The organism is Geobacter sulfurreducens PCA, from assembly GCF_000007985.2.
Classification (GTDB): domain Bacteria; phylum Desulfobacterota; class Desulfuromonadia; order Geobacterales; family Geobacteraceae; genus Geobacter; species Geobacter sulfurreducens.
The window spans coordinates 346,029-458,267 of record NC_002939.5 but is presented as its reverse complement, the minus strand read 5'-3'; the positions used below and the strand labels follow the sequence as shown (position 1 = coordinate 458,267).

Annotated in this window: 117 protein-coding genes and 1 pseudogene (2 of these 118 running past the window's edge); 39 read left to right on the top strand and 79 right to left on the bottom strand. The window is 60.2% G+C overall.

Annotated elements, in window-relative coordinates; all coding sequences use genetic code 11:
- Window positions 1–497 carry the 5' portion of a type VI secretion system baseplate subunit TssK gene (gene tssK / locus GS_RS02140; RefSeq protein WP_010941098.1) on the bottom strand. Its footprint begins 895 nt before the window's first position, so only the first 497 of its 1,392 coding nucleotides appear in the window; the start codon lies at window positions 495–497; its stop codon lies beyond the left edge, outside the window.
- Window positions 494–1,027, bottom strand: coding sequence for a type VI secretion lipoprotein TssJ (locus GS_RS02135; RefSeq protein WP_235044952.1), 534 nt, complete (start codon window positions 1,025–1,027; stop codon window positions 494–496). Before GS_RS02135 ends, tssK begins: the two co-directional genes overlap by 4 nt.
- Window positions 1,028–1,334: 307 nt before the next feature.
- Here GS_RS02135 and GS_RS02130 point away from each other — a divergent pair, with 307 nt between their 5' ends.
- Window positions 1,335–1,805, top strand: a complete 471-nt coding sequence (locus tag GS_RS02130; protein ID WP_010941096.1) for an SH3 domain-containing protein — start codon at window positions 1,335–1,337, stop codon at window positions 1,803–1,805.
- A 58-nt stretch (window positions 1,806–1,863) separates the two neighbouring features.
- Here the strand turns inward: GS_RS02130 and flhB are convergent, their stop codons facing one another.
- The 37 genes from flhB to GS_RS01945 form a co-directional block, all read right to left on the bottom strand.
- A complete protein-coding gene (flhB, locus tag GS_RS02125; protein WP_010941095.1) occupies window positions 1,864–2,922 on the bottom strand; it encodes a flagellar biosynthesis protein FlhB in 1,059 nt (352 codons plus the stop codon).
- 4 nt (window positions 2,923–2,926) lie between these two features.
- Complete coding sequence (fliR, locus tag GS_RS02120; RefSeq protein ID WP_010941094.1) at window positions 2,927–3,721, bottom strand: flagellar biosynthetic protein FliR; 795 nt, start codon at window positions 3,719–3,721, stop codon at window positions 2,927–2,929.
- 50 nt (window positions 3,722–3,771) lie between these two features.
- Entirely contained in the window at window positions 3,772–4,041 is a 270-nt protein-coding gene (gene fliQ, locus GS_RS02115; protein ID WP_010941093.1) for a flagellar biosynthesis protein FliQ, read from the bottom strand.
- 12 nt (window positions 4,042–4,053) lie between these two features.
- Entirely contained in the window at window positions 4,054–4,821 is a 768-nt protein-coding gene (fliP, locus tag GS_RS02110) for a flagellar type III secretion system pore protein FliP (protein ID WP_010941092.1), read from the bottom strand.
- A 5-nt stretch (window positions 4,822–4,826) separates the two neighbouring features.
- Entirely contained in the window at window positions 4,827–5,324 is a 498-nt protein-coding gene (gene fliO, locus GS_RS02105) for a flagellar biosynthetic protein FliO (RefSeq protein ID WP_010941091.1), read from the bottom strand.
- Complete coding sequence (fliN, locus tag GS_RS02100) at window positions 5,321–5,626, bottom strand: flagellar motor switch protein FliN (RefSeq protein WP_010941090.1); 306 nt, start codon at window positions 5,624–5,626, stop codon at window positions 5,321–5,323. Before fliN ends, fliO begins: the two co-directional genes overlap by 4 nt.
- A complete protein-coding gene (gene fliM / locus GS_RS02095) occupies window positions 5,623–6,609 on the bottom strand; it encodes a flagellar motor switch protein FliM (RefSeq protein WP_010941089.1) in 987 nt (328 codons plus the stop codon). The genes fliN and fliM overlap by 4 nt, the downstream gene beginning before the upstream one ends.
- Window positions 6,610–6,643: 34 nt before the next feature.
- On the bottom strand, window positions 6,644–7,165 hold the full coding sequence (gene fliL / locus GS_RS02090; RefSeq protein ID WP_010941088.1) for a flagellar basal body-associated FliL family protein: 522 nt from the start codon (window positions 7,163–7,165) through the stop codon (window positions 6,644–6,646).
- 370 nt (window positions 7,166–7,535) lie between these two features.
- Window positions 7,536–8,795, bottom strand: coding sequence for a flagellar hook protein FlgE (locus GS_RS02085; RefSeq protein ID WP_010941087.1), 1,260 nt, complete (start codon window positions 8,793–8,795; stop codon window positions 7,536–7,538).
- Window positions 8,796–8,957: 162 nt separating this feature from the next.
- Window positions 8,958–9,344 carry a TIGR02530 family flagellar biosynthesis protein gene (locus GS_RS02080; protein ID WP_010941086.1) on the bottom strand — a complete coding sequence of 129 codons (387 nt, stop codon included), beginning with the start codon at window positions 9,342–9,344 and terminating at the stop codon, window positions 8,958–8,960.
- Between the two features lie 7 nt (window positions 9,345–9,351).
- The gene (locus GS_RS02075; protein ID WP_010941085.1) at window positions 9,352–10,008 is read right to left on the bottom strand and encodes a flagellar hook assembly protein FlgD; all 657 of its coding nucleotides are present in this window, start codon (window positions 10,006–10,008) and stop codon (window positions 9,352–9,354) included.
- A gap of 24 nt (window positions 10,009–10,032) precedes the next feature.
- Window positions 10,033–11,472 carry a flagellar hook-length control protein FliK gene (locus tag GS_RS02070; protein WP_010941084.1) on the bottom strand — a complete coding sequence of 480 codons (1,440 nt, stop codon included), beginning with the start codon at window positions 11,470–11,472 and terminating at the stop codon, window positions 10,033–10,035.
- Window positions 11,473–11,685: 213 nt separating this feature from the next.
- A complete protein-coding gene (locus GS_RS02065) occupies window positions 11,686–12,210 on the bottom strand; it encodes a MotE family protein (RefSeq protein WP_235044951.1) in 525 nt (174 codons plus the stop codon).
- Complete coding sequence (gene fliJ, locus GS_RS02060) at window positions 12,210–12,650, bottom strand: flagellar export protein FliJ (protein WP_010941082.1); 441 nt, start codon at window positions 12,648–12,650, stop codon at window positions 12,210–12,212. Before fliJ ends, GS_RS02065 begins: the two co-directional genes overlap by 1 nt.
- 59 nt (window positions 12,651–12,709) lie before the next feature.
- Complete coding sequence (locus GS_RS02055) at window positions 12,710–14,035, bottom strand: FliI/YscN family ATPase (protein ID WP_010941081.1); 1,326 nt, start codon at window positions 14,033–14,035, stop codon at window positions 12,710–12,712.
- Window positions 14,028–14,909, bottom strand: coding sequence for a FliH/SctL family protein (locus GS_RS02050; protein ID WP_010941080.1), 882 nt, complete (start codon window positions 14,907–14,909; stop codon window positions 14,028–14,030). The genes GS_RS02055 and GS_RS02050 overlap by 8 nt, the downstream gene beginning before the upstream one ends.
- Window positions 14,896–15,888, bottom strand: coding sequence for a flagellar motor switch protein FliG (gene fliG / locus GS_RS02045; protein ID WP_010941079.1), 993 nt, complete (start codon window positions 15,886–15,888; stop codon window positions 14,896–14,898). Before fliG ends, GS_RS02050 begins: the two co-directional genes overlap by 14 nt.
- 11 nt (window positions 15,889–15,899) lie before the next feature.
- On the bottom strand, window positions 15,900–17,483 hold the full coding sequence (gene fliF, locus GS_RS02040) for a flagellar basal-body MS-ring/collar protein FliF (protein ID WP_010941078.1): 1,584 nt from the start codon (window positions 17,481–17,483) through the stop codon (window positions 15,900–15,902).
- 24 nt (window positions 17,484–17,507) lie between these two features.
- A complete protein-coding gene (gene fliE / locus GS_RS02035) occupies window positions 17,508–17,810 on the bottom strand; it encodes a flagellar hook-basal body complex protein FliE (protein ID WP_010941077.1) in 303 nt (100 codons plus the stop codon).
- 105 nt (window positions 17,811–17,915) lie between these two features.
- On the bottom strand, window positions 17,916–18,356 hold the full coding sequence (flgC, locus tag GS_RS02030) for a flagellar basal body rod protein FlgC (protein WP_010941076.1): 441 nt from the start codon (window positions 18,354–18,356) through the stop codon (window positions 17,916–17,918).
- A 2-nt stretch (window positions 18,357–18,358) separates the two neighbouring features.
- Entirely contained in the window at window positions 18,359–18,778 is a 420-nt protein-coding gene (gene flgB, locus GS_RS02025; protein ID WP_010941075.1) for a flagellar basal body rod protein FlgB, read from the bottom strand.
- Between the two features lie 233 nt (window positions 18,779–19,011).
- Complete coding sequence (locus tag GS_RS02020) at window positions 19,012–21,102, bottom strand: tetratricopeptide repeat protein (protein WP_010941074.1); 2,091 nt, start codon at window positions 21,100–21,102, stop codon at window positions 19,012–19,014.
- Window positions 21,103–21,305: 203 nt separating this feature from the next.
- Complete coding sequence (locus GS_RS02015; RefSeq protein ID WP_010941073.1) at window positions 21,306–22,415, bottom strand: response regulator; 1,110 nt, start codon at window positions 22,413–22,415, stop codon at window positions 21,306–21,308.
- A gap of 24 nt (window positions 22,416–22,439) precedes the next feature.
- A complete protein-coding gene (locus tag GS_RS02010) occupies window positions 22,440–22,946 on the bottom strand; it encodes a chemotaxis protein CheX (protein WP_010941072.1) in 507 nt (168 codons plus the stop codon).
- Window positions 22,943–23,305, bottom strand: coding sequence for a response regulator (locus GS_RS02005; RefSeq protein WP_010941071.1), 363 nt, complete (start codon window positions 23,303–23,305; stop codon window positions 22,943–22,945). The genes GS_RS02010 and GS_RS02005 overlap by 4 nt, the downstream gene beginning before the upstream one ends.
- Window positions 23,306–23,465: 160 nt before the next feature.
- Window positions 23,466–23,873 (bottom strand): bacteriohemerythrin, encoded by a 408-nt coding sequence (locus tag GS_RS02000; RefSeq protein ID WP_010941070.1) that lies wholly within the window; start codon window positions 23,871–23,873, stop codon window positions 23,466–23,468.
- A gap of 177 nt (window positions 23,874–24,050) precedes the next feature.
- Window positions 24,051–25,670, bottom strand: a complete 1,620-nt coding sequence (locus GS_RS01995; RefSeq protein WP_010941069.1) for a methyl-accepting chemotaxis protein — start codon at window positions 25,668–25,670, stop codon at window positions 24,051–24,053.
- Window positions 25,671–25,806: 136 nt separating this feature from the next.
- Window positions 25,807–27,456 (bottom strand): methyl-accepting chemotaxis protein, encoded by a 1,650-nt coding sequence (locus GS_RS01990; RefSeq protein WP_010941068.1) that lies wholly within the window; start codon window positions 27,454–27,456, stop codon window positions 25,807–25,809.
- Window positions 27,457–27,729: 273 nt separating this feature from the next.
- Window positions 27,730–28,005, bottom strand: coding sequence for an ArsR/SmtB family transcription factor (locus tag GS_RS01985; RefSeq protein WP_010941067.1), 276 nt, complete (start codon window positions 28,003–28,005; stop codon window positions 27,730–27,732).
- Between the two features lie 22 nt (window positions 28,006–28,027).
- Window positions 28,028–28,408 (bottom strand): rhodanese-like domain-containing protein, encoded by a 381-nt coding sequence (locus GS_RS01980; protein WP_010941066.1) that lies wholly within the window; start codon window positions 28,406–28,408, stop codon window positions 28,028–28,030.
- Window positions 28,409–28,428: 20 nt separating this feature from the next.
- A complete protein-coding gene (locus GS_RS01975; protein WP_010941065.1) occupies window positions 28,429–29,259 on the bottom strand; it encodes an MBL fold metallo-hydrolase in 831 nt (276 codons plus the stop codon).
- A complete protein-coding gene (locus GS_RS01970) occupies window positions 29,256–29,468 on the bottom strand; it encodes a YgaP family membrane protein (RefSeq protein ID WP_010941064.1) in 213 nt (70 codons plus the stop codon). Before GS_RS01970 ends, GS_RS01975 begins: the two co-directional genes overlap by 4 nt.
- A gap of 13 nt (window positions 29,469–29,481) precedes the next feature.
- Window positions 29,482–29,910: a C-GCAxxG-C-C family protein gene (locus GS_RS01965; RefSeq protein WP_010941063.1), complete on the bottom strand. Its 429-nt coding sequence runs from the start codon at window positions 29,908–29,910 to the stop codon at window positions 29,482–29,484.
- Entirely contained in the window at window positions 29,885–33,118 is a 3,234-nt protein-coding gene (locus tag GS_RS01960; protein ID WP_010941062.1) for an efflux RND transporter permease subunit, read from the bottom strand. Before GS_RS01960 ends, GS_RS01965 begins: the two co-directional genes overlap by 26 nt.
- A gap of 5 nt (window positions 33,119–33,123) precedes the next feature.
- A complete protein-coding gene (locus GS_RS01955; protein ID WP_153304092.1) occupies window positions 33,124–33,267 on the bottom strand; it encodes a hypothetical protein in 144 nt (47 codons plus the stop codon).
- Window positions 33,268–33,339: 72 nt separating this feature from the next.
- Window positions 33,340–34,452 (bottom strand): efflux RND transporter periplasmic adaptor subunit, encoded by a 1,113-nt coding sequence (locus GS_RS01950; protein ID WP_010941060.1) that lies wholly within the window; start codon window positions 34,450–34,452, stop codon window positions 33,340–33,342.
- Window positions 34,449–35,789 (bottom strand): TolC family protein, encoded by a 1,341-nt coding sequence (locus GS_RS01945; RefSeq protein ID WP_235044950.1) that lies wholly within the window; start codon window positions 35,787–35,789, stop codon window positions 34,449–34,451. The genes GS_RS01950 and GS_RS01945 overlap by 4 nt, the downstream gene beginning before the upstream one ends.
- Window positions 35,790–36,008: 219 nt before the next feature.
- On the opposite strand from GS_RS01945, the gene GS_RS01940 reads away from it, so the two are divergent.
- Window positions 36,009–36,491, top strand: a complete 483-nt coding sequence (locus tag GS_RS01940) for a DUF2062 domain-containing protein (RefSeq protein WP_010941058.1) — start codon at window positions 36,009–36,011, stop codon at window positions 36,489–36,491.
- Between the two features lie 52 nt (window positions 36,492–36,543).
- On the opposite strand, the gene GS_RS01935 is transcribed toward GS_RS01940, so the two are convergent.
- Window positions 36,544–37,545, bottom strand: a complete 1,002-nt coding sequence (locus tag GS_RS01935) for an inorganic phosphate transporter (RefSeq protein ID WP_010941057.1) — start codon at window positions 37,543–37,545, stop codon at window positions 36,544–36,546.
- Entirely contained in the window at window positions 37,538–38,155 is a 618-nt protein-coding gene (locus GS_RS01930; RefSeq protein WP_010941056.1) for a DUF47 domain-containing protein, read from the bottom strand. The genes GS_RS01935 and GS_RS01930 overlap by 8 nt, the downstream gene beginning before the upstream one ends.
- Window positions 38,156–38,354: 199 nt before the next feature.
- Here GS_RS01930 and GS_RS01925 point away from each other — a divergent pair, with 199 nt between their 5' ends.
- Entirely contained in the window at window positions 38,355–39,164 is an 810-nt protein-coding gene (locus GS_RS01925) for an undecaprenyl-diphosphate phosphatase (RefSeq protein WP_010941055.1), read from the top strand.
- A gap of 91 nt (window positions 39,165–39,255) precedes the next feature.
- Complete coding sequence (gene radC / locus GS_RS01920) at window positions 39,256–39,945, top strand: RadC family protein (protein ID WP_010941054.1); 690 nt, start codon at window positions 39,256–39,258, stop codon at window positions 39,943–39,945.
- A 37-nt stretch (window positions 39,946–39,982) separates the two neighbouring features.
- On the opposite strand, the gene GS_RS01915 is transcribed toward radC, so the two are convergent.
- On the bottom strand, window positions 39,983–40,867 hold the full coding sequence (locus GS_RS01915; protein WP_010941053.1) for an NAD-dependent epimerase/dehydratase family protein: 885 nt from the start codon (window positions 40,865–40,867) through the stop codon (window positions 39,983–39,985).
- 180 nt (window positions 40,868–41,047) lie between these two features.
- On the opposite strand from GS_RS01915, the gene GS_RS01910 reads away from it, so the two are divergent.
- Window positions 41,048–41,524 carry a ferritin-like domain-containing protein gene (locus GS_RS01910; protein WP_010941052.1) on the top strand — a complete coding sequence of 159 codons (477 nt, stop codon included), beginning with the start codon at window positions 41,048–41,050 and terminating at the stop codon, window positions 41,522–41,524.
- Between the two features lie 80 nt (window positions 41,525–41,604).
- Here the strand turns inward: GS_RS01910 and GS_RS01905 are convergent, their stop codons facing one another.
- From GS_RS01905 to hypA, 10 genes are all read right to left on the bottom strand, one after another.
- Window positions 41,605–42,033, bottom strand: coding sequence for an FKBP-type peptidyl-prolyl cis-trans isomerase (locus GS_RS01905; protein WP_010941051.1), 429 nt, complete (start codon window positions 42,031–42,033; stop codon window positions 41,605–41,607).
- A gap of 115 nt (window positions 42,034–42,148) precedes the next feature.
- A complete protein-coding gene (locus GS_RS01900; RefSeq protein WP_010941050.1) occupies window positions 42,149–42,553 on the bottom strand; it encodes an OsmC family protein in 405 nt (134 codons plus the stop codon).
- Between the two features lie 8 nt (window positions 42,554–42,561).
- On the bottom strand, window positions 42,562–42,786 hold the full coding sequence (locus GS_RS01895) for a lipoprotein (protein ID WP_010941049.1): 225 nt from the start codon (window positions 42,784–42,786) through the stop codon (window positions 42,562–42,564).
- Window positions 42,783–43,694: a lipoyl synthase gene (gene lipA, locus GS_RS01890; RefSeq protein ID WP_010941048.1), complete on the bottom strand. Its 912-nt coding sequence runs from the start codon at window positions 43,692–43,694 to the stop codon at window positions 42,783–42,785. The genes GS_RS01895 and lipA overlap by 4 nt, the downstream gene beginning before the upstream one ends.
- Window positions 43,691–44,500, bottom strand: coding sequence for a lipoate--protein ligase family protein (locus tag GS_RS01885; RefSeq protein ID WP_010941047.1), 810 nt, complete (start codon window positions 44,498–44,500; stop codon window positions 43,691–43,693). Before GS_RS01885 ends, lipA begins: the two co-directional genes overlap by 4 nt.
- On the bottom strand, window positions 44,500–45,945 hold the full coding sequence (gcvPB, locus tag GS_RS01880) for an aminomethyl-transferring glycine dehydrogenase subunit GcvPB (protein WP_010941046.1): 1,446 nt from the start codon (window positions 45,943–45,945) through the stop codon (window positions 44,500–44,502). The genes GS_RS01885 and gcvPB overlap by 1 nt, the downstream gene beginning before the upstream one ends.
- Window positions 45,936–47,282, bottom strand: a complete 1,347-nt coding sequence (gene gcvPA / locus GS_RS01875) for an aminomethyl-transferring glycine dehydrogenase subunit GcvPA (RefSeq protein ID WP_010941045.1) — start codon at window positions 47,280–47,282, stop codon at window positions 45,936–45,938. Before gcvPA ends, gcvPB begins: the two co-directional genes overlap by 10 nt.
- Entirely contained in the window at window positions 47,282–47,656 is a 375-nt protein-coding gene (gene gcvH, locus GS_RS01870) for a glycine cleavage system protein GcvH (RefSeq protein ID WP_010941044.1), read from the bottom strand. The genes gcvPA and gcvH overlap by 1 nt, the downstream gene beginning before the upstream one ends.
- A 55-nt stretch (window positions 47,657–47,711) precedes the next feature.
- The gene (gcvT, locus tag GS_RS01865; RefSeq protein ID WP_010941043.1) at window positions 47,712–48,800 is read right to left on the bottom strand and encodes a glycine cleavage system aminomethyltransferase GcvT; all 1,089 of its coding nucleotides are present in this window, start codon (window positions 48,798–48,800) and stop codon (window positions 47,712–47,714) included.
- A 122-nt stretch (window positions 48,801–48,922) separates the two neighbouring features.
- Window positions 48,923–49,255, bottom strand: coding sequence for a hydrogenase maturation nickel metallochaperone HypA (hypA, locus tag GS_RS01860; protein WP_010941042.1), 333 nt, complete (start codon window positions 49,253–49,255; stop codon window positions 48,923–48,925).
- 185 nt (window positions 49,256–49,440) lie between these two features.
- On the opposite strand from hypA, the gene GS_RS01855 reads away from it, so the two are divergent.
- From GS_RS01855 to GS_RS01830, 6 genes are all read left to right on the top strand, one after another.
- Window positions 49,441–50,856 (top strand): sensor histidine kinase, encoded by a 1,416-nt coding sequence (locus tag GS_RS01855; protein ID WP_010941041.1) that lies wholly within the window; start codon window positions 49,441–49,443, stop codon window positions 50,854–50,856.
- A 43-nt stretch (window positions 50,857–50,899) separates the two neighbouring features.
- Window positions 50,900–52,267, top strand: a complete 1,368-nt coding sequence (locus tag GS_RS01850) for a sigma-54-dependent transcriptional regulator (RefSeq protein ID WP_010941040.1) — start codon at window positions 50,900–50,902, stop codon at window positions 52,265–52,267.
- 186 nt (window positions 52,268–52,453) lie between these two features.
- Window positions 52,454–55,018 carry a glycosyltransferase family 1 protein gene (locus GS_RS01845; RefSeq protein WP_010941039.1) on the top strand — a complete coding sequence of 855 codons (2,565 nt, stop codon included), beginning with the start codon at window positions 52,454–52,456 and terminating at the stop codon, window positions 55,016–55,018.
- Window positions 55,019–55,063: 45 nt separating this feature from the next.
- Complete coding sequence (locus GS_RS01840; protein WP_010941038.1) at window positions 55,064–56,821, top strand: flagellar hook-length control protein FliK; 1,758 nt, start codon at window positions 55,064–55,066, stop codon at window positions 56,819–56,821.
- Window positions 56,808–57,080, top strand: a complete 273-nt coding sequence (locus GS_RS01835) for an EscU/YscU/HrcU family type III secretion system export apparatus switch protein (protein ID WP_010941037.1) — start codon at window positions 56,808–56,810, stop codon at window positions 57,078–57,080. Before GS_RS01840 ends, GS_RS01835 begins: the two co-directional genes overlap by 14 nt.
- A 165-nt stretch (window positions 57,081–57,245) precedes the next feature.
- Window positions 57,246–58,496 carry a BamA/TamA family outer membrane protein gene (locus GS_RS01830; protein WP_010941036.1) on the top strand — a complete coding sequence of 417 codons (1,251 nt, stop codon included), beginning with the start codon at window positions 57,246–57,248 and terminating at the stop codon, window positions 58,494–58,496.
- 35 nt (window positions 58,497–58,531) lie between these two features.
- On the opposite strand, the gene GS_RS01825 is transcribed toward GS_RS01830, so the two are convergent.
- Window positions 58,532–59,449, bottom strand: coding sequence for a TIGR01212 family radical SAM protein (locus GS_RS01825; protein WP_010941035.1), 918 nt, complete (start codon window positions 59,447–59,449; stop codon window positions 58,532–58,534).
- A complete protein-coding gene (locus tag GS_RS01820; protein WP_010941034.1) occupies window positions 59,446–60,366 on the bottom strand; it encodes a helix-turn-helix domain-containing protein in 921 nt (306 codons plus the stop codon). The genes GS_RS01825 and GS_RS01820 overlap by 4 nt, the downstream gene beginning before the upstream one ends.
- 130 nt (window positions 60,367–60,496) lie before the next feature.
- Here GS_RS01820 and GS_RS01815 point away from each other — a divergent pair, with 130 nt between their 5' ends.
- From GS_RS01815 to GS_RS01805, 3 genes are all read left to right on the top strand, one after another.
- On the top strand, window positions 60,497–60,784 hold the full coding sequence (locus tag GS_RS01815) for a cytochrome c3 family protein (RefSeq protein ID WP_010941033.1): 288 nt from the start codon (window positions 60,497–60,499) through the stop codon (window positions 60,782–60,784).
- Window positions 60,785–60,918: 134 nt separating this feature from the next.
- On the top strand, window positions 60,919–61,194 hold the full coding sequence (locus GS_RS01810) for a cytochrome c7 (protein WP_010941032.1): 276 nt from the start codon (window positions 60,919–60,921) through the stop codon (window positions 61,192–61,194).
- A gap of 96 nt (window positions 61,195–61,290) precedes the next feature.
- Window positions 61,291–63,813: an ATP-dependent DNA helicase DinG gene (locus GS_RS01805; protein ID WP_010941031.1), complete on the top strand. Its 2,523-nt coding sequence runs from the start codon at window positions 61,291–61,293 to the stop codon at window positions 63,811–63,813.
- Window positions 63,814–63,827: 14 nt separating this feature from the next.
- Here GS_RS01805 and GS_RS01800 read toward each other — a convergent pair whose 3' ends face one another.
- Window positions 63,828–64,283, bottom strand: coding sequence for a hypothetical protein (locus GS_RS01800; RefSeq protein ID WP_010941030.1), 456 nt, complete (start codon window positions 64,281–64,283; stop codon window positions 63,828–63,830).
- Window positions 64,284–64,532: 249 nt separating this feature from the next.
- On the opposite strand from GS_RS01800, the gene GS_RS01795 reads away from it, so the two are divergent.
- Entirely contained in the window at window positions 64,533–65,426 is an 894-nt protein-coding gene (locus GS_RS01795) for a peptidylprolyl isomerase (protein ID WP_010941029.1), read from the top strand.
- Between the two features lie 110 nt (window positions 65,427–65,536).
- Here the strand turns inward: GS_RS01795 and GS_RS01790 are convergent, their stop codons facing one another.
- Window positions 65,537–66,826 (bottom strand): OmpA family protein, encoded by a 1,290-nt coding sequence (locus GS_RS01790; protein ID WP_010941028.1) that lies wholly within the window; start codon window positions 66,824–66,826, stop codon window positions 65,537–65,539.
- Between the two features lie 259 nt (window positions 66,827–67,085).
- On the opposite strand from GS_RS01790, the gene GS_RS01785 reads away from it, so the two are divergent.
- The 5 genes and pseudogenes from GS_RS01785 (at window position 67,086) to GS_RS01770 (ending at window position 72,482) form a co-directional block, all read left to right on the top strand.
- The gene (locus tag GS_RS01785) at window positions 67,086–68,462 is read left to right on the top strand and encodes a sigma-54 interaction domain-containing protein (protein ID WP_010941027.1); all 1,377 of its coding nucleotides are present in this window, start codon (window positions 67,086–67,088) and stop codon (window positions 68,460–68,462) included.
- A gap of 319 nt (window positions 68,463–68,781) precedes the next feature.
- Window positions 68,782–69,048: pseudogene (locus GS_RS17545) on the top strand (4Fe-4S dicluster domain-containing protein); the annotation flags it as partial.
- Between the two features lie 24 nt (window positions 69,049–69,072).
- Window positions 69,073–69,285 (top strand): 4Fe-4S dicluster domain-containing protein, encoded by a 213-nt coding sequence (locus tag GS_RS17540; protein WP_235045041.1) that lies wholly within the window; start codon window positions 69,073–69,075, stop codon window positions 69,283–69,285.
- 32 nt (window positions 69,286–69,317) lie between these two features.
- Entirely contained in the window at window positions 69,318–70,919 is a 1,602-nt protein-coding gene (locus GS_RS01775; RefSeq protein WP_010941025.1) for an ammonia-forming cytochrome c nitrite reductase subunit c552, read from the top strand.
- An 84-nt stretch (window positions 70,920–71,003) separates the two neighbouring features.
- Window positions 71,004–72,482 (top strand): sensor histidine kinase, encoded by a 1,479-nt coding sequence (locus GS_RS01770; RefSeq protein WP_010941024.1) that lies wholly within the window; start codon window positions 71,004–71,006, stop codon window positions 72,480–72,482.
- A 152-nt stretch (window positions 72,483–72,634) separates the two neighbouring features.
- Here the strand turns inward: GS_RS01770 and GS_RS01765 are convergent, their stop codons facing one another.
- From GS_RS01765 to GS_RS01680, 18 genes are all read right to left on the bottom strand, one after another.
- A complete protein-coding gene (locus tag GS_RS01765; RefSeq protein ID WP_010941023.1) occupies window positions 72,635–73,039 on the bottom strand; it encodes a hypothetical protein in 405 nt (134 codons plus the stop codon).
- Window positions 73,040–73,041: 2 nt separating this feature from the next.
- A complete protein-coding gene (locus tag GS_RS01760) occupies window positions 73,042–74,232 on the bottom strand; it encodes a vWA domain-containing protein (protein WP_010941022.1) in 1,191 nt (396 codons plus the stop codon).
- Window positions 74,219–74,665: a YqaA family protein gene (locus GS_RS01755; RefSeq protein ID WP_010941021.1), complete on the bottom strand. Its 447-nt coding sequence runs from the start codon at window positions 74,663–74,665 to the stop codon at window positions 74,219–74,221. The genes GS_RS01760 and GS_RS01755 overlap by 14 nt, the downstream gene beginning before the upstream one ends.
- A gap of 138 nt (window positions 74,666–74,803) precedes the next feature.
- Window positions 74,804–75,319 carry a thiol peroxidase gene (tpx, locus tag GS_RS01750; RefSeq protein WP_010941020.1) on the bottom strand — a complete coding sequence of 172 codons (516 nt, stop codon included), beginning with the start codon at window positions 75,317–75,319 and terminating at the stop codon, window positions 74,804–74,806.
- Window positions 75,320–75,421: 102 nt separating this feature from the next.
- Window positions 75,422–76,876: an NADH-quinone oxidoreductase subunit N gene (locus GS_RS01745; RefSeq protein ID WP_010941019.1), complete on the bottom strand. Its 1,455-nt coding sequence runs from the start codon at window positions 76,874–76,876 to the stop codon at window positions 75,422–75,424.
- 34 nt (window positions 76,877–76,910) lie between these two features.
- Window positions 76,911–78,479 (bottom strand): NADH-quinone oxidoreductase subunit M, encoded by a 1,569-nt coding sequence (locus GS_RS01740; protein WP_010941018.1) that lies wholly within the window; start codon window positions 78,477–78,479, stop codon window positions 76,911–76,913.
- 33 nt (window positions 78,480–78,512) lie between these two features.
- The gene (gene nuoL / locus GS_RS01735) at window positions 78,513–80,513 is read right to left on the bottom strand and encodes an NADH-quinone oxidoreductase subunit L (RefSeq protein ID WP_010941017.1); all 2,001 of its coding nucleotides are present in this window, start codon (window positions 80,511–80,513) and stop codon (window positions 78,513–78,515) included.
- 53 nt (window positions 80,514–80,566) lie between these two features.
- Complete coding sequence (gene nuoK / locus GS_RS01730; RefSeq protein ID WP_010941016.1) at window positions 80,567–80,869, bottom strand: NADH-quinone oxidoreductase subunit NuoK; 303 nt, start codon at window positions 80,867–80,869, stop codon at window positions 80,567–80,569.
- Between the two features lie 18 nt (window positions 80,870–80,887).
- Entirely contained in the window at window positions 80,888–81,391 is a 504-nt protein-coding gene (locus GS_RS01725) for an NADH-quinone oxidoreductase subunit J (RefSeq protein ID WP_010941015.1), read from the bottom strand.
- A 10-nt stretch (window positions 81,392–81,401) separates the two neighbouring features.
- Window positions 81,402–81,800 (bottom strand): NADH-quinone oxidoreductase subunit NuoI, encoded by a 399-nt coding sequence (gene nuoI / locus GS_RS01720; protein WP_010941014.1) that lies wholly within the window; start codon window positions 81,798–81,800, stop codon window positions 81,402–81,404.
- A gap of 21 nt (window positions 81,801–81,821) precedes the next feature.
- A complete protein-coding gene (nuoH, locus tag GS_RS01715) occupies window positions 81,822–82,868 on the bottom strand; it encodes an NADH-quinone oxidoreductase subunit NuoH (protein ID WP_010941013.1) in 1,047 nt (348 codons plus the stop codon).
- Between the two features lie 52 nt (window positions 82,869–82,920).
- Complete coding sequence (locus tag GS_RS01710; protein WP_010941012.1) at window positions 82,921–85,401, bottom strand: molybdopterin-dependent oxidoreductase; 2,481 nt, start codon at window positions 85,399–85,401, stop codon at window positions 82,921–82,923.
- A gap of 40 nt (window positions 85,402–85,441) precedes the next feature.
- Entirely contained in the window at window positions 85,442–87,217 is a 1,776-nt protein-coding gene (nuoF, locus tag GS_RS01705; protein ID WP_010941011.1) for an NADH-quinone oxidoreductase subunit NuoF, read from the bottom strand.
- Window positions 87,218–87,252: 35 nt separating this feature from the next.
- Window positions 87,253–87,774 (bottom strand): complex I 24 kDa subunit family protein, encoded by a 522-nt coding sequence (locus GS_RS01700; protein WP_010941010.1) that lies wholly within the window; start codon window positions 87,772–87,774, stop codon window positions 87,253–87,255.
- 27 nt (window positions 87,775–87,801) lie between these two features.
- On the bottom strand, window positions 87,802–88,974 hold the full coding sequence (gene nuoD, locus GS_RS01695) for an NADH dehydrogenase (quinone) subunit D (RefSeq protein WP_010941009.1): 1,173 nt from the start codon (window positions 88,972–88,974) through the stop codon (window positions 87,802–87,804).
- A gap of 52 nt (window positions 88,975–89,026) precedes the next feature.
- A complete protein-coding gene (locus GS_RS01690) occupies window positions 89,027–89,515 on the bottom strand; it encodes an NADH-quinone oxidoreductase subunit C (protein WP_010941008.1) in 489 nt (162 codons plus the stop codon).
- A 32-nt stretch (window positions 89,516–89,547) separates the two neighbouring features.
- The gene (locus GS_RS01685) at window positions 89,548–90,060 is read right to left on the bottom strand and encodes an NADH-quinone oxidoreductase subunit B (RefSeq protein ID WP_010941007.1); all 513 of its coding nucleotides are present in this window, start codon (window positions 90,058–90,060) and stop codon (window positions 89,548–89,550) included.
- Window positions 90,051–90,407, bottom strand: a complete 357-nt coding sequence (locus tag GS_RS01680; protein WP_010941006.1) for an NADH-quinone oxidoreductase subunit A — start codon at window positions 90,405–90,407, stop codon at window positions 90,051–90,053. The genes GS_RS01685 and GS_RS01680 overlap by 10 nt, the downstream gene beginning before the upstream one ends.
- A 306-nt stretch (window positions 90,408–90,713) precedes the next feature.
- Between GS_RS01680 and hemL the strand changes: the two genes are divergently transcribed.
- The 5 genes from hemL (at window position 90,714) to atpE (ending at window position 93,726) form a co-directional block, all read left to right on the top strand.
- Complete coding sequence (gene hemL, locus GS_RS01675) at window positions 90,714–91,997, top strand: glutamate-1-semialdehyde 2,1-aminomutase (RefSeq protein ID WP_010941005.1); 1,284 nt, start codon at window positions 90,714–90,716, stop codon at window positions 91,995–91,997.
- Window positions 91,998–92,093: 96 nt separating this feature from the next.
- On the top strand, window positions 92,094–92,339 hold the full coding sequence (locus tag GS_RS01670) for an AtpZ/AtpI family protein (RefSeq protein WP_010941004.1): 246 nt from the start codon (window positions 92,094–92,096) through the stop codon (window positions 92,337–92,339).
- Complete coding sequence (locus GS_RS01665; RefSeq protein ID WP_010941003.1) at window positions 92,311–92,697, top strand: ATP synthase subunit I; 387 nt, start codon at window positions 92,311–92,313, stop codon at window positions 92,695–92,697. The genes GS_RS01670 and GS_RS01665 overlap by 29 nt, the downstream gene beginning before the upstream one ends.
- A 4-nt stretch (window positions 92,698–92,701) precedes the next feature.
- On the top strand, window positions 92,702–93,391 hold the full coding sequence (locus GS_RS01660) for a F0F1 ATP synthase subunit A (RefSeq protein WP_010941002.1): 690 nt from the start codon (window positions 92,702–92,704) through the stop codon (window positions 93,389–93,391).
- Window positions 93,392–93,450: 59 nt separating this feature from the next.
- Window positions 93,451–93,726, top strand: a complete 276-nt coding sequence (gene atpE, locus GS_RS01655; protein WP_010941001.1) for an ATP synthase F0 subunit C — start codon at window positions 93,451–93,453, stop codon at window positions 93,724–93,726.
- A gap of 77 nt (window positions 93,727–93,803) precedes the next feature.
- On the opposite strand, the gene GS_RS01650 is transcribed toward atpE, so the two are convergent.
- A complete protein-coding gene (locus tag GS_RS01650; RefSeq protein WP_010941000.1) occupies window positions 93,804–95,294 on the bottom strand; it encodes a leucyl aminopeptidase in 1,491 nt (496 codons plus the stop codon).
- A gap of 75 nt (window positions 95,295–95,369) precedes the next feature.
- Window positions 95,370–96,764, bottom strand: a complete 1,395-nt coding sequence (locus GS_RS01645; protein ID WP_010940999.1) for a DegQ family serine endoprotease — start codon at window positions 96,762–96,764, stop codon at window positions 95,370–95,372.
- A 168-nt stretch (window positions 96,765–96,932) separates the two neighbouring features.
- On the opposite strand from GS_RS01645, the gene gspC reads away from it, so the two are divergent.
- From gspC to gspN, 12 genes are all read left to right on the top strand, one after another.
- Window positions 96,933–97,808 carry a type II secretion system protein GspC gene (gspC, locus tag GS_RS01640; RefSeq protein WP_010940998.1) on the top strand — a complete coding sequence of 292 codons (876 nt, stop codon included), beginning with the start codon at window positions 96,933–96,935 and terminating at the stop codon, window positions 97,806–97,808.
- A 109-nt stretch (window positions 97,809–97,917) separates the two neighbouring features.
- Entirely contained in the window at window positions 97,918–99,816 is a 1,899-nt protein-coding gene (gene gspD / locus GS_RS01635) for a type II secretion system secretin GspD (RefSeq protein WP_010940997.1), read from the top strand.
- On the top strand, window positions 99,813–101,375 hold the full coding sequence (gene gspE, locus GS_RS01630; RefSeq protein ID WP_041913993.1) for a type II secretion system ATPase GspE: 1,563 nt from the start codon (window positions 99,813–99,815) through the stop codon (window positions 101,373–101,375). The genes gspD and gspE overlap by 4 nt, the downstream gene beginning before the upstream one ends.
- A complete protein-coding gene (gene gspF / locus GS_RS01625; protein ID WP_010940995.1) occupies window positions 101,356–102,567 on the top strand; it encodes a type II secretion system inner membrane protein GspF in 1,212 nt (403 codons plus the stop codon). The genes gspE and gspF overlap by 20 nt, the downstream gene beginning before the upstream one ends.
- A 26-nt stretch (window positions 102,568–102,593) precedes the next feature.
- Window positions 102,594–103,037 (top strand): type II secretion system major pseudopilin GspG, encoded by a 444-nt coding sequence (gene gspG, locus GS_RS01620; protein WP_010940994.1) that lies wholly within the window; start codon window positions 102,594–102,596, stop codon window positions 103,035–103,037.
- Window positions 103,006–103,533, top strand: coding sequence for a prepilin-type N-terminal cleavage/methylation domain-containing protein (locus tag GS_RS01615; protein WP_010940993.1), 528 nt, complete (start codon window positions 103,006–103,008; stop codon window positions 103,531–103,533). The genes gspG and GS_RS01615 overlap by 32 nt, the downstream gene beginning before the upstream one ends.
- Complete coding sequence (locus GS_RS01610) at window positions 103,530–103,886, top strand: type IV pilus modification PilV family protein (RefSeq protein ID WP_010940992.1); 357 nt, start codon at window positions 103,530–103,532, stop codon at window positions 103,884–103,886. The genes GS_RS01615 and GS_RS01610 overlap by 4 nt, the downstream gene beginning before the upstream one ends.
- On the top strand, window positions 103,864–104,493 hold the full coding sequence (locus GS_RS01605) for a type II secretion system protein GspJ (protein ID WP_010940991.1): 630 nt from the start codon (window positions 103,864–103,866) through the stop codon (window positions 104,491–104,493). Before GS_RS01610 ends, GS_RS01605 begins: the two co-directional genes overlap by 23 nt.
- Window positions 104,490–105,410 (top strand): type II secretion system minor pseudopilin GspK, encoded by a 921-nt coding sequence (gspK, locus tag GS_RS01600; RefSeq protein WP_010940990.1) that lies wholly within the window; start codon window positions 104,490–104,492, stop codon window positions 105,408–105,410. Before GS_RS01605 ends, gspK begins: the two co-directional genes overlap by 4 nt.
- Entirely contained in the window at window positions 105,410–106,726 is a 1,317-nt protein-coding gene (gene gspL / locus GS_RS01595; RefSeq protein WP_010940989.1) for a type II secretion system protein GspL, read from the top strand. Before gspK ends, gspL begins: the two co-directional genes overlap by 1 nt.
- On the top strand, window positions 106,723–107,271 hold the full coding sequence (locus GS_RS01590; RefSeq protein WP_010940988.1) for a type II secretion system protein GspM: 549 nt from the start codon (window positions 106,723–106,725) through the stop codon (window positions 107,269–107,271). Before gspL ends, GS_RS01590 begins: the two co-directional genes overlap by 4 nt.
- On the top strand, window positions 107,268–108,107 hold the full coding sequence (gene gspN / locus GS_RS01585) for a type II secretion system protein GspN (RefSeq protein WP_010940987.1): 840 nt from the start codon (window positions 107,268–107,270) through the stop codon (window positions 108,105–108,107). The genes GS_RS01590 and gspN overlap by 4 nt, the downstream gene beginning before the upstream one ends.
- Before the next feature lie 35 nt (window positions 108,108–108,142).
- Here gspN and GS_RS01580 read toward each other — a convergent pair whose 3' ends face one another.
- On the bottom strand, window positions 108,143–109,387 hold the full coding sequence (locus GS_RS01580; RefSeq protein ID WP_010940986.1) for a M48 family metallopeptidase: 1,245 nt from the start codon (window positions 109,385–109,387) through the stop codon (window positions 108,143–108,145).
- A gap of 106 nt (window positions 109,388–109,493) precedes the next feature.
- Complete coding sequence (locus tag GS_RS01575) at window positions 109,494–110,225, bottom strand: hypothetical protein (RefSeq protein WP_010940985.1); 732 nt, start codon at window positions 110,223–110,225, stop codon at window positions 109,494–109,496.
- 384 nt (window positions 110,226–110,609) lie between these two features.
- Here GS_RS01575 and GS_RS01570 point away from each other — a divergent pair, with 384 nt between their 5' ends.
- Both GS_RS01570 and GS_RS01565 read left to right on the top strand, forming a co-directional pair.
- Window positions 110,610–111,305 (top strand): DUF4388 domain-containing protein, encoded by a 696-nt coding sequence (locus tag GS_RS01570; RefSeq protein WP_010940984.1) that lies wholly within the window; start codon window positions 110,610–110,612, stop codon window positions 111,303–111,305.
- Window position 111,306: 1 nt separating this feature from the next.
- Window positions 111,307–111,735, top strand: coding sequence for a hypothetical protein (locus GS_RS01565; protein WP_010940983.1), 429 nt, complete (start codon window positions 111,307–111,309; stop codon window positions 111,733–111,735).
- Here GS_RS01565 and GS_RS01560 read toward each other — a convergent pair.
- A protein-coding gene (locus GS_RS01560) for a general secretion pathway protein GspE (protein ID WP_010940982.1) crosses the window boundary here: on the bottom strand, window positions 111,704–112,239 show its 3' end. Its footprint extends 568 nt past the window's final position; only the last 536 of its 1,104 coding nucleotides appear in the window; its start codon lies off the right edge, out of view — the gene reads right to left on this strand; its stop codon occupies window positions 111,704–111,706. The two genes, GS_RS01565 and GS_RS01560, sit on opposite strands and share 32 nt — an antisense overlap.

Here is a 112,239-nt window from a genome sequence, read left to right as displayed (position 1 = left end):
TCGCTGTCCCAGAGGATTTTCAGCACATGGCGCAGCCGCTTCACCTGACCTGCCGGGCCGCCGGCGTGGAGATCGCGCATCTCCTCCGGATCTGCCGCGGCGGCGAAGCGGGTGGTGATCCCGCCGAGGTTTTCGAGCCGTTCGGTGACGGTCACGTTCTCTCTATCCCCGCTCCACTTGCGCACTCCCACGTAGACCGGCAGGGGACGATCCCCTTCGATCCAGGAGTCGTCGAAGGAGCGCGGCTCGCAGAGGGCGTTCTCGCCGATGACCGCCCAGGTGCCGTCGGGGAAAAGGAACTCGCCGGAAAGGATGCTGAAGACCCGGGTGCCGAGAGCGCTGGCCTCGATCTCCAGCTCACCCGCCCCCCAGAAGTGGGGGTGGAGATGGCGGAACAGGGGGGCGAGACGCCCCTGGACCGACAGGTCCTGGAGCTGAAAGTGATGGGGCTGGAGAAAGAGCCCCTGGTGCCAGTAAAGGGGGGGATGGGCGTTCATGGCTTTCGGGGCTCCTCCTTCACATCCTGAATCTCCTGAGGGCCCAGATGCAGCCGAATATCGACCCGTCCCGGCTTGACGAGCTTCGTGCGGCTGACGAATCCCTTCGTCTCCTCACTGATCGGGATCGGGTAGAGCCGGACCGACCGTTCCTTGTCGAGCAGGTAGTATCCCGCCGCAAAACCCACGTAGCGTGCCCCCTCGGCCCGATCCAGGACGTCGTTCAATACCTGACCTGGCTGGATGACAACCCGCCTGGCCGTTGCCACGGCTTGGTCGAACCTGCTGCATTCCAGCAGCCTTGCCGGCCCGTCCGGTTCGTTCCGCAACTGGTTGAAGGCGTTCGGATCGCGAAGTTGGTAGATGCAGGCAACAAGTGCGTGGGGGCTGTTCTGATAGAGATTCAGCCGGGGGTCGCCGGTGAGGCTCAGATGAATGGCCTCCCTTTCGAACCCCCACTCAACCGGCGGCCTGACCTCCGGAGACGAGGCACAGGAGCAGAGGCACGCAACGACAGACCAACACGGCAACAAAGCGGAATGACGCTTCATCGGCTTCTCCAGGGGCGTAGTGAGCGATGACAATGGGACAGGGTACGGACAGCAAGGCGGTACGTAGCTTATTACATTAAAATTAATGTTAACGTATTATCATTTATTGTCGCTTACTGTCAATGGACTGGTGGGAAGCTGTGCACAGCGCCGCTGACAGCGGATGTCGGAGGGCCTGAGTCGAAAACAAACGGAACACTGTGGTGGCTGAACGTGTAATGGAATGGTAACACTTGACGCGAGGACATCCGCACGATAGCCTCCCCCTTGAAAGGAGAAACGTGTCATGACCCTGATTCGGCTTCAGTCACGAATGCTGATACCGTCGCTCGCCCTGGTCGTCCCTCTTCTTGCAGCCTGCACCACCGTCACCGAGGAACGGGGAGGTCCCCAGGCCCCGGGGATCGGCTTCGAGGAGGCACCGGCAGTCGTCGACCGGACCGACCGGCAGCATGCTCCCCCCACGCCGATGGTTCAGCCTCCCCCACCGCAGGCCCCTCTGCCGCAGCCGCCGGAACCTCCCGCGACTCCGGCTGTCGCCGTGCCGGCATCGCTACGCATTGGACCGGAGCATAAGTACGTGAACGTCCGGCGCGGGTCTTCACCCCGTACGAAAGTGGTAGCTGTCCTGAAGGGTGGCACACAACTGGAGTTGCTGGGGAAAGAGGGGAGCTGGCTGCGCGTTCGCTGGCAGCACGGCGGGAAAACGGCGGAGGGATGGGTCTACCGGAAGTTTGTGGAGGGGAATGGGCTGTAAGTCGCAGAGCCCGTAGGCCGGCGCGTGGCCCCCGCATGCTCGCGGGAGCGGCGCCGGTTCAGATCTTCCCCTTCAGGCTGTACACATAGGCCAGCACCTCCGCTACCGCGGTGTACAGGCTCTCGGGAATGGGTTGTCCCTCTTTGACCTGGGCATAGAGCTCGCGGGCCAGGAAACGATTTTCCACGAGCATCACGTTGTTCTCACGGGCGATGGCCTTGATGGTTTGGGCCATATGGTCGACGCCCTTGGCCAGCACCAGTGGCGCGGCCATGGTTTCGCGTTCATACTTGAGCGCCACGGCGTAGTGCGTCGGGTTGGTGACGACCACGTCGGCGGTAGGAATAACCTTGCGCAGGCGTTTCTGGGCTTGCTGAAACTGCATCTGACGAATCTTACCCTTGACCTTCGGGTCCCCCTCAGACTCCTTGTGCTCGTCCTTGACCTCCTGCTTGGTCATTTTCAGATTATCGATGAAACGCCACTTGACGAAGGCCAGGTCCAGAACCCCCAGGATAAGAAGTACACCGCAGGTATGGATGACCAGCTTGAATGCCAAGTGCTTGAAAACCTCAAGGATCCCAGCCAGATCGGTATCGGCCAAGAAAAGCAGTCCGTCCATCTCGTCCCGCATGATCTTGTACGACATGTAGCCGACAATGACGATCTTGAGGACGGCCTTGAGCATCTCCACCAGGGAGTCCTTATTGAAGAGCTTCTGGGCGTTAGTGACCGGATTGAGCTTGTCCAGCTTAAAGGTGATCCGTTCACTGTTCATGGAGAAGCCCACCTGGACCATGGTCGTTGCAAGCCCCGAAATCACCACCACCAGCATGAACGGCATGACCACGCTGAGAAATACCAGGAACAGCTTGATGAGGAGATGTTCGACGCTTGCTTCGGTCAGGTGAAACGTACCCATGGAACCGAGCAGCTCGCCGCTGGTCCGCTTCAGGGTGGTAAACATGAAACCGCCGGTGGTGTACAAGGCAACCATGGCGGCGATAAGGGTTACGGTGGAGGTCAGGTCCCGACTGTGGGGAACCCCTTTCTTTTTCGCCTCGTCCAGCTTCTTTGCTGTTGGTTTTTCTGTTTTTGAATGTTTGTCGTCAGACATGCCCTCATCCCTTACCCATGAGCTTCATCATGGTCTTGAGCTGTTCGTCGAGCAAGCCGAAATGCCCTTGGACGGTATGGAGGAAGAGAGGGAGGGAAAGCCCCAGAACAATGAATCCGATGCCGATGTTCAGGGGCATACTGACGAAAAAGACGTTCATCTGGGGGAACGAGCGGGCCATGATGCCGAGCATGACGCTGGTCGCCAGGAGGGTGACCATCACCGGCGCCGCGAGCCGGACCGCCAGGACGAACACCTCGCCGATGGTAGTCACGATGAATTGGAGAAGCGCGCCGCTCATGTGCCACGCCCCCAGGGGGAGGACGTCATAGCTCTGGACCAGCGCTCCGATGAAGATGTGGTGCATGCCCAGGGAGAGGAACAGGAGCGTGGCCAGCATCTCCAGGATGATCGACATGATCGACAGCTGGCCTCCCTGGGACGGATCGAATTCGGTCACGATGGTGAGGCCGATCTGGACGCTGACGATCTGGCCGGCGAACTCGACGGCGGCGAAGATGATCAGGGACAGCAACCCAAGCGACACGCCGACCAGTACCTCCTGCACCATGAGGAAGCCCAGGGAGAGCACGTCGGTCGGAAGCTGCGGCATCTTTTCCTTGATGATGGGGAAGCAGACCATGGTCATGGCGAAGACGAGCAAGGCCTTGATGGGGGTCGGCACCCGCCGCCCGCCGAAGATGGGAATGGCTGCGAAGATGCCCGCCATCCTTCCCATCACCAGAGTGAAGAAGGCCACGTCGTTGGCCGTGGGGAATGGTGTGGTCAGTGGAAACATGGGTGTCGGCGTCCCGGCGGAGCACTGTCACTCGCCGAAGCTGACGGTCCTCACCGTCGCATGGTGGCGATGAGGGCGTAAACTTCCCGGGTGAAGTCGCTCATGTAGTTCATCATCCAGGGGAAAAAGATCACCAGGGCGACCATGACGGCGATGATTTTGGGGGCAAAGGCAAGGGTCGCCTCCTGGATGGAGGTGACCGCCTGAAAGATGCTGACGGCAAGTCCGACCACAAGGCCGGAAATAAGCAGCGGAGCAGCCAGCATCAGCGTCACCTCGAAGCTGCGGCGGGCAAGCTGTACGACGAGATCGGGACTCATGATAAACCTCCGCTACCCAAAGCTTTTTATCAGGGAGCCGATGACCAGCCCCCACCCGTCCACCAGGACAAAGAGGAGGATCTTGAACGGCAGTGAAATCATGACCGGCGGCAGCATCATCATACCCATGGACATGAGGACCGAGGCCACCACCATATCAACCACCAGGAACGGGATAAAAATCAGAAACCCGATCTGGAAGGCGGTCCGCAGCTCGCTGATCATGAAGGCCGGGATGAGGGTCAGAGTCGGGATGTCGTCGGCCGTACGGGGTCGCGGCAGCTTCGAAAGATTCAGAAACAGGGCCAGGTCCTTCTCACGGGTCTGGGAAAGCATGAACTTCCGCATGGGAGCCACCGCCCGTTTCAGGGCCTCATCCTGGGTGATCTGGGCCGCCCGGTAAGGCTGGATCGCCTGGGTGTTCACCTGCTGCCAGACCGGAGCCATGACGAAGAAGGTCAGGAACAGGGACAGGGCGATGATGATCTGGTTTGGGGGCGCCTGCTGGGTGCCGATGGCGTGGCGCAGGAACGACAGCACCACCGCGATCCGCGTGAACGAGGTGGTCATCATGAGGAGCCCCGGCGCCAGGGACAGCACCGTCATCAGGAAGAATATCTGGAGGACCACCGACACATCGCCCGGCTTGGTGGCCTTGCCCACCCCGATGCTAACGCTGGGCAGCGCCAGGGGCTCGGCGGCGGCCGCCAGCGAGGCGGTCAGCAGGATGACGCAGAGGGCGATGAAAGGGATTCGTTTGAATATCGGGACACCGTCCATGGTGCTCAGGCTTTTCCTTCCCCGGCGCGGCGCTCGGGGACATCGGCACGCCCCTGCTTCATGGCGGCGAGCCGTGTCGTGACCGCGTCCAGTTTTCCCTGAAAGAGAGTGGCGAGGGGAGTGCGCCCGGTGGTTTCGTCGAGCACCTCGATCTCTTCCAGGATGTCTATCTGCTTGATGAACGAGAGATTGTCGCCGGAAGAGCCGAGCAGGAGAAACTCCCCCCCCACCTCCACCAGGACCAGCGACTTCTTCGGCGCCAGGTAGCGGGTTTCCACCAGCCGGATGTGGCGTTCGGTTCCCTTGCCGTGGACGCCGGGCCTAAACCATCGGTTTGCCGCGTAATAGGCCAGATAGATGAGCCCCAGCACCAGTGAGAGGGAGGCCAGCATCTGGATGAACACGGTGGCGAAGCTGAAATTCGCTCCGCCGGCGGCCTCTGCGGCCCGGGCCACGCCGGGGACCGCCAGGGCCAGGGCCGTAACTGATGCCGGCTGTTTCACAGTACTTTCTCCACCCGTTCGTTGGGGCTGACGATATCCACGAGCCGGACCCCGAACTTCTCGTTGACCACCACCGCCTCGCCGCGGGCGACGAGCTTGGAGTTCACGAAAACGTCCAAGGGCTCTCCGGCAAGCTTGGTCAATTCCACCACCGCCCCCTGATTGAGCTGGAGCACATCCTTGACCAGGATCTTGGTCCGGCCCAGTTCCACCGTGAGCTGAAGCGGTATATCGAGAATGAACTCCAGGTTCTTGCGGTCCAGTTCACCGTCTTTGGTTTCTTCTTTCGTGAAGTCGCTCACCGCTGTTCTCCCTTGCCTACGACGTTCGTGATCTGAAGTGCCTTGTTGCCGTGGCGTATGCCCGGCATTCCCGTGAATTTGGGCACCCCGCCGACCTTGACCGTGAGATCGCTGGTGCAGGGGGTATCAAGCATGATGGTGTCACCGGGGACCAGGCTGAGCAGGTCGTTGAGGCTGATGACCGCACCGCCGACCTCCACCGATACGTCCAGGGGAGCCTCCAGCAGTTCCTTGGACAGCCGGAATGACCACTGGGGATCAATGGCCATGAGGTCGAACTGGGCGCCGGACTTGAGCTTGTCCCGAATCGGCTCGATGGTCATATAGGGGACGGCAAAAACCATCTTCCCCTCTAACTGGTCGATCTGGATCTGCATCTCCATCGTTACCACCTGGTACTCAGGGGGAACGATATTCACGAGCCGCGGGTTCATCTCCATCCGGAGCAGGCTCATCTTGGCTGCATAGAGCGGTGCCCAGGCCTTTTCCAGGTCGACGAGCATATCCTGCACGATCTTCTGGACCAGCCGCAGCTCAATGGAGGTGAACATCCGGTTGGCGCTCGTTTGGACCGACGTCATGCCGGTTCCGCCCAGAATGCAGTCCACGATGGTAAAAACGAGCGTGCTGTCAAAGGCGATCAGGGCCGCCCCCTTGAGCGGGTCGGCCTTGTAGATCGCCATGCAGACCGGTGAAGGGAGGGTCTGGATGAAGTCGTCGAACTTGTACGATCCGGCCCCGAGCTTCTTGATCTCGACGATGCGCCCCAGCCGGTTCGACAGGGTCCCCCGCTGATAGCGGATGAAGCCGTCGTAAATGATGTCCAGGTTGGGAACGAGCCCCTTGTGGGCTTCGCTGTTGAAGAGGTCGTAGGAGTGGACGGTGCCCTCCTCCTTTGCCAGCTCACGGTCGGGTTCGATCTTCCCCTCGAATACCGCGGCAAGCAGCGCCTCTATCTCTTGCTTGGTGAGGATCTTCTCCATGGAGATTCCTCTGCCTCCCTTGACGTCCTGTCAGCTACTGGACCACGAAATCGGTGAAATAGACCTTGGTTACCTTGCCCGGAGGCAGAATCTTGTTGGCCGCCACGAGGATTTCATCCCGCAACTGGTTTTTCCCCTGCAGATCCTGGATGTCCTGGAGGGTCTTGGTGGTAAGCAGAACCAGAATGGCGTCGCGCAGGGGAGCCTGGCGGGACTCTATCTCAGCCTTGGCGTCCGGGGTTGCGGTTTCGAACTCGACCTTTACCCGGAGATAGCGCAGCTCCTGGCCATCGTAAATATTGACGATGAACGGCTCGAGCGCGAACGCGGTGGCAACCGCCCCGGCCGCACCTTCCTTGCCGCCGCCGTGGCCGCCCTCGGCCTTCTGCTCGACCTTGGCCTCAGCTTCGCCTTCCTTGCCTTTTTCTTTCTTGCCCCCGCCCAAGAAAACAACGGCCAGGGCGATAATCACCACGGCAGCCGCGCCGATGATGATGAAAAGCTTTTTCTTGTCCTTTGGCGCACCCTCGACGGGTGCCTTTTCGTCCGCGGCCATCAGACTCCTCCTTCTGTATGGTTGAAATCCTTGGGACTCTACGTACCGATACGGCTATTGCAACCGAAATGCCAGAAACGGCGTTGTCGCATCAATGGAGTCCTACGTAAAAAAACATCATGATATTGAGAACTAATGCGAAGAAACGTACGAGAGGCGAGACACGGCGTTCACCCTTGACGGGTGCGGCCACGTCGGACTTTTGACAAATCAGGCAAAGATTCAGCGGCGGGAGATACTGAACACTGTCGTTCACTGCACGATGACCAGCGACTTGTCAAAAAAACGACAATCGCCGAAAGACACCAAAACACTACGTCCGGCGGAGAAGGGGGGGTGTTCCCCTCCCCGCCGGACGGTCAGTTACTGGTTACCGCTTGAGACTGAGCACTTCCTGCAGCATCTCGTCGGCCGTGGTGATCGTCTTGGAGTTGGCGGAGTAGCCACGCTGGGTGGTGATCATTTTGACGAACTGGGCCGCCATGTCAACGTTGGACTGCTCCAGGGAGTTGGCGAGGATCTTGCCGACGCCGGGGGTGCTGGCGTCGGAGAACAGGGGCTGTCCCGACTCGAGGGTCTCCTCGAAGAGGGTGCCACCCGCCTTGGACAGGCCGGCCGTGGAGGAGAACTTGGCCAGGGCCACCTGGTAGAGCTTCTGAAGCTGGCCGTTGGAGTACACGCCGTTCACGTATCCCTTGTCATCGATGGTTACCTTGGTGAGGGTGCCCTGGTAGTAGCCGTCCTGGGTCTGGGAAGAAACCACCGACGAGCTGGCGTACTGGGTGGTAGCGCCGACTCCCAGGTCGAAGAAGATCGGCTGGGGTGCGGTGACGCCGCCCGCGAAGGTGATGTTCTGGGCCGCGCCGGCCAGGGGAGTCTGGGCGGTGAGGGCTCCGGTGGCATCGAAGGTGAGGGTCCCGTCGATGGGGGTAGTGGTGCTGCCCGGCGTGCCTGCCGCGGCATCGGGGAGGATGACGTGCCAGTCCCATGCGTTGTCGGCGGTCTTGCGGAAATACACCGTGGCGGTGTGGGCATTGCCCTGGGAATCGTAGACCGACAGGCTGGTCGAGTAGTTGGACGTGGCAACCGGGTTTGCGGGGTCCCACGCCAGGGTCGGCGTGGTCTGGGTGGAGTCCAGGTTCACCACGAACTTGACGGTGGAAGTCTGCTTCGGCGGAGTGGTGGCAAAGTTGGTCAGATCGATGGGCTTGAGCACGCCGTCGGAAAGTCCCGACGAGGGAATGATGCCGTACCCCATGACCTGATATCCCTCCGGATTCACCAGGGTCTTGTCCTTATTGAAGGAGAAGGCGCCGGCGCGGGTATAGTAGCGGCCGCTGGTGTTCTGGACCACGAAGAAGGAATCGCCCTGGATGGCCAGGTCGGTACCGCTCTCGGTGCTCTCGAAGGAGCCCTGGGTGAACTGATTCTCCACTGTCTGGATCTGGACGCCGCGGCCGATCTGGGACCCGCCGCTGATGGTGCTGGAGAGGACGTCCGAGAAGAGCATCCGGCCCTGCTTAAAGCCGATGGTGTTGACGTTGGAAATGTTGTTGCCGATGACGGACATGGCCTCGCCGTTGGCGTTGAGACCGCTGATGCCGGTGTACAGTGCGGATGTTACGCTCATTGATATGCCTCCGTGGGTGCGACAGCGCTCCGGCTGCCGCCCGGGTTGACTGGAACGCCTCGGTCGGTCGGCGTCCCATGGGCCCCCGTGAAGGTCCGGCCCATTATGCGTTGCTCGTTTCTTCCCTGCTCGTTCAGGTTCCCGATCCCTGGTTACCGTTTCCTAGATGATCACTGCCGAATCAATGTTGGTGAATACGTTTCCCTGCATGCTTGCCCGATCCATGGCCGTGATGACTGTCCGGTTTCTGACACTCACCACGAGGGCTGCGTCGCCGAGCATGATGAGCGACTCACGGCCCCCCTTCTGGGCCACGCTCTCCACGGCTCCTTCCAGCCGTTTCAGGTCTGTATCGCTGAAGGTGATTCCCCGAGACTGGAGCCGCTGCTGGGCATGACTCGAGAACTTCACCTCCTGGGTCGGAAGCTTGCCGTCGAGAATCCTGGCAAACTCGCCCTGCTTGCCGGCCGGTTGTGCCGGCTGGGGTTGCGACTGCGAGCGACCCGGGTTGATGGGAAGCGGTTCGGGGAAATAGATGGAATCAATCATCCCTGAATCACGCTCCTTTCACAGAGAGTATGTTGCCGAGCGGCACGTTAATGCCGCCGATGGTGATGTAGGGTTCCTCCCCTTCCAACATGACCCCTTCGGCCCGGCCGAGGAGCAGCGGTGCTCCGTCGAAGTCCTTTCCTTCGGCGTTGGTTCCCGTGACGGAGAAGGTGTAGCGTCCATCCGGAAGCGCATTTCCTTTTTCGTCCTTGCCGTCCCACGTTATGGAGCCGTCTCCCGCCTGGGTGCCTCCCAGAGTCAGGGTCCTGACAACGGTGTCGGTGTCATCCATTATCTTGATGGTCACCTTCTGGGCGGTGGCGGGAAGCCGGTAGCCCAAGGTAGGCTGGGTGCCGCTGGTGAGCTTGATCAGGTCACCGCTGGCAGTGATCTCCTTGCCGATAAACGAGACCGCCGAGAGGCTCGTTGCCCCGTTCACGAGGTTGAGAAGATTAGAGAGGTTGCTGTTGGTGTTGTAGGCCTGTTCGACCTGGGTAAGTTGTGCCAGCTGCCCGATGAACTCCGTGCTGTCCTGGGGATTGAGCGGGTCCTGATTCTGGAGTTGCGTAACGAACAGCTTGAGGAAGTCGTCCTTGTTCATGCCGGTGGACTTCTTCATGGCCGCTGCGGCCGCCGCGGTGTCATTGGTTACGCCGTATACCACGTTGTTGTACCTCCTTTCCTTCTGTCAGAGCCTCACGTCGACGAGGCCGTTTTCACGCCGGTCCGTAACGTAGCGTCGCGTGTCCTCCACTGCGGCTTGGATGTCCCCATCGAGGTCGTCACCGCGGGAGAAGGAGAAATGGGTTCCCCCCTGGCCTGCCTGCCCCCCCTCGCGGAAGAGCTGGTGCTCGAACCCCTGGCCGGTGCCGGTTGAGACGTCGAAACCGGTCATGGTCAGGTTCTGGCGGGAGAAATTCTCCTTCAGGTTGTCGAGGTTGTTGAGGAGAATGTCCCTTACCTGGCCATTGGCCGCCACTACATCCACCTTAACCTGCTGGTCAGCCACCCGGACGTTGATCGTGAGCTCACCTAGTTCCACCGGGTTGAGCCTGATGCTGATCCGGCCGTTGCCGTTGGGCTCACGGGTCGTGACGGCATCCCGAACCTGGGCCATGATGCTGTCGCGGAGCGAATGTGACGACTCCGACGTCGATCTGGTTTCGGTCGGTTGGGCGGTAGTGCTCTTGCCCGCCTCGTGAGTAGCATGTCCGGAGACGACATCCTTCATCGCCGCGGACTCCTTGCCGGTGAACGCCTGTTCGTGGCCTTCGGCGAAGTGCTGCTCGCCTGAGCCGTCCCTGACGGTCACTTCCACGTCCAGCGCCTTGACCTGACTCCCGGTTGTTGCGTCAGCCCGGACTTCAGCGGACCTGGGTTCGACCGGGTTGACAGTGTCGGCCTTGCCTGCCGGAATACCTTCCGCATGCCTGACGGGTATCCGATCGGGATAGGCAGCGGTTGGCCCCATGGTGCGCACCGGAGAACGGGTTTCCGCGGTCGCCTCCTCCGTCATGCCGACGGACTGTGGCGACTGCTCCGCTTCAGGGAGGATATCGGCTCCCGCCTGGCGGACCGGGGTCCGTTCGACGGCAACGTTCAGCACCTCCACCGGTTTTTCCGCCGCGCCTGCGTCAGCAACCGCTGCGGTTTGTCCGGCCGGGACGGAAGAAGCGGCTGCAACCGGCGCTTCCGTCGGCGCGGTCTGCGCCATGGCGTGGGGCATGGTCGATGCGGGCGGCTCGGCCACGGTCGTGGTGACCGGAGACGAAACCGGCGCAACGGGCGCCGCCGCTGCCGTTCCGGACGAAGAGGCAGTGGATTCCGGTGCGGGTGCGGCCTCTGCGGGCAGAGGGAGCGGGATGGGAGGAACCAGGCTTGCCAGGGTTGCATCGGTGGCGGGAGGATTCTCCTGGTCCTGGTTCCGGGCGGCATTCTCAAGGGACTCGCTCGACGCATCCGGTACTTCCTGAGTGGCTGCGTTCGTCGTGATGGGTGGCATGAGCAACCCGGCAAAGAGCGAGGCGAAGAGACTGTCGTCGCCGGCAGGCTGGGCAGGGGCTTCAGACGGGATTCCGCCGGTCGGTACGACCTGCGGGGCAATCTGGAGCAACTGCATGATTTCCATACGTGTTCACCTCCTTTCGTGTGGGATGGAAACGCTGCAGAGAGCGCTTCCTAATGCCAAGCTATTCAGTTGTCAAGGAACTGACTCTCAAACAAAACGACGCACGGACGCAACCTGTCACGGCATTGCTGCCGGTGGTGCATAGTGCGTCCGTGCGTCCTGACTGGTGCGGCGAGCGGCATTCCGTGCCTTCCCGCCTCTTGCTTCGTACGTCTACTTGGCCGCCAGGCTGTGGCGGGTCCAGCGCAGCGCCCGTTCCTGCTTCATCAGCGGCAGGAGCTTGGCAACGCGTTTCTGGTCCATCTCGTTCAGAATCTCGAGAACCTCTCCCTCATCCATCTTGTCGAGGAGTTGCGCCGCCTCGGCGGGCTTGAGGGCCTTGTACACCTTGAGCATCTTCTGGTAGTTGGCGCTCTGTACCTTTTTGCGGGCATCAAGGGAACGATCCAGGGCCGCCTTGGCCGACTCCAACTCCTTCACCCGGGCTTCGAGCTTGGCCGAAAGATTCTTCAGCTCCTGTTCCTTCACGGCCAGAGCCGCCTCACGGGCCGCCAGCTGCTGGCGCTTGGCCTCCACCAGGGCCATCTCGCCGACAACACTCTTGCCCGCTGCCGCTGCCGCAGGGGCCTGGGGCTCGCCGGCCGCCGGCTGGGCACCGGCGGGCGGCGCGGATACCGGCGGAGCCAGGAAGAGCACTCCCGACATCACCATAACCGTTGCCAAAAGCGACTTCTTCATTACCGTGCAACCTTCTGCAGCGCCATTTCGTCCAGAAAAGCCCGCTCGCGCTCGGCCATCTCCCGGCGGAAGGCAAGCATCTGCTTCTCCTTGAGGAGCTCAAGCGCCTTCTTGTCCTTGGCGGCGTCCATGAGATCCTCGCGCTTCTCGCTCATCTTCCGGTTCAAGTTGTCCACTTCGATCCGCTGGAACTGGATATCCATGTGCTTGCGCGCGAAGAAGTCCGCGTAGAGCTGCAGCTCATTGGCCGTGGTGCCGGCCGCCTGTTTGTTGTTGTACTCAACCCGGGCGCGGTCAGCCTCGGCCTCGTGCCGGCTCAGCACGTCGGTGGCATGTTCGAACTCGTGCCGGGCCGTGGCGAACTCCAGCTTTTTGACCTTTTCCACTTCCTTCCGGTAGTTGAGAACCTGCTGTAATTGAAAGCCGTGCTTGTGCGTCATGACGAGCTCCGGAACATTGCGGTTTCAGGAGAAATTTCCCCCTGCCATTCCTTTTGCAATCAGAGTGCCATCCCCTCATCAAAGATATCGGCAAGCTCCGCTATCGACTGCTCCATGGAAACCCCGTCGTGGATTCCCTGGCGGATGAAATTGATCATGCCGTCCATCTTGGCGATGGCATAGTCGATGGTCGGGTTCGATCCCGGCTTGTAGGCACCGATATTGATCAGGTCCTCGGCCTGGCGGTAGGCGGCGAGCAGCTCCTTGAACCGGGAGGCGAACTGCTGCTGGCTTCGCTCGGTCACGTCGTTCATGACCCGGGAGGCGCTGGCCAGGATATCCAGGGGAGGATAGATGGCCCGGGCCGCAAGCTCGCGGTTCAGGACGATGTGGCCGTCCAGGATGCTCCGCATGGCATCCGAGATCGGTTCGTTGAAATCATCCCCCTCAACGAGCACCGTGTAGAGGCCGGTGATGCTTCCGTCCAGAAAGCTGCCGGTCCGCTCCAGAAGCTTGGGCAGCGCCGCAAAGACCGACGGCGTGTATCCCTTGGTGGTGGGCGGCTCGCCGATGGCAAGCCCTACCTCACGCATGGCCATGGCAAAGCGGGTGGCCGAGTCCATCATCAGCAGCACCTTCTTCCCCTGGGCCTGGAAATACTCAGCAATGGTGGTGGCGATGTAGGCGCCCCGCATCCGGACCAGCGGAGGCTGATCGGAGGTGGCCACCACGACCACTGACTTCTTGAGTCCCTCCTCCTGGAGGTCCTTCTCGATGAATTCACGCAGTTCGCGCCCCCGCTCACCAATGAGGGCGATGACGTTCACGTCCGCCTCGGTATAGCGGGCGATCATTCCCAGCAGTGTCGACTTTCCGACACCGGACCCGGCCATGATTCCGACACGCTGCCCCTCGCCGCAGGTGAGCAGCGCATTGATCGCCCGGATGCCCAGATCCAGAGGCTGGCGGATCGGCCGCCGCTTCATGGGGTTCACCGGATTGGCGTAGATAGGGTACTCTTCGCGGATGGCCAGGGGACCCTTATCGTCTATGGGCACTCCGAGTCCGTCGATAACACGTCCCAGCAGCCCCGGCCCCACGCCGAGCGAAGCCTTTTTCCGCTTCACCGAGATAAGGCTGCCGAGCCCCACCCCGCGCAGCTCCCCAAGCGGCATCAGCAGCGTCTTGTTGTCGCGGAAGCCGACCACCTCGGCCGGGATGGGATCACCGTCATTGGGGTGGACGAGACAGAGTGTACCGACCGCCGCATCGGGGCAGAATCCCTCAATGACGAGCCCCACTACCTGGGTCACCTTGCCGTGGAACCGGATCGGCTTCATGGCATCCACGGCGGAGAGATAGCGGGAAAGATCGATTCTAGACATCGTCGCGCGGTTTCTCTTCGCTTCCCTTGACCCAGGCGCCCTGCCCCTTGAAGGGAGCGATGGTCTCCTCGCCGCCAAAGGCGAGATCGGCGCGGGAATCGGTATCCGGCGAAGCTGACGGCTCCACGGGAGCGCTGCGCTCCTCCAGCAGCGAGCGATAGATTTCGTCCAGCTGTGCCTCGATCCGGGCATCCACCGTGCCGGTGGCGGTCTCCACCAGACATCCCCCCGGGCCGATGGATTCATCGGGGGCGAGGGTTATGGCCGACTCCTCGCCGAGCCCCGCGAGGAATGCCTGGCGATTGGCCGAGACCTGAGTGTAATCATCGGGGTTCAGGCGGACCACCACCCGGTCCCGCTCGGTGCATCCCCCCACCGCCGCGGCAACAATGGCCGCCAGAACCTGGGGGTCCTGGGCCACCTCCCGCTGGACGATCTTGCGGGCAATCATCACCGCGAGCCGCAGCAGATCCTCCTCGCTCTCCTTCATGACGCGGCTGCGCAGCCCGGTCAGGGCGGCGACACCGTCCCGCAGGGACTTGAAGACATTGGCGAGTCCCCGTTCCGCCTGGCGGCGCCCTTCGTCCATGCCGTTGCGGAAGACCTCGTCCACCCGCGCTTGGAGTTCGTCCTCGGCCAGCACCACCTTCCCCTCGAGATTGAACGGGACGACCGGATCCGGATCGGGTTCCTCCGCCGACTGAAGCCCGGGCAGTGGTACCGGCGTACCCAGGGCAAAGGGGACGAAGCCGTCTGCTTCCGGCGGCAGCTCCTGGGGCGCATCCGCGGCAATGAAGCCGAAGCTGTAGCTGCGGATGGCCTGGTTCGGCGACTGGTCAACCTTGATGATGCGGGAGGCCTTAGACGAGGACATCGTCGCCTCCGCGTCCTGCAAGCACCACCTTGCCCTCTTCCTCCATCCGGCGGACGATCTTGATGATCTCCGACTGCCCCTTCTCCACGTCCGACAGGCGGACCGGCCCCATGACCTCCAGGTCCTCCTTGATCATCTCGGCGGCACGACTGGAGATGTTGCGGAAGATCTTGTCCTTGATCTCGTCCGGCGCGGTCTTCATGGCAAGAGTCAAGGTGTCGTTGGAAACCTCCCGCATGATCGCCTGGATAGAGCGGTCGTCCAGCTTGAAGATGTCCTCGAAGGTGAAGAGGTGCTTGCGGATGACCTCGGCAAGAGGCGGGTTGAGGGTATCGAGCTTCTCGAGAATCTGTTTTTCCTTGCTCCGGTCCAGGTGGTTGAACATGTCGACGACCTTTTCGACGCCGCCGACCTTGTAGCGCTGGACACCGCCCATGGCGGTCAGTTCCCGCTTGATGACCTCGTCGATGTCGGCAAGGATCTCGGGCGAGACCTGGTCGACGTCGGCGATCCGCATCACCACCTCTGCCTGGAGCCCTTGGGGGAGCATGGAGATGATTTCGCTGGTCTGCTTGGCCCTCAGCTTGGCCAGGATGACGGCGATGGTCTGGGGATGTTCCTGGGAAAGGAAGTTGGCAATGCTTTTAGCGTCGAGATTGGCGAGGACGTCAACCATGTCGCCGAAGCTCGACGACTGAAGCTCCTTAAGGAGGATCTCCGCCTTCTGAGGCCCCAGAGTCTGTTCGAGAATCTTGCGGACGAACTCTTCACCCTGGGAGAAAATGCCCGTATCGGGGTTGGTGAGGGAGGAGTACTCCGTCACCACGTCCTGGATGACGTTGCGCGGAACATGGCCCAGGGTGGCCATGCTCTTGGATATCTTCTTTATCTCGTCGTCGTCCAGGTGCTCGAATACCTTTGAGGTCGCTTCGGGACCCAGGTAGAGGAGCAGTATGGCCGCCTTGTCGGTTCCTGTCATGGATACGAGCCCTATTCCTCACCCTTGTCTCGCAGCCAGTTCTGAATGATCTGGGCCGCTTGATAGGGTTCCTGCTTGATCTTGTTGATGAGCTCCATCTGGCTCACGGTCTGGTTGCCGATCTGCAACCGATGGATCTCTGCAATCTGGTTGAGGGCATCCTCGGCCGAGGGGATCGGCTCGAAGCTCGTGCTCTTTTCCGGCTTGAGGGTCTTCAGGAGCGGCCGCACCACGAAAAGGAGGAGCGCCAGGAAGCCGAAGCCGATCAGGCCGTTCTTCAGCAGGGAAAGGAAAATGGGGGCGTTCCACCATTTGTCGGCCTCACCAGCCCCGACATCACCCGTATCCTGGAACGGTATATTGACGACCGTCACCTGATCGCCCCGCTCGACATTGAAGCCGACCGAGCTTTTCACCAGCGCATCGATCTTCTGGAGTTCGTCCGGCGAACGGGGCGTGTACTTGGGTTTTGCCTCTTTCCCGTCCTTGCCGGCTGCGGCAGCATCATACTTGCCGTCCACCAGAATCGCCACAGAAACCTTGGAGAGGGTCCCCACCGGTTCGATGGTGCGGGCGGTGGCGCGGCTCACCTCATAGTTGAGGGTTTCGTCGTTCTTGCTGCCGCCGCCGGAGGTTCCGGCGGGCTGGCCGGCCGTGCGCCCCAGGTTGGTCTGCACGCCGGGCACCCCGCCCGTGACCGTCGAGCCATCTTGCTTCTCCTCGGACCGCTGCTCACTGCGGACCACGGTCTCGGGGTCGTATTTTTCCTCGTAGCGCTCCACTTGGCGGAAATCGAAGACCGCCGAAACCCGGGCCACCGACTTGCCGGCACCCACTGCTTTGTCCAGCAGCGACTGGAGGCGTTCCTCGGTACTCCGTTCATAGGCCCGCTGGACCTCCTGCATGGAGGCGGTCATCTTGCCTGCTGCATCCCCGGGGGTGTTTTTGGACAGGAGCTTGCCCTTCTGATCGAGAACCGTCACATGCTCCGGGTTCATCCCCTCGATGGCGGACGCAACCAGGTGGACGATCCCCTGCACGTCGTTTTCACGAAGCTGGCGCTGCCCCTTCACCTTCAGGACCACCGAAGCCGTGGCCGGCTTTTCGTCCTCCTTAAAAAGCGACTTCTCGGGAATCACCAGGTGCACCCGGGCCTGCTCCACCCCTGAAATCTGGCTGATGGTGCGAGACAATTCACCTTGGAGAGCCCGCTGGTAATTGAGTTTCTGAACGAAATCGGTCATGCCGAAATTCTTCCGGTCGAATATCTCGAACCCGACTCCTCCCCCCTGGGGCAGGCCGTCGGAGGCCAACGAAAGCCGCAGATCGTACACCTTGTCGGAGGGGACAAGGATCGCCTTGCCGTCGGCGGCGATACGATAGGGGACCTTCTGCTCCTTGAGCTTGGTCACGATCTCGCCGGCATCCTCGCTCGTCAGGTTCGTGAAGAGGGGGCGATAGTCCGTCCGGTTCGCCACCAGAATCAGGATGGTGAAGGCGATGACCGACAGGCCGACAACGCCTCCCACCACCCAACGCTTGGCCGGTGGCAGTGCCATGAAAGGCTGGATCAGTTTGTTCAGGGCTTCAGGCATGAAGTACTCCGGCGGGTGTCAGGGCTAGACCTGCATCCGCATGACTTCCTGGTAGGCCTCGACCGCCTTGTTCCGCACCTGGCTCAGGAACTGGAACGAGATGGACGACTTTTCCATGGCGATCATCACCTCGTGAAGCCCCTTGGATTCGCCGGATACGAGTCCCTTGATGGCGGTGTCCGACTGGGCCTGGAGCTCGCTTACCTTGGAAACCAGTTCACCGAAGAATTTGCCACCATCTGCGGCCAGGTTGCCGGGTTTCGCCTCGCCGGTGACCGAAGGGAAGGCCTGGGCTATTCCTAATCCGCTCTCGATTCCGTCTATCACGTGGTCCTCCTGAAAAAATCTTAAAGTTTCGTCGACTTTTGCCGACACGTTCTCATATGGGGGGCTGTGTCGAGCCCCTTTTTTGCGTCAAAAAAAGAACGCGACCTACCGCGAGCCGATCTCCAGGGTCTTCAGAGCCATGTTCTTGGCCGCCTGCATAGCGGTCACGTTGGCCTCATAGGCCCGGGTCGCGGCGATCATGTCAGCCATTTCCTCGACCACGTTCACATTGGGCAGGGCCACATATCCCTTGGCATCGGCGTCGGGATGGCTCGGGTCGTACTGCAGCCGGGGCGGATTGGGATCTTCCACGATACCGGTCACCTGAACCCCCTGGGGAGCATTCTTGCGCATCCGGTCGAGGGCGGAGCGGAATCCCTCGCCCACCTGGGTGGCGGCGAACACGGCATCTTTCCGCTTATAGGGGCCTCCCTCGGCGGTACGGGTGGAGTTGGCGTTGGCCAGGTTAGCGGAGATGAGGTTCATCCTGGTCCGTTCGGCGGAAAGGGCGGAAGAACTGACCTGCATTGCGCTGAAAAAGTCCATGGCTACTGTCCTTTGATGGCGTATTTCATGCCTTCGAACTTCTTGGTCAGGATCTGGATCGAGGCATTGTACATGATCTGGTTCTCGGCCATGCGACTCATCTCGGCCTCAAGCTCCACCCCGTTGTTGTCCCGACCGGGTGTCGGGGCCGGAGTCTCGATGACCGTTCCCTCGACGCTCTGAACGGAGGCGGCCTGCCCCTTCAGGGGAATGTGTCGGGGATGAGTCGTCGCGGGACTCCCCGTTTTGTTGCCCTTGAGGGCAGCGCCCAGTTCCTTCTCGAAGGAAAGGGCCTTGGGCGTGTAGTTTGGGGTCTCGGCATTGGCCAGGTTGGCAGAGATCATGGTATGGTTCCTGGCCCTCAGGTCAACCGCCTTGGCCAGGACGTTTATGGTCGTTCCGAACATAGAGTCGACAGGCATCTCGTTCCTCCTTTGTCTCCCGCATTGCGGATAGAGCAAAAGCCGTACCAGCTTTTCCAGACCGCCTACCATCCCGTAATCAGGGACAAACGGCACGTTCCCCCACCACTCACGTCAAAAGTTTGAACCACAAGCGGTCAGACCGGCGTCATTCTCTCATCTTCATGCCCAAAGAAAGAGGGAGCACGTCCGTGTTCCCTCTTTCTTATCCGGCCCCCCTGAAATCCAGGTCATCATTTTGACTTGCGGACCATTCCCGTCAACTCCATATCGGCAAGGAGGCGCGATGCCATATCCCGCCAATCAGGGTCTTTTCCCTCCTTGACCACTGTCCTGAGATAGTGGGCAGCCTCCTCGTAACGCCCTTCGGAGCGGGCGATCTCGCCCAGTTTGTAGAGGAATGGATCCCGCTCTTCGGGAGAAGCCTCACCGGCGGCCCGCAGTATTTCCTTGGCTCCCTTACGGTCACCCCGCGACAGTCGAGCGGTTGCAGCCACGTAGCTTGCATCGGCGGCCAGCGGCGAAGACATTTCGCGGCGCCGGAGCTCGGCCAGAAAGAGGAGCATGGCCCGCTCGGCATCGCGCCGGTTGCCGGAGGCGTCCAGAGACTTGCCCAGATAGTACAGGCTCTCGGCATACTCGGGCCGTGTTCCCGACGCCAGCATCCCCGACAGCCGGCCCACCACCCGCTGGAAGTCTCCCCGGTTATACTCGACCGCAGCAAGCTCCTCACGGAACCGCTGTACCCAGGGATGGGCCGGGAACCGCTCCACAAATTCACCCGCGGCCTTCTCCATGAGGGTCGGGTCTCCCAGCTGCTCGGCATCGTGGAGAATCCTGCGATAGAGCTCGGGGGCGTACACCCGGTTTTGCTCGCGGATGGCGAGATTCGCGTACAGGCCGACCTCCTCCTTGATCCTTCCCAGATCGGCGAAAGCGGCGGACAGGTTTTTGATGAAGTCGTCCTCGGCCAGGACGCGGCCGAGATAGTCCCGGTTCTCCAGGGCGAGCTTCACAAGGGCTTCGTTGTCACCGGCGCGGGTGATCCGGCGGTAGACCGGCACCAGGAGTTCCTCACGCATCCCCTTGGCAATGCTGACATACATCCCGCGCGGAAATTTTTTCTCGTATTCAGCCACCCGGGCAAAGGCCTGATCGGCATCACCATACAGGGAGAGCAGCAGAGCCGCCTTGAATAATCCCTGCTCGCGCAGGCCGAAATCCGTACCCCGCTCATAGATCTCCAGGTAATCCTTCACCAGCGAACTGTAAGCTGCGGGCTCCAAGGCAAGCAGCCGGCGGTCGGCGAGCTTCATCCGGGCCTGCCAGCTCCCTTTGCTGCCGGTAAAATTGTCGGCAACGTTGCGGTAGATGGCCAGCGCCTCTTGGTCCTTCCCCTGTCGCGCCAGGATATCGGCCATGCGCACCAGGAGCGCAGGCGCGTACTTTTTATCGGCCAAGCCGGCGATGAGCGATCCGAGCAGCCGGCGACCGCCCGCCAGATCCCCGCTACGGGCCACGCTGTCGGCATAGCAGAAGGCCGTGGACGGCGACCGGGTGAGGAAGACGGGCCACTGGCGCTCCGCCTCGCGGAAAAAGCGAAGAGCATCCCCGTACTTCTGGAGAAGGTAGTTGGCCTCCCCCAGCCGGTAAAGGGCCAGGGGGCGGCCGGGAGAGTTGGTGCCTATCCCGGCGAAGATCTCGGCGGCCTCGCTGCCGTTGCCTTCATAGAGGGCAGCCTCGCCGTCCATGATCAGAGCGGCCTCGGCGGGAGGGACCATTGCTTCGAGCACCCGCCGGTCAGTGGGGGTAAAGGGGATCTCAGACTTAAACGGCGGATCGAACGTGGTGATGAGCTGCTCGACCCCGACCTTGATCCCCTCACGCCCCTGGGCAAGAGGAGGCGAGCGGCGGGGGGCGAGCGACGCTCCCACATCGAGAGAAACAACGCCAGCGCCGGGCGAAGTTGAGACGCGTACGCCCCGAGGGTCCCCCTTGATCGTTACCGTTACCATAAGGTCATTACCGCGCGGCGCCACGACTACCCCCTCCACATGCGCGTCGCGGTAGCTCCGCAGCTTCTTCCAGCGGCCGCCGACCGTGTTGCTGAAAACCAGCCGAACCCTGTTGCCCGAGAGCTGGTGCAGGACAGGGGCAATGTCGCGCTCGAACGCCATGGAAAGCCGGGTAAATCCCCCGTGGGCGCGCACCCCCATACGCAGCAGACGGTTGTCCGGGCCGGTATCGGCGCCGGACGTGGCAAACGCGGGCAGCGGCAGCAGGACCAGTGCACAGAGCAGCAGCTTGACGATGAAACGAATCATGACATGGACACCTTTTGCGGCCCCGGAACAGGGGAGCCGGATGACGGGATAGATTTCCCCGGACATATCAAGGCAAAAGCCGTGCCGTAACAGTGGATCCATGCAACAGGGCGAACAAGGGGAATTCGAATGGGGCAGCGGGGGGGCAAGCGTCAAAGGGAGGGTGACAACGGGTCACAATTTTGACACAAACAAGAAGTACGTCAGGCGGCTTTCAGAAACTTTGCCACCTTGGCCACCACCTCGTCGGACTGGTAGGGCTTCACGATAATGTCACGGGCGCCGTACTTGACCGCCTTGAGGACTGCGGAGCGCGTCCACTCCCTGGCGCACATAATGATGGGGAGGGTATCGCCCTGGGCAATCGCCTTGATCTTGATGCAAACAGCCATGTCCCGGTCGTCGCCGTTGTGGATGCCCAAGACAACGAGCCGCACCCCCCCTTGGGAGAATATCTCCCGGATATCCGCATCAAGACCCGCCTCCACTGGCTCGTACCCCTTTTCCTCCAGTAGTTCGCGGATGCGCTGACGGTCCGACTCATCGTCCTCCAGGATGAGGACCCGCCGGCAGTTTTCATCCACCGGCCGAGGCGCGCCGGCTGCGGCGGCCGCAGGTTCCTGCGCCGCCTCGCCATCGGCCTCGGTCTCGGCTCCGGCCTCGACTTCCTCGGCATCATCAGGTGCGTCAACAGCCTCAGCCACGATTTCTTCAACCGGCGGCTCGGGCTCCTCCGCGGGAGGATCGAACAGCAACGCCAGATCCATGGGGATGAGAACGTCGAGATTCCCCATCTCCATGCCGCTCAGTTCCATGCGGCCGCGGAAGAGGAGGTACTCGCCGTCGGGAACCGGCTCGGTTTCGGTCAGCTCGGTACTTTCGGGAATGAATTTCTTCGGAGGGACGACCTTCAGGTGAACCTTGTTGCCGAAGGAAGGCTGGAACACCGAGTTGAACGAGCCCACCACCTGGTTGACGATCTCGGAAAAGGCATCCACATCGTCGTTTTCCATGATGGCGAGCCGGCGCTTTTCATTGATCCGCGCCGTGGGAATGCCGAGCAGGAAACCGCTCATGCAGATCGCATCGCGGAGGCCGAATACTACGTGAAACTTGCCCGCATAGTCCCCGCTAGCCGTCACCTCGGCCACAAAACAGACGTCATCCATGTCGCAGAAGTACGTCTGCCGGTTGGTGGCAATGCGGTCGGCCTCGCCGATGACGAGTTCCTGACCGAGCAGCATGCCGCTGTCTTCGGCGGCTTGCCGGAACGAATTGTTGACAACATCGGTGAGTGTGCCGAAACCTTCCATGGTCGGAAAAAGCTCCTGCTTGACTTAGGCTTCCTTCTGAAGTTTCAGGCCCACCAGGAACCGCGTATCATCAATGATAAAAGGTATGATGACGCAGTCGTTATCGGCCATGGCGTTGAGCGTGTACTCCTCGCCCGAAATAACGGTGGGCACCGACAGGTGCAGGTCCGTCCCACCCTTCGAGAGTGCCATCTTCACATAGCCTCCGAGCATGTTGGCGATCTCGCCCAGGGCGTCGTTCACATCGTCGCCCACCTCTTCCACCTCCATGCCGAGCATGTTCGAGGTGACCTTAAGGGCGAGCTCAAGGGGGCAATGGATCGAAAGGATTCCCGAGTAGGTGCCCGCCAGCCCCACCATGCCGGTTACGCTACAGTGGAACGTGGTAACGGGCTCCCTCAGCGGGTACTGGTCCTGTGGCTCCATCATCACCATGGTGCCGAAGACTTCTTTTGTCGCCCCGATTATATAGCCGGCGAGTTGCTCTTCGCTCAACTTACTCGACGAGGCTACATCAGAGTTGAGACTCATAGGAGACTCCCGAGTTTCTCGTTGAGCTGGTCCGGAGTGAACGGCTTCTTGATGCTGTCGCTGGCGCCGCTGGAAATGGCTTCCTTCAGGATATCTTCCCCACCCTCGGTGGTGATCATCACGATGGGTGCCTTGTGGCCGTTGGCCCGGGCCTGCTTGATGAATTCAAGGCCGTCCATATTCGGCATGTTGATGTCGGAAAGGATAAGATCCACACTTTTGCCGGAAAGAACGTTGAGTCCTTCGATCCCGTCGCCGGCCTCGAAGATCTCGTCAACGGGCAGCCCTGCCTGTCGGAGCGAACGGGAAATGATTTTTCTCATGGTCGAGGAATCGTCCACGATGAGTACGTTGGCCATTGGTGCCTCCTTCATTCGATGGTTTTACACGTATTCGCGCTCGCAGGGCAAGCCGGCGAGTCAAAAACTTGAACGTGCCCGTCAACTCCTCACTGGGCGAGACTTCACGGACACGTCCGATTGCTATGCATACTTTGTTCCAGCCTGTGCGACAGGGAGGCTAGGAAACCCCTTTGCCGTTCAGGTACACGCCGTATTTCTTGTCGTCTCCCTGGATATGCTTGGAAAGCCAGTCGCGCAGGAAGGTCATGACGTTCTGAGTCAGCACCGCCTTGCCTTCCTGGAACTGCTTCTGCAGATCGAGCACCTGCATAACTAGAGCGTTATGCTCCTTTTTGTGGGCTTCGAAGTCAGGGTAGCCGTACTGCTTCATAATCCGCTCTTCCGCGGCGAAGTGGGTCTGAGTGTACTGGATGAGAGACTTCAGGATGTCCCCCATCACCTGGTTCCCCTTGCCGGCCTTCATGGCGTCGAACAACTGGTTCACCATGTCCACCAGCTTTTTGTGCTGGTCGTCGAACTGCTTCACCTTGACGCTGAGCGAGTCACTCCACGAGATCAATGCCATGCACGTTCACCTCCGAACAAATTGAATTACCATGATTAAAGTTATCGGCACAACCGTTGGAAACTTTAGCAGAATGTGTCGTAGTGGAACAATGTACCGGCCCTCGATCAGGAAGTACCCATATAAAACGACCGGAGCCCCTCGACAGTTCATTGAGGGGCTCCGGAAGCGCGGCGATCAGACGCTGAGTTTGAATCGTCCGACGATCTGCTTGAGCTGATCCGAAAGCTCAGCCAACCCTTGGGCCGCCTCGGCCGAGTCAGCGGCACCCTTTGCCGTGGTCTCGATAATCTCGGTTATCTGCATGACATTAGTGCTGATTTCAGTGGTGACACGGGTCTGGTCCTCGGCAGCTGCGGAAATTTCCCCCACCTGACAGTCGAGCGTACGGAACTGCTCGAGAATGGTTCGTATCGCCTCGCCGGAGCGGGCGGCCTCCTCGGAGCCGAGTTCCACCTCTTTGACCCCCTGCTCCATGGCAAGCACCGCCCCCCTGGTCTCGCCCTGAATCCCTTTGATCATCTGGGAAATCTCTCGCGTAGCCCGGGATGTCCGCTCGGCAAGCGCCCGCACCTCGTCCGCCACAACGGCAAAACCGCGGCCCTGCTCACCGGCCCGAGCCGCCTCGATCGCGGCGTTCAGGGCCAGCAGGTTCGTCTGATCGGCGATATCCTCGATGGTGGAAATAATCTCTCCGATCTGGTTGCCGCGGGCACCCAGACTTTCCACGGTCCGGGCCGAGTCTTTGACCCGCTCGGCGATCCTGGCCATGATATCGACAGTCTTCTCGACAACGACCGCACCGGTCTGGGCGGAGTCGTTGGCCCGCCGGGAGCTTTCGGCAACAGTGCCGCAGTTGCTTGATATCTCAAAGGTTGATGCCGCCAGCACCTCGCTGGACGAGGCAACGGTGTTCACCTGTGTGGCTGCCGCCTCTGCACCGTGGGCCATTTGCTCCGCGTTGGCCTGGAGTTCGTAGGAAGCCGACGCCACCTGGAGGGTGCCCTGGGAAACCTGAGCAATAATGTCGTGAAGCTTTCCCACGAAATTGTTGAACGAAACGGCCAGGGTTCCCAGCTCGTCCCTGGACTGGAGTTCAATTCGCTTGGTCAGGTCGCCGTCGCCGTCGGCAATGTCGCGCAGACGGTCATTGATCAACCGAAGGGACCTGAGAAGGTAAATGGCGGTGGACGAAATGCTGACGAGCATGGCCACGGCCACCAGCAGCACGGCGCCGAAGATCTGAAGGCGGATGGCGGCAATGCTCCTGTCCATCTCCTCGGTGGCAGCCTGATAGGCGACTCCCACCTGCTTGGGAATGTAATTGTCGAGCAGGGGTTCGAACTCGTTAAGGATATCACGCAGTTCTTCCCGGGTTTCGGCCAGTTCCGCCCCCTGGAAGTTGCTTCCCAGGGCCACGGATGCAAGCTCCTGGAACTGCTGCACATACTGGGTAGCGAGCTTGCGCGCGCTTTCGGCCCACCCCTTGATTTTTGGATCATCCGTATTCTTGAGGATGACGTCCAGTTCCTTGTTGACCTGGTCAACCGCTTGCTTGACCCGCGGAACCCACTTGTCCTGCTTGCGGTCAAAGAACTCGGCCTCATATTCCCTGGCCTTAAGCATGGCAATGTTGCCGCGCAATGCCGTATTATTGATCAGGGTGAGCCGGTCCATGAGCTCCTGCTGTCGGTGGACCTTGGTGAAGCCGACAACCATGAACACAATGATGACCACCATACCCAGCAGGGTAACTCCTACCGTCATCCCCATTCTCTGCTTGATCGTCAGTTGCATTGCAGGCATCTCCTCCGCGGCATTTTACCGGTGACGTATACGGTAATACGCTCCGCCATTTAGCGTACTATTCCGACCATCGCGAAGACACCGAATGGAACTGCGGCATGCAATCATGCCCGGTTACTGCTCTTTGTCATGCTGAAAGCCGGAATGTCATGACAACATTTTGCAATTGTTCAGCCAAATCTGCGAGCTGCCCTGCGGCTCCGGCAGATTCCTGCGCACCGCGTGCGGTTTCATGGGCCGTATCGGTGATGGTCTGGATGCTGCCGCTGATTTCGGTGGTGGTGGAGGTCTGTTGCTCGGCCGCGGTGGCTATCTGGCTGATCTGGAGCGAAACCGAGCCGATCTGCTCCAGGATTTCCCGCAGAGCAGCCCCCGAACGGGCCGCCTCGCCCGTGCCCTTTTCCACCTCGCGCACTCCTTCATCCATGGATGCCACTGCCCCGCGGGTTTCGTTCTGGATCGCCTTGATCATCAGGGCGATCTCGCGGGTAGCCCGGGTGGTCCGCTCGGCCAACGCCCGAACCTCGTCGGCTACTACCGCGAAGCCGCGACCCGATTCACCCGCCCGCGCCGCTTCAATGGCGGCATTGAGGGCCAGAAGATTCGTCTGGTCGGCAATATCCTCGATCGTGCCGATGATCTCCCCGATCTGGTCGCTACGGGAACCGAGGCTGTCAACCGTACGGGCCGCCTCCTTGACCCGCTCGGCGATGCGCCCCATGACGCTAACGGTCTCCTGGACCACCGCAGCTCCGCTCTCGGCCGTTTCGCTCGCATGACGGGCGCCGTCGGCAAGTGAGACGCAGTTACCGGCGATTTCCATACTCGTGGCGGCCATCTCCTCGCTGGCCGTTGCCACGGTGGCTGCCTGACCGGCCACATTCTCTGCCGCTTCCGCCATCTGGCGCGACGCCTCCTGGACTTGGCCCGCCGCAGCGGCCACCTGCAGGGCATTGTTGGCAACCGTACCCACGATACCCTGGAGTTTCTCCACAAACCTGTTGAAGGCGAGGGCCAGTTCGCCTGACTCGTCTTCCCGCTCCACCGCGATCCGCCGGGTCAGGTCCCCCTCTCCCTCGGCGATATCCTGCAGGCTGGTCACCGCGTGCCGCAGGGGCCGAACCACGCCGAGCCCCACGGAAAAGGCCAGCGATAGGGCAAACAGGCCAAAGAGCGCCGTCCCACCCAGCACTACCCAACGGAGCCTGGCCATGTCGGCACGCACGTCATCCACGTAGATGCCGCTGCCAATGACCCATCCCCAAGGTTCGTACAACTTCACGTACGAGATTTTTTCCACTGGTTCGCTGGCTCCCGGCTTGGGCCAGAGATAGGGGACGAACCCCTCTCCCTTCTCCCGGCAGATATTGGCAAACTCGCGGAAGAGGTAGGTGCCGCGCGGATCCTTGTTCTCAGACAGGTCCGTGCCGTCCAGTTCGGGCTTGATCGGGTGCATGATCATCCTGGGCGTCAGGTCGTTGATCCAGAAATACTCCTTGCCCTGATAGCGGAGTTGCTTGACATGGTCGATGGCCCGTTTCCGGGCCTCTTCCTCGGAGATCTCCCCGCGCTTGGCGCGTTCTCCCAGGTCGGCCACGAGGTTGTAGGCCACCTCGACCACACTCTTTGTTTTCTCCTTCTTGCCGTCCATCATCTTCTCGCCGATGAGCGGCAGAAGTACGAAAAGGACGAGAGCTGCGATGAGAACGACCGTAATACCGGAGATGGTCATGATCTTCGGCAGGATGCCCCAGTTGCGGTATCGCTTGATCTGCATGAACGACTCCTTTTCGCTCCGGCGCCGGCCGGACGACAGACGTATTCCCTAAGGGTGCGTACAAGTTAGTATCGACCAAAATGGCTGTGACTTTAGCTGACAAAGCGCAATTGCGGGGAAACTGGTGGAGGGAAAACGTCCCGGCAGGAGCAACACCCGACCGGATGAAGCGAAAGGCTGCGGCCGGGACGGAGGGGATGCCCCGTCTCGCGGCCGTTTACGCCTTAATGAGGTACAGAGAGTAAAAATCAGGAAGGGGAAGACAGCCGGTACTCAGAACAGGGCCCTGACCACCTGTGCCGGGGCACCCTCACGGAGGGAGTAGCAGACCCGGGCGCCTTCGCGCCGGGCCTCCAGGACACCGTGCTCCCGCATCACCTTCAGGTGCTGGGAAACCACCGCTTGGGGCATGCCGAGACACTCCCAGATGTCCTTGACGCAGGCGCACTCGCGCGCGAGACCAGCCGCGATCCGCAGCCGCACCGGATGGCCGAGGATGCGCAGCAGCTGGGCCGATATCTCGTAGTCTCGTGTTAGCTCTTCACTCATGGTCATCACCTCACGAATGTTGTCACCGGGTGATCGGAAACCCGTTGCGATACCAGCCGACGATGCCGTCGTGCATGTTGTAGACTTCGCCGTATCCCCGCTGGGTCAGGTAGCCGGCCACGAGCCCCGAGCGGGAGCCCACGGCGCAATATACCAGCACCGGCCTCCCCTTGGGGATCTGTGCGATGCGGCGCTCCACTTCGTTGATTGGAATAAGCACCGACCCGGCCAAGCGGGCCTGGCGGTATTCGTCAGGGGTCCGCACGTCCAGGAGAAAGACGTTGCGTTTCTTGTCAAGCAGCGCCTTGGCCTCGGCCGAACCGATGTTGCGGTAGGGCGCAGCCAGGGCGGTGGCGGCGAGCGACGTCACCATGAACACGGCAATGATAAACTTCCTGATCATGAAAGATCCTTTCCTTGCGTTCAGACTTCCAGGGTGTATCCCACCGCGGACGGGTGAAACCGGCCGGGGAATTCATGCATGAGCCGGGCAGCTGCAGCGAAGCCGGTACAGTGGCTGCCCACGAGTTTGTGTACTCCCAGTTCCCGCAGGGACTTCACCGTTTCATCAAGTTGCTCCCGGCCACAGAAGCCGAGATGGGTACCGCCGATGACCGTGTGCACCACGGTCTCGCCGGTGCATTCCAACGCCCATCGGGCCGTGTTGACCACTCCTGCGTGGCAGCATCCCAACAGCAACACCAGTCCCCGCTCCGTACGGATCACCAGGGACTGATCATCGCTGATCGGGTCGGGCCGGCAGCCCGCCTCATCACAGAAAAGCCCCGTGTCGCCGGTTTCAAAGGCGGTCGTGCGGGGGACCTCGCCAGTCAGGTAGAGACCGGGGCCGACCTCCCGGAACCGGTCGTTGAAATCGAAATGCGCTCCCTGCCCCCGCAGAAACGCCTCGTCAAAGGGGATCCCTATGGAGAGAGGGTCCCCCGTATCCTTCACCCGGTAGCGGGGAGCGAAAATCCCGGGGTGAGCCAGCACCGTCTTGCTCCCGCAGGTGCGCAGGAGAGGCCAGAGGCCGCCGCCGTGGTCGTAATGGCCGTGAGAGATAACGACGCGGGGAACGGCGGCGAGATTTCGCCCCAGGCGCTGGGCATTGCGCAGGAGCGTTTCCCCCATCCCCGTATCGAAGAGAAGCGAGCCCCCCTCCCACTCCACCAGCGCCGCGAACCCATGTTCGCCCAGAGTGCCGGACACCGGCCCCACCGTGTTGTCGCAGAGAATCGTGATCCGGTGGGTCATTTGTCGCAGCACCCCTTGGGAAACTTCGGCACCCCCAGTTTTTCCAGGAAGTACACCATGGGGCACCAGTTGGTGAAACCCGACTGGAAGAGGTTCAGCCCGACAAAAGCGGTGAACCAGAGCCAGTTGGGGTTGTGGAAGTGGGCAAGCGCCAGGGAGAGCATGATGAATGCGCCGGCGATAATCCTGAGCATTCTGTCGATGTACATGGGTATCCTCCGTTTACTCTTCCAGTAATTCCGCCGCCTTTTTGGCCACTTCGCCGGTAAGGACCGCGCAGCCGCCCTTTCCCTTGGCGTTTTTGGTGGCGATGCGACAGCAGGTTGCGCCGTATTCGTGCTTGAACCAGTCATGGAGTTGGCGGGTGAGACGGTTCACCCGTCGCTTGTCCTCCTTCACCGCCAGCCCGAAGGCCATGGTTCCCCCGGAAACCGCTCCGCACAGACAACCGGCATTGGAGCCGCCGCCGAAGCCGGCCGCCACCCGGACCACATCCTGGGGCATTTCCGGCGAATAGGCGTTGCGCATCGCCATGAGCACCGCTTCGGCGCAGTGCATCCTGCCCGTGCGGTAGAAGCCCTCCGCGTCGAGCCCGACCTGCTCGGCAAGCGAGTCGGCCGGTGCGTTATCCTTTTTCTTCAACCAGAACATCCGAGTCCCTCCGTTTTTCCTTCCAGCGCTCCACCAGGAAGTAGACGATCGGGATCGTCACCCGCGACAGGGTAGTGGAGGCGATTTCCCCGAACATGAGCGCCAGGGCAAGTCCCTGAAAAATGGGATCGAAGACGATAACAAAACTTCCCACCACCACGGCCGCTCCGGTCAGGAGCATGGGCCGGAACCTGACCGCTCCGGCCTCGATGATGGCCTCATCGAGGGGGAGCCCCTCCCGCCGTTTCATCTCGGCGAAATCGATCAGGATGATGGAGTTGCGGACAATGATACCCGCCAGCGCAATGAAGCCGATCATGCTAGTGGCCGTGAAGAACGCCCCGAACAGGGCGTGCCCCGGCAGGATGCCGATAAGAGTGAGCGGAATCGGTCCCATGATGACCAGCGGCGTGGTGAAGTCCTTGAACCAGGCCACCACCAGTAGATAGATAAGGATCATCACCGCGCCGAAGGCGAGCCCCAGGTCCCGGAAGACCTCGTAGGTAATGTGCCACTCGCCGTCCCACTTGATGCCGGGGCGCTCCTCGCTCCAGGGCTGGGTGGCTGCCCGCTGCTCGATCCGGTAGCCGCCGGGCAGGGGGATCTTGTCGATCTCCTTCTGCATCTGCAGGATGGCATAGACCGGCGCCTCGATGGCCCCTGCCACGTCGCCGGTGACGTAGACCACGCTTTTGAGGTTCTTGCGGTAGAGGGTCTGGTCCTCGACGCCGGTGGAAACCCGCACGAGCTGGGACAGGGGGATGTTCCCCCGGGGACCGGGCACATAGATGGAGGAGAGGGCCTCCACCGAACTCCGCTGCGCAGCCGGGAGCCGCACATTGATGGCCACAGGCTCCTTTTCCCGCGGAAGATGCATGATCCCCGCGTCGACCCCACCCAGCGCCATGCGCAGGGTCCGGGACACATCTTCCACGGATATCCCCGACAGGGCGGCCTTTTCCCGATCCACGGCAAAAGAAACCTTCGGCTGGTCGTCCTCGACGTACCAGTCTGTGTCCACCACGCCGTCCACCTTCTCGTAGATGGCCTTGATCTTACGCGCTATGTCCAGGCGCGTGGCATGGTCCGGCCCATAGACCTCGGTGACCAGGGTCGAGAGGACCGGCGGGCCGGGCGGCACCTCGGCCACCTTGATCCGGGCACCGTGGCGGTCGGCCACCGCCTTGAGCAGCGGTCGTATTCGCTTCGCCAGGTCGTGGGACTGGGCCGCGCGCTCGCTCTTGTGGACGAAGTTCACCTGGATGTCGGCCACGTGGGAACCGGTGCGCAGGTAGTAGTGTCGCACCAGACCATTGAAGTTGAAGGGAGCGCTGGTCCCCACGTACATCTGGAAGTCGGTCACCTCGGGGATGCCACGGAGCGCCTGTCCCATCTCGGCGGTCATGCGGGCCGTCTCCTCCAGGGGGGTCCCCTCGGGGGCGTCGATGATCACCTGGAGTTCGTTCTTGTTGTCGAACGGCAGCATCTTCACCGTCACGAGCTTGAAGTAGAGGAGTGAGCACGAAGCTACCAGCAGCACCGCCACCCCGATCATGAACCCGGCCCGGAGGGGGCGGTTGTGCAGCAACGCTCCCATAGCCTTCCGGTAGAAGACCGTCAGCTTCGACTCCTCTGCCGCGGCATCGCTGCCGTAGTGGGACTCACCCTTCATGAGGCGGTAGGCGAAGTAGGGGGTCACGATAAAGGCGATGAACATGGAGAGGAGCATGGCCATGCTGGCGCCCACCGGGATCGGCCGCATGTACGGACCCATGAGCCCCCCCACGAACCCCATTGGCAGAATTGAGGCGATGACAGCGAAGGTGGCAAGCACCGTGGGGTTGCCGATCTCGTCCACGGCCCGAATGGCCGCCTCCAGGGGTTTGAACCGGGTCGTGGTGAAGTAGCGGTGGATGTTCTCCACCACCACGATGGCATCGTCCACCAGAATCCCGATTGAGAAGATAAGGGCAAAAAGGGTGATCCGGTTCAGGGTATAGCCGATCTGGTTGAAGACCAGCATGGTCAACGCCAGGGTCACTGGAATGGCGATGGCCGCCACGGCACCGGCCCGCCACCCCATGAAGACGGCGATAAGGATCGTGACCGAAATGGCCGCCAGAAACATGTGGTAAAGCAACTCGTTATTCTTCTCCCGGGCGGTCTCACCGTAGTTGCGGGTCACTGTAACCTTCACGTCGGAGGGGATCACCTTCCCCTTGAGGGCCTCCACCCGATGGAGGAGATCCTCGGCTACCCAGGTGGCGTTGGCCCCCTTGCGCTTGGCCACGGCAATGGTCACTGCCGGGTAGTTTTCCGCCTGGTTGCCGCTGATCCCCTTGGTCCCCGCGGCCGGCCCCAGCCCGAAGAAGACGTAGTTGGCCGGCTCAGGTGCTCCGTCGGTAACGGTGGCCACGTCGGCCAGATAGACGGGGCGACCGTTGAAGACACCCACCACGAGCCGGCGGGCATCGTCCGCATCAGCGATGAAGGAACCGGTCTCCACGATCGTTTCACGGTTGTCGGCGGCGAAGGCCCCGGATTGGAGCGAGGCATTGCCCGCATGGATGGCTGCGGCAACCTGGAGGGGAGAAAGATTGTAGGCAGCTAGGCGTGCACTGTCCAGGCGGACCGAAAGGGTCCGGTTGAGGCCCCCTTTGATCTCGGCCTCGGCCACGTTCTCGCCCTTTTTCAGTTCGTCGCAGATCTCCCGGGCTATGCGGCGGAGCATGAACCCATCGTAGCGCTCGGACCAGAGGGTGAGAGAAAGGATCGGCACGTCGTCGATGGACTTGGGCACCACGAGCGGTTCGCCGGCGCCGGGGGGGAGGAGGCCTCGGTTGCTCATGAGCTTGTTATAGAGTTTCACGAGGGAGTCTTCCATGTTCTCCCCCACCAGGAAGCGGACCGTCACAAGTCCCATCCCCGGCCGGCTCATGGCATAGACATACTCCACCCCGTTCAACTCCCACATCTTCCGCTCGATGGGGGAGACCACCCGCTCCTCCACTTCCTGGGGGGTAGAGCCGGGCATGGGGAGGTAGATGTCCACCATCGGCACCACGATCTGGGGTTCCTCTTCGCGGGGGGTGACCAGGACCGCGTAGACGCCCAGGAGCAGGGAGGCGATGACGATGAGGGGCGTCAGCTTGGAATCGATGAACGCCCGGGCTATTTTGCCGGCAAAGCCGAGATGGTGAGTATCCATGGTGATCAGAACTCCGGAAAGGTCCACCCGTGTCGCAGGACCAGGACAATACAGATGATGAACAGCCAGACCGCCAGCACCCAGAGCAGCCAGGACGGGCAGACAGCGTTGGTCTCGTCTTTTTCAGGGTCGCGTCCGTCGTCGTGCATGGCGGCGGCGCCTCCCCGCGCCGGAGCGCGGAGCAACGGGCTGCCGCGCCTCCTCTTCCGCGGGCATCCCCGTTACTGGATTTTCGCCCCCTCAACAACCTTTTCCAGCCCGGCTGAGATGACCCGCTCACCGGCCGTGAGGCCCGAAAGGATCTCGATCCGGTCGCCCAAGGGTTTTCCCGTTTTCACGAGTCGCAGCCGGGCGACATTCCCCTGGTCCAGCGTCCAGACCGAGGAGAGAGCCCCCCGTTCCATCACCGCCGACTTCGGCACGAGAATCCCCTGCCGTTGACCGGTAGCGATAAAGGCCCGGCCGAACATGCCCGACCGGATCCCTTCACCGGCAAGATCAACCTTGACGGTGAAGGTTCTGCTCGCCGGGTCGGCGGCGGGCACGATCTCAACCACCCGGCCCTCCAGCGAGAGACCGGCCCCGTCAATGGTCACCGGCACGCGCTGGCCAAGTCTTACCCGACCGGCGAGGGATTCGGGAACGGACGCCTCAAGTCGGCGCCCCCCGTCACCCTCGATAGTCATCAGCGGCGTACCCGGAAACACGGTCATACCGTTTTCCACCTGCTTTGCGGTCACTACCCCGGCAAGCGGCGAGACGATGCGGGTGTAACCCGCCACGACCCCGGCCGCCCGCGCACTCTCCCTGCTCGCCATCAAACGGGCAGTTGCCCGCTCGACACCCTGCTCGGCCACGTCCCGGTCGGCGCGACGGTTGTCCATCTCTTGACGGGTCACTGCCTCATCCTTGAAGAGGTTGGCGTAGCGCTCATAGGTTGCGTCGGCCAGCCGTTTGCGGGCACGGGCTTCGTCCAGCGCCCGCTCCGCCTCGGCCACCTGGGCGGCCGCAGCGGACGCCTGGGCCGAACTCTCGGCGGCCTCAAGGGTCACCAGGAGCTTTCCCCTGCCCACACGGTCCCCCTCCCGCACGAGAACGCCAGTTACGGTGGCGGGAAGCCGGGCTGCAATGACGGCGGCGTCTGCGGCGCGTACCGTCCCCACCACCTCTGCGCCGTCCGGGATAGCCTCTCCGGCCGCCGGGATCAGTGTCACTCCCGTCACGACGGGGGGCTGCTTCGATTCCGCCTTATCCGCCTTATGGCCACAGCCCGTGAGGGCCGCAGCAAGGAGGACGACGCCACAGGCCGCTCTCACTCCTCTCCCCATCCTCATTTCACGGTCTCCTTCAGAAATAGTCCGGCCGCGTGGTACACGCGGGCCGTGGCCAACAGATACTCGCTCTCCCGCTCCACGAGGCCGGTCCTGCTCCTGTTCAGGGCAGACTGCGCATCCAACAGCTCCACCATGGTGGCAAGACCGTTTTCGTAACGCTTCGCCACGATGCGCATCCCTTCGTCGGCAGCCAGCAGAGCATGGCGGGCCACCTCAAGTCTCTTGCCGGCCTCTTCGCGGCGCAAGGCGGCCTCGCGAACCCTGAGCACCACCTCCTTGCGCTGCTGCTCCAGGTACTGGAGCGCAGCCTGCCGGACGGCACCGGCTTTGGCCTGGTCGTGCGAGCGACGCAGGCCGTCGAACAGTTCCCACCGGAGGTTCACGCCGGCCATCCAGGCGTCGTTGTCCCGGCCGAAGGGGACATCCCGGTTGTTCATCTGGTACGACGCCCCGGCATAGACTGTGGGGAACCAGGCGCTACGCGCAGCCCCCGCCGCCGCCTCGGCCCGCTCCACGTCCTTTTCGCCCCCTTTCAGATCGCTGCGATTGACCAGAGCCTCCCGTACCAGCTCATCCTCAGAGAGCCGCACCGGCGAACTGATCAGTTCTTCGGCGATGTCAAGGGATCCGCCGGCATCCTCCCCCGTGGCCAGGGCAAGCCGCATCCGGGCCAGACGCAGGTCGTTCAGGGCAGTAATAGTGCGCTGTTCCGATTCGGAAAGAAAGGTTCGCGCCCGCAACTCGTCGGAACGAAGCGCGGTACCCTCACGGCTGCGGGCCTGGGCCACCCGCAGGCTCTCCCGGGCCTCGGCCACCTCCTTCTCCGTCGCGGCCAGGGTCACCCGCCCCTTCTGGACATCGAGATATGCCGCGTAGACCGCCAAGCCCACATCCTCCCTCCGCTGGGCAAGGGAGAAACCGGCCCGCTCCGCCTCTTTTTCGGCCATCTCCCGACCATAGCCTATGCCCAGGTCGAACAGGGGCTGCTCCAAGGTAACTGCGGTCCGGAAGTCCCGGTAGGACGAAGGAGTGTTCAGGTTCTCGAGCTGGAAATCGTCGAGGGTGAATCGCCCTTGGTCGAGCTTCATCATGAAGACCCGGTCCGGCGCGTCCGATGCGGCAAAACCCTCTTCGAGGAAAATATGGGGGAAGTAGCGGCTGCGGCTGGCGGCGGCCCCCCGTTCGGCCGCCTCACGCTCAAAGCGGGCGCCGTTCACCAGATGATTGCGCTCAAGAGCCGACTGGAGGGCCTCCTGCAGCGTGACGGACCGATCGGCGGCGAGCAGCACCGGCGGACTGAGAACAAGCATCGAAAAGGCGACGATAAGCGACCTCACCACATTCCTCCCCGTGGCTGCAGAGCCACGCAATATATAATTTTGTATATATATGTCATGCCGTATATTGTCAACGGGAAAAGTATACCCGATCTTGAAGATTTTTTCATTTTTCTCTGAATCGCCACGGAACGCTTCAGGTAACGCGCCGCCGGAAAGGAATTGACAAAGGCGGAAACGAAACCCTAGACTTGGCATTCTTGCCAGGGGGAGGGCGTCGTGCTCAACAAGGAAAAGTGGAAGAAGAACATCAAGGCGATCCTCTCGCTGGACAGCCATCCGGGCCACATTGCGGCGGGTTTCGCCGTGGGCGTCTTCATCAGCTTCACCCCGTTCTTTGCCTTTCATACACTGATGGCCATTGCCGCAGCATTCATCTTCCGGCTCAACAAACTCACCTGCATCACCGGAGCCTGGGTGAACACGCCGCTGACGGTTGTTCCCGTTCTGGCAATCAGTTACAAACTGGGGCGGGTCATGCGGGGGCTCCCCCCCGCAGAGCTCTCCTTCCACGGGCTCGACTGGCACGCCCTCAAACCCCACGCGACATCGCTCCTGCTGGGCACGTCGGTGATCGGCTTTGTGGCGGCGGTCGTCGCCTATGTCATCTGCTACTGGCTGGTGGTTCGCTTTCGTCGCAAGGATGAAACCCTGGCGACCCTGGCGGAGGAAATGGAAGAGGTGGGGGAAGAACTGGAGTAATAAACCGGGGACAGCGGAATGCAGAAGGGGCGACCATCCGGTCGCCCCCTTTTTATTTGCCGAGGAACGGGTTCAAAACCATGTATGAAACATAGGACATGATCGCCGAAGCGGGGATGGTCAGGACCCAGGCCCAGAGGATACGGTAGGCCACGTTCCAGTTCACGGCCGTGATCCGCTTGGAGAGCCCCACGCCGAGGATAGTGGAGGTGATGACGTGGGTAGTGCTGACCGGCATGCCGATGGAGGACGCCCCCAGGATGACGCCGGCCGAAGCGGTTTCGACGCAGAAGCCATGGACCGGCTGCAGCTTGACGAAATCCTTCCCCACGGTCTTGATGATCCGCCAGCCGCCGGCCGCGGTGCCGAGGCCCATGGCCACGGCACAGGCAATCTTGACCCAGGTTGGAACATCGAAGGTGGTGAGGGTTCCATAACTCACCAGCGCCATGGTGATGACGCCCATGGACTTCTGGGCGTCGGCGGTGCCGTGGGAAAAGGCCATGAATGCGGCCGAAAGGACTTGCAGACGACGGAAGTGCTTGTTTATGGAGTGGGGCGAGGTGCTCTTGAAGCTCCAGAGCATGACCACCATGACGATGAACCCGAGGAGCGTTCCAATGACAGGAGAAAGGATGAGCGAGAGGATGATCTTTTTCAGCCCGCCCCAATGGAGGGCCGTCGTGCCGGCGTGGGCGATGACCGCGCCCATGATTCCGCCGATGATGGCGTGTGACGACGAAGAGGGAAGCCCGTAGTACCACGTGACGAGGTCCCAGATAATCGCACCCAAGACCCCGGCGAGCACCACCATCTGCGTCACGTTGCCGGCGTCCACGATCCCCTTGCCGATCGTGGCGGCCACCTTGGTCGAAATCATTGCTCCCGCAAAGTTGAGCACTGCCGCCATGACAATGGCCGACCGGACCGACAGTGCCCGAGTCGAAACGCAGGTGGCAATCGCATTGGCCGTGTCGTGAAATCCGTTGATGTAGTCGAACGCAAGTGCCGCCCCGATAACCAGGACGAGCATGATCAGCGTAGTGTCAAGCATTCTTCACCACCACGCTTTCGAGGATGTTGGCGGCATCTTCGCATTTGTCCGTGGCCCGCTCCAGGGTCTCGTAGATCTCCTTCCACTTGATGAGCTGGATCGGGTCCTTCTCCTCGTCGAAGAGGCGGCTGATGGCTTCGCGGCACACGCGGTCGGCCTCGTTCTCCAAGGCGTTCACCTCAACGCAATGCTCGGCGATGTGCTCGAACTTTTCGCCAAGGTGCGACACCGCTTTTTCGATGGCCAGACAGCCCTGGAGAATCAAAAAGGCCAGTTCCTTGGCCTCAGGGGTCGGCTTTTCCACGTTGTACATGATGAAACGCTGGGCCGAGGCGTCGATGAGATCGACAATGTCATCCAGGGCCGCGGCCAGGGCATAGATGTCCTCGCGGTCGAAGGGGGTGACGAAGCTCTTGTTGAGCTTCTGGATGATGTCATGGGTGATGGCATCGCACGCGTGCTCCACATCCTTGATCTTCTTCTGGCTCGCCTGGGGGTCGTCATAGCTGTCGAGCATTTGCTTGAGGAGTTTCCCCCCCGTCACGATATTGGCCGCCATGTCCTTGAACATGGCAAAAAATTTCTCTTCCTTTGGAATGAGACCGAACATCTGCTACCTCCGCTGTTCCGGCGGGCGACCGTCGGGTTGAATTGCCAAACGGAAGAGACATACCACATTACACTCCTGATGCCTATGAAAAATATTACAACAGCGTTACCGTTCCATGAAAACGCAATCTTTGTTTTGACTTGATTTTCCAAGGGGTTTCATCTACGGTCTAGCGTCGACAAAGGGGGAAACACCATCCATGGACATCATGCACGCAGCGGTCCTCGGCATTCTGCAGGGGCTCACCGAAATACTTCCCATCAGCAGTTCCGCGCACCTCATCCTTGTCCCCTGGCTTCTGGGATGGCCTGAGTCGGGGCTCACTTTCGACGTGGGGCTACACGTGGGGACCTTGATCGCACTCTGCGTATACTTCCGCCGTGATATCGCATACTTGATAAGTGATGCCATCACCGGACTGCGGGAAGGCTTCGGGAGCCAAACGTCCAGGCTCCCGTTCTTCATCATCGCCGGTACCGTACCGGCAGCCATTGCCGGCAAGACCCTGGAGAAGCCCATTGAAGAGTTTTTCCGGGGCAGCCACACCCTCATTGCCCTGCTCCTCATCGCCTTCGGCCTTCTCCTGGCGCTGGCCGACACCACCGGCCCCAAACGCTGGAGGATGGACCGGGTAGACCTGAGGGGAGCACTGTTGATCGGCCTGGCCCAGTGCCTCGCCCTGATCCCCGGCGTCTCCCGCTCGGGCATTACCATTACGGCGGCACTGTTCCTCGGCTTTACCCGCGATACGGCAGCCCGCTTCTCCTTTCTCCTGTCCCTTCCCATCGTGGCCGGAGCCGGCATCCTGAAAATGGGTGAACTGGCCCGCCACGGCATTCCCGCAGGAGAGCTGGCGCCCCTGCTGGCAGGCATGGCGACATCGGCCGTTTCGGGCTACCTGGGCGTGGCATTGCTCCTCAGGCTCGTCCAGCGCTACTCCCTCTACCCCTTCGTCTGGTACCGGCTCCTGGCGGGCGGGGCGGTTCTCGCCTACCTTTTTGCCCGCTGACCCCGCTTCAATCTTTTAATTATTTTTATTTCATAGTAGAGTTTCCCTCCCGGCCCACGGTCGAGGAACAGTGCATCCAGGGAGGGACTGCATGGCAGGCGGCATCAAGGCGTGGCCCGAGGACGAGCGGCCACGGGAAAAGCTCTTGCGGCGGGGAGCTCCGGTCCTATCGGACGCGGAACTGCTGGCCCTCATCATCCGGACCGGTGACTCGGTGACCGGACGGAGCGCCATCGACCTGGGGCGGGCGCTCCTTCAGGAGTGCGGCGACCTCCGCACTCTTGCCGGAGCCACCGTCAGCGAGCTCTGCGCGGTGAAGGGCATGGGGACGGCAAAGGCAACCTCCATCAAGGCGGCCCTGGAAATGGCCTCTCGCATCAATTCCGAGCGGCTCATGATCTGCAGCGAACGGTTCACCTCTCCCGAACAGGTCTACAATCACTACCACTATGCCTTCCGGGACCGACGCAAGGAATACTTCATGGCCCTGCTGCTGGACGGAAAGAACCGGATCATGCGCGAGATCCAGGTTTCGGAAGGCTCCCTCAACCAGAGCATCGTTCATCCCCGCGAGGTCTTCAACCCGGCCGTCCGGGAGTCCGCGGCCGCGGTCATCCTTGTCCACAACCACCCCACCGGTGATCCGGCCCCGAGCCGCGAAGACCTTGAAATCACCCGCCGCCTGCGGGAAGCGGGTGACATCATGGGCATCAGGGTCCTGGACCACATCATCATCGGTGACGGTCGCTTCACCAGCTTTGTCTCGGCTGGATTACTCTAGCCGTTGCGGCAAGGAAGAGCAGCTGTCCCGCGTGGGGTCAGCGATGCAGGAACGAGGCGATTCCCGCCTCGAAACGGCACGGCTCAAAGCCGAAGACGGAGGGCCAGGCATTCGAGCAGATATTTTCCTCAGTCAAGAGGGTGATCTGGTCCATGGTGAGGGGAAAGAAGGAAAATCCCTGCATGATCGGCACCACGAGCTTCAGCAGTCCCAGCGGCTGGGGAATCTTGACCACATGGCCCTTGCCGAGCACCCGGCCGATGATGTCGAGGACCTCGTTGTAGGTGAGGCGGTCCGGGCCGCAGAGCTCATAGGTCTGTCCGAAGGTTTCCGGCATGTCCAGGGCAAGGGCGAAACAGCGGGCCACATCGTCGACCGAAACCGGTTGGAGCCGGTAGGTGCCGTCGCCGACGACCGGCACGGCCGGAAACCTGCGGACGAATCCCGCCAGCATGTCCACAAAGGCGCCCTTGGGCCCGAAGATCAGGGATGGCCGAAAAATGGTCCAGTCGAGCTCCGACTGCCGCACGACCTCCTCCGCCCGCCACTTGGTGCGGTGATAGGCCGCGGTGGCGTCAGGGCGCGTGGCCAGCGCCGACATCTGGAGATGGCGCCGGATGCCCGCTGCCCTGGCGGCCTCCACCACGTTGCGCGTGGCCTCCACGTGGAGCTTTTCGAAGGTTATCCCCCGACCGGGAAACTCCCGGATGATCCCCACCAGGTTGACGGTGGCGTCACACCCCGCCACGGCCCCGGCAAAGGTATCCGGCCGCGTCACGTCGCCCTCCACCTGCTCGATCCCGGCCTCGACCCCCTCGCTTCGCTGGTGGACCAGGAGCCGGAGCGAGTGCCCCCGTTCCAGCAGCGCCCTCCGCACGTGCCCTCCCACAAAACCGGTTCCTCCGGTAACGAATATCTTCATGAGCGTTCCTCCGATCGGGAGCGTGACTGAGGCTCCATTGAGGTGAAGTGTAGCGCATCCGCCGCCGATTGCCACACCTTGCACCGGTATGATCGCATACTGTATACAATCTGCTTGTCATCCTTAAAGCGGTATGTTAATAACTTAGTATTTTCCAAGCAACCATAAGGAGAACCGGCCATGAGCGAACAGGGAGCGGTCTGCTACACATTCGAAGCCGCCGTTGAGATGGCGATTACCATGGAGGAAGAGGGGTTCAGACACTACCTTGACGCGATCCGCAGGGTGAAGAACAAGGGTGCCAAACAGATCCTCAAGGAAGCCGCCCTGGACGAGTTGGAGCATAAACTGAGCCTGGAGAAGGCCCTGCTTGAGGGCCAGATGGAAGGGGCCGGCTCCATGGAACGACAAATTCCGACCATGAACCTTGGTTATGTCCTGGCCAAAAAGGAGCTTTCCCCCGAGTCCGATGCACGGGAGGCCCTTGCCTACGCCATTCACCTGGAAAAAGGTGCCATCGACTTCTACCAGCGCATGGCCCAGGGATGTGCCGGCGCGCCCATGGCCAAGCTCTTCGACAGGCTGCTGGCGGACGAGACCAAGCACCTGCAGCAGCTTGAGGATATGTACGAACAGCACTTCATGACCGAAAACTAGCGTAGAACGCCTTCGTATTAAAAAAGGGAAGAGGCCCTCGCCTCTTCCCTTTTTTAATTCCGGATCATCCCCGATCGCAATCAGGCGATCTCCAGCAGCTTGATTTCAAAGACCAGCTCACGGCCGGCCAGCGGGTGATTGGCGTCCAGCGTCACCATGTCGTCGGTCATGGCGGTCACCGTCACGTTGAAAACCTGGCCGTCATCCTGGGTAACCTCGTACTGCTGGCCGATGACCGGCTCAGCCCCGGCCGGCAGGTACTGGCGCTCCACGTCGGCCACAAGTTCGGGCATGCGCGCCCCATAGGCCTTGTCCTCGGGAATCGTTACGGTCTTTGTCTCGCCGGGGCTCATCCCGATCACCGCCTCCTCAAAGCCCGGGATAACCTCGTCCTGGCCCACGGTGAACTTCAGGGGACCGCTTTCCTCCGACGAATCAAAAAGCTCCCCTGTAGTGAGCGAGCCCGTATAGTGAACCGTGACGGTATCCCCCTGCTTTGCCTGTGCCATGTATCCGTTCCTTTCCTCGTGAGATGACAGCCGTCCGCAACTATACCAGCGGAAATCCCGTAAATCCATGCAATTCTGAAGTCAGTCGGGCAGTTGCGCGCGCCGGCCGGGTCGATCACGCAACCACGGTTCGGATGGCGAAATCGGGCGGGTCCGCCAGCGCCCTCTTGACCGAGCAGAGCTCCGCGGACTTGACCAGGGCGTTGCGGTACTTTTCGGGGAAATCGGACGGCACCACGATCTCCATCTGGACCCGAGACAATTTCTTCCTGCCGTCTGCCGTGGGGGTAAACTCCATGGCCTGGCGCAGGGAGATATTCTCCGTGGCGATGCCGCGCTGCTGGCAGAAGGCGAGAACGTAAAAACCGGCGCAGGTGCCGATGGACGCCAGAAAATAATCATAGGGAGACGGTGCCGTTCCCTCACCCCCCGACTCCACCGGCTGGTCCGTGGGGATCACCATGCCGCCCAGTTCGGCGTTCACTTTTTTCCCGCCGGGAAAGGTAACGATCAGCTCCATATTCCCTCCTATTTCCCCGCCTTGATCGCTTCGAGCCGCTCCTTGGCCCGGGCGGCCAGTTCCGACTGGGGATGCTTGGCCACGATCTCCTCGTAGAGCTTTGTCGCGTGCTCCAGATTGTGCTGTTTCTCCTCGAACTGGGCTGTGTCGTAAAGTTCCTGGACACCCTTGCCCGAGCAGGCGGCAAGAGTGAGCATGGAGGCGACCAGGGCAAGAACGGTTATCTTTCTCATTGTGCTGATACTCCTTCCTGATCCGACAGACAGCCGGATGCGACGGGTTGATCTGTACGCGTTCCGCCGCCGTAGCCGGCAGCGTGGTAGGAACTGCGGACGTAGGGGCCACTCTCCACGTGGCGGAATCCCATCTTTTCGGCCAGTTCCTTCAGCCGGTCAAAGGTCTCGGGGAGGACGAACTCCCGCACGGGGTGGTGGAACCGGCTCGGAGCCAGGTACTGGCCGAGGCTGAGGTAGGTGCAGTCGACCCGCCGCAGGTCGGCCATCACCGCCAGGACTTCCTCTTCCGTCTCACCCAGGCCGAGCATGAGCCCCGACTTGGTGGCACACCCCGGCGCCAGTTCGCGCAGGGTGCGGAGCACCGCCAGCGAACGGCCGTAGTCGGCGCCGGCACGAATGGCGTAGAGACGGGGAACGGTTTCCACATTGTGCCCGATGATCCGTGGCGCGGCAGCCACGACATCCGCCAGGGCCGCGCGACTACCGAGGAAGTCGGGGATGAGAAGCTCCACGACGGTTGCGGGCGCAACCCGGCCGATGGTCGCCACGGTGGCGACGTAGTGGCCGGCTCCGCCGTCGGGAAGATCGTCCCGGGTGGGGCTCGTGATCACCACATGGGCCAGACTCAGGCGGACAACGGCCTGGGCCACCCGTGCCGGCTCGTCCGGGTCGGGCGGCAGCGGCTCTCCCTTGGTGACGTTGCAGAAGGAGCAGAGGCGGGTGCACTCCGCGCCGAGAATCAGAAAGGTTGCCTGGCGTTCCCGGAAGCACTCGGTGATATTGGGGCAGCGCGCCTCCCGGCAGACCGTGTGGAGCCGCAACTCTCCCAGCAGCTCATCCATGGCGCCGTGGGCGGCAGGGTTGATTTTTTTCCGGAGCCATTCCGGCTTGCGGTGGATGTTCACCCGTTTTCTCCCCCGAAATTCCAGTCGTCGTTGCCGTAGCGCTCCCGGAGGAGCCGGTCAGCGGTCTCCCGCTCCGCCGGTGAGAGTTCCGACGGAACCAGCGCCACACCGTGGGCCGCGCTGAAGGAACGGGCCAGCAGCGCTCGCAGCCGGTCCGCCCCGCCAGCCACCCCCAGGGCGGCCAGATCAGTGGTCCCCTCCCGGAGGCCCGCGGGCACCGACCGGAAAAAGGGGAGTGCCTCTCCCACGCCATCCGCCAAGGGGATGGAACCATGCTGAAAAATGGCGTCCCGTAGCCGGCGCTGGGCGTTGCCGCCGATCTTCCTCCCGCGGATGACGATGTCGCTTTCTTCCCTGCCCGCAAAGCAGAGGGGAGTCCGCGCTCCGAGCCTCGCATCCCCGGCGGCGTCATCCGCGGCCCAGCACGCCGCCAGGCCCAGTTCCCCGTAGAAACGGAACAGAAAGCCGGTGAGCGCCCGGAACGACTCCTTCACCCCCCGAGCTCCGGCAATGTGCCGGGGGGCGCAGACCAGGGAATAGGTAAGCTCGGGGCCGTGATAGATGAGTCCGCCGCCGGTGATCCGACGGACCACCGGAATGTCGGCCCGGCGGCAGCGCTCCCGGTCGATCGCCTCGTCGGCCTTCTGGAAGCGCCCCACGGAAAAGGCCGGCGGCTCCCAGCCGTAGAGGCGGAGCACCGGCGCTGCCCCCTGGCCGAAGTGGCGGAGGAGCGCCTCGTCCACCGCCATGTTCCGTGGGCCGTCCAGGGGGCCGGTATCGATGAGGCGCCAGGCCGGCGGCTCCATCAGCACCCGAAGTAGCACACGTTCTGCTCGCGGGCTGCCTTGGTCTCGTCCGGACGGGTGATGGGCATGGTCCGCGGCAGTTCGGCAAAGGCGGCCGGATTCCTCTCCGCCAGGTCGGCGGCATCGCGCATGGCCTCGATGAAAGCGTCCATGGTCTCCTTGCTCTCGGTCTCGGTGGGCTCGATCATGATCGCCTCCTTGACGATGAGGGGAAAGTAGACCGTAGGGGGATGGAAACCGCGGTCGATGAGGAACTTGGCGATATCGATGGCATGGACGCCGTTCCGCGCCTGCCTTGCTGCCGAAAAGACGCATTCGTGCATGCAGGTCTGGTCGTAGGGGAGGTCGTAGACGTCCTTCAGCCGGGCCATGATGTAGTTGGCGTTCAGGACCGCCTGCTCGCTCACCTGGATGAGCCCTTCCCGTCCGAGCATGGTGATATAGGCAAAGGCCTTGGCCATGACTCCGAAGTTGCCGAAGAACCCCGCAGTGCGACCGATGCTCTCGTGGGAATGGGGAATGACGGAATAATCGCCGTCGCTGTTCTTCACCACGCGCGGCCCCGGCAGATAGGAGGCCAGCAGCTTCTTCACCCCCACGGGGCCGCTCCCCGGCCCACCCCCGCCGTGGGGGGTGCCGAAGGTCTTGTGAAGATTCACGTGGATCACGTCGAACCCCACGTCGCCGGGCCGCACCTTGCCGAGGATGGCGTTCAGGTTGGCCCCGTCGTAGTACATGAGGGCGTCGTGGTCGTGGGCGATGTCGCAGATCTCCCGGATGTGGGGATTAAAGAGTCCCAGGGTGTTGGGGCAGGTCATCATGACCGCCGCCACCTCGTCGGTCATGACCGCGCGGTATTTCTCCAGGTCCATGTCCCCGTAAGGGGCCGTGGGAACGGTGATGATCTCGTAGCCCACCATGGCGGCCGAGGCCGGGTTGGTGCCGTGGGATGAATCGGGGACCACCACGTATTTTTTCCGGTTCCCCTTTGCCTCGTGGTAGGCGGCGATGAGCATGATGCCGGTCATCTCGCCGTGGGCGCCGGCCAGGGGCTGGCAGGTCACTTCGTCCATGCCGGTGATCTCGGCCAGGGCCTCGCCCAGCCCGTGCACGAGCCCCAGGCTTCCCTGGCTGAAGGATGCGCCATGGGGCAGGAGCGGCACCATGGGGTGATAGGGGGCAAAAAGCTTTGCCGCCTCCTCCAGGGCCTTGGCATTGTACTTCATGGTGCAGGAGCCCAACGGATAGAAGTGGGTATCCACCGAAAAATTGCGCCGCGACAGGGTGGTGAAGTGGCGCACCACGTCCAGTTCGCTCACCTGGGGCAGATCCGGCGCCCCGTCACGGGCAAGCACCGCCGAAAGGGGAGGAGCCGGAGGGACGTCACTGGCCGGGAGCCGGACGCCCCGGCGGCCGGTCACCGACTTTTCGAAGATCAGTTCCATAACGCACCCTCCAGTTGCCGGGCAAAGGCGTCGATCTCGGCCCTGGTCCGCCTTTCGGTCACCGTCACCACCATGCACTTCTCCATGTCCGGGTAGTAAGGCCCCAGGGGAACTCCGGCCGCCACCCCCTTGCGGAGCAGCGCCACGACCGCTTCCTCGGCCACCTTGGGGAGGCAGACCGTGAACTCGTTGAAGGTGAAGCCGCTGTTCAGCACCTCCACCCCCGGCACGGCGCCGAGGACGGCTTTGGCATATTCGGCCTTGTCGCGGTTCAGGCGGGCGAGCTCCGCCATCCCCTCGCTCCCCAGGGCCGAGAGGAAGATGAGGCCGCGCAGGGCGCAGAGGCTCTGGTTGCTGCAGATGTTGGAGGTGGCCTTGTGGCGCTTGATGTGTTGCTCCCGCGCCTGGAGGGTCAGAACGAAGCCACGGGCGCCGTTCCGGTCCACGGTCTCGCCGATGATGCGGCCCGGAAGGTTGCGGATGTGTTCGCGCCGACCGGCGATGAACCCGAAGGAGGGACCGCCGAACGAGAGAGGGTTGCCGAGGCTTTGGCCGTCCCCCACCACGATGTCGGCCCCCATGCTGCCGGGACTCCGGACGAGGCCCAGTGAGATCGGGTAGACCGAGGCCACCAGGAGCGCGCCCACCCCGTGGGCCTCGGCCGCGAGCCCGGAAAGGTCGCTCAGGGTCCCGAAAAAGTCGGGATTCTGGACAATGACCGCGGCGGTGGCATCGTCGATGGCGGCCCGCAGCCGGGCATCGTCCTCCATCCCCGCCTTGGGGGCGATTTCCACCAGTTCCACGTCCAGGTTGGCTAGGTAGGTGGCGAGGATCTCCCGGTGGAACGGGTTCACCGCGCCATCGACCACCAGCCGGCTGCGCCCCGTGATCCGCAGGGCCATGAGGGCGGCCTCGGCCAGGGCCGTGCCGCCGTCGTAGAGGGAGGCATTGGCAACCTCCATGCCGGTCAGCCGACAGATGGCGGTCTGATACTCGAAGAGGGCCTGGAGCGTTCCCTGGGAACACTCGGGCTGGTAGGGGGTATAGGCGGTGTAGAATTCGGGACGGGACGCCAGATGGTCCACCACGGCCGGGATCAGGTGATCATGGAAGCCGCCCCCCACGAAGTGGACCAGGCCCTGAGCGTTCCTGCCCGCCAGGGTCTGGAGCCGGTGCAGCATCTCGAACTCCGACATCCCCGGCGGCAGATCGAAGGATTTCGCCCGCAGGGCGGGGGAAATCGGGCGGAAAAGGTCATCAATGTCGGCGACGCCGACAGCGTCCAGCATCCGGCGGACCTCCTCCGGCGAGTTGGGGCAGTAGTCGGCGCCGCTCATTATTCGAGGCCCTTCAGATACTCGTCGTACTGTTCGCGGGTCAGGAGACCGTTCAGTTCAGAGGTATCCCCCATCTCGATCCAGGCAATCCACCCCGCCTCCTCGGCGGCCTCGTTCACGATCTCGGGACGATCGTCAAGGGCTTCGTTCACCTGGGTCACCTTCCCCGAAACCGGGGCGTAGATGTCACTGGCCGCCTTCACCGACTCGATGGCCGCCAGCACCTCGAACTGCTTCACCTGCTTCCCGACCTGCGGCAGCTCCACGAAGGTAACGTCTCCCAGCTGGTGAGCGGCGTACTCGGTGATCCCCACGGCGGCCACGCCTTCCTTGACCTTGACCCACTCGTGCTCTTTGGTGAAATAGGTTTCCATGACTGTTGCCTCCTTGTGGATGTATGACGAACTGAATGGATTATCTGCCGGCAAATCAGGCGCGCAGGGACCCTCCCCGATAGAAAGGGGCGTCCACCACCGTCGCATCCATGCTGACCCGCTCGTGCCGGATCGTGAGCGGGGCGCCGGGGACGGCCGTGCCGGGAGTCACATAGCCGAGGCCGAGGCCGCAGCCGAGCATGGGGGAAAAGACACCGCTGGTGACGGCGCCGACCTGCTCGCCCTGGAACAAAATCTCGTAGTCGTGGCGGGGAGAACGGCGGGAAGCGACCTGAAAGGCCACCCGGCGACGCATCACCCCTTCCGCCCGCTGGGCCAGGAGCGCATCTTTGCCCACGAAGGACTTGTCAAAGGACACGAAGGACTCGAGCCCCGCCTCCAGGGGAGTGGTAGACTCGTCGATATCGCTGCCGTAGAGGCTGTAGCCCACCTCCAGCCGGAGCACGTCCCGGGCGCCGAGGCCGGCGGGTCTGACGCGGGGATCGGCCAACAGCCGCTGCCAGAGTTCCACCACGCGGTCCGACGGAAGGAAGATCTCATAGCCGAGTTCTCCGGTATAGCCGGTGCGGCTCACGATGGCATCGGCGCCGAGAACCTTGGTCCGGATGAATTTGAAATAGGGAATTGCCGCGATTTCCGGGCCGATGACCTCCACAAGTACTTCCCGGGAGAGGGGGCCCTGGAGATCGAGCTTGGCGGTTGCGGCGGAGATGTCCTGAAACCCGCCGCCGCCGAGACGGGCGGAGATGGCAGCGAAATCCTTGCCTATGGTGGCCGCGTTCACCACCACCATGGCCTCGTTCTGCGCCAGGCGGAAGACGATCAGATCGTCCATGATGCCGCCGTCTCCGTTCAGGAGGAAGCCGTAGCGGGACCGCCCCACCGGGATGGAGGCCACCGAAAACGTGAAGACGTCTTCCAGTCCGTCGGCGATGATATCGCCCGTGAAGAGGAATTCCCCCATGTGGCAGATGTCGAACAGGGAGGCCTTCTCCCGGCACCACCGGTGCTCGGCGATGATCCCTTCGTACTGGATCGGCATGTTCCAGCCGCCGAAGGGGGCCATGAGGGCGTTGAGGCGTTCGTGCTCGATGCGCAACGGGGTGCTTGCGAGGGTATCCATGGGGGTCTCCCGAAGGGGGGATGGCTGTGGGCGGGGCCACAACTGTAAATGATGACCGGGGGTTTGTAAACGATTTTACCGCAGGAAACCGACGTTGCCACTGCGCCGGGCAGACGGATCGTCTACTCGACCTCCAGTTCCTTTACCCGCAGCTCTTCACCGGCCACCACCCGCACCCCGTAGGCGCCGCAGGCGGGACAGGGGTCGAAGTAGGTCCGGACCGGGAACACGGTGGCGCAGTTGCCGCACTCTCCCCGGCCGGGAACACGGTCGATGGCAAGCCGTGCCCCCTCGGCAAGGGTGCCGGCGGTGCATGCCTCGAAGCAGAACTCCACGGCCTCGGGCACCACGCCGGACAGCTCGCCGATCTCCAGCACGACCGCCAGAATTCGCCGGCCCTCCGCGCTTTTCTCGCATATTTCTACCACGTTTTGGGTTATGGACATTTCATGCACAGCTTCCATCCTCCTCACCCCCATCTGCCGGGCGGTCTGGTCGTTCCGGCCGATCATAGCAGAGTTTATCCTACAAAAGAAGCGCTGGGAGAGCCGCCTTGCCACCCCCTTGGCCCTGGTGTATAATCCCGCCGTACCGCCCACAAGGACTCGATTTTTTACGTCGAACGCCCACCAGAGGCCCCATGAGACTCAATACCAAGCTGGTGATGATCATGCTGACGCTGCTCGTCATCGCCGTCGTCACCCTCTTCGTGCTCAACCAGTACAGTCAGAACGAAATGGTGCAGGAGATCCAGGAGAGCTCCTCCTTCGTCTCCCAGGCCATCCAGATGAGCGTCGAGGATCTGACGTCCGAGTTCGAGCCCGACCCGGAGCGGCTTGCCCGCTACATGAAAGAGGCACGGGTCAGGGGGGTCAAGGAGATCAGCATCATCAGCAACGAAGGGGAGATCATCGACTCGTCCGACCCTTCCAAGGTGGGCAAGAAGCGCGACATCAAGAAGATGGAAAAGGGGCTCAGGGCGGCACCCGAATCCCGTCGGGAACGCGCCACCGCCAACCGCTCCTATGAGCTGCTGGTGCCGGTCATCGTCGGCGACCAGCAGCTGGGATACGTCCAGATCAACCTGCTGCTGGACAATATCAGGACCATCCAGCATGAGAACTTCGTGAACCGGGTGGTGGCCACCTCGCTGGTCTTTCTGCTGGGGATCATCTTCACCATTTTCCTGGCAACGCGCTACACGGCGCCCATCAACCGGCTGGCCGCCCAGGTCCGGCGGGTGGCCGACGGCGACCTGACCGTGAGCTTCCCGGTGGCGGGCAGTGACGAGATCGGCGAGTTGGGGCGGAACTTCAACGAGATGGTTACCAAGCTCCAGGAACGGGAAAACCTTGAAAAACGGCTCTACGAGGCAGAACACCTCTCCAAGGTGGGACAGCTCGCGTCGGGCATCGCCCACGAAATACGCAACCCTCTCAACTACATCAGCCTTGCCGTGGATCATCTCAAGGGCGAATTCGTGGCTGCCTGCCCCGACAAGGGCGAGCGCTTCGTTCCTCTGGCGGAAAAGATCAAGGAGGAGGTGCGGCGGGCCAACTACCTGGTGGTCAACTTCATGAACTATGGCCGCCCGCTGAAGCTGCGCATCGGTGAGGTCTGCTACCGTGAGCTGATCGACCGGGCCCTACCGCTGCTCCGGGAGCGTCTCGACGAACAGCGGATCGCCGTGGCCACCGAAATCCCGCCGGATCTCCCTCCCATGCGCGCGGACGGCGAGATGCTCCGCAACTGCGTCTTCAACTTCGTGACCAACGCCATCCAGGCCATGCCGGGGGGCGGTACCATCACCCTCGGCGCCTCCTTTGACCGGGAAACGGAAACATTCCACCTTACCTTTACCGACCAGGGGGTCGGTATCCCGCCGGAGGACCTGCCGAAAATATTCCAGCCCTGGTTCACCAGCAAGGAAGCGGGGATCGGCCTGGGTCTCGCCATCACCGAGCGGATCATCCGCGAGCACGGCGGTGAGATCCTCGTGGAAAGCACACCGGCGCAGGGCACCACATTTACCGTCATTCTCCGGGGCGGGCGATGACTTCACCGGAAAACACCCTATACTTATGCAGAACGGAGAAACCATGCCCGCAACCATACTGATCGTCGACGATGAACGGGGGCAGCGCGAGATCCTCCAGACCATCCTGGAGGGAGAACGCTACGAAACCACGACGGCGGCCGGCGGACAGGAGGCCCTGGCCTTGCTGGACGAGCGGGAGTTCGATGTCATCCTCACGGATCTGAAGATGCAGGGAATGTCGGGAATGGAGCTGCTGGAGCGGCTGTTGGCGGCTGACCCGCAGCAGTGCATCATCATGATGACTGCCCACGGCACCGTTGACTCGGCAGTGGAAGCTATGAAGAAAGGGGCCTTTGACTATCTGGAAAAGCCCCTGGAGCGGGACACCCTGCTGCTCACCCTGCGGCGGGCGGTAGAGCGGGTCCGGTTGCTGAAGGAGAACCGGGCGCTCCACAAAAAACTGGAGGAAACGGGCGCCATTCCGGACATCATCGGCGAGCACCCCAAGATGAAAGAGGTCTTTCGGATCGTCACCAAGATCGCGCCCACCGCCTCCACGGTCCTCATCCAGGGCGAATCGGGCACCGGCAAGGAGCTGGTGGCCAGCGCCATCCACGAAAGGAGCCCCCGGGCGGACAAGCCCTTTTTCGCCATCAACTGTGCCGCCATCCCGGAAACCCTCATGGAGAGCGAGCTGTTCGGCCACGAGAAGGGTGCCTTCACCGGCGCCAGTTCCCGCGAGATCGGCATCTTCGAGGCCGCGAACGGCGGCACCGTTTTTCTGGACGAGATCGGGGAGATGAGCGTGGCCATGCAGGCGAAACTCCTGCGGGCGATCCAGGCCAAGGAGATCCGGCGGGTGGGGGGCAAGGTCAACATCCCGGTGGATGTCCGGATCATCTCGGCCACCAACCGTGACCTGGAAGCGGAGATCCGCCGGGGCAACTTCCGGGAGGACCTCTTCTATCGCCTTAACGTGATCCGGATCAGCCTTCCGCCGCTGCGGGAACGGGGAAGCGACATAGCTGCCCTGACCGACTTCTTCGTGGCGAAATACCGGGGCGATACGGGGGTGAAGGGGCTCTCCCGCGCCGCCCTGAAGCTCCTCATGAACTACAGCTGGCCCGGCAACGTCCGTCAGCTGGAGTCGGTGATCGAGCGGGGCATCCTCATGGCGGAGGGAGAGCTGGTCGAACCCGGCGACCTGCCGGCGGAGATCGGCGAAGGGGTGTCGCCGGGCGGCGGACTCCCCTTCGAGCTTCCCGCCGACGGCATCCAGTTCGAGGAACTGGAAAAGAACCTGATCATCAAGGCCATGGAGCGGGCCGGTGGGGTCATTGCAAAGGCGGCGCCGCTGCTCGGCATGAGCTACAAAACACTCCAGTACCGGCTGGAAAAGTTCGGCATAACCCGGGACCAGGGGCCGTGAACCGGCTACCGGTGCCAGGGACGGAAGTTCCCGTCAGCGAAGACCGGGGCGATAGGACCTGATAACGGCCGCTTAACCGCAGCAACTCTGCGTAAGACAAAACCATCACGATACATGACGGGGGGTGCATCGACCGGCCGCGGATCAACGGCGCTCGCGGCCCCTTCCCCGGTCCCGGAGGTTTCAATGGACTTCACCAAGAGAATCCACCGTTTCACCGTTGTCCCTTCCCTGTCGGGGGAACTCGCCATCCTCCAGACCCTGGCCTACAATCTCTGGTGGACGTGGGAGCCTGATGCGGTGGAACTCTTCAAGCGGCTCGACATCGACCTGTGGCAGCAGACTCGCCACAACCCGGTGGAGATGCTCGGCATCCTCCAGCAAACCACCCTTGAGCGCCTTGTGGCGGACGAGGGCTTCATGGCCCAGCTCAAGCGGGTCGAGGAAAAATACCACGGCTACATGACCGGCAAGACGTGGTTCGATCGGACCTGGAACGGCGAGCGTCCCCTGCGGGTTGCCTATTTCTCCATGGAGTTCGGTCTCCACGAATCGGTTCCCACCTACTCCGGCGGCCTGGGGGTGCTGGCGGGGGATCATCTCAAGTCGGCCAGCGACCTGGGAATCCCCCTGGTGGGGATCGGCCTCCTCTACCGCCAGGGCTACTTCCGCCAGTATCTCAATATCGAAGGGTGGCAGCAGGAGCTCTACCCCGAGAACGACTTCTACAACCTCCCCCTCAAACTCCAGCGGGACGAGGAAGGGCAACCGGTCACCATCGAGCTCGATCTGGCCGGCCGCAAGGTCCACGTCCAGATCTGGAAGGTGCAGGTGGGCCGGATTCCCCTCTATCTCCTGGACACCAACATGGAGGAGAACGACCCGCTGGACCGGGAGATCACGGCCCAGCTCTACGGCGGGGACCAGGACATGCGCATCCGCCAGGAGATTCTGCTGGGCATCGGCGGCATCCGGGCGTTGAACCGCCTCGGCATCGATCCCAATGTCTGCCACATGAACGAGGGGCACGCCGCCTTCCTGGCCCTGGAGCGGACCAAGCTCCTCATGGAAAAGCACGGCCTGCGCTTCCCGGAGGCCATGGAAGCGGTCCGCGCCGGCACCATCTTTACGACCCATACTCCCGTGGACGCGGGTATCGACCATTTCCCCGCAGACCTGCTGGAACGCTATCTGGGACGCTATTACCGGTTCCTGGGGCTCTCCCGGGATGAATTCCTCTCCCTGGGACGCCAGCTGCCGAAAAATCCCCACGAATCGTTCTGCATGGCGGTGCTGGCCCTGCGGCTGGCCAATCACGCCAACGGCGTCAGCCAGCTTCACGGCGAGGTCTCGCGCAAGATGTGGAAAAACCTCTGGCCCGAGCTGCCTGACGAGCACATCCCCATCACCTCCGTCACCAACGGCGTCCACACCAAGACCTGGCTCTCGGTGGAGATGGCCGGGCTCCTCACCCGCTACCTGGGCAACCGCTGGCGGGAAGACCCCACCGACTCGCTCCTCTGGAAGCGGGTCGCCAACATTCCCGACTCCGAACTCTGGCGGACTCACGAACGGTGCCGCGAACGGCTGGTGGTCTTTGCCCGGCGCCGGCTCAAGGATCACCTGCACCAGGTGGGCGCCACGGCCAAGGAGATCGCCCAGGCCGACGAGGTGCTGGACCCGGAAGCCCTGACCATCGGGTTCGCGCGGCGCTTCGCCACCTACAAGCGGGGGACCCTGCTCTTCCGGGACCTGGACCGGCTCGCCCGCATCCTCAACGACGCCGACCGCCCCGTGCAGATCATCTTCTCGGGCAAGGCCCATCCCCACGACGTGGAGGGCAAGGAACTGATCCGCCGCATCTTCCAGCACTCCCTGGAAGCGCGATTCCACAACCGGATCGTGTTCATCGAGGACTATGACATGGCCGTGGCCCGGCACTTGGTCCAGGGGGTCGACGTCTGGCTCAACACCCCCCTGCGCCCCCTGGAGGCCAGCGGCACCAGCGGCATGAAGGTGGCGTTCAACGGCGGCCTCAACATGAGCGTTCTGGACGGCTGGTGGCCCGAGGGATACCGGGGGAACAACGGCTGGGCTATCGGCAAGGGTGAGGTCTACGACGACATCGACTTCCAGAACGAGGTGGAGAGCCGCGCCATCTACGACCTGCTGGAAAAGGAGGTCATCCCCCTCTTCTATGACCGGGGTCCCGACGGCATCCCCCGCGGCTGGCTCGCCTGCATGAAAGCGAGCCTCCAGACCCTGTGCCCGGTCTTCAGCACCGAGCGGATGGTCAAGGAGTATGCCGAGCGGATGTACCTCCCCTCCTTCGAGGAGTGGCGCACCCTGGCCGGCGACGGTCTGGCCCGGGCCGTGGATCTGGCCCGCTGGAAGGGTGAGATGCACCGGTCCTGGCACCAAGTGAAAGTGATTTCGGTGGAGGCCCCCGCCCCCGAGGAGGTGCCCCTGGGCGCGCCCATTCCGGTGACTGCCCGTATTGCCCTGGGCGACATCGTCCCGGACCGGGTGATTGTGGAGACCTACTGCGGCGTCCTCGACTCCCGGGGCAACATCGTGGGAGGCGAGTTGATTCCGCTGGACCACGCGGAAGAGGAAGGGGGAGGCTCCCACCGCTTCACGGGTGACATCGAAACCCGGTTCTGCGGCAGGCACGGTTTCATGATCCGGGTCATGCCCCGCCATCCCGAACTGGGACCGGTTTACGAACAGGGTCTGCTCGTCTGGGGCTGAGCGGCAACGGCTTCAGTTCTGCCCGGTTCCGCCGATAAGTAATCCATGATCGTGACTCAGGAAATAGCCCGGATCGCCCAGGCCCTCCTCAAGGATTCGACGTACTCGCTGGTGGAGGCCCGGTGGCAGACCCTGACGCCCCTCAACCTGACCCCGGGCCAGATGGTACAGGCGGAGGTGCTGGCCAACCTGCCGGACAGCCGCTACCTGATCCGGCTGGCAAACCAGCTCCTGCGCATGGAGATCCCCCTCAACCTCCAGCCGGGGCAGACCGTGGAGTTGACCTTCGTCTCGGAGGAGCCGCGCCTCGTCTTCGCCCTGTCCAAGGAGGCGAACTCGGGGGTACCGGTCCGGATCAGCGACACCGGCCGATGGCTCAATCAGCTGGCCACGTCCAGAAATGACGCGGTCCAGTCCACGCCGCTCCCCCGGCCGTCGATCATTCTACAGGAGCCGCCACGGGATACGGGCCGTCTGGCTGAAGGGCTGCGCAACGCCCTCACCCGTAGCGGCGTTTTCTATGAGTCGCACCTCTCCCAGTGGGTCAAGGGGGAGCGCCCCTTGGCCGATCTCCTCCGGGAGCCCCAGGGGTCCCTCTCACGGCTTGCCGTGGCCACGACTTCCGGCGGCAACAACACCTCACCCGCTCCGGCAAACGGCGGTGCGCCACCCCAGCAGAACGCCGCGCCCCCGGCCTCCCAGTCGCCGGGAGGACCACCCGCGGCCACAACCGATGCGGGGCAAAAGCCCGCTGCTGCCCCGCTACCAGCAGCAAACCAGCCCACGGGCAGTCAACCGGCGGCCGGCGGGGGAAACGCACCCTCAACCGTGCCTGCCTCTGCCGGCACGGGCACTACCGGCAGCCTCGGTTCGCCGTCAGTCGCCACGCCAGCCACCGGAGACGCACCACAGGCGCCGCACCAGTCCGGCACACCGGCACCCTCCGTCACCACGACACCAGCCGGTGGTGCCCCCCCCACGGACCAGGCGCCTCCACCGCTGCGCCCCGACGGCGGCACCGCAGCCCTCCCTGATACCGATCAGGCAACCCCGCGACCCCAAGGGCCGGCGCCGGACGGGACACGCCCTCCGACACCCCAGGAGCCCCTTCGTCCCGATTCGACGCCGGTAGCCGGCAAGCCGCTCCCCGCACCATCTCAACCGGACCAGTCATCACCCCAGGGGCCGACCCTCCGGCAAGTGCCCCTTCCCGACCCCGCCGCCCAGAACTCGCCGACCGCGCCCGGGACCACCGTCGTTTCCCAGGCGAGAGGCGAGCGTATCGCCGTTGACCAGCACGCGGCATCCCAGCCCCGTGCGCCCATGGCTCTCGCTGCCGATGGCGACGGGGTTGCGGTGGCGGCCCGTGCCGGAGACCCGGCGGCTACGGAACGGGCCGGGGGACTCCGTCATATCCCGCCCCCTCCCCAGGGAGGGGTGGAGCCCCAGACTATCCCTATCATCAAGGAGCAGCTCACGACACTGGCCACGGGGCAGTTCACCTGGCACGGACAGGTCTGGCCCGGCCAGGATATGGAATGGAAGGTGGAGGAGCGCGAGGCCGACGGACGGGGCTCCTCAGCGGAGCGGAGCTGGCAGACGGAAGTGGCCCTTGACCTGCCCCGACTGGGATCGGTCCGGGCGACCCTGAGCCTCGGCAGTTCCGGGGTAACGGTCAATCTCGCGGCCCGGAACGAGGAAACCATAGCGGCCATGAAAGAGGGAAGGCCACGCCTCGAAGAGGCGCTGGACGCAGCCGGCATCCGCATGACCGGTTTCAGGGTGAGCCATGACGACGAATGACCGGGACCGCAAGGCTGTAGCCCTCAGCTACCGCGAAGGGCACTACGCCCCCCAGGTGGTGGCCAAGGGGTACGGCGTCACCGCAGAGGCCATCATCGCCTGCGCCCGAGAGGCCGGAGTCTACGTCCACCAGTCGCCGGAACTGGTACGCCAGCTCATCCAGGTCGACATCGACTCCTGCATCCCGGCCGATCTCTACCGGGCCGTGGCTGAGCTTCTGGCTTGGCTCTATTGGCTGGAACACGCGGAAGGCGACTGAGAAGGGATCCTCAGCCGAGCTCCACAGTGCCATATTCCGCCGTCATGTCGCCTGTACCTGTTCCCCACTCGTACAATCCTCTCATTTGGGGTTGAACACGAAGCCGAAACCCGCTATCTTTCACCTGTCGTTGTAACGCCAGTTGACAAGAACCGCCGGATTTTCATGGGCCTTCGCACTGTACTCCTTTTCGCAGCGTTCCTCGTCCTGACCGGTTGCACCACCATGGTGCCGCGGGAGCGACTGCCGTATCCCCTCACCGACGACAGCTTCGGCGATCCGGTCAAGGTGGTCACCATCCCCCTGCCCGTCATCGCCACGAGTCCCAACGAGGGGGCCATCCTCGGCGGCCTGACCGCGTTCCTCCTCCACAACGCCCGGGACGAGGTTAACACCCTCATTGCTCCCCAGGTGAACTACAACCAGAACTTCGGCACCACCTTCTCCCTCTACGGAGCATTCTTCCCGCTCCCCGAACGCAACTGGGAGTTCAACCTCTCCAAGTCCACCAACGTCAATGAAGACTACGAGGTGCGGCTCCGGGACAAGACCTTCCTCTCCTTGAACGGGAAGCCCCTGGAGACCAACGCCTTCCTTTACTACTTTACCGACGGTTCATCGCGGTTCTACGGCTTCGAGTCGGGCAGCCTGCAGCAGGATGAAACCAACTACGCCAACCGGGAATACGGCATCACCATGGGCGTCGGCTATGACCTGACCGATCATCTCCAGCTCGTTCTGGGCGAACGTTTTCGCAAGGTAGATATCCGGCCGGGAGCCGTGAGCAAAGTCCCCTACATCCGCGACCGGTTCACCACCGCCGAGGTGCCGGGGATCAACGGGTTCACCGCCCATGCCCAGAAAATAGCGCTGATCTACAACACCCTGGACGACCGGACCATGCCGACCGGCGGACTCTATGCCCGCGCCTCCATCGAGGGGAGTGCCGAGCTGCTCGGAAGCGACGCCGGTTACCGCCACTACGAAGTGGAGTTGAAGGGATATTTCCCGCTGGATACGGCCCGTTACATCACCGTGGTACGGGTCGCCTACAACCAGACCCTGGGGAGCGAAGTCCCCTTTCTGGAGCGGAGCATCCTTGGAGGCGAGACCACCTTGCGCGGCTACGGACGCAACCGCTTCGTCGACTCCAGCTACCTTCTCTGCAACCTTGAGGAGCGGATCAGACTTTTCCGCTGGAGCGTCTTTGACGTGAACACCGACTGGGAAGTGGCCCCGTTCATCGATCTGGGAGCGGTCATGGAATCTCTGGACCGGGCCGAAGCAAAAAGCTTCGAGTTCAACCCGGGCATCGGCTTCCGGGCAGTGGTCCGCCCCAACATCGTGGGTCGGGTCGACATCGGATTCGGCAACGAGGGACCGGCGGTCTTCGTGGGTCTGGGGTATCCGTTCTGAGGCAGGCTTCGGCCTGTGAGTGGAAATGGGGGGGCTTACCGGGACAGGCGGGCCCCCTGGCGGGAGTCGCGACGGATGAATTCCTCGTCGATTGCGGCAAGAACCGCCGACTTCTCCAGGGTCCAGGCAGGGGCCACCAGGTGGTCGGCCGGGGCATCCCCCACCAGGCGATGGACGACAATGCGGGGATCGAGCCGCTCCAGAAAATCGCAGACGAGTCCCACGTAGTCATCCCGCCCCAGACAGCCGACCGCCCCCTGACGGTACATGACTTCCAGCGGCGTATCCTTCATCACGTGGAGATGGTGGAGCTTCACCCCGTCGATACCGACCCCGTTGAGCATCATCGCCGTTTCGAGCATGTCCGCGTCGGTCTCTCCCGGCAACCCGAGAATCACGTGCGCGCAGAGCCTGATTCCCCGGCGGCGGCAACGGTCCGCGGCATCCTGGAACGATGCCGCGTCGTGGCCACGGTTGAGGAGGGCCAGCGTCCGGTCGTGGGATGTCTGCATTCCCAGTTCGAGCCAGAAGTAGGTCGAGCGGGCATACTCGGCCAGAAGATCGATGACCTCAGGCGGGAGACAGTCGGGACGGGTGCCGACGATGAGCCCGGCCACGCCGGGGACTGACAGGGCCTCGTCGTAGAGGAGTCGGAGCCGCTCTACCGGGGCGTAGGTGTTGGAGTAGGACTGGAAATAGGCGAGGAATTTCTCCGCCCCGTAGCGCCGCGAGAGGTACGTCATGCCGTGGGCGAGCTGATCGGCCACTCCCAGTTCCGGCCTGATGCCGAAGGAGCCCGAGCCCCGGCCGCCGCAGAAAATGCAGCCGCCGAGCCCCGTGGTGCCGTCCCGGTTGGGGCAGGTGAAGCCCGCATCCACCGACACCCGCTGTACCCGGCAGCCGAAGACGCGGCGAAGCTCATCGGAAAAAGCGTTGTAGCGCCGCTCCGTCACCGGACCACCTCGAACGTTTTCAGCTTGTCGTTCCAGGTATATCCCGTGCTGGCCCAGATCGTCTCGATGGTTTTCCAGTCGAGCCCGAGCCCCTTCATCTCCTCGGTGAGATAGTAGGCGGGCATGATCTCGTTGTCATCAATGCGGCCGTCACCGTTCACGTCGGCCCAGTGGATGCCGGCCACGGTCACCCGTGCCGCACCCGCCACCGGTTCGCGCCGGGTGCCTCTTTCGTCGGAGCGAACCACTTCGCCGCCGAAATCGGCCGCCGTCCTGAGGGGGGTCTCGCGGGGCGACATCAGGGTATAGGAAATCGTCATGGTTCCCGCACCGGGGGGAATGAGCCACTTGATCTCCCGCACCCCCGCCTCGCCGGTCACCGGCGGATTGGCGCTCACGAACCGCCAGCCGGCCGGAATGCGCTCCTTGAGAATAAATCCGCTCCCGCCTTCTGCCGGCCGTTCCACCTTCACCCTAACCGGCAGGATCTGGCCCGGCGCACTGTAGGGGGGCAGGGTCCGCTCTGCCTTCAGCCCCGGCGCAGCCCCCCGGAAAAACATGATCCCCAGAATCGCCGCTCCCGCCAGGAGCAGGATGACGGCAAGCCGGAGCCGGCGGCGCGGCGGCGGCTCGGGGGGCGCGACCTCGGCCGGGGCGTCCTCCGCCGCCTCTTCCCGCCGGAGGATGTCCTCCAGGGATACCTCCAGGGCCTGGGCCAGTTTTTCGGCATTGTCCCGCTTTACCGACGGGTAGCGGTTGTTCTCCCACCGGGAGATGGTGTCGGTCGTCACCCCCACTACGCTGGCCACGTAGAGCTGGGTGAGTCGTTTGGCCTCCCGGATCCGGCGGATAGTTGTCCCATCGATGGCCACGATGGGGGTCGGCGTCCTGTCGCTGTGTTCGGCAAGGTTATCCATAGGCTGTTATTGTAACAGGTTTTGTGCCGGCAAAGAACCCCATGGAGAGAAGGTCCCCGTCCACGGAACACTGGCGGCGATCCCGCCCCGGCTCACACGTTGACGAACTCACTTGCAAAGGAGTGTGACCATGAGATTCATTCCAGCAACCGCAGCTCTTCTCATCATCCTGGCGGGCACTGCCGGCGCCATCGACAAGATCACCTACCCGACCCGGATCGGTGCCGTGGTATTTCCTCACAAAAAGCACCAGGACGCCCTCGGCGAATGCCGCGGCTGCCACGAAAAGGGGCCGGGCAGGATCGACGGGTTCGACAAGGTCATGGCTCACGGCAAGGGGTGCAAGGGGTGTCACGAGGAAATGAAGATAGGACCGGTTCGTTGCGGCGATTGCCACAAGGGTGGCTCAACCCATTGATTTCACCGGCATGTCATACCCGTCGCGGACCCGACATCGGGTGACACGGCGATAGATGTCGATGGCGGACAGGGCGCTGGCCTCCTACACTGGGACCATGCGATTTCGCACACACCCCCGAAAGGAGAATCACCATGAAAAAACTGATCGCATCCCTGGCCCTCACCCTCTTCGCCGCCGGCGCCGCCCTGGCCGCCGACACCATGACCTTCACCGCCAAGAACGGTAACGTCACCTTTGACCACAAGAAACACCAGACGATCGTCCCCGACTGTGCCGTATGCCACGGCAAGACGCCGGGCAAGATCGAGGGATTCGGCAAGGAGATGGCGCACGGCAAGTCCTGCAAGGGGTGTCACGAGGAGATGAAAAAGGGCCCCACCAAGTGCGGCGAGTGCCACAAGAAGTAATCCGACACCGGCATGAAGGAAGAGGGCGGAGCGATCCGCCCTTTTTCGTGCGAATCCCCTTGCCCCCGCCTCCCCCGCTCCGGTATCCTCACGGCAATGAAACGTTACTTTTCGGAACAGGCCATCCTCGACCTGCGCGCGGCCATCGCCGACGCCGGGGGCAACGAGGTTTTCTTCCTGGGGCGCACGGACGAGAACCTCCTCGTGGTGGAGGTGGAGCCCCTTGCCCGAGGCAACCGGGACGCCGTGGCCGCCATCATGATTGCCACCAGCTTCGGCGACGTGGTGATCCACAACCATCCATCCGGCGTCCTCACCCCCTCCCAGGCCGACGTGGAGATCGCTTCGCTCCTGGGAAACCAGGGGGTGGGCTTCTCGATCATCGACAACCGGGCCGAGAACTGCTACCAGGTGGTTCCCCCCTTTGCCCGGCGGGAGACCCAGCGGCTGTCGTTCCCGGAGATCGAGCGGATCTTCGCGCCGGCCGGGGTGCTCACCGACAATCTTCCCGGCTACGAATACCGGGACGAGCAGCTCAGGATGGCGTTCCGCGTCACCGAGGCCTTCAACGACGACCGGGTGGCGGTCATCGAGGCGGGCACAGGCACAGGCAAGTCGCTGGCCTACCTGGTCCCCGCCGTTCTCTGGGCCATCCGCAACCAAGAGCGGGTGGTGGTTTCCACCAACACCATCAATCTTCAGGAACAGCTGACCCGCAAGGACATTCCCTTTCTCCAGCAGCACGCCGGCATATCCTTCAAGGCCGTGCTCGTGAAAGGGCGCTCCAACTACCTCTGCCGCCGCAAACTGGCCGCCGTCAAGGCCGAGCCGTCGCTCTTCGCCGATGACCCCGCCGCCGGCGAGCTGGAGGCCATCATCGCCTGGAGCGAGACCACTGGGGAAGGATGCCGGAGTGATCTCTCCTTCATTCCCAAGGAGGAGGCGTGGGAGGAGGTGGCCTGCGAGGCCGACCAGTGCGGCCGGGTCCGCTGCCCCTTCTACGCCCGCTGCTTCTTTTACTCCGCCCGACGCCAGGCTGCCAGCGCCGATCTTCTGGTGGTGAACCACTCACTCCTCATGGCCGATCTGGCCCTGCGCCAGGAGGCCGGCTACCGTTCCACCGCCATCCTCCCCCCTTTCGAGCGGCTCATCGTGGACGAGGGGCACCATTTGGAGGACGTGGCCACGGGACACCTGTCGGCCCAGGTCTCCCGCACGGGGCTGTTAAAACTCATGGGAAGACTCCAGAACCCGCGCAAGCCACAGCGCGGGCTCCTGCCCCAGTTTTCAGCAGGGCTTGTCCGGGAGATGCCCGAAGCCCTCGACGAACTCTACCGGGAACTGGCCGAACGGATCGATGGCACCCTCATCCCTCGCCGTCAGCAGTTGACCGACGGCGTCACTCGTGCCATGGACGCCATCGGGATCGCCCTCGTGGGTCACCTGTCGGAACGGGGGGGCACGACGGGCGAACGGAAACTGCGGGTGACGCCGTCGCTCTTCGGCAGCCGACTCTGGCGAGTGGTGGACGACGAGGTGCGGGAACTGGCCGCGGATATGAACGACTACGTGCGGGAACTGAAAGGAGTCCTCACGGCCTGCGTGCGTCTTCCTGAGGAGGTACGGGAAAAGCTTGCCGGGCTCCTCATCGACCTGCGGGGAATCACCGGCAGGCTCGAAGCCGTGGCCGGCGACCTGATCTTCTTCATCGGCCGCGAGGGCGAGGTTTGCCGCTGGTTTGAGGTGAAACGGGGCAAGAATGGCATGGTCGTACGGCTCTGCTCGTCTCCTCTGGAGGTGGCGGCATCCCTCAAGCGGACTCTCTTCGACGCCTTCCGGACCGTGGTCGTCACCTCCGCCACGTTGGCGGTGGGAGAGCGGTTCGACTACCTGGCCAGACGAACCGGCATCGCGCTCCTGAAACAGGATCGGGTCACCGAACTCCTCCTGGCTTCCCCCTTCGACTACGAGCACCAGGCCTTCGTGGGGATCCCCGCCGATATCCCGGAACCTGCCTCGCGCGGCTTCCAGGAAGCCCTGGAGCTGGCCCTTCACCAGGGACTGGCCATCTCGGAGGGGCACGCCTTTGTCCTCTTCACCTCCTACGACCTGCTGGCAAAACTTTTCGGCAGGATGGCCGAGACACTGAAACGGCGAGGCCTCACCCCGCTGCGCCAGGGAGAGGTCAACCGACACCACCTCCTGGCCCGGTTCAGGCAGGAGCCCAACGCCGTGCTCTTCGGCACCGACTCCTTCTGGGAAGGAGTTGACGTCCAGGGGAAGGCTCTGGAGCTGGTGGCGCTCACACGTCTCCCCTTCAGGGTCCCCACGGAACCGGTCCTGGAGGCCAGGGCCGAGCACATCGCCGCCGGTGGGGGCGACCCCTTCATGGAATACACGGTTCCCCAGGCGGTCATCAAGTTCAAACAGGGATTCGGACGGCTGATCAGAAGCAGAGAGGACCGGGGCGCGGTCCTCATCCTCGACAGTCGGGTCCTGACAAAAAACTACGGCGGGCATTTCCTCCGGTCACTGCCGCCCGTGCGGCTCGTGACCGGTTCTTCGGCGGAGGTCTTCGGGGCCATGGCTGACTTCTTCGCGGCCCCTCCATCCCCATAGTGCCGCGGCTGACCTCAGCTCTTGGCGCGCATGAGCCGCTTGGCGACCGAGTTGAAACACTGAAAGTAGGCCAGGTAGGAGAGGAGGAAGACGGCGAGGATGGAGAACTGGATCTGGGGGGCGCCGGGAGCCCTCAGGATGAACGTGAAAAAAAAGATGATCAGCGCGCCCTTGAGGATGTCGCTGAATACCCTCTTGCGGCGCAGGGCCTGCATCTCTTCGGCGGGTAGCCCCGTGACGGCCGATGCCACCTCACGCTCCGCATCCGAAGCCGCGAGCTTGTACACGGGATAAAAAAGGATCAGTTGGAGCACCACGACCCTGATGACACTGTTCATGAAAACCTGGGACGGAACCTTGCCGAGAAGCACAGAAGTGGTGCCGACAAGGAGAATCAGCAGAAAGGCCTGAACAAATACGTGAATAATCGTCAGCCTGCGCAGTCGCGTAAAATCAAACACCTGTGCCATGACAACTCCTTGATGTGAAGTAATCGCCGTTGTCGGCAAGTGGTATACACCTTATCAAATAAAATATCGTTTTACAACTCAGTTGAGCAGATGGAAGGCAGGAAAGGTACCGGGAGGCTGCGGAGCCCTGTCCCCGCGGTACGGCACTGCACGCCCCAAGTGGCGCTGGCTTTTCCCCAAGGCCTGTGCTAATAGGTCGGATAAACTCATGAATACGCATTCCACACCATCATGACAGAGGGAGGACACATGACTTCAAGGACTTTACTGGTGGGCGCGCTCCTCGTGGCATTGGCAGCCGGCGTATCTCGGGCGGAAGAAATCAACCCCGTGGTGGGGAAGGCGGGCGAGTTCACCCTTCGAGAGGCGGACCTGGATCGGTTCATCGATGCCCTGCCGGCCGAAGCACAGCAGCAGCTCCGAAAAAATCCGGAGCAGCGGTCCCTTCTGGCCCGGGAGATCCTGCAGACCCGTGCCATCGCCATGAAAGCCAGAAAAGACGGTTTCGACCGCAAGCCTGAGGTGAGAGAGCGGCTCGGCTATTTTGTGGACGATTTCCTGGCCCGCGAATACCTGACCAAGGTCGTCATTGCCGGCGTGAAGGTGTCCGATGCAGAACTGCGAGCCTATTACCAGGAGCATGCCAAGGACTTTGTCATGCCTGAGCAGGCCATAGTCCGGCACATCTTCATCGGGTTCACCGACGCTGCCGACAGCCAAGCCAAGGCAGCGGCCAAGACAAAGACTGAAGGAGTGCTCGAACGGCTGAAGAAGGGAGAAGACTTTGCCGCCGTGGCGGCGGAGGCATCCGAGGACATCGAGTCGGCAAAAGAAGGAGGCCTGCTCGGCGCCATCACTCCCGGGCAAACCAATTCCGAGGAATTCGAAAAGGCGGTGTTCGCCCTCAAGGCTGGCGAGATGAGTGGCTTGGTTGAGAGCCCCTTCGGTTATCACATCGTCAAGGTGGATGAACGGAAGGAGAAAAGGGCCCTCCCCTTCGACGAGGTGAAGGATGCCCTGCGCTCCAAACTGCAGGGGGAGGCGGAGCAGAAAAAACTGAGGGAATTCGTCGACGAGGTCGCTAAACAGACGGGGCTGGAACTGCCCGCCAGCGAGGAGAAGCCGTCAGGCGAGGGGAAATAGCCGCGGGCATCGCGAATGGGCAAGGCATCGAATTGGGCCTCGCCAGCAACCAATACACACGGCGCGTTGCCTGAGCAACGCGCCGTTTTTCCTTTCCGGGAAGCAGCAGATCAGCGTTTCTTCATACCGCAGTCGATGACCGCCACAACCCGGCGGTTCTTGTACCGACCTTCTTCGGTAGCGTTGTCGGCAATCGGCTTGGACTCGCCGAAGCCCTTGGCCGAGAGACGCTTGGCGCTGATACCGAACTTGTCGACCAGATACTTCATGACCGCCTTGGCACGCCGCTCCGAAAGCTTCTGATTGTAAGCATCGCTTCCGACGCTGTCGGTGTGCCCTTCAATGACGGCGGTCGCGTCGGGGTACTCTTTCAGGAAGTCGGCGGCCTTCTTGATCTCATCATTGTACTGAGGCTTGACCACGGCCTTGTCGGTGTCAAACTGAACGCCGAGAGTGATGCAGATGCGCTCGGGGCAACCTTTTGCGTCGACCGCCAGATCCTTGGGCGTGTCGGGGCACTTGTCCAGATAGTCATAGACGCCGTCGCCGTCAGTATCGAGAGGACAACCAACGCTGTCCACCTTCACGCCGGCAGGGGTGCCGGGGCACTTGTCCAGGTAATCGTAAACGCCGTCCTTGTCCGTATCGAGAGGACAACCGACACTATCGACCTTCACGCCCGCAGGGGTATCGGGGCACTTGTCCAGGTCATCGATTACCCCGTCACCGTCCGTATCCTTGGGTGCAGGAGCCGGAGGCGGAGGAGGCGGTGCAATCTCTTTCTTGGGCGCGGGGGCCGGAGGCGGGGGCTCGACGGCCTTAGGCGGCTCGGGAGGTGCAGCAACCTTGGCCGGCGCGGGGCGCTCACCGCCAAAGAGGTAGTTGAGTCCCACCGTGTACTCAAAATTGTGGTTTTCGGGGCCGAGCATGTAGATGTGCCGCACGTCGCCACGAAGTGCGAAATTATCGGTCAGGAAGTATTTGAGGCCGCCACCGTAGTTCACATACTGCTCGTGCTCGTCGCTCACCCCTTCGGAGTGATCGATGGTGGATGCGCCGCCGCCTACGGCGAGGAACGGCACCAGAGCGCTGTCGGGCATGAAGTTATAGAGGACGTCGAGACCGTAACGGTAAGCATCCGCGTCATTTCCCTGCCCCCTGCTCTGCTTGGTGGGGACATACCCGAAGAGCAGTTCAGCGGCCCAGTTCTTGTCCAGGTTGTAGCCGCCTCTCAGGCCGAAAGTCGGACGGGTTTTCAGGTGTTGTGCGCCGTCAAACGTGTAGCCGCCCACAAAGGGAGAGATGTACCCTGCTCCGCTCCTGTTTTCGGCGAGTGTTGGCGCGGCCGTGACGGCTATCGCGGCCAAGGCAAGCAGTCCGGGCACGATTCGTTGCTTCATTGATGACCTCCTTTGAGTAGTAGATGCTGCGTGACGGCTCACTGCCCGCGTCGGAACGACACAGCCCTGAACCGTACAGTCGCTGCTCATGACATGGTGATGTGACTACTGTTCATTGATTGGGCACAATTATACGCCACGAGGGGTCAATGTCAACCGACAGGCGGCTGCCGCGACTTTCTCGTCCCTAATCACGGGAAAATAGTGGAGTCGAAATCGTTGCCGTGTTACGATCAAGTAACATTCGGGAGGACTTACCGTGCGCACTGAACCACAGCCGCTTCATTTGCCCGTTTTTCGGGCAATTCTCGCCAGCATGGGAGAGGGGATCATCTTCGCCGACGCAGACGACAGAATCCGCTATATCAATGCGGCCGCCGAGGATATCCGCGGAATCATCGCCGGCAACTATCTGGGGCGGAGCATCGTCTCCATTCACTCACCCGCGTCCGAAGGGCGCATCCGTCGGCTCATCGCCGGGCTCAAGGGGGGTGACATCCCTTTTTCCACCCGAGTGATCCACGTAAGGGAAAAGATCTTCGAAAACAGCTACTACCCCATCCGAAACGAGAACGGGATCTACGAGGGGACTCTCCTGATCTCGCGGGACATCACCGAGAAAGAGCTCCTCAAGGAGGAAAACAACTCCTTGAGGGAGCAGGTACGCGCCGACTTCGCCTGCGGCGGAATGATCGGAAAAAGTCATGCCATGGAACCGGTGTTCCACATGATCAGGGCTACGGCAGCCCTTGATTCCACCATCCTCATCTCCGGCGAAAGCGGGACAGGCAAGGAACTGGTGGCCTGTGCCATTCACCAGATGAGCCCGCGCCACAAGAATCCCTTCGTCAAGGTAAACTGCGCCGCCCTCCCGGAAACGCTTCTGGAATCGGAACTTTTCGGCCACGAGCGGGGAGCATTCACGGGGGCGGTGCGGGAACGCAAGGGGAAATTCGAACAGGCCCACCTGGGAACCATTTTCCTCGACGAAATCGGCGAGATGCCCCTGGCCGCCCAAGCAAAGCTGTTGCGCGTAATCCAGGGAAAGACCCTGGAGCGGATCGGAGGCAACCGCGAGATCGCCGTTGATGTGCGGATCATCGCTGCCACCAACAAAGATCTGCGCAGGGAAGTCGAGCGCGGGGCCTTTCGGGAAGACCTTTTTTACCGCCTCAACGTCATTCCCATCCATCTGCCGCCGCTCCGGGAGCGCCGTGAAGACATTCTCCCCTTGGCCGAGCACTTTCTGTCCGTCTACGCAGAGCGGATGCGCAAACCGGTCCATTGCATCGCCCCAGACGCCCGCAAGGCACTCCTGGACTATGACTATCCGGGGAACGTCCGGGAGTTGGAGAATGCCATTGAGCGAGGCGTGGCCCTGTCGATGGGCGAGACCATCACCCTGGCCGATCTTGCCCCCTACTTCGTAACGGGAGCATCTGCGGCGCCGGCTGGTGCCGCTCTCCCCAAGGAGCCACCGACGGCAACCCTCTCCCGGGCGGTATCCGTCGCCGAACAGGAGGCCATCCGCGAAGCGCTGCAGACAACCGGCAACCGCAAGGGGGTGGCGGCAAAACTCCTCGGCATCTCCCGCAAGACTCTTTGGGAAAAACTTAAACAGATGGAGCGCACGTAACGCCCACCACACATACGTTACCTCAAAGTAACACTTCGCCACATTCTAAAGCGCAAACCGTCGCCGCCGCCATCTCCTACCACCAACAATTACGGCTAATTAGACAACATTGCACTTCTGAGCCATGGTTGGTACGCAACCTGCTCTTCCCTGCCAGACAGTTTCTCAGGACACACGGCTGACCATAAGCAGTGTATCCCTCTCCACGCGTTGCATGTTCTAGAATGTTTGCTAATTTAATAGACAGCATCTCTGCAGAGAGAATTCCCGGACACTTCCGACACCGCAAGATGCCTAACAGATAAGCAAAGGCGGGGCAATGGCAGGACGCTGGTTTCTGTTCCGATTCTTGTCCGGTTATTGGAGTGCGGCGCGGAACATCGGCGCGGCTACCCCCGTGTGCCGACCGCCGCGATTCAAGGAAACCGCATCTGGCTCCTGCGGCGATTGCACCGCCTGCCGGGATGCCTGTCCCTCAGCAATTATCGTGCGTGACTTTGCCCGAAAGGGACCGCACCTCGACTTTTTCCAGGGGCGCTGCACCTTTTGCTACCTCTGCGCCGGGGCTTGCCCCAAGGGCATTCTGACACTGCCAAACGAAGGGGAACGCATGGTGATCGGCAGAGCCCGGTTAATCCGTGACCGCTGCCTGGTTCGCGAAGGGTGTTCCGTCTGCATTGAGCGCTGTCCCGAGGGAGCGCTCACCCTCATCTTCGGCAGAACCATCCGGGTGAGCAAACGAAAATGTACCGGTTGCGGCGGCTGCAGACATGTCTGCCCGGCAAAGCCGAACGCGATGAGTATTGAGCCGTTGAACGGCTAGCCGTAACCTATCACGAAAGGAGAAATCAACGTATGTGGAAGAAACGACTGGCTGTACTGGCGGTGGCCGCGGGAGCGGCAGTTGCCCTGTCGATCCCGGCACTCTCCACGGCGGCAAAGGGCAAGCCTGCTGCCACGGGTGCCAAGGGTGACGGACGGGAGACATGCTACGGCTGTCACGAGGAGGTCAAGGCCCTCAAGGAAGGATCAAAGCACGCCCGTCTTGCCTGCGATTCCTGCCACGACAAACTCAAGGAGCACCTGGCCAACTACGAGACCAAGCCGGGCACCAATCTGGATCCGGCCAAGTGCGGTTCGTGCCACAAAAATGAATACAGCAGTTTCTTCACGGTCAACTACGACGCCCAACCGCGCAAGGAGAAAGGGATTCCCACCGGGCGCTCCCCCATGCAGGACAAGCTCCTGGCCGGCCACGGTTTCACCTTCGAGCACAACGAACCCCGGGGACACGCCTTCATGGTGGTTGACCAATTCATCGTCGACCGTTTCCAGGGAGGGCGTTTTCAGTACAAGAAGGGCGCCTGGGGAATGGACGCCACCGGCAAGGCATGGGACATCCTGACCGACACGGGCAAGAAGCTACCGGAAACGGCCATGGCGGGAAATCCCACCTGTATCCAGTGCAAGACGTCCGATCACATCCTCAAATGGAAGTTTATGGGGGACAAGGACCCCAAGGCCACGTGGGACCGGAGTTCCGACATCGTTGCAGTGGCCAAGGACACCCAGAATCCGGTGGGGTGCATCCACTGTCACGACCCCCATGGCACCCAACCCCGCGTGGTGCGTGACGGCCTGATCCAGGCAATTGAGAAGGACCCGACCGCCAATATTTTCGCCAAGAACGGCAAGACCGACCTGAAAGTTATCTCTTTCCGCGACGGTTTCCGCAAGATCGGCGTCATGGAAAAGACCGATTCCCGGCTCATGTGCGCCCAGTGCCACGTTGAGTACAACTGCAACGCGGGCTCCCAGTGGTCAGACGGCCAGAAAGTGGGCTACGACGACCAGCGCACCAACCACTTCCCCCTCAAAAATGCAAAGGATCTCCTCGCACACTACAAGAAGCTCGATTTCTACGATTTCAAGCACGCGATCACAGGGGCACGCCTCGTCAAGCTGCAGCACCCGGAAGCCGAAACCTACGCGGGCAGTGTCCATGACCGGGCCGGCGTCGGCTGCGCCGACTGCCACATGCCGCGCATGAAGGGCAAAGACGGCAAGATGTTTAAATCCCACGGCGTGATTCGTCCCGCTCACCATGTGAAAGAAGCCTGTCTCGGCTGCCATCCCAAGAGCACCGTGGAGCAGAAGTCCTACCAGATCGAGGGAACCCGTAACTACATCCGCGGCAAGATGCGCAAGGCGGAATACTGGCTCGGCCAACTGATCGACACCTACGCCGCCGCCAAGCGGATGGGAATCGGTGAAGATGTCCTGGCCAAGGCACGGGAGAAGCATGAGGAAGCCCATGTACTGTGGGAGTACTGGACCGCTGAAAACAGCGACGGTTTCCACAATCCCGAACTGGCCCGCGACAGCCTGACCTCCTCCATCGCGGCATCCAAGGCAGGGGTTAAGCTCCTGAACGACGCCATGGAACCCAAGAAGTAACCATTTTCTTCCCGTTGTCCTCCGGCAGAAGGCCCGGTCTGCTCCCGCAGTCCGGGCTTTCTGCCGGAACAGGCCATTTGTCTCATGCATCGCAACAGCATTGTCTCATACAGTTATCTGATTCTCGCCCTCCTCATGGTAGTGACGGGCCTATCCCTCTGGTTTAACCTTCGATTGGCAGCTGAGCACTACGAGGAACTGGCGGCACAGATGGGTCGCTCCATCCTGCGCTCGATCATCGCTACCCGGCAGTGGAATGCAGAGCATGGCGGCTTCTATCTGCCGGTCTCCGATACGATCCGCCCCAACCCTTACCTGAAGGACCCCAGGCGCGACGTGGAGACCACGGATGGCCTGAAACTGACCAAGATCAACCCCGCCTACATGACCCGGCTCCTGGGAGAAGAGTTACGTAAAATTCAGGACGTGGCGATCCACATCACCAGCAGTGTCCCCGTGAATCCGGCGAACCGTCCCGATGAGTGGGAAGAGCAGGCACTGCGCGGCTTTGAGGAAGGAAAGCCCGAAATATGGTCTGTAGAGCACGGCCATAACGGAAAGATGTTCAGACTCATGACGCCCCTCAAGTCGGATGCAGCCTGCTTCAGCTGTCATGAAATGACGAAACACCGCCGCCCCGGTTCAATTCTTGGTGGCATCAGTGTCTCGTTCCCCTATGCTCCGTTCGGACGAACTCTGGCCGTGGTACGGGTCCAGATCGTTCTCATCCACTCCCTCTTTTTTGTTCTGACCACTGCCGTTCTCATCTTTTTCAGCCGGGTGAACGGTGAACTCAAGCGTGAGATCGCCGAGCGAAGCCGAGCTGAGGAGCACGCCCGGCTGGCCAACACCGAACTGGAACGACGGGTCGCGGAGCGTACCGCAGAGTTGGAGGCAGTGAACCGCGAGCTCGAAACCTTCAACTACTCGGTCTCCCATGATCTGCGCACCCCCCTTACGTCCATATACGGATTCGGCAAAATCTTGCTGGACGACTACGGTTCGCGTCTCGACGATAAGGGGCGGGGCTATGTGGAGCGGATTCTGACCGCTGGCAAGCGGATGAACCGACTCATCGAATCATTGCTCAGCCTCGCCCGCCTCGGGCGGGAAGAGATTCGCCGCGAGCCGGTTGACCTTTCGCATATGGCCTCGATGATAATTGAGGAATTCCGGTTTCGCTTTCCCGAACGGAACGTAAAGACAACTATTGCCGATGGGGTAGTAGTAAATGGTGACCGGAGGTTGATGCGGGTAGTGATCGAAAATCTCGTGGGTAATGCCTGGAAGTATACTGGAGACAAAGAAACCGCCGTGATCGAGTTCGGGAGGTGCGAACTCACAGGAGAAGCGGTCTACTATATCCGCGACAATGGAGCAGGGTTTGACATGTCACGCGCTCATCGGCTCTTCACTCCCTTTGAACGCCTCCATTCCAGCGAGTTCGAAGGAAGCGGCATCGGCCTCGCCACGGTCCGCCGTACCATCGAACGCCACGGGGGAAGGATATGGGCGGACGCCATGGCCGGAGAAGGGGCAACGTTCTATTTTACTGTGCCGTAGACACGGAAAAGCCGCCTACATTTGCTTGGAGGCGGCTTGGTCGTAAAGGCGGTTCCGTCCCTGGAACCGATGAAACACCATGGATGCATACAGCCTAATTGGTTATCTTTTACCCAAGGTTTCAGACTCTGTCAACAGGCAATGTCTTACTACTACAAGTCTCCTGTCAATTCCTGGAGCAGATAAAGCTTCGGATTGACGTCGCGGACACAGGCTATGAGTTCCCTCAGTCGTGCCTCATCCACCCCTTCCTCCAGATCGCGCCCCTGGAACCATTTGTATCCCTTGGGAAGGGGAGTGTAGATGCCATCCCGCAGCAATGAAACGTCGACCAGATCATTGACTCGCCCTGTCGCTTCCCACGGATCGCGGTAGTTGAACTGCCGCGCAACGATGTGAAGTCCCATACCATTGGGGAAGATGGCCTTGACCTCGAAGGAAAAGTCCCGGGGCGCGCTGTAACTTTCAGTTCTCCCCGAGCGTGCCATGGCTTTAGCCCCAGCCTCTTCCAGCAGTTCTTTCACCGACTCCGTGGTCATCGGTTTCAGTTCTCCCATGGTCATACCTCCAGCCTCAATTCCACCCCCCAGGGGACGGGTTTCTCCCCTGCCCGCGTCAGCACCCACAGGGTGGGGAACTCCATCTGTTCGGGGGCGGGCCCGACCCCATCGGTCAGGTAGATGACTGCTGCGGGACGGGGAATCATTGTCCGTGCATGTTCAAAGACAGGACGAAGATCCGTGAATCCACCGCCGTAGTAAGCCTCAGTCAAGCCCAGCGCTCCCCTGAAGCTCTCCATTTGCTGTATCCGGCTGTTGGCGTAGAGAACGGTTACCTGTGCATCACGACCGCGGGATATCCGGACTAACTCCCGGGCAAATGCCTCCCGGAGCTCCACGGTGTCGGTGGATTCGCTCACATCGATCCCGACCAGCAGATTTAACCGCCTTCGCTTGCGGATACCAGGCGTCATGTGAACGAAGCGCCGGTGCTCTTTCAGCCAACTCGTTTCACGGCCGGTACGTCCAGCAGCCGCAACGAACTGCCGCAGGACCTGCTGCCACGGAATCGGTGAGGGTGCAAGCATTCCCTCTATAACACGGCGGATATCGGCAGGCACGTGGCCATCGGCCTGTCGCCAGGCCTCACGCACCATGCCGCGCACCACCTCCTCAGCGAGTCGAAACGGAGTCGAGTCAGCTTCTTCCCAGGCACTGTGGTCGTCAACCGTAGTGACGTTCAGGTCCCGGTCGCAGCCATCCCCAGTTGCACCGCCTTCGTCCCGACTTGCTCGTCCTGTACCCTGCCCTTCCAAGCTTCCGGCATCGAACGGGTTGGAGAGCAGGCTGTAATACTCTTCGGCAGCCAGACCATCGTCGGCGGAGAAATGAACAGGAAGGGGCGCATCGGCGGGCAGATGTTCAATGGACGGGTTAATTGCCAAATCGCAGGCCACATCCCAATCATGGCCGTTACGCCCTTTTCGTCGCACCATGTGTAGGTGAATGACATGTCTGACGCAATGCTCGAGCAACCCTTCTCTGATTGCAGGAGACTCGGCTTCGAGCCGGTGAGGATTCACCATCAAGACCGGGACACCGTCCCGAAACGTTACCCCCAAGGGAAAAGTCCCGGGCCGCTGCTCACGACGCATCGCTAACAGAAATTGACCATAGAAGGGACGACGCTTCAACAGGCGTACAATGGTGTTTTCGAGTTCCCGATGGGCTGAAGCTTCAGTTGACTGCATGGACCGTCACCCAAGCAATGAACGAGTAGCGTGCGAGTTTTCCGATTCCAACCAACAGTACGAACCGGCCGAACCCCACTCTCAATATCCCTCCTACCAGACAAAGGGGATCTCCGAGTATCGGAAGCCATGACAGAAGAAGCGACCAGTAACCGTACCGACGATAGAACTGCTCTGCTCTACGCTCAGCGTCCTCCGATATCCGAAGGATCCGCCGTACCAGATACACGCCCCCCCACATCCCGACGGCCCAGGTGGTGCAAGCGCCGAGAATGTTGCCGACAGTTGCCGTAGTTGTAACAGCCAGCGGGTTGTAATCCTGGGTCAGCAGAGCGACCAGTAACCACTCGGAACCGACAGGGATGAGGGTGGCTGCAAGGAAACTCACCACAAATAAGACAATCAGGCCGTCAGCGGCAAGTTGTTGTTCCATGGTACGACATTAGCGGAAGGCGCCGATCAATGTCAAAGACTATCCTCCCAGCCCTAATGCTACCATCCTTCGGTTTAATCCGCGGCGGAGAGCTTCAACCCGGCAGTGCCCGTCCTCTGCCGGGTTGAAGGAATACCATCACAGCATGGCACGCACTGAATCAAGGACCGCTGCATAGTCGGGCTCGGAAGTGACCTCCGGCACATGCTGAAGGTAACGGATCACTCCATTACCGTCCACCACGAACACCGAACGAGACAAGAGCATTAGCTCCTTGATAAGCACCCCGTAGGCGAGGCCAAACGAGCGATCCCGGTAATCAGAAAGAGTGACCACGCGGTCAATGCCGGCGGCACCACACCAGCGCTTCTGAGCAAATGGCAGATCAAGACTGATGGTCAGGAGTACGACATTTGCAGGCAACGATGCAGCCTCCTGGTTGAAACGCCGTGTCTCTGCATCGCAGACCGGCGTATCGAGCGAAGGTACGGCACTGATGATCTTAATTGCTGCACCGAAATCGCTGAGGGATCTCACCGTGAGCGACGTGTCGACCGCGGTGAACGCGGGAGCCTGATCCCCGACCTTGAGTTGCGGCCCCAATAACGTCATGGGATTGCCCTTGAATGTGATAATTCCAGTTCGTTCCTCCATGGGTCTCCTCCTTGTGAATAATAGTGTTATATCAAGTCTAACAGACTTGAACAAAAAAAAGCCCCTCCTCGGAGGGGCTTTTTTCAAAGGTTCATGCCGTTATTAAAGCAGGACGGCTTTTTGGGCAAGTTCGAGAAGATACGAAGGAACCACACCGGGAATGATGACGCCTACCACGGCAATCAGAATGCAGAGCATGACTGCCGGGGAAAGGGTCATCCAATCAAATTCCTCAGTCGGATTCTTCATGTACATGTAAACCATAACTCTGAGGTAGTAGTAGACAGAGGCGGCACTGTTCAGCACACCGATGATGGCGAGCCAGATGTAACCGGCCTTGATAGCGCCCGAGAAGAGATAAAACTTACCGATGAATCCAGCCGTAGGGGGCATGCCTGCCAAGGAAAACAGGAAGATCGCCATGGCCAGCGCCAGGACCGGATGCTTTGTGGCAAAACCAGCGTAGTCTGCGACATTGTTATTTTCCTCACCCTTCTTGCCCACAAGGATGATGATTGCAAAGGCTCCGATGTTCATGAACGCATAGGAAAGCATATAGAACAGGATACCGGCTGCTCCTTCAGCGTTTCCGGCGGTGAAACCGACAAGTGCGTAGCCGGCGTGGGCAATGGACGAGTAGGCAAGCATCCTTTTGATATTATCCTGATTGAGTGCAATCAGGTTGCCGATTGTCATGGTAAGTACTGCAAGGACCCACAGCAGGTCAGACCAGTCGGCCTTGAGGGTAGGGAATGCCACTATCAGGACCCTCATGAAAGCGGCAAAACCGGCTGCTTTAGGACCAGCGGACATGAAGGCAGTCATCGGAGTCGGAGCACCTTCATAGACGTCAGGAGTCCACATGTGGAAGGGAGCCGCTGCAATCTTGAACGCGAACCCAGACGCCATGAGAAGCATGCCGATATAGAACATCGGCGATTGGGCTACCATGCCGTTGGCAGCTACAAACTCAGCAATTTTAGGGATTTTCGTGGTACCGGTAGCACCATAGGTCAATGCCATGCCATAGAGAAGGAAACCGGTCGAAAACGCGCCGAGAAGGAAGTATTTGAGCCCTGCCTCATTCGATTTGAGATTGGCCCGATTGAATCCTGCAAGGACATACAACGAAACTGACAGTACTTCAAGACCGAGGAACACCGTCATGAGATCCGTTCCGGATGCCATGAGCATCATTCCCATGGTAGCGAAGAGAATCAGAGGATAGAGTTCTCCCTGGTTACACCCTTCGCGCTTCATGTAATGATCGGAGATTAGAATCGTCAGCCCGGCCGAGAGCAGGAATATCCCTTTGAAGAAGAGAGCGAAGTTGTCCTGCACAACAGAGCCGCTGAATGAGTCGAGTGGTACTCCCCATCCCCCGACGATTGATACGCCAGCTGCGATGATGCCTACGAGGCTCAGGTATCCCAGATAGGCCTTCTGCTCACTCGGTACAAACACATTCACGAGAAGCAGCGCCATGCCAAAGACCGAAAGTATGATCTCGGGCATGATGGGTGCGAGGTTAATGACTGGGAGTACGATTGTTTCCATCTAATATCCCTCCGGTGGCTATTCTGAGACGGATTTACTTATGTTCTGCAGGCACAACAGCAGCTGCAGGCATGACCTGGGGAGCAGCAGGCACGGTCTCCACCTGAGCAACGGCACCCTGCTGCTTGGTCTTCACATGAACAATGAGTTTCTCAAGTGAAGGACTCATCTTCTCAATGAAAGGAGTGGGATATACACCCATCACGAAGATCAGAACGAGTAGCGGAAGCATGATCCCGACTTCACGTGCATTCAGATCACACAAGGTCTGGTTCTTTGGGTTTGTGAGCTCCCCGAACATAACGCGCTGGAACATCCAGAGCATGTAAACGGCTGCCAGAATAACACCACTTGTACCGATTACAGCATACCAACGAAGCTCACTTTCAAACGCACCGAGAAGAACAAGGAATTCCCCTACGAAACCGTTCGTGCCGGGTAGACCGATCGAGGAAAGCGTGACGATCATAAATATCGTAGCGAACACCGGCATTTGCTTGGCGAGCCCTCCGAAATCCGTGATCAGTCGAGTGTGGCGGCGCTCATAAATAAAGCCAACGATGAGGAACAGTGCGCCGGTTGAGACACCGTGGTTGAGCATTTGCAGCATTCCACCGGAAAGTCCTTGAAGATTCAGTGCGAACACACCCAGCATAACGTAGCCCAGGTGAGCAACAGATGAGTACGCTACAAGCTTCTTGACATCTTCTTGGACCATTGCAACAAGGGCAGCGTATATGATGCCAATAACCGAAAGCGTAGCAATGAGGGGGGTGAATTTATCGGTTGCGTCGGGGAAGAGCGGCATTGCAAAACGAACGAAACCGTAAGTCCCCATCTTCAGGAGCACTGCAGCCAGAATGACCGAGCCGGCCGTCGGCGCTTCGGTGTGAGCATCCGGAAGCCACGTGTGGAGAGGGAACATAGGCACTTTGATGGCAAATGCCAGGGCAAAGGCCAAGAACATCCAGACTTGTGTTGCCGGATCAAGAGTTACTTCATAGAACCTGAGCACGTTGAAGTCTCCAGCCCCTGCCTTGAAGTAGAGGGTAACCAGAGCGACCAGCATGAGCATGGAGCCAACCATCGTGTAGATGAAGAATTTGACTGCAGCATAAATCTTATTTTTACCACCCCAGATCCCGATGATGAAATACATCGGTATGAGCATCACTTCCCAGAAGATGTAGAACAGGAAGAGATCAAGCGACACGAAAGCTCCAAGCATTCCCACTTCAAGCAGCAAGAGGCAGATCATGTACTCCTTGACCTTCTCTTCTACCGCTGTCCAGGTAGAGAGGATGGCGATCGGCATGATAAATGTCGTGAGGAGAACGAGCCAGAGACTGATACCATCGATTGCAACGTGATAGTTCATCTGGAACGGACCCGCAGCTATCCACGGCATTTTCTCCACGAACTGGAAGTCGGCGTTACTCTGGAATCCAGTAACCAGAGGTATCGACACGACAAAGGTCACCAGAGAGACCAGCAAGGCGAGCATCCTGTGCACCGAGTGGCTCTGCTTGGGGACGAAGAAGAGCAGTACGACCCCCAGGAGTGGAAGAAAGGTCATCACGCTGATTAACGGAAACTGGCTCATGAACTCTGCTCCTTTAGTCCTAGTAATACTTTGTTAGCGGAAGAGGTAAAACGCTACGATCACCACCACGCCAACAGCCATGGAGAAGGCATAGTTGTGCACGTAACCGGTCTGGGTGTTCCGAAGAACACTCCCGAATCCTTTCACAACAGCGGCAACTCCATTGACCATACCATCGACGACTACAACGTCGAATCCTTTCCACAGGAAATTGCCGAGAGCCTTGCACGGATTAACGAAGAGGAAATCATAGAGCTCATCCACGTACCACTTATTGTATACAGCCCTGTGGAGCGCCGGGAACGCGGCTGTAAACTTTGCGGGCAGTGACGGAGACATCACATAGAGGACATAGGCAATCGATATACCCACCAGTGCAATGAGTACCGACAGTCCCATGAGTCCAAACTCAAGTGCGTGGCTGTGATGTGCTTCACCATGCCCTTGCAGCTGCTGCTGCATGAACTCGTGGGACCCAACAAAGACAGGCTCAAGATAGTGCTCAAGGTAGTTGGGCAGCATGCCCAGAACCTTGGGCATCCCCACATAGCCTCCAACTACGGCGAGTATGCCAAGGACAATAAGAGGGAACGTTATAACAAAGGGTGACTCATGGAGATGATCCTTGGCCTTCGGGTTAATCCGGCACTCGCCAGTGAACGTCATGAACACCAAGCGGAACATGTAGAAGGCTGTGAACCCTGCGGCAACGGCACCAGTACCCCACAGAATCATATTGAGACTGCCATGCAGGGGGTTGGCAAACGCTTGCCAGAGAATCTCGTCCTTTGAGAAGAAGCCGGAGAAGCCGGGAATACCTGCAATAGCAATGGTTGAAGCAAGGAATGTCAGGAAGGTAATCGGCATGGCCTTGCGCAGACCGCCCATGTTGCGCATGTCTTGCGGGTCATCATGAGAGTGCGCATGATGGAGTGCATGGTGCATTGCATGGATAACCGAACCGGAACCAAGGAACAGACATGCCTTGAAAAAGGCGTGGGTCATGAGGTGGAAGATACCTGCAGTGAATGCACCAACGCCCATTGCAAGGAACATGAACCCGAGCTGAGAAACCGTGGAGTATGCCAGAACTCGCTTGATATCATTCTGAGCCGTACCGATGGTCGCGGCGAAAATCGCGGTTGCCGCACCGATAATTGCAACAATCATCATTGTTTCATGCGATCTGATGTACACGAAATTCAGGCGGCCAATCATGTACACACCCGCAGTAACCATTGTTGCGGCATGGATGAGGGCTGATACGGGTGTGGGACCCTCCATGGCGTCGGGAAGCCATGTATAGAGGGGTATCTGTGCAGATTTGCCGGTGGCTCCCAGGAAGAAGCAGAGCGTGATTACCGTAACTATCCCACCTACGGGCAGCAAGTGTGCATTAGCGGAAAGCTCACGGAAGTTGATGGTCCATACATTATGGTTCTGGCCAAGATACCAGAACAGCGTAAATGTACCGAGAAGGAAGCCAAAATCACCGACCCGGTTCATCACGAATGCTTTTTTGCCAGCATCACCAGCGGATTTTTTATGGAAGTAGTAACCGATGAGCAGATAGGAACAGAGACCGACACCTTCCCAACCGACAAACATCAGGAGCAGGTTACTGCCCAGGACCAGCAAAAGCATGGAGAACGTGAAGAGGTTCAGGTAAGTAAAGTACCGGTAAAACCCTTCTTCGCCGTGCATGTAGCCTATGGAGTAAACGTGAATCAGGAAACCGACACCGGTTACCACCATGATCATAAGTGTCGAGAGCGGGTCGATGAGGAAACCAATGTCAGTCTTAAATGTACCGGCAGCGATCCATGTGAAGAGGGACTTCTCAAAGAACCTCTCCTCCACAGGGAGTGAAAGCAACTGAATGAGAATTCCGCACGACACGAGAAATGAACAGAACACCATCAGTGCGCCAATGCCACCAATGACCTTCTCGTTCTTGATTGATTTCCCAAATAGGCCATTAATAATGACACCGATCAGGGGAAACAGGGGTATCAGCCATACGTACTCGAACATTCCTGACTCCTTTTATAGCGAGAAATTCAGAATTCTTATATCTGCTCTCTCGGCTACAGCTTCATGAGCTTGACATCTTCTACGTCTATGGACTCACGGTTTTTGTAGAACGCGATCATGAGCGCCAGACCCACAGCAGCTTCGGCAGCTGCCACAGTCATGACAAAGAAGACAAAAATTTGCCCATCGATATTGCCGAGATGCCTTGAGAGTGCGATGAATGTCAGGTTTACAGCATTCAACATCATCTCGACACACATAAATATAACTATTGCATTACGCCTGACGAGAACACCAATGGTGCCGATCGAAAACAGTATTGCGCTTACTATCAGGTAGCTGTGCAAGGATACCATGTGCTTCACCCCTGTCGGTTAGATTTTTTTCTTAGTCAGTATTACGGCACCAATTATGGCAACAAGCAACAGTATGGATGTCACCTCAAAAGGCAAAAGGAAATCCGTGTAGAGTGCTTTGCCGATAATTTCAGTGTGCCCGATCCGATGTATCAGTTCAGGGCTGATCTCACCCTTGTTGCCAGTGAGAGAGCTCCGATTGAGTACATAGAACAGCTGAACAAGCGTAAATATACCGACCAGCGAGCCGAGAAGCACGGTGTGAGAGGAGCGTCTCCCGGCCTCAGTCCGCACGTTGAGAAGCATTATGACGAAGACAATTAGCACCATAATGGCCCCAGCGTAGACGATCACCTGAATGGCCGCCATGAACGGAGCGTCGAGCATCACGTAGAAGGTGGCAAGACAGAAGAACGTCAGGATAAGGGAGAGCGCGCTGTTGATCGGGTTCTTGCAGGTGATGACCAGTATGCTGGCCAGTACAGCAACCGCTGCCACGATCGTGAAGAAGAACGTTTCCATTGCTGCTCCTTTATTTCTTTTCTAAGAGTCTCTCTTTGACAAAGATGAAGTCTTCACGCTTATAGTTTGCAAGTTCAAACTGGCCAGTCATCTTCAGAGCATCTACAGGACAGGCTTCAACGCAGTAACCACAGAAGATGCACCTCAGCATGTCGATCTCATAGCGTTCTGCATACTTGTCATGAGTTGCGTCTTCGCCAGCCTCAACCGTTATGCACTTCGCCGGGCAGACTGTCGGGCAAAGGTAACACGCTACGCACTTTGCTTTATCGTGCGATACCTTCAGCGCATGAAGACCGCGGAAGTTAGGGGATGGAGTCGGTCGCTCATCAGGGTACTGGAGCGTTACCGGCTTCATGAACATATGCTTTAACGTGATTTTGAGTCCATTAATTAACGGCATTATCATGGCTGTGACCTCGTAGTGGAGTTACGATTGGAGCGACACTACTATACCCGTGACAATAATATTCACCAAGGTAAGCGGGAGGAAGACCTTCCAACCCAAACGCATCAGTTGATCGTACCGGTAGCGCGGATAGGTCGCCCGAATCCACATGCAGACAAAAATCAGGAAGTAGACCTTGGCGATGAACCATGCCCACCCGGGAAGGAAGGCCGGACCATGCCATCCACCGAGGAAAAGAGTGGTTGTCACAGCGCAGACGGTCACCATGTTCGCATATTCTGCCATAAAGAACATCGCGTACTTCATACTTGAATATTCAGTGCAGAAGCCTGATACCAGCTCCGTTTCCGCCTCAGGCAGGTCGAACGGCGTCCGGTTGATTTCTGCGAGAGAGCAGATGAAGAAGAGAATGAAGGCGAGCGGCTGTTTGAAACAGTACCATGCTCCATTAGCCTGGTCGGCTACGATCTTCTGCAACGAGAGTGACTCGGAAAGCATGAAGACCGATATAATCGCCAACCCTGCAGCCAATTCGTAGGAGATCATCTGCGCCGACGATCTCAGTCCACCGAGGAGAGAGTACTTGCTGTTAGAAGACCACCCCGCCAGAACGATTCCATAGACACCGATGGACGCAAGTGCGAGGATATACAGCACTCCGACGTTCATGTCGACTACCTGTCCTGAGACAGTGTCATAGTAGCCGGCAATCTGCAGGGGAATTTTGTATCCAGCCACTTCAATAGTTTCACCGAAGGGGATGACGGCAAATCCAATAAAGGCCGGAACCAACGCAATGATCGGCGCAATCAGAAACGCAAACTTATCCGCTTGGCTGGGGACAATCTCTTCCTTGAAGAAAAGCTTAAGGCCGTCAGCAATCGGCTGCAGAAGCCCATGCCAGCCCGTTCGCATTGGTCCAAGCCGCACCTGCATGTGGCCGATGATCTTCCGCTCTGCGTAGGTTGCATATGCAACGGTGAGCAGGACGAACACGAATACCACAAGGACCTTTGCTACCATGGAGATGTAGTAGATCATTGGCAGTCCGAACAGTTCGTATCCCATGTGTTCCTCTTCCTCTTCTGTCTTTTGTTAGGAAACTGGTGGCTATTACCTGCTACTTACTGATAGTTATCCACGTAATAGCCGTGGCGCCCGTCAGCGAATTGATTGATGCTTCTGCAAAATGGTACGGTGCGAACGCGACCCCTTGCGGCAAGCGAGTGCCGACCTTGGCCTTGAGACGAAGTTCGCCTGTAGCCGACTTCATTGTTACCGCATCACCCTCGGTTATAGAGAGTTTTGCGGCGTCGTCCTTGTTAAGCTCCAGATACCCTTCCGGACAGACCAACATCGGTCCTTCACCATAAAGTGACAGTGTACCGGAGTGGTTCAGGGCACTCCCCGTCAGGAGTGCGAACTTCCCTGCCTCAGTTGTCACAGTGCTGGTCGCAACCGGGACAAAAGACGCCGTGCAGTTGTTGACTCTGACGGCACCAGCATCCCCTAGACCTTCAAGAGTCAGACCCGCATAGCCGGGTGTGGCCGCGGCAAGATCAGCGAATGCTTCCTTTTGGCTGGTATAGGCTGCCTGACCGGTCAGCTTTGCATGGAGCATGTTAAGGATGTCAAAATCACTGCGGCAGTCGCCAAGAGGGGTAATTGCTCTATTGACGCGTTGGACAGCCCCACCGAGACTTGTAAACGTTCCGTCCTTTTCTGCGAAGGAGCAGGCGGGAAGTACAACGTCGGCTTTAGATGCTGTTTCCGTGAGGAACAGATCCTGAACAACAAGAAACTCAACCGCGTCGAGGGCTGCTTCAACCTGCTTACGGTTAGGGTAGGAAACCACCGGATTCTCTCCTACCACATACAACGTTTTGATGCTGCCGGCTGAGCACCCAGCCAGGATTGCCTGTGCGTTCAACCCATTAGCGGTCGGATGAATCCCGAGATCTGCTGCGCCTTGGCTATTGTTCTTCTCGCCCATGATCAGAACACCGCAGCCTTCCTTACCCACGCGACCGGTAAGAAGCGCGAGATTAATGAGTGCTTGGGCAAGGGCCTTCCCATGCCCCGGGTACCCCATCCCGAGAGGAAGCATGATCAGAGCCTTACCGGCTGCTGCGTACTCACGCGCCACTGCCTTGATGGTGTCCGCAGCAATACCACACTGACCAGCTGCTTGGTCAGGTGTACAGCTCTCAATACTCTTAAGCCATGCGTCAAACCCCTTGATGGCTCCGACGCTGGAGGCATCATGAAGTCCTTCATCAACTATCGTCTTGGCGAGTGCGTTAACGAGCACCAACTCTGCGCCGGGGGTGTGGACATACGTCTGAGCGCCGGGAAGCCGAGAAAGCTTACCCTTCTTGTCAGAAAGAATACGGAGCGCTACGCCTTGGCGCTTGACTGCTAGGTTGACTTCAAAGCCAATAACAGGGTGCGTTTCGTACGCATCCGTCTTGATAACCAGAAGAAGCTCGCTCTTCTGAATGTCGGCGATGACCGACGGCGATCCGGGGAATCCAAGGCTCTCCCTCGCGCCAGCAGTGAGAGCCTCATGTGCGTAGCCGCCGGAATGGTCGAGGTTGTCGCTCCCGACAGCATCCTTAACAACTCGCTTCAGAAGGTAAAGCTCTTCGTTGGTAAGACGAGGGGTGACCAATGTGGCTGCGGCATCTTTAGAAGTCTTGAGCCGGTCGGCAACCATGCCCAACGCCTCATCCCAGCTTGCGGGCTGGAGCGTATCGCCCTTTCTGATAAGCGGAGTGGTCAGGCGCTTGGAACTGTTAACAAACTGATATCCCCACCGGCCACGAGTGCAGAGCTGGCCGTTGTGAAATCCCTGATTTTCATCATAGATGGTGGTAAGGACCTTGTTGTCTTTGACACCAAGCGTCAACTGGCAGCCAGTCCCGCAGTAGGAGCAAACGGTCTTTACCTTATTCAGTGCCCACCAGCGCGCTTTGAACTTAAACGGACGGCTAATCAGCGCACCAACGGGACAAACCGAGACACACGAACCGCAGAACTCGCAGTTGAGCGGACCATCGAATTCGGTGCCGATTTTTGCTTCTATACCGCGATTGATAAAGGAATATGCACCAAACGACACGATCTCGTCACAAATCCGCGCGCATTTCCCACAATGAACGCAACGGTTCATGTCCCGCTCGATAAGCGGGTTCACGTAGTCGATCTTCCAGTTGAACTTCTCGTCAGTAAAGCGGTTTGTATCTACGCCGTATTCATAAGTCAGATTCTGGAGATCGCAATCCCCAGCGGCATCACAGACAGGACAGTCTATGGGGTGCTTGAGCAGGAGCAGTTCAAGGACCATTTTCCGAGCCTTGACGATCTCGTCGGTCATGGTCCGGACTATCATGCCCTCCGTAACGGGCGTTGTACAAGCCGGGATCTGGCGACCCTTCATCTGCTCGACTTCGACTAGGCACATGCGGCACCCGCCGAAGGGGTGCAGCTTCTTGTCGTGGCAGAGTATGGGAATTCTGATTCCTGCCTGTTTGGCGGCATCAAATATGGTAGCGTCTTTCGGTACCGTTACCTGCTTGTCATCGATTGTAAGAGTTACCATCTCGACCTCTGTCTCCCTCGGATGTATGACTTACAGCTCGCTACTCGATGGCCATGAACCGGCAGGCGTCGTAGCAGGATTTGCATTTGGTGCATTTCTCTTTATCTAGGATTGCAATTTGCCCCTTCTCCCAGATAATTGCGTCAACAGGGCATGCCTTGAAGCAGGCTCCGCACTTAACGCACTTTTCCTCGACTACTTGCCACAACAGAAGCTCTTTACAGCAGTTCGACGGGCAACGCCGATCATTGATATGCGCTTCATACTCCTCACGGAAATACTTGATCGTGGAGAGGATCGGGTTGGGTGCTGTCTGGCCCAGACCGCAGAGTGAGGCCTTTTTGATGGTGCTCCCCATCTCAAGCAGTGTCTCAATGTCACCAGCTTGGCCTCTTCCTTCGGTGATGCGTTCGAGGATGTCCAACATCGCCTTGAGTCCAATGCGGCACGGAACGCATTTACCGCATGATTCCATCCGCGTGAAGGTAAGGAAGAAGCGTGCTACGTCGACCATGCAGGTAGTTTCGTCCATGACGACGAGACCACCGGAGCCCATCATGGCACCGGCCTTGATAAGCGAGTCATAATCAACCGGTGTATCGAGAACTTCTGAGGGAATACATCCGCCTGATGGTCCACCTGCCTGAACTGCTTTGAACTTCCGGTTGTTGGCGATGCCGCCGCAAACGTTATAGATAACTTCGCGCACGCTCATACCCGCCGGGACTTCCACAAGTCCCGTGTGCTTTACTTTACCGGTGACCGCGAAGATCTTTGTCCCTTTTGTGGTATCAGTACCGAGAGATGCGTACCAGTCAGCACCCTTCAGGATGATGTGACGCACGTTGGCGAACGTCTCAACGTTGTTAATGTTGGTAGGCTTCCCCCACAGACCTTTGACAGCGGGGAACGGCGGACGAGGGCGAGGCATTCCCCGCTCGCCTTCGATCGAAGCCATGAGCGCGGTTTCCTCACCGCACACAAAGGCCCCCGCACCCTTCTTGATCCGAAGGTCGAAGTCGAATCCCCAGCCCATGACGTTCTTGCCGAGGTAGCCCTTTTCGTAGCAAACATCGAGAGCCTTCTGCAGACGCTCAATAGCAAGTGGGTACTCTGCCCGTACGTACACATAGCCAGCAGTACAGCCGATTGCGTATGCCGCTATCATCATTCCTTCAATGATGCAGTAAGGGTCACCCTCGAGAATCGACCGGTCCATGAAAGCACCGGGGTCACCTTCGTCCGCATTGCAGATGACATACTTCAGTTTGCCGGGCGTCGCAGCACAGAAAGACCACTTCATGCCCGTCGGGAAGCCACCGCCCCCTCTACCTCGAAGTCCAGACTTCTTGACTTCGTCGATAACTGCAGCGGGAGTCATTTCCTTAACGCATTTTTCAATTGCCTTGAAGCCGTCCTCTTCTAGATACGCATCGAGACTTTCCGGGTCGATCTGACCGCACCCGGTCATAACAACCCTCATCTGCTGGTCTACGAACGTGTTGTAGTACGGTTTTGCTTTGCGCTTCTCAAGGGGGGTCCGGTTGACGATATGCTCGGCCACAATCTTTTCGACTTCTTCTGGCAGAACGAAATCGTAAGTTACACGCCCAAGCTCGGGATCTACAATATCCACAAGAACATCGTTTGCACACAGGCCGCGACAGCCGGTCTTGATGACGTCACATCGTTTGCCGACGGTGGCATCGACGCCCTTTTCACCGATAACACGGAGGAACTCCGCCTCAACCTTTTTAGCACCCGCTGAGACACCACCGGTCCCCTGACAGATCAGAATCTTTATCGCTTCGCCCATAACGCTCTATCCTCTGATGTGAATGGTTGGGTCTGTTACTTCATCGGTCTCTGATTGTATTCGGCAATAATTTCTTCGACCTTTTGTACCGTCATCTTGCCGAACGTGTCATCGTTAACCATTGCCAGCGGGGCCATACCACAAGCACCAAGACAGGCAACCTTTTCAAATGTGTAGCGGAGGTCGGGTGTTGTCTCAGCGTGACCAATCCCCAACTTCTCAAAGAACGTGTCCACGATTCGCGGAGCGCCCTGGACGTGACAGGCCGTTCCGACGCACACCCGGATGATGAAGCGGCCGCGGGGCTTGAGGTGGAACTGAGCATAGAACGTAAGTACGCCGAAAATCTGACTGGGATACACGTTGAGTCTCTCGGCAACCAAATCGATGGTGGGCCGGGGGACGTATCCATACTCATCCTGAATGCCTTGCAGCACCGGCATGAGGTTACCGGGCAGGGTCAGGTACTTGTCGATCACATGGTTGGCTGGCCCGAGGTCTATTTCCTCAACGGGCACTTCCTCTGTGGTTGTAGCTTCGGCCGGAGCGTTACTCATTACTCCCTCTCCTTTATCGCAGTGGCATTACCGGTCGATTTCACCAAGCACGATATCCAAGGTCCCGATGACTGCAACCAAGTCGGCAATCATCGATCCCTTAGCCATCTTCTCGATAGCCCCCAAGTTTACAAATGAAGGAGGTCTTATTCTCATCCGGTATGGCTTGGGGCCACCGTCGCTGACGATGTAGTAACCAAGCTCTCCTTTGGGAGCTTCCACCGACTGGTACACCTCACCTTCTGGCACAGGGAAACCTTCGCTGGCTATCTTGAAGTGGTGAATGAGGCCTTCGATAGAGTTGTAAACATTCTCCTTCGGCGGGTAGGTGACCTGCGGATTGTCAGCCAGCACGGGCCCAGGCTTGAGCGAGTCGAGTGCTTGGCGGATGATATTGACCGCTTCGCGCATTTCAATGAGCCTGACCTTGTAGCGGTCAAAGGTGTCACACTTCTCACCGACAGGAACCTTGAACGAGTACTTCTCGTAGCCACTGTAAGGATTGTCACGACGCAAATCCCAATCAACGCCCGAGCCGCGGAGTGCAGGACCGGTTATCCCGTAGTCGACGGCATCCTCAGCCGATATCACGCCATTGCCAACAGTACGGTTGACCCAGATGGTGTTTTTGGTAAGAAGGCCTTCGTAGGTATCGAAGTGACCGGGGAATGTGTCGATGACTTCCCGCACATCCTTTTCGAACCCGTCATAAACATCGGATGAAAGTCCACCGACCCTGAAGTAGTTGCTGGTCATCCGTGCACCGGATATCTTTTCATAGAGACTCATGATCATCTCACGCTCACGGAAAGCGTAGATGAAGACTGTCATCGCTCCGATATCAAGTGCGTGGCAGGCAATCCAGACCAAATGGGATTTGAGACGGGTGAGCTCAGCCATGATGACGCGAATTGTCTGAGCGCGCTCAGGAATCTCAATACCCAAAAGCTTTTCAACCGCCAACACATAGCCGAGGTTATTGCTCATCGGCGCCAAGTAGTCGAGACGGTCAGTTAGAGGTATGGTCTGGTGATAGGTACGATGCTCGGAGAGCTTCTCCACTCCCCGATGCAGATATCCGATATGCGGAGTAATCTTCTGGATAACCTCTCCATCAAGTTCGATGACCATCCGCAGAACGCCGTGCGTACTCGGGTGCTGCGGTCCCATATTGACTGTCATTATCTCAGTGCTAGCCATTTGTGCGCCTCTGTATCCCTGTGGAGTTATTTTCTCTCAGCAAGCCGATAAATCAGGAAAGCCGGCCCTTGTAGGGCTCACGATCAGGCCCCTGCAGGGGATAATCCTTGCGGAGCGGGTGGCCGACCCAGTCGTCGGTCATCAGGATACGACGCAGGTCAGGGTGGTTGTTGAATTGCACACCCATGAGGTCGTACACTTCACGCTCCAGCCAATTAGCTGAGTTCCAGACACATGACACCGTATCGATCGAACAGTCGGCATCAGGCACGCCAGCCTTGAGTCTGAGCCGATCCTTATTGGGAATCGAATACAGGTTATACACCACCATGAAGCGCGGCTCCTGCTTCCCAAGATAGTCAACAGCCGTCACGTCTGTGCAGAGGTTGTACTGTAACGACTCTTTCAGGAAACGGCAGATATCCACGACCTTCTCACGTGCCACCGTAACCGTAACCTCGCCGCGGAATTCCCTTACATCAAGGATTGACGCGGCAAATTTTTCCTTAAGTTTTATAACTGCACGATTGTTCTCAGCCATCACCGTTCGTTCCCCTTACTTAAGTGAGATGGTCACGCTGCGGACTCAAGGCGCTCGCCGAGCCCTATGGTCGAGCCAAACGAGTTCTTGTCCTTCATAATCTTGTCCTGCAGTTTAAGCAGACCGTACAGCAAAGCCTCGGGACGAGGCGGACAGCCAGGAATATAGACGTCCACCGGCAGCGCAGTGTCAATACCCTGAACAACACTATACGTGTCAAACACCCCACCGGAACAGGCACAGGCCCCCATTGCGACAACCCACTTAGGCTCCGGCATCTGCTCATAGACCGTCTTAATTACCGGCAGCATCTTCTTGGTGACGGTTCCGGCAATAATAATACAGTCCGACTGCCGGGGTGACGCCCGGAATATGATACCAAACCGGTCGAGGTCGTTATGGGAAGCCCCCGTGGCCATCATCTCGATGGCGCAACAAGCAAGACCAAAGGTCATGGGCCAGATGGAGGACTTCCTCGCCCAGTTCACGAGACTGTCCAGGGACGTGGTGATGAAGTTATCTCCCAGCGGCTGATCTACTCCCATTCCAGAGCTCCTTTTTTCCAGACATAGATGTAACCGACAAAAAGAATGACGATGAACAGACCCATCTCGACAACGCCAAATATCCCAAGCCGCTTAAACAGAACCGACCAGGGATACATAAATACAGCTTCAATATCAAAGAGAATAAACAGCATGGCAATAATGTAGAACTTTACCGAGAAGCGTTCCCGGGCAGAGCCGACCGGTTCACAGCCACACTCGTAAGGGGCAAGCTTCACCGCACTCGGCTTCTTCTGCCCTATCAGCGACGAGAAGGTTAATGAAGCCAGACCAAATATGACCGCTACCGCTACCAGGACAATGATTGGCAGGTATACACCCAGCATTTCCAATCCCTCCACTCTTCTTTGGGGTTGTCTTTCTACCGCGTTTCGAACTCTAGTTGCAGTTATGAAGCCGCTTTACCAGCTTGCGTATACTGTATACAATTTTGGTGGAAATTATGCCATTTAAAAAACTTTGTCAAGAAAAAAAAATTCTAATTTAACCGGGCGATTTTTCAGTATTCATGCGAATCGGCACCCTTTTGGCCACCTCTCAAATCGGCCATTTTACCCCTTGACACCAACACACCAAACATGCTAATAACCCATTAATTTTTCATCACATTTTCACACCCAAGGAAATCGCCAATGCTCACAGCTCGCTCGAAGGATCTTTTCACGCAAGCCCAGGAATTCATTCCCGGTGGAGTAAACAGTCCCGTACGCGCCTTCAAGTCAGTGGGCGCCGACCCTCTTTTCATTAAAAAAGCGTTTGGTTGCACAATTACTGACGCCGACAACAACAGTTATATCGATTACGTCGGCTCCTGGGGCCCCATGATTCTCGGCCACTGCCACCCCCAGGTTGTCGAAGCCGTAAAGCGGGCCGTCGAAAGTGGCAGCAGCTTTGGCGCCCCCACGGAGCTGGAAATCACCCTTGCCCGAATGGTCATCGACGCGGTGCCCTCAATCGAGATGGTTCGTATGGTCAGCTCCGGAACAGAGGCGACCATGAGTGCCATTCGGCTTGCCCGCGGCTACACCGGCCGGGATAAAATCATCAAATTCTCAGGCTGCTATCATGGCCATGCCGACGCACTCCTGGTGAAGGCTGGCTCAGGGGCTGCCACGTTTGGGGTGCCCGATTCGCCGGGAGTTCCCGTCGATGTGGCAAAAAACACGCTCACTGCTCAGTTCAACGATCTTGATTCGGTTTCGAAGCTTATTGATGAGAACAAGAATGAGATCGCGTGCATCATTGTCGAGCCTATTGCCGGTAATATGGGCACCGTTCCGCCGGGTGAAGGTTTTCTCGAAGGGCTCCGCTCCATCTGCGACAGCGAGGGAATTGTCCTCATTTTCGACGAGGTAATGACCGGCTTCCGTGTTGCCTATGGTGGAGCTCAGGAACTTTACGGTGTAACTCCCGACATGACCACCCTCGGCAAGATCATCGGCGGTGGGCTTCCCGTCGGCGCCTTCGGCGGCAAAAAGGACATCATGAAGCTTCTCTCCCCGTCCGGAGGCGTTTATCAGGCGGGCACGCTGTCGGGCAACCCCCTCGCCATGACAGCTGGTATCGAGACCCTCAAACTGCTTCAGGCAGACGGGTTCTATGAGCAACTGGAGCAAACGAGCCGCCGCCTTGCCGAGGGCATCACCGAGGCGGCCAAATCCGCCGGGTACCCCATCTATCCGACCCGCGTCGGCAGCATGTTCTGCACCTTTTTCACCAGCAACGAGGTCAAGGACTGGCCCACGGCCACAACCTGCGACACAAAGGCATTCGCCGCTTTTTTCAGAATGATGCTCGAGAAGGGGATCTATCTGGCTCCTTCGCAGTTTGAAACGGCCTTCGTCTCGATCGCCCACACCGAGGTGGAAATCGAGAAGACGATTGTTGCGGCCCGCTCATGCTTTGCCGCTCTCTAACGTCAGTCGACCATTTTGATGATTGACAGGCAAGTCCGGGATGTGGTAAGTGATTTTGGTTTGCGGCCCCCCCGGGCAGCCTCACACTAACCGCCGATGAACGACGACAAACGAAGACTCATTCAAACGCTCGGTCTCGTTTCGAGCATGGGAATATCGGTGGCGTTGGCCATCATCATCGGGGTGCTGATCGGCAGACAGCTTGACAAGTGGCTGGGAACTCACCCGTGGTTTTTCTTTATTTTTCTGTTCTTTGGTATCGCTGCGGGGTTTCGAAATATTTACATCATTGCCGGAAGAGCAATTAAAAAAGATGACGGCGACAAGGATTCACGAGAATAATCTCCTCACAGCCGTCGTCGTTGGTAGCTGGCTGCTTCTGGCCATCATGACGGCCGCCGGGTATCTGTTTGGATCTGTTCAATTTGCCGGTGGTATTCTCGCCGGCGGTATCCTGGCACTGGCAAACTACTACTGGCTGTTTCGCATCATCAGGCGTGCTCTGGGGCTTGATGCGCATCAGGCCGCACGCTTTGCCCAATTGCGTTATCTGCTGCGTTTCGCCATTCTGGCGTTTGTAATTTACCTGCTGGTGGTCCACGCGGGTATTGAGGTCTTGGGTCTCACCCTCGGCCTCTCGTTGCTCGTAATTGTCATAACCGCTCTCGCGATTTACATGTTCGTCACCAAAGGAGATTAGTCCCATGGTTCATCCGCTTCTATTCCTGCAGTTCTTCAGGAAACTCCTCGAGCCGCTTCACATCTCTGAAGCGGGTGCAGACGCCATTGCCTACACGTGGCTCATTATTGTCTGCCTGCTTATCGTGTCCCTCATCGCCACAAAAGCACTCAAGGCCGTGCCGACCGGAATGCAGAACTTCATGGAAGTCGTGATCGGCGGCATTGAAAACATGGTAGAGGAGACCATGGGCGAAAAGGGAAAGCCGTATTTCCCGCTCATTGCTACCTTGGCACTCTTTGTTCTCGTTTCAAACCTTATCGGCCTGATTCCCGGTTTCTTTCCCCCCACTGCAAACCTCAACACGACGGCAGCCTGTGCTGTAATTGTCTTCCTTTCGACACACATTGTCGGCATCAAAAAGCATGGTTTCCACTATCTCCAACACTTCATGGGACCGATCTGGTGGCTGGCCCCCCTGATGTTCTTCATTGAGATCATCGGGCACCTGAGCCGCCCTCTTTCCCTCTCGCTCCGTCTTTTCGGCAACATGAATGGTCACGAGCTGGTGCTCATGATTTTTTTCGCCCTGGCCCCCTTCCTTGTTCCCCTGCCGATGATGCTTATGGGCGTCCTGGTGTCATTCATCCAGGCATTTGTTTTCATGCTTCTCGCTATGATCTATATCCAAGGTTCGCTTGAGGAAGCACACTAATCTGCTTACACGAATCCTATACCGTTTAGGATACAACACACCAAAGGGAGGTAGTAACAATGGAATTTTTCACGATGTGCATGCTGGCAGCTGGCTTCGGTATGGCAATTGGTGCTTTCGGTACCGGTATCGGCCAAGGTCTCGCGGTTAAGAACGCCGTTGAGGGCGTTTCCCGCAACCCCGGCGCTTCCGGCAAGATCCTCACCACCATGATGATCGGTCTGGCCATGATCGAGTCCCTCGCCATCTACGTTCTCGTCGTGTGCCTCATCATCCTCTTCGCTAACCCCTACAAGGATGTGGCCATCGAGCTTGCCAAGGCTGTCGTTAAGTAAGGACAGTCCTTCCGTCGAGACAAAAAGGGTGGGGCCTGACGGCTCCACCCTTTTTTCATCCGTTATCCCTGATTTGACTACCGTACGGTTGCCTTCAGATACTCGACCAGCAGCCGCACCCCGACACCGGTGGCACCTTTCGGCTGATACGGCCGCCCCTTTTCCTCCCACGCGGTGCCGGCGATATCAACATGAGCCCACCGGCTCTTGCCCACGAAACGCTGCAGGAACCATGCAGCGGTAATGGTTCCTGCGTGGGGGCCACCCGCGTTTTTCAGGTCAGCCACATCACTTTTCATAATCTCGCCATACTCGTCCCACAAGGGCAGTTCCCATAAACGTTCGCCCGTCGCCTCCCCTGCCCTGCGGAGCAGCTTGACAAGGGCGGCGTCATTTCCCATGACTCCCGATACGGCACTCCCGAGCGCCACAAGGCAGGCTCCCGTCAGGGTTGCAAGATCGATTACCGCGGCAGGCTTGAAGCGCTGAGCATAAAACAGGGCATCGCTGAGTATCATTCGACCCTCGGCGTCAGTATTTACGATTTCCACGGTTTGACCGGACATGGTCCGGACGATGTCGCCCGGTTTGTACGCCCCTCCCCCGGGCAGGTTTTCAGCTGCCGGGATGAGCCCGATGACGTTCACCGGCAGTCGTAGCCCCGCCACGGCCATCACAGCCCCCATAACGGCCGCTGCGCCTGCCATGTCGTCTTTCATCCGCTCCATGCCCTCGCGGGGTTTGAGCGATATACCACCCGAGTCGAACGTGATCCCCTTTCCTACCAGGACCGTGGGGCGCTTATCCGCACTTCCTCCTCGATATTCGAGAACAATGAAACGGGGAAGCTGATGCGATCCCTTGGCAACTGAGAGGATTCCCTCCATGCCCTGACGCTCCATCTCGTCACGGTCGAGGACCGTACAGGCAATGCCGAGGCGGGCCGAAAACTCAAGGGCCTTCTCCGCCAGAAAGAGGGGAGTAGCCACGTTGCCGGGCTGAGAAACGAGATCGCGGGCAAAGGAGACAGCCTCACAGATAGTTGCATCAGCTGCGAGCAGACGTTCGGCATCGGCAGTATCCGTCCCCGGCTCAAAGAGATTGACTAGTTCCGTCACGGGGACCGTAGTGCCCGGCTTCGTTTTGTAGATATCGAAGGAATAATCCCCAAGGGACAATCCTTGGGCAATATCTGCTACTGACGTGGGAGGGACACCAGCAGCCCGATGCACGACAGAGGCGGCACGGGTGACGCCGGCACCTTTCAAGGCTTTTACGGCGCTCCCTCCCACTTGGCGCAGCCGATCAGAAGTCAGCGCACCGGAGTTGCCGAGCCCCACAAGAACAATGCGCTCAGCAGGGAGCCGCCCCAGCGTATGAAGAATCGTAACCCGATTCAGCTCTCCGGTAATCTCGCGGCTTTGAACAAGCGACGCAATGGCACCCTGGAGAAGCTGGTCGATACGTGCCAGAAGGGAGTCCTCCAAGGGGTTGTCTTCACGGCAGCCAACCAGCAGCGCCGCACAGGGAAACGCTGTATAATCGGCAGCCTCTACTGAAATAACCATAGGATATCTCCTTGTAATCAATAAAGAAGGGGCATGTCCGCAGACATGCCCCTTCTTCTGAAGTATGAAGCCAGGCTATTCGACCCGGATTGCCAGGAAGTGGTTGCCACCGCCGCGGCGCAGCAGAAAGCGGACTACGTCTCCCTTCTTCACGGCTCGGATCGCTGTTTCGTAATCCGCCATAGTAGTAATGGAACGCCCTCCTATCTCCCGAACGATATCGCCCGGCAGGATTCCCGCTTCCTCGGCCAGACTGCCAGACTTGACACCCGTGACAACGACGCCCTGAGTCTCCTTAAGCCCCATCCGCGCGGCAAGATCGCGTGTCAGCTCCCTGACTGCCATGCCAAGTTTATCTTCACCATTCTTCTGATCTGACTCATCGCCCGTATCCGCCAAGCGCCCGACAGATACTTCGACATCCTGCATCTTGCCATCACGCAGCACCTTGACCAATGCGGCCTTCCCCACAGGGGTGGCGGCTACGATACGCGGGAGCTCGTTCATTTCCCGGATTTTCTTACCGTCGAATTCAAGCACGATATCCCCGCTCTTGAGTCCGGCCTTGGCGGCGGGGCCATCCTTCACCACGTCGGCGATGAGCGCACCCCGCTCTCCCTCAAGGCCAAACGAGCGGGCCAGATCGGGAGTTATGGGCTGAACCGTCACCCCAAGCCAGCCGCGGATGACCTTTCCCTTTTCCTCGAGCTGGGGAATGACATCTTTGGCCATGTTGATGGGGATGGCAAACCCGATTCCCTGACCGCCGGCGATGATGGCGGTATTGATGCCGATGACTTTTCCTTCGGCGCTGAAAAGGGGGCCTCCCGAGTTACCGGGGTTAATGGAGGCATCGGTCTGGATGAAATCGTCATAGGGCCCGCTGCCGATGACGCGACCGGTGGCGCTGACGATTCCGGCGGTAACGGTCTGGGCAAGGCCGAACGGATTGCCGATCGCCATCACCCACTCGCCCACTTTGATTTCATCGCTGTTGCCGAGAATCGCAACGGGGAGTTGATCTTTGGACTCAATCTTGATGAGGGCCAGGTCGAGTTTTTCGTCGGCGCCCTTCAATTCCGCCTTGAACTCGCGGCCGTCGGAGAGGCGCACCTTGATCTCGTCGGCACCGGCAACCACATGGTTATTGGTGATGATAAAGCCCTGATCACTGATGATGAACCCGGAGCCGAGACTCCGTTCCCGTTGCTGACGGCGAGGTGCCTCGTCAAAAAAGCGATCGAAGAAATCATGGAACGGGTCATTGAAGGGAGAGGGTTGGCGACGGGGGCGAGCTGTCTGGGCCGGATTCTTTGATGTACTGATGTTGACGACGGTTGGCTTCAGCTTTTCGGCAAGTGTGACAAAATCGGGAGCCATGACTTTGGCTGGGACTTCTCCCGCCGACAACGCCATCAGGCAGATAACGGTGAGCATGGTCTTAAGGAACCGCAAGGACACCATTTTCATACGGACCTCCTCAGTAAAATTGACCCGATAAATGTAATAATCGAGGGGTTGTTTGTCAACCAGAGGGCGGCTAAACCCCTTGCAGATGCCGCACCAGCGGTGTTTTTTCTTGCCTCGACCCATGGATGTGCTAGTATTGCAGCAGTCAAAATCACGTGAAATGGCCCGATGAAAAAGGTTTATCTCCTCACTGCACTCTTGATCGCGCTGAACTCACTGGCGGCCGCGCGGATCGCCGCCGGATTGATCTCCTATCGCCTGGCCCGGACAGCACCGCATACCGCAATGGGCGCGACCGGAGCCCCCGCCGCAGCTGTTTCCGACGACATTCTGAGTTTTGCCTCCATTCTGGACCAGGGACTGTTCGGTCGGGCGACACAGGGAAAACTGACGCCCCTCTCCGCACCGGTTCAGGGGGCGGCGGGAGCCCAGCAGCCTGCGCCGACCCATGGAGATTTAACCCTGCTGGGAACGGCCCGCGGTTCGTTCCGGGAGACATTCGCCCTCATCCGCCGGGCAACGCCGCCTGAAGAACGGGTTTTTCGTCTGGGTGATACCGTGTTCGGCATTGGCCCCCTCGTGGGAGTTCAGAAAGAGAGCGTGGAAATCCTCGCCAACGGACGAAAAATTCGCCTCACAACCCCCCTGGCCATGGGAATCGAGCCGACATCCGCCCCTCCTCCGCCGGCTGTCGCACCACAAACCGGTGCGGTTCAGGTGGGGGCGGGAAGCTACGTAATTGACCAGCGCGCTCTCAACGCCGCCCTCGAAAATCTTGGCCAGGTAATGACCGATGCACGCCTCTTGCCGAGCGTAAAAGAGGGCAAAGTCGAGGGCTTCCGGATTTCAGAGGTCAAGCCTGCGGGTGTGTTTTCAATGATCGGCATGCGGAACGGTGACATTCTGCTCCGCATAAATGATCTCCCCGTGGACTCCCCTGAGCGTGCCATCCAATCTCTAGCATCGCTCAAGGGGCAGAACCGCATCAAGCTCGATCTGGTCAGGGACGGCCAGCCGACTACGTTTAGCTACGATATACGATAAGCACAATGACGGCGTTCGCTTTGCGCTGCGCGGCAGAGTTCCTTTTTTGGGGGCTGTGGTAAGCGCACGGTAGATGCTTGTCATTGTGGATAACGTGCGGAGGATTTCCGTGAAGAAACGCTTCCTGAATCTGCTGACCGCTGCCGTCCTGGCCTGCGCCCTTCTTGCACCGCTGCCGGCGAGTGCCAAGGGGGTGGTTCTCAACTTCAACGACGTGGACATCGCCACCATGGTGAAGTTCATCAGCGACCTGACCGGCAAGAATTTCGTCCTGGACGAGCGGGTGAAGGGAAAGATTTCCATCTACTCCCCCTCCAAGCTGACGCCGGATGAGGCGTTCAGCCTGTTCACATCGGTTCTGGAGCTGAAAGGGTTCACCCTTGTACAGGCCGGCAAGGTCTACAAGGTGGTTCCTACGGCGGCAGCCAAGCAATCAGGAATGAGGCTTTTGAGCGACAAGGACCGCCTCCCCGTGAGCGATGCCTATGTGGCCCGGATAATCCCCCTGGAGCGCATCTCCGCCCAGGAAGCGGTGGCCTTTCTCCAGCCCATTGTCTCCAAGGACGGCTACATCGCGGCATTTGGCGCCAGCAACATGCTGATGGTGGTTGATTCTGCCCTGAACATCCAGAAACTCACCGGCATTCTCACCTTGGTGGATTCTCCCCAGAAGCGGGAGGGCGCCGAGATCATCTTCCTCAAAAATGCCTCGGCGGACAGCGTTTCCGGCGTGATCCGCGAATGGCTCGGCGGCAAGACAAGCCGGCCGGCCGGCCAGGCGGGACAGGCTACCGCAACATCAAGCGCAGGGGTCCTCATCGTCCCCGACACCCGGCTCAATGCGCTGGTCATTTTCGGCAGCGATCAGGACAAGGACGACATCAAGAAACTGATTGCCATGGTGGACGTGGTCCCGCCGACCACCAGCAGCAAGATCAACGTCTACTATCTGGAGAACGCCGATGCCACCGACGTGGCAAAGGTGATCGACGGCCTCATCAAGGGCACGCCCACCACCCCCGGGCAGCCCGGGGTGCCCGCAGCGGCGCCCGTTCAATCCCCCTTCGAGGGTGGAAAGATCTCGGTCACGCCGGACAAGGCTACCAACTCCCTGGTGATCATGGCCTCGCCGGTCGATTACCAGAACATCCTCCAGGTGATCCAGAAGCTCGATAAACGGCGGCGCCAGGTGTTCGTCCAGGCCCTCATCGCCGAAGTCTCCCTCGACAAGCTCAAGGATGTGGGTGTTCAGATCGGCGCGCTGGCCGTGGGCACGCAGGGCGACGCGTCCGGCGGCGCCGTCCTGGACCCGTTCAATTTCCTCAGCGCCACCAGCGGCCCGCAATTTCTCCTGGTAAAAGCACTTGAAGAACTTGGGAAAAACGTCAGTGTGTCGGCCCAGGTCAAGGCCCTCGTCTCCGACGGCGCCATTAATGTACTCTCCACCCCGAACATCCTGACCTCGGACAACAAGGAAGCGGAAATCTTCGTGGGTGAGAACGTTCCATTCCTCTCCCAGACCAATCTGACGACCGGCGGAATTTCTCAGCAATCCATCGAGCGCAAGGATACCGGCATCACGCTCAGGATCACTCCCCAGATCAGCGAAGGGGAGTACGTGAAGCTCGACATCTACCAGGAAATTTCTGCAGTAAAGGAAAACAAGGGACAGGCGAATGACCTCGTCACCACCAAGCGCTCGGCCAAGACCGCTGTCGTGGTCAAGGACAAGGACACGGTGGTGATCGGCGGGTTGATCCAGGACCGGGACACCGAAACCATCAACAAGATCCCGCTGCTGGGCGACATCCCGCTTCTGGGCTGGCTGTTCAAGACCAAATCGACGCGCAGGGAGAAGACCAACCTGATGATCGTCCTTACGCCGCGCATCATTCGGGGAGCCGAGGAGATGAACGATGTCTCCGGCCAGCAGCGCGACAAGTTCGGCGAAGCGCTCAGTCTCGACGCTCCCTTTGACCTCAAGCGCGACCTCCAACTGAGCAAATGACGGACGCACACGACATGGAACAGATCGCCCGGCGGCTCGGCATCCCCTTCCTGGCCGAGATCGGGGACAATGAGGCGGATGCGGCACTGCTCGCGCGGCTGCCCCTGGCTTTTGCCCGGGGCAGGCTCGTCCTTCCCCTGCGGGAGCGGGATGGGCGGCTCCTGGTTGTTTCAGGCAATCCCGCGGATCTGTCGGCCATCGATGAGGTGCGGGGAGTCTACGGGATGGAGGTGGAACTGGCCGCGGCAACGCCGGATACGGTGCTCGGCGCGGTGAACCATCTCTACGCCCGGCTCGGCAGCTCGGCCCAGGAGGTCGTGGAAGAGCTTGAAGGGGAAGACCTTTCGGTCATCGCCACTGAGCTGGCCGAGCCCAAGGATCTTCTGGACCTGACCGACGAAGCGCCGGTCATCCGGCTTCTGAACTCGATCCTCTCGGAGGCGGTGAAGGAGCGGGCCAGCGACATCCACATCGAACCCTACGAGCGGGAACTGGAGGTTCGTTTCAGGATCGACGGCATCCTCTACCGCAAGCTCGCCCCTCCCAAGGTGGTGCAGGAAGCTCTGGTCTCCCGCGTGAAGATCATGGCCGGGTTGAACATCGCCGAAAAGCGCCTTCCCCAGGATGGCCGCATCAGGGTAATCGTAGCGGGACGGGATGTGGACATCCGTGTCTCCATCATCCCTACCTTCTTCGGCGAACGCGTGGTGCTCCGTCTCCTGGACAAACAGAAGGGGCTCATTTCTCTCGAAAACATCGGGCTGTCCGAAGGAGGCGTCCGCTCCATGGAGCGCCTCCTCGGCCGGACCAGCGGCATCATCCTCGTCACCGGGCCAACGGGAAGCGGCAAGTCCACCACCCTCTACGCGGCACTCAACCGGCTCAACTCGCCGGAAAAGAACATCATCACCATCGAAGACCCCATCGAATATCAAGTCAAGGGGATCGGCCAGATTCAGGTCAATCCCAAGATCGAGCTGACCTTTGCCCAGGGCCTGCGCGCCATTCTCCGCCAGGACCCGGACATCGTAATGGTGGGAGAGATCCGCGACGCCGAGACGGCGGAAATCGCCATGCAGGCGTCACTCACGGGGCACCTGGTCCTCTCTACCCTTCACACCAACGACAGTGCCACCGCCATCGCCCGACTCGTCGACATGGGAATCGAACCGTTCATGGTGGCATCGTCCCTGTCCGCTGTTCTGGCCCAGCGGCTCGTGCGCCGCATCTGCCCCCACTGCCGCGAATCCTACACGCCGGAACGGGACTACGCCGGCATCACCCTCCCCTCAACCCTCTACCGGGGGCGGGGATGCGATGCATGCTTCGGCCTCGGGACCCTGGGCCGGGTCGGCATCTACGAACTCCTACCCGTGGACGGGGAGATCTGCTCCATGATCATCCGTCGGGAACCGGCCGGAGCCATCAAGGAATACGCTGTCGGCAAGGGGATGCGGACCCTGCGCGACGACGGCCTGGCCAAGGCCGCAGCGGGCATCACAACCATCGAGGAGGTCCTGCGGGTAACGCAGGAGGAGTATGCCGACCTTCCGGTATAGCGCCTATACGGCCGGGGGACGGGAGACGTCCGGCACCATCGAGGCTGAGAGCCTGAAGGAGGCGAAGCTTCACCTGAAGCGGGACGGCCTCTATCCGCGTGACATTGGCCCAGTCTCCGAGACGGCGGGGACCGTCTCCCGACGTTTCGGAGGGAGAAACGCAGGCCCCGCCCAGGTGGCTCTCATGACCCGCCGGCTTGCTACGTTGGTGGGCTCCCAGGTGCCGATCTACGAGGCAGTGACCACGCTCTGGGAGCAGGAGGAGCCCGGCGAGATCAAAAAGGCCCTCGGCCGGATTCGGGAACGCCTGGCCGAGGGAGCCAACCTGGCCAAGGCACTCTCCCTCGAACCGCGGCTTTTCAGCGAGAGCTACGTGGCAATGGTGGCGGCAGGCGAGGCAAGCGGCGCCCTGGACGCCGTTTTGGAGCGAGTCGCCCTCTTCCTCGAGGAACAGCGGGCCATTCGGAGCAAAATCACTGCCTCGTTGGCCTACCCGACGCTCATGGTCCTGGTGGGAAGCGCGGTAATGCTCTTCCTCCTGGCCTTTGTCATTCCCAAGATCGTCACTATCTTTGAGGACAATCGGGCAGCCCTCCCCCTCATCACCATCGCCCTTATCAAGACGAGCACCTTTCTCCGCTCGTTCTGGTGGGCATGCATCGCCGCCGTGGCCGGAGTGGTGCTGCTCTACCGGCGTCTCATGAAGGACGATGCCTTCCGCCTCCGCCGCGACCGCTTCCTTCTGCGGATTCCGGTGGTGGGAAGTCTCCTGCGCCAACTCATCCTCTCCCGCTTCGCCAAGGTGCTGGGACTCCTCCTTTCCAGCGGTGTACCGGTCATGCGGGCTCTCGAAATCACGGCCCAGGTTGTGGTCAACCGCCACTATCGTGCCGCCCTCACCGGCGTAACAGCCGGATTGGCCGAAGGCGGCACCCTTTCGGGGGCTCTGCGTACCACGGGACTCTTTCCGCCTCTCCTGGTCCACATGGTCGCCGTTGGCGAGAAGGGGGGAGAGCTTGAGGAGATGCTCGGCAAGGCCGGCAGCGCCTTCGAGCGGGAGTTCGAGTCGTCCGTATCCGGCCTCATGGCGCTTCTTGAGCCGCTCCTCGTCCTGGCCATGGGGCTGGCCGTAGGGCTCGTGGTGGTCGCGGTACTGCTCCCCATCTTTGAACTTAATCAACTCATTCGCTGATTTTTTCCAACCGGAGGTAACGGACCATGCATAACACCCTGCGCAACAGACGCGGCTTCACCCTCATCGAAATCATGGTGGTCATCGCTATCCTGGCCCTGCTGGCAGCCCTGGTGGGGCCCCGGATCATCGGCCGCTCCGACGATGCCAAGGTTGCCGATGCCAAAGTGCAGATCAAGAACCTGGAGACGGCCCTCAAGCTCTACAAACTCGACAGCGGCACCTATCCGTCCACGGAGCAGGGCCTTATGGCGCTGGTTGCCGCTCCCACGGTGGGAACGATCCCGAAAAACTACCGCTCCGAGGGGTACCTGGAGAGCAAGCAGGTGCCCAAAGATCCTTGGGGTAACGATTTCGTCTACCTGTCTCCCGGCGAGCACGGCGACTACGATCTCTACTCCTTCGGCGCCGACGGTGTGAAGGGGGGCGAAGGGAAGAATGCCGACATCGAGAGCTGGAACCTGCAATAACCACGGGTTCACCCTTATGGAGCTGGTGGTGGTGATAGCCATCCTGGCTCTGGCGGCGGCGCTGGTCCTTCCACGGCTCACGCCCGGCGACACGGCGAACCTTCATCGGGCAGCCCGTGAGTTCGCCGCCACCTTGCGGTTCATCCAGGATCGGGCCATCACAGCAAAGACCGCCTACCGCATGAAGCTGGTGCCCGGCGAAAGCGCCATCGCCATCACAACGATCCTGCCGGACGGCACGGAAGGAGAGCCGGACGATCCGATCCTGCGGCGGCGCCTCCTGCCCGAGGGAATCAGCATAGCCAGCACCTTCACCCCTCGGGTCGGCAAGCGTGCTGCAGGCGAGGTGGTGGTCACCGTAGGTGCGGCAGGATTTGAAGAGTTTACCGTCTTCCATCTCAAGGCAGAGGGAAGCGACGCCGTTATGACGGTCATGGCCTACCCGTCCTCCGGCAAGGTGAAAGTCGCGGAAGGGTACCGGGAGGAGCCCCTGTGAGAACCATCGGCGCACGGGGGTTTACCCTGCTCGAAGTAATGATTGCCGTTGCCATCATTGCGGGGGTGGTGTTCACGGTGATCGGAGTGGTCAACAACCATCTGGCGGTCGCCGGCCGCGATCGGGATGAAGGGGTGGCCGTTCTGCTGGGTCGCCAGATGCTCGACGATCTCGACACCAGACAGGACATTCCCGAAAAGAGCAACGGCACCTTTGCACCGGTTCGACCGGACTATGCATGGGTAATGACATCCACGGCAACGCAGGTTCCGGGATTCCGGAAGGTAACCGTGGCCATCTCGTGGGATAATGCACGGAGGACGGTGAGCCTTGTTCGCTACGTGGCGAAATAGCCCCGGCGGCCAACGGGGGTTCACTCTCCTGGAAACCCTGGTGGTAATGCTGCTGCTGGCAGTGGTGGCCGGAGCCCTCTACTCCAGTTACTTCACCGTGGTGCGAGCTAAGGAACGCACCGACGAGGGGGCCGAGGAACGCCGGGAATTGCGCGGCACCCTGGATCTCCTCCGGCGTGAAATCGACGGCGCATTTTTCAGGGGAAACGACGTGCGTCTGCGGTTCGTGGTCGAGGACCGGGACATCTTCGGGAAGCCCGCATCGAGTCTGGAGTTTGCGGCCGTAGCTCCGCCCCGGGCCGGCGACCTTCCAGCGTCCGACCTGGAGAAGATCCGTTATGCAGTAAAGGAGACAGACAGCACGCTCTCTCTCACCCGCGAGTCAACTGAACTCTTCGGGAGTGTGAAGCCGATGCCTTATCCGCAGATGGAGGCAATCGAAGGGTTTCTCGTGGAGTGCTACGATGCCGGCAAATGGGTGAAGACCTGGAACACGGAGCTGGTCCCACGTCTTCCGGAGCGGGTCAGGATAACCATCCGGGTCCGGCAGGGCGACCAGACGGTGGAATTCACTACCCTTGCCCGGCCCAAGGGGCGGCAGTCGTGAGACGATCGGAGTCCGAGCGGGGCTTCGCCCTCATCCTGACCCTCGTGGTGACTGCCCTCCTCATCGCAGTGACCACCGAGTTCATCCATGGGGTTTATGTGGACACGTCGCTCCACCGCAACTTCGTGAACCTGCAGCAGGCAAGCCTCATGGCCGAGGGAGGGGTAACCGGCGGGATTTCGCTGCTGCGGAACCTTCGCACCTCCGGCAATGACCAGGGGCTGCAGCAGCTCCTTGCTGATCCCGTTCAATTTGAAGATGAAAAGGGACGGGTGAGCATCACCATTGAGGAAGAGGACGGCAAGCTCAACCTGAATGCCGTCACCCTTCCCAACGGTGACGAACATGTATTTTACGGCCCTGCGGAACGCCGGCTGCTGACCGCTCTCAAGCTGCCGACAGCGCTTCACGACTCGCTGGCCGATTGGCTGGACGCCAATGACGAGCCGCGGCCCGACGGCGGAGAATCTGCCTACTACCAGTCACTGAGCGCCCCCTATGCCCCCCGCAACGCCCCCTTTGCCACCTTCGGCGAACTGGGGCTCGTCCGGGGAGTGGAACCCGCCGTCCTGGAGCGGCTCCGTCCCTTTGCCACGGTCTTCGTCGACGGGGGGGCCATCAACGTGAACACCGCTCCCCTGCAGGTGCTCATGGCACTTGACGAGGGCATCAGCGAAGGAATCGCCCGGGACATCATGCAACGGCGCCGCATAAAGCCATTCAAAAGCGTTGGGGAATTATCCGAGATTCCCGGCATGGAGACAATCGCCGGGAAACTGTCCGGCTTTGCCGGCGCTCGGGGAAGCACCTATCGTCTCGTTTCCCGGGCAGCGGTGGGCGACGTGACCAGACTTGTGGAAGCAGTGGTGAACCTTGACGGAACCCAGCCCCGCTATCTCTACTGGAGAGAGTACTGATGACTTATCTGATTCTCGAATGGACCGGCACGGACCTGGTGGCAAGCCGTTTCTTCACCCGGGCGGGTGAACTGGTGTTCCAAGGGCGCGAAAGCCGCCCTGCCGCTTCGGAGGCCGATCTGACCGCGGCGCTCCGGGAACTTGCCTCATCCGACGACGACTGCCGGCCGGTACTCGCCATCCCGCTGGGCCGGCTCTTCAGCCGGGAAATCGATCTGCCGATCCATGAGCGGGCCAAGATCCGCCTGCTCCTTCCCCTGGAGCTGAAGGGAGAAACCGCCCTGGAGAATGAGGATCTGGTCTTCGACGGTCTGCCCCTGGCCGCCGAGGGGAAGGTGCTGGCGCTCTGGGCGCGCAAGCGGGAGATTGCCCACCTTGTCCAGGCATGCACCGAGGCGGGAATAGACCCCGAGGTGGTAACAACCGCCCCCATCCACTGGGAGGAACTTCTCTCTTCCGACGCAGCCGAAGCGACCCTGGCCGTCACCGACGGCACGGCACTGGCGGTGTACGGGAACGGCAAGCCCCTCTTTTTCAGGGCTCTTGGCAGGGACGAGGGGGAACTATCCCGCACCCTGGCGGCGCTGGAAATGGCCAGGCAGGTACGGATTGAACGGCTCTTCCGGCACGGCTCTCCCGTGGGCAACGCGACTGCGGAAGCAGCGGGAGCACCCATGCTGGCGCTGCCCGTAACCGACAGCCTAGCAGCCGCCTTCGGCGGGGATGAGGCGGCCGCTCGGGAAAGTGCCGGCGCATGGGCGTTGGCGCGTGCGCTCCAGACCGGGCGGATCGGAACCTTTCGCGCAGGCGAACTCGCCTGGACCAGAGGACGTGAGCAACTCAAGCGTCAACTCCGCATCCCCGCGATCCTGACAGTGCTTCTGCTTCTGCTCCTTGCCGCCGACGCCGGCATCCGCTATACCATGGTGAAGCGGGACCTGGCATCGGTGGACGCGTCCATTGCCGCCCTCTATCGGGAGGTTTTCCCCGGACGGAAGAAGAGTGTTGACGAATTGGGTGAACTGAAGGCTGAGATCCGCAGACTCGGCGCGGCAGGCGCAGGGAGCCACATCCTGAATACCCTGCGGGGATTGGCAAAGGCCAAAGGCGACGACGTGACCGGCCTTTTCGAAGTGGAGATCGACGGCACGGCAGTGCGCCTCAAGGGAGACGCCCGCTCCAGCCAGGCAGTCAGCCAGTACCGCGACCGACTTGCCGGCGTCCTGGCCGGAGCAGAGGTGGGACAGATCACGGCAAAACCGGACGGGTCCGTCACGTTCTCCCTCAGGGGGACCATCAGCGAGGTGGCGAAATGAGTGCGCTTAACAGAATCCGCGACACATGGAACGACATGGATCGCCCCACCCGCTTGCGCTGGGGCTACGGGGTCATAGCCATCCTCGCCCTCGCCGTGATTTTTTCCTTCGTGTACAACCGGATCGGCCTTCTGGAGAACAAGCGGCAACGACGTGAAGCGGACCTGGTGGAAATGCTCCGCCTGAAGGGGCGCTACCAGGAGGCCCGCAGCACATCCATGCGCCTTGCAAACAGGCTGGCCGCGGTCCGCGCAGACGATTCGCCCGCAAAGCTCGTGGAAGAAACCGGCATCCGCGGCAAATCGCTTCGCATCACCCCTCTCAAAACCGAACTGAAAAACGGTTTTACCGAGGAAGCAGCCGACATCAAAATTGACAGTCTCACGGCAAATGAAGCCGTCAATCTCCTTCACCGCATCGAGAAGGGCCAACGCCCCGCCATTATCAGAAAAGCATTGCTGCGCACCCGCTTCGACGACCCGTCAAAACTCGACCTGACTCTTACCGTGGCACTGCTGCGCGGCGCACCTCAGGGGGCGCGATGACGGCACAGCGCTGGCTCGCCTGGGGCGCCGGCATCATCGCCGGCCTGCTCCTCATCCTAATCTTCACCCTTCTTCTGGTCCCCTCGCGGGAACTGGAACAGCTGACCGTCCGCTGGTTTGCCCGGCAGGGTTACGACTTCAGCGCGTCCGACTTCGGCAAGGCGTTTCCGCTGGGCGTTTCCGCCCGGGGTGTTACCATTGCCGACAACCGGGGGCCGCTCCTGCGGTTGGACACTGTCCGGACGCGACTCGAACTCCTGCCGCTTTTGGCGGGAAAAGTCTCCGTTGACGTGGACGGCTCTATCGGCGCGGGACAGTTCGACGGCACCTTCCGGCCCCGGGCCGGCACGGGGGTTTTCTCCGCACGTGACGTTCGCCTGGAGGACATCCCCTTTTTCCGGACCGCCACCGACGCCGATATCAAAGGAGTGATGACAGCTGACGCCACCCTTGCCGGCACGGGGCGATCCAAAGGGGGCGAAGTGAAACTGGCGGTGAAGGGAGCGCACATCCGCGGAGCAACGATCAGCGGTGTTCCTCTGCCGGACGCCGTGTACGAAACGGTGCGCGGCATGGTCAGGGTAGCCGGCGGCAGGGCAACCATCGACAGCTTCTCCCTCCAGGGAGAGGACGTCTACGTCCGCCTGAGCGGCACCATGCCCCTCATGGCTCCCATGGGGAACTCGCCCCTCAATCTGTCCCTGGAGCTGATGCCCCGGCCCGCATTCCTGGACCGGCAGAAGCTCGTCTTCACCCTTCTGGCAAAATACCTGATAACGCCGGGTCACTACCGGCTGCCGATCCGGGGAACCCTCTCAAAGCCTCTTCTTCAGTAACGCCCTGCCTCCACTGCCGTCCACACTCGCACAGATCATTCTTTTCGCGCCAGCGCCAGCAGCCCTTGCACCCGTTCAACCACCGGCGGGTGGGAATAGTGAAATGCTGCGTAGAGGGGGTGCGGATGGAGATTGGAGAGATTTTCCCGGGAAAGTTTAACCAGCGCCGTAGCGAGCGATGCGGGATTTTCGCAGAGCTCCACTGCGAATCGGTCGGCCTCCCGCTCCTGCCGGCGCGACAACCAGGCAAACAGGGGCGTGAGCGGAAAGAGCGCCAAGGTACCGATGAAGCCGACGATCACGAGCCGGGCCGGAAACGTCGCCTCCGTCATCCCGAGAAGTCCGGGCAGCCCCTCCCATGATGTGACCCGCCACGCCAGCCAGGCAGCGGCAAGGGCACCTGCCTGACCGGCAATAAGCCTCCGGCGGATGTGTCCGAGCTTCCAGTGGCCGATCTCATGGGCCAGGACCGCCAGAATCTCCGCGTGGGTCATCTGGCCCAGCAGCGTATCGTACAGCACGATGCGCTTCACCCGGCCGATGCCGGTAAAGTAGGCATTGGAGTGGCGGCTGCGCCGGGAGGCATCCACCTGCATAACCCGGCTCACCCTGAGTCCGGCCCGCTCGGCCATGGCACGGATCTCTTCTTCCAGCCCTTCGGTCTTCACCGGCTCGTAGCGGTTGAACAACGGCTCGATGACATACGGTGAGAGGTACATGAGAAACAGGGTCAGAAACGCGAGAAAGCCCCAGACCCAGAGCCACCAGTGCAGGGGACTCCATGCAACCAGGGCGAAAGCGCCGGAAATCATGAGCGTGGCAAGCGTCATTGAAATACATGTCGACTTAAGCAGGTCGGACCACCAGAGCTTCGGCGTTATGGTGGTAAAGCCGTACCGACGCTCAATGACGAATGTTTCATAGAGTCCGAAGGGGATCGCCAGTGCACTCTGAACGAGGGAGAGAAGCAGAAAGAAGACGACACCCCCGAGGATGAACGAGGAGGTCAGCGAGGCAACCCAGCGGTCGAAGAGAGGAAGGATCCCCGCGAAGAGAAACCCGACAAGGAGGCCGCTGTCGACCAGTGATTCCGCAATCCCCAGGCGACTCCGGTCGAGGGTATAGGCAGTTGCAGTGCGAAGGCTCCCTTCATCCACCGCGCCGGCGAAGCCATCGGGGACCGTTGTACCCTGGCGCCTGAGATGTTTGAGGTTCATTATGCGGAGCAGATGCTCGAAGGTGAGGACCGCGAGGTAACAGGCGAGGATCGTCAAAGTCATGGGGGAAGGATACATCAGGGGACAACGGTTGTCGAGAATTGGGCCTGGAACGGAAAAGGGGAGGAGCTGTTGCCCCTCCCCGTGCATGCACCGAATGATCGCCGTGTCAGTGCGAAACCGTCCCGTCTTCCACAATCGCGTCATACTTGTAGCCGCCGCCGAAATCCTTGTCCTTCCTGAGCGTTCCGGTGACGGTGACCACTTCGCCCAAAGCCGGGAGGTCCTGGGTCGTCACGGTCAGATCATGGCTTCCCTTCGAGCTGTCGCCGGAGCCGTCCTGAAGATGCAGCCAGTTCTTACCCATGATGCCGGCCGACACCTTGGTCACCTTGGCCCGGACACTGATCGTCTTGCCGTCAAGTTTCTCCCTGTTGCCATGGAGCTCGGCAACAGTGAAGCCATTGGCCCCAGCGGCCTTTTCTACAGCAATCTTCTCTGCGGGAGTGACCACCCCCCCCTTGCTTCCAGCCGAGCTCTTTCCCTTGGTGCTTGCGGCCTGGGTCGCCAGCCCCTCGGAAAAATAGATACTGTCAAAGGTCCGGTTAAGGGCTTTACTGAAGAACTGTTGCATCTCCATGCCCGGCTTGAGAGTCACCTCGCGGCCGACCTCGAGTGAAGTCTCGGGAATGGCGGCCCATACGGTCTTACCGTCCCGCTCAAGACTGACGTAGGTATACCCGCCGCTGTTGAACGTCTCCACAACCTTGCCTGCCAGAGGGGTACTCTGTACAGAGACCGCCCCACCCCCGCCCATGCCGCCCATGGAGCCGAAGGCGTGGGCATCAATGGACTGGGATGCAAGCAGAATCATAAGAACAAAGGCATTCACATACTTCATGGTTGACTCCTTGCGGTAAATTTGCGTGACCTGGCTCTTGCCGCTTGGTCACGTGCTTAAAAGACTACCGTTTCCACGAGAAAATCACAACGTTTTTCCTCTTTTCTTCAGCATTTCGCCCCCATGCCTCCAGTCAAAACCACAAAATAAACAAAACATTGTTCTGGCATAGTCAATCACCACCGTATTATTAATTGCTATATTTTAATTGTATGCAACTAAGTCCATCAACCAGCCGTTATCACGGAGCGTTGTCCGATTAATCATCATTAACTATCTTGTTCGATATCACAAAATATGTTATACAGCGACACTTCGCCGGCACCATTGAAAGGTGCGGATCGAATCCGACACACGCCACAGCGCAGTCACCAGGGAGGGATCATGGCGCAGGAAGCGCTCTGCAGGAAACGACATGAAGGATTCAACGGATCGATGGTTGGGGTCTCACTGGCAGACCTGATCCAACTCAAGGGAACCAACAGGTTCTCCGGTTGCATCTCAGTCGAATTCGGAGGGCGGTGCGGTGTTATTTTTTTCCAGGATGGCGAGATTGTCCACGCCGAAAAAGGCAGCTGCGAGGGAGAAGAGGCGCTCCAACGGATCATGCGCTGGCCGGGCGGACGCTTCACTGCCTACCCCCACCTAGCTACCGATCGCCACTCCATCAGGAAGAACCGGCAACACCTTCTGCTCGATGCGCACCGGGCCATGGATGAACGTCATCGGCACGTCGATCCGAAGGGGGAACGGGCTGAACAAACGCCGCTGCGCGAGCGGATACGTGCAATCGGGATGGTATCCGACGCCATCACCCTTGACTTTGACGGCGTACCCACGGACGAAAAAAGCCCTTCGGCGGACCGCTTAGCCGCCGGGGCCTGCTTCCTCGCCCGCCTGGCAGACCGGATCGGGTCGCGCCTCGGAACCGGGAGCCCCACCTCGATGGTCCTTGAAGGCACAAGAGAACATCTGTTCATCTATACCGGCAAGCATCATCTTCTCGCCGTAGCCGCCGGTGCAGACCATCAGCCCCCCATGGTTGAAGAAGCAATCCGCCGCGCCGTGCAAACCGCGTGACATGAGACAGGCGCTTGCAGAACTCAGCGTGCTTCCCGGTGCCATCGGCAGCCTCGTCACGGATCGCGGCGGGAAGATCCTCGAACGAGTGTTTCCTCCTCTCTTTGATGACACGACCCTGTCTGCGGTCTCGGAAGACCTGGCTGAATGCGTGATAACCCTCGGCATCTCGTCCGTCAGCACAGAAACGCTCTTCCTCCGGTACACAGAGGGAATCGTAGCGATAAAACCCCTCGACGACGGCCTGCTTCTGCTCCTCTGCACCAGAGAATCCAGCGGCAAATCAATCACTTGCGCCATTGACGCCGCAGCAGCCCGACTCCGGAGGGTGATGTCCCCAGCCCCCCCTTCCGTTCAGGTCGGCCCGAATGGGCCGGCATCTGACCGGCTGGCAATCGCTATGTCATCAGAATCTTACCCCGCAAAATAAGAATCTCGAACGCCAGCACCCCTTTCCGGGCAATGGTTTGTGCTTCCGACAACCGAGCCCCCAAGGCGACCATCTCCCCTGCGGCACAGAGGATGGTAACCACACGCCTCCCCATCACCATGGGCACGAGCATCAGCCCCGGCGCGCCAGCCCCGCCCAAGGCCTCCGCCAACCGCCGGTCAGTCGGCATGTTGCCCGGCGGGCCGAGATACACACTCCGCTCCTCAACCACTGTCCGGACATGTGATGCCTCCTGAAGCGATATCCTCAGCTGCCCGAACTCCCGCAACCGCTCATGACCGGCAACCGCTTCCCACCCTGCGGCCATATCCCTCATGACGAGCAGCAGACCGGCGCAACCAAAGAGGCGGCCGGCATAGTCCACCAGGGCATCGGCCACAGCGTCGCGTTCGCGGCAGTCGGCAAGCGTCCGGGAGAGAGCGTCAATTGTGTACCGTTCGGCCGCCTCGATACGATTATCATCGATGTCGCCCCCTTCCCAGG

What these genes read in the sequence shown, in the direction of transcription:
- GS_RS02130 (WP_010941096.1), top strand. Translation starts at nt 1,335, where the DNA reads ATGACCCTGATTCGGCTTCAGTCACGAATGCTGATACCGTCGCTCGCC.
- flhB (WP_010941095.1), bottom strand. Translation starts at nt 2,922, where the DNA reads ATGTCTGACGACAAACATTCAAAAACAGAAAAACCAACAGCAAAGAAG.
- fliR (WP_010941094.1), bottom strand. Translation starts at nt 3,721, where the DNA reads ATGTTTCCACTGACCACACCATTCCCCACGGCCAACGACGTGGCCTTC.
- fliQ (WP_010941093.1), bottom strand. Translation starts at nt 4,041, where the DNA reads ATGAGTCCCGATCTCGTCGTACAGCTTGCCCGCCGCAGCTTCGAGGTG.
- fliP (WP_010941092.1), bottom strand. Translation starts at nt 4,821, where the DNA reads ATGGACGGTGTCCCGATATTCAAACGAATCCCTTTCATCGCCCTCTGC.
- fliM (WP_010941089.1), bottom strand. Translation starts at nt 6,609, where the DNA reads ATGGAGAAGATCCTCACCAAGCAAGAGATAGAGGCGCTGCTTGCCGCG.
- fliL (WP_010941088.1), bottom strand. Translation starts at nt 7,165, where the DNA reads ATGGCCGCGGACGAAAAGGCACCCGTCGAGGGTGCGCCAAAGGACAAG.
- GS_RS02085 (WP_010941087.1), bottom strand. Translation starts at nt 8,795, where the DNA reads ATGAGCGTAACATCCGCACTGTACACCGGCATCAGCGGTCTCAACGCC.
- GS_RS02080 (WP_010941086.1), bottom strand. Translation starts at nt 9,344, where the DNA reads ATGATTGATTCCATCTATTTCCCCGAACCGCTTCCCATCAACCCGGGT.
- GS_RS02070 (WP_010941084.1), bottom strand. Translation starts at nt 11,472, where the DNA reads ATGGAAATCATGCAGTTGCTCCAGATTGCCCCGCAGGTCGTACCGACC.
- GS_RS02065 (WP_235044951.1), bottom strand. Translation starts at nt 12,210, where the DNA reads ATGAAGAAGTCGCTTTTGGCAACGGTTATGGTGATGTCGGGAGTGCTC.
- fliJ (WP_010941082.1), bottom strand. Translation starts at nt 12,650, where the DNA reads ATGACGCACAAGCACGGCTTTCAATTACAGCAGGTTCTCAACTACCGG.
- GS_RS02055 (WP_010941081.1), bottom strand. Translation starts at nt 14,035, where the DNA reads ATGTCTAGAATCGATCTTTCCCGCTATCTCTCCGCCGTGGATGCCATG.
- GS_RS02050 (WP_010941080.1), bottom strand. Translation starts at nt 14,909, where the DNA reads ATGTCCTCGTCTAAGGCCTCCCGCATCATCAAGGTTGACCAGTCGCCG.
- fliG (WP_010941079.1), bottom strand. Translation starts at nt 15,888, where the DNA reads ATGACAGGAACCGACAAGGCGGCCATACTGCTCCTCTACCTGGGTCCC.
- fliF (WP_010941078.1), bottom strand. Translation starts at nt 17,483, where the DNA reads ATGCCTGAAGCCCTGAACAAACTGATCCAGCCTTTCATGGCACTGCCA.
- flgC (WP_010941076.1), bottom strand. Translation starts at nt 18,356, where the DNA reads ATGGACTTTTTCAGCGCAATGCAGGTCAGTTCTTCCGCCCTTTCCGCC.
- flgB (WP_010941075.1), bottom strand. Translation starts at nt 18,778, where the DNA reads ATGCCTGTCGACTCTATGTTCGGAACGACCATAAACGTCCTGGCCAAG.
- GS_RS02020 (WP_010941074.1), bottom strand. Translation starts at nt 21,102, where the DNA reads ATGATTCGTTTCATCGTCAAGCTGCTGCTCTGTGCACTGGTCCTGCTG.
- GS_RS02015 (WP_010941073.1), bottom strand. Translation starts at nt 22,415, where the DNA reads ATGGAAGGTTTCGGCACACTCACCGATGTTGTCAACAATTCGTTCCGG.
- GS_RS02010 (WP_010941072.1), bottom strand. Translation starts at nt 22,946, where the DNA reads ATGAGTCTCAACTCTGATGTAGCCTCGTCGAGTAAGTTGAGCGAAGAG.
- GS_RS02005 (WP_010941071.1), bottom strand. Translation starts at nt 23,305, where the DNA reads ATGGCCAACGTACTCATCGTGGACGATTCCTCGACCATGAGAAAAATC.
- GS_RS02000 (WP_010941070.1), bottom strand. Translation starts at nt 23,873, where the DNA reads ATGGCATTGATCTCGTGGAGTGACTCGCTCAGCGTCAAGGTGAAGCAG.
- GS_RS01995 (WP_010941069.1), bottom strand. Translation starts at nt 25,670, where the DNA reads ATGCAACTGACGATCAAGCAGAGAATGGGGATGACGGTAGGAGTTACC.
- GS_RS01990 (WP_010941068.1), bottom strand. Translation starts at nt 27,456, where the DNA reads ATGCAGATCAAGCGATACCGCAACTGGGGCATCCTGCCGAAGATCATG.
- GS_RS01985 (WP_010941067.1), bottom strand. Translation starts at nt 28,005, where the DNA reads ATGAGTGAAGAGCTAACACGAGACTACGAGATATCGGCCCAGCTGCTG.
- GS_RS01980 (WP_010941066.1), bottom strand. Translation starts at nt 28,408, where the DNA reads ATGATCAGGAAGTTTATCATTGCCGTGTTCATGGTGACGTCGCTCGCC.
- GS_RS01975 (WP_010941065.1), bottom strand. Translation starts at nt 29,259, where the DNA reads ATGACCCACCGGATCACGATTCTCTGCGACAACACGGTGGGGCCGGTG.
- GS_RS01970 (WP_010941064.1), bottom strand. Translation starts at nt 29,468, where the DNA reads ATGTACATCGACAGAATGCTCAGGATTATCGCCGGCGCATTCATCATG.
- GS_RS01965 (WP_010941063.1), bottom strand. Translation starts at nt 29,910, where the DNA reads ATGTTCTGGTTGAAGAAAAAGGATAACGCACCGGCCGACTCGCTTGCC.
- GS_RS01960 (WP_010941062.1), bottom strand. Translation starts at nt 33,118, where the DNA reads ATGGATACTCACCATCTCGGCTTTGCCGGCAAAATAGCCCGGGCGTTC.
- GS_RS01955 (WP_153304092.1), bottom strand. Translation starts at nt 33,267, where the DNA reads ATGCACGACGACGGACGCGACCCTGAAAAAGACGAGACCAACGCTGTC.
- GS_RS01950 (WP_010941060.1), bottom strand. Translation starts at nt 34,452, where the DNA reads ATGAGGATGGGGAGAGGAGTGAGAGCGGCCTGTGGCGTCGTCCTCCTT.
- GS_RS01935 (WP_010941057.1), bottom strand. Translation starts at nt 37,545, where the DNA reads ATGCTTGACACTACGCTGATCATGCTCGTCCTGGTTATCGGGGCGGCA.
- GS_RS01930 (WP_010941056.1), bottom strand. Translation starts at nt 38,155, where the DNA reads ATGTTCGGTCTCATTCCAAAGGAAGAGAAATTTTTTGCCATGTTCAAG.
- GS_RS01925 (WP_010941055.1), top strand. Translation starts at nt 38,355, where the DNA reads ATGGACATCATGCACGCAGCGGTCCTCGGCATTCTGCAGGGGCTCACC.
- radC (WP_010941054.1), top strand. Translation starts at nt 39,256, where the DNA reads ATGGCAGGCGGCATCAAGGCGTGGCCCGAGGACGAGCGGCCACGGGAA.
- GS_RS01915 (WP_010941053.1), bottom strand. Translation starts at nt 40,867, where the DNA reads ATGAAGATATTCGTTACCGGAGGAACCGGTTTTGTGGGAGGGCACGTG.
- GS_RS01910 (WP_010941052.1), top strand. Translation starts at nt 41,048, where the DNA reads ATGAGCGAACAGGGAGCGGTCTGCTACACATTCGAAGCCGCCGTTGAG.
- GS_RS01905 (WP_010941051.1), bottom strand. Translation starts at nt 42,033, where the DNA reads ATGGCACAGGCAAAGCAGGGGGATACCGTCACGGTTCACTATACGGGC.
- GS_RS01900 (WP_010941050.1), bottom strand. Translation starts at nt 42,553, where the DNA reads ATGGAGCTGATCGTTACCTTTCCCGGCGGGAAAAAAGTGAACGCCGAA.
- GS_RS01895 (WP_010941049.1), bottom strand. Translation starts at nt 42,786, where the DNA reads ATGAGAAAGATAACCGTTCTTGCCCTGGTCGCCTCCATGCTCACTCTT.
- GS_RS01885 (WP_010941047.1), bottom strand. Translation starts at nt 44,500, where the DNA reads ATGGAGCCGCCGGCCTGGCGCCTCATCGATACCGGCCCCCTGGACGGC.
- gcvPB (WP_010941046.1), bottom strand. Translation starts at nt 45,945, where the DNA reads ATGGAACTGATCTTCGAAAAGTCGGTGACCGGCCGCCGGGGCGTCCGG.
- gcvPA (WP_010941045.1), bottom strand. Translation starts at nt 47,282, where the DNA reads ATGAGCGGCGCCGACTACTGCCCCAACTCGCCGGAGGAGGTCCGCCGG.
- gcvH (WP_010941044.1), bottom strand. Translation starts at nt 47,656, where the DNA reads ATGGAAACCTATTTCACCAAAGAGCACGAGTGGGTCAAGGTCAAGGAA.
- gcvT (WP_010941043.1), bottom strand. Translation starts at nt 48,800, where the DNA reads ATGGATACCCTCGCAAGCACCCCGTTGCGCATCGAGCACGAACGCCTC.
- GS_RS01855 (WP_010941041.1), top strand. Translation starts at nt 49,441, where the DNA reads ATGAGACTCAATACCAAGCTGGTGATGATCATGCTGACGCTGCTCGTC.
- GS_RS01850 (WP_010941040.1), top strand. Translation starts at nt 50,900, where the DNA reads ATGCCCGCAACCATACTGATCGTCGACGATGAACGGGGGCAGCGCGAG.
- GS_RS01845 (WP_010941039.1), top strand. Translation starts at nt 52,454, where the DNA reads ATGGACTTCACCAAGAGAATCCACCGTTTCACCGTTGTCCCTTCCCTG.
- GS_RS01840 (WP_010941038.1), top strand. Translation starts at nt 55,064, where the DNA reads ATGATCGTGACTCAGGAAATAGCCCGGATCGCCCAGGCCCTCCTCAAG.
- GS_RS01835 (WP_010941037.1), top strand. Translation starts at nt 56,808, where the DNA reads ATGACGACGAATGACCGGGACCGCAAGGCTGTAGCCCTCAGCTACCGC.
- GS_RS01830 (WP_010941036.1), top strand. Translation starts at nt 57,246, where the DNA reads ATGGGCCTTCGCACTGTACTCCTTTTCGCAGCGTTCCTCGTCCTGACC.
- GS_RS01820 (WP_010941034.1), bottom strand. Translation starts at nt 60,366, where the DNA reads ATGGATAACCTTGCCGAACACAGCGACAGGACGCCGACCCCCATCGTG.
- GS_RS01815 (WP_010941033.1), top strand. Translation starts at nt 60,497, where the DNA reads ATGAGATTCATTCCAGCAACCGCAGCTCTTCTCATCATCCTGGCGGGC.
- GS_RS01810 (WP_010941032.1), top strand. Translation starts at nt 60,919, where the DNA reads ATGAAAAAACTGATCGCATCCCTGGCCCTCACCCTCTTCGCCGCCGGC.
- GS_RS01805 (WP_010941031.1), top strand. Translation starts at nt 61,291, where the DNA reads ATGAAACGTTACTTTTCGGAACAGGCCATCCTCGACCTGCGCGCGGCC.
- GS_RS01800 (WP_010941030.1), bottom strand. Translation starts at nt 64,283, where the DNA reads ATGGCACAGGTGTTTGATTTTACGCGACTGCGCAGGCTGACGATTATT.
- GS_RS01795 (WP_010941029.1), top strand. Translation starts at nt 64,533, where the DNA reads ATGACTTCAAGGACTTTACTGGTGGGCGCGCTCCTCGTGGCATTGGCA.
- GS_RS01790 (WP_010941028.1), bottom strand. Translation starts at nt 66,826, where the DNA reads ATGAAGCAACGAATCGTGCCCGGACTGCTTGCCTTGGCCGCGATAGCC.
- GS_RS17540 (WP_235045041.1), top strand. Translation starts at nt 69,073, where the DNA reads ATGGTGATCGGCAGAGCCCGGTTAATCCGTGACCGCTGCCTGGTTCGC.
- GS_RS01775 (WP_010941025.1), top strand. Translation starts at nt 69,318, where the DNA reads ATGTGGAAGAAACGACTGGCTGTACTGGCGGTGGCCGCGGGAGCGGCA.
- GS_RS01770 (WP_010941024.1), top strand. Translation starts at nt 71,004, where the DNA reads ATGCATCGCAACAGCATTGTCTCATACAGTTATCTGATTCTCGCCCTC.
- GS_RS01765 (WP_010941023.1), bottom strand. Translation starts at nt 73,039, where the DNA reads ATGGGAGAACTGAAACCGATGACCACGGAGTCGGTGAAAGAACTGCTG.
- GS_RS01760 (WP_010941022.1), bottom strand. Translation starts at nt 74,232, where the DNA reads ATGCAGTCAACTGAAGCTTCAGCCCATCGGGAACTCGAAAACACCATT.
- GS_RS01755 (WP_010941021.1), bottom strand. Translation starts at nt 74,665, where the DNA reads ATGGAACAACAACTTGCCGCTGACGGCCTGATTGTCTTATTTGTGGTG.
- tpx (WP_010941020.1), bottom strand. Translation starts at nt 75,319, where the DNA reads ATGGAGGAACGAACTGGAATTATCACATTCAAGGGCAATCCCATGACG.
- GS_RS01745 (WP_010941019.1), bottom strand. Translation starts at nt 76,876, where the DNA reads ATGGAAACAATCGTACTCCCAGTCATTAACCTCGCACCCATCATGCCC.
- GS_RS01740 (WP_010941018.1), bottom strand. Translation starts at nt 78,479, where the DNA reads ATGAGCCAGTTTCCGTTAATCAGCGTGATGACCTTTCTTCCACTCCTG.
- nuoL (WP_010941017.1), bottom strand. Translation starts at nt 80,513, where the DNA reads ATGTTCGAGTACGTATGGCTGATACCCCTGTTTCCCCTGATCGGTGTC.
- nuoK (WP_010941016.1), bottom strand. Translation starts at nt 80,869, where the DNA reads ATGGTATCCTTGCACAGCTACCTGATAGTAAGCGCAATACTGTTTTCG.
- GS_RS01725 (WP_010941015.1), bottom strand. Translation starts at nt 81,391, where the DNA reads ATGGAAACGTTCTTCTTCACGATCGTGGCAGCGGTTGCTGTACTGGCC.
- nuoI (WP_010941014.1), bottom strand. Translation starts at nt 81,800, where the DNA reads ATGATAATGCCGTTAATTAATGGACTCAAAATCACGTTAAAGCATATG.
- nuoH (WP_010941013.1), bottom strand. Translation starts at nt 82,868, where the DNA reads ATGGGATACGAACTGTTCGGACTGCCAATGATCTACTACATCTCCATG.
- GS_RS01710 (WP_010941012.1), bottom strand. Translation starts at nt 85,401, where the DNA reads ATGGTAACTCTTACAATCGATGACAAGCAGGTAACGGTACCGAAAGAC.
- nuoF (WP_010941011.1), bottom strand. Translation starts at nt 87,217, where the DNA reads ATGGGCGAAGCGATAAAGATTCTGATCTGTCAGGGGACCGGTGGTGTC.
- GS_RS01700 (WP_010941010.1), bottom strand. Translation starts at nt 87,774, where the DNA reads ATGAGTAACGCTCCGGCCGAAGCTACAACCACAGAGGAAGTGCCCGTT.
- nuoD (WP_010941009.1), bottom strand. Translation starts at nt 88,974, where the DNA reads ATGGCTAGCACTGAGATAATGACAGTCAATATGGGACCGCAGCACCCG.
- GS_RS01690 (WP_010941008.1), bottom strand. Translation starts at nt 89,515, where the DNA reads ATGGCTGAGAACAATCGTGCAGTTATAAAACTTAAGGAAAAATTTGCC.
- GS_RS01685 (WP_010941007.1), bottom strand. Translation starts at nt 90,060, where the DNA reads ATGGGAGTAGATCAGCCGCTGGGAGATAACTTCATCACCACGTCCCTG.
- GS_RS01680 (WP_010941006.1), bottom strand. Translation starts at nt 90,407, where the DNA reads ATGCTGGGTGTATACCTGCCAATCATTGTCCTGGTAGCGGTAGCGGTC.
- hemL (WP_010941005.1), top strand. Translation starts at nt 90,714, where the DNA reads ATGCTCACAGCTCGCTCGAAGGATCTTTTCACGCAAGCCCAGGAATTC.
- GS_RS01670 (WP_010941004.1), top strand. Translation starts at nt 92,094, where the DNA reads ATGAACGACGACAAACGAAGACTCATTCAAACGCTCGGTCTCGTTTCG.
- GS_RS01665 (WP_010941003.1), top strand. Translation starts at nt 92,311, where the DNA reads ATGACGGCGACAAGGATTCACGAGAATAATCTCCTCACAGCCGTCGTC.
- GS_RS01660 (WP_010941002.1), top strand. Translation starts at nt 92,702, where the DNA reads ATGGTTCATCCGCTTCTATTCCTGCAGTTCTTCAGGAAACTCCTCGAG.
- atpE (WP_010941001.1), top strand. Translation starts at nt 93,451, where the DNA reads ATGGAATTTTTCACGATGTGCATGCTGGCAGCTGGCTTCGGTATGGCA.
- GS_RS01650 (WP_010941000.1), bottom strand. Translation starts at nt 95,294, where the DNA reads ATGGTTATTTCAGTAGAGGCTGCCGATTATACAGCGTTTCCCTGTGCG.
- GS_RS01645 (WP_010940999.1), bottom strand. Translation starts at nt 96,764, where the DNA reads ATGAAAATGGTGTCCTTGCGGTTCCTTAAGACCATGCTCACCGTTATC.
- gspC (WP_010940998.1), top strand. Translation starts at nt 96,933, where the DNA reads ATGAAAAAGGTTTATCTCCTCACTGCACTCTTGATCGCGCTGAACTCA.
- gspE (WP_041913993.1), top strand. Translation starts at nt 99,813, where the DNA reads ATGACGGACGCACACGACATGGAACAGATCGCCCGGCGGCTCGGCATC.
- gspF (WP_010940995.1), top strand. Translation starts at nt 101,356, where the DNA reads ATGCCGACCTTCCGGTATAGCGCCTATACGGCCGGGGGACGGGAGACG.
- gspG (WP_010940994.1), top strand. Translation starts at nt 102,594, where the DNA reads ATGCATAACACCCTGCGCAACAGACGCGGCTTCACCCTCATCGAAATC.
- GS_RS01615 (WP_010940993.1), top strand. Translation starts at nt 103,006, where the DNA reads ATGCCGACATCGAGAGCTGGAACCTGCAATAACCACGGGTTCACCCTT.
- gspL (WP_010940989.1), top strand. Translation starts at nt 105,410, where the DNA reads ATGACTTATCTGATTCTCGAATGGACCGGCACGGACCTGGTGGCAAGC.
- GS_RS01590 (WP_010940988.1), top strand. Translation starts at nt 106,723, where the DNA reads ATGAGTGCGCTTAACAGAATCCGCGACACATGGAACGACATGGATCGC.
- gspN (WP_010940987.1), top strand. Translation starts at nt 107,268, where the DNA reads ATGACGGCACAGCGCTGGCTCGCCTGGGGCGCCGGCATCATCGCCGGC.
- GS_RS01580 (WP_010940986.1), bottom strand. Translation starts at nt 109,387, where the DNA reads ATGACTTTGACGATCCTCGCCTGTTACCTCGCGGTCCTCACCTTCGAG.
- GS_RS01575 (WP_010940985.1), bottom strand. Translation starts at nt 110,225, where the DNA reads ATGAAGTATGTGAATGCCTTTGTTCTTATGATTCTGCTTGCATCCCAG.
- GS_RS01570 (WP_010940984.1), top strand. Translation starts at nt 110,610, where the DNA reads ATGGCGCAGGAAGCGCTCTGCAGGAAACGACATGAAGGATTCAACGGA.
- GS_RS01565 (WP_010940983.1), top strand. Translation starts at nt 111,307, where the DNA reads ATGAGACAGGCGCTTGCAGAACTCAGCGTGCTTCCCGGTGCCATCGGC.